The organism is Micromonospora sp. DT46, from assembly GCF_049841735.1.
In the GTDB taxonomy this organism is placed as follows: Bacteria; Actinomycetota; Actinomycetes; order Mycobacteriales; family Micromonosporaceae; genus Micromonospora; species Micromonospora reichwaldensis.
Genome location: NZ_JBNCKW010000006.1, coordinates 127,209 through 238,149 on the forward strand (window position 1 = coordinate 127,209; position 110,941 = coordinate 238,149).

109 protein-coding genes, 1 tRNA gene and 1 pseudogene are annotated in these 110,941 nt (G+C 71.9%); 49 read left to right on the top strand and 62 right to left on the bottom strand.

The features are described 5' to 3' along the window. The coding region (locus tag ACLQ20_RS17670; RefSeq protein WP_425856608.1) for a HAMP domain-containing protein at positions 1–1,517 on the bottom strand (1,517 nt) is incomplete at its 3' end. Positions 1,518–1,827: 310 nt separating this feature from the next. On the opposite strand from ACLQ20_RS17670, the gene ACLQ20_RS17675 reads away from it, so the two are divergent. Together ACLQ20_RS17675 and ACLQ20_RS17680 are read left to right on the top strand one after the other, a co-directional pair. Continuing rightward, on the top strand, positions 1,828–3,903 hold the full coding sequence (locus ACLQ20_RS17675; protein WP_327030234.1) for a SpoIIE family protein phosphatase: 2,076 nt from the start codon (positions 1,828–1,830) through the stop codon (positions 3,901–3,903). Between the two features lie 162 nt (positions 3,904–4,065). After that, positions 4,066–4,497 (top strand): hypothetical protein, encoded by a 432-nt coding sequence (locus tag ACLQ20_RS17680; protein WP_425856610.1) that lies wholly within the window; start codon positions 4,066–4,068, stop codon positions 4,495–4,497. A 64-nt stretch (positions 4,498–4,561) separates the two neighbouring features. On the opposite strand, the gene ACLQ20_RS17685 is transcribed toward ACLQ20_RS17680, so the two are convergent. Continuing rightward, positions 4,562–5,911 carry an FAD-binding oxidoreductase gene (locus ACLQ20_RS17685; protein ID WP_151452608.1) on the bottom strand — a complete coding sequence of 450 codons (1,350 nt, stop codon included), beginning with the start codon at positions 5,909–5,911 and terminating at the stop codon, positions 4,562–4,564. A 90-nt stretch (positions 5,912–6,001) separates the two neighbouring features. On the opposite strand from ACLQ20_RS17685, the gene ACLQ20_RS17690 reads away from it, so the two are divergent. Beyond that, positions 6,002–8,098 (top strand): S9 family peptidase, encoded by a 2,097-nt coding sequence (locus ACLQ20_RS17690; protein ID WP_425856613.1) that lies wholly within the window; start codon positions 6,002–6,004, stop codon positions 8,096–8,098. A gap of 48 nt (positions 8,099–8,146) precedes the next feature. On the opposite strand, the gene ACLQ20_RS17695 is transcribed toward ACLQ20_RS17690, so the two are convergent. Genes ACLQ20_RS17695 through ACLQ20_RS17705 form a run of 3 tightly spaced genes read right to left on the bottom strand, consistent with a single transcriptional unit; the run spans position 8,147 to position 10,078 of the window. Further along, positions 8,147–9,025, bottom strand: a complete 879-nt coding sequence (locus ACLQ20_RS17695) for a threonine ammonia-lyase (protein ID WP_425856616.1) — start codon at positions 9,023–9,025, stop codon at positions 8,147–8,149. 29 nt (positions 9,026–9,054) lie between these two features. Further along, positions 9,055–9,492 (bottom strand): VOC family protein, encoded by a 438-nt coding sequence (locus ACLQ20_RS17700; RefSeq protein ID WP_151452605.1) that lies wholly within the window; start codon positions 9,490–9,492, stop codon positions 9,055–9,057. A gap of 1 nt (position 9,493) precedes the next feature. Continuing rightward, on the bottom strand, positions 9,494–10,078 hold the full coding sequence (locus ACLQ20_RS17705) for a DinB family protein (protein ID WP_425856618.1): 585 nt from the start codon (positions 10,076–10,078) through the stop codon (positions 9,494–9,496). 61 nt (positions 10,079–10,139) lie between these two features. Between ACLQ20_RS17705 and ACLQ20_RS17710 the strand changes: the two genes are divergently transcribed. Then, positions 10,140–11,099, top strand: coding sequence for a helix-turn-helix transcriptional regulator (locus ACLQ20_RS17710; protein ID WP_192581233.1), 960 nt, complete (start codon positions 10,140–10,142; stop codon positions 11,097–11,099). 62 nt (positions 11,100–11,161) lie between these two features. Next, positions 11,162–11,350 carry a hypothetical protein gene (locus tag ACLQ20_RS17715; protein ID WP_151452603.1) on the top strand — a complete coding sequence of 63 codons (189 nt, stop codon included), beginning with the start codon at positions 11,162–11,164 and terminating at the stop codon, positions 11,348–11,350. 29 nt (positions 11,351–11,379) lie between these two features. Here ACLQ20_RS17715 and ACLQ20_RS17720 read toward each other — a convergent pair whose 3' ends face one another. The 10 genes from ACLQ20_RS17720 to ACLQ20_RS17765 all read right to left on the bottom strand — a co-directional run bounded on the left by ACLQ20_RS17720 (position 11,380) and on the right by ACLQ20_RS17765 (position 20,454). Continuing rightward, positions 11,380–12,909, bottom strand: coding sequence for an FtsX-like permease family protein (locus ACLQ20_RS17720; protein ID WP_425856621.1), 1,530 nt, complete (start codon positions 12,907–12,909; stop codon positions 11,380–11,382). Then, a complete protein-coding gene (locus ACLQ20_RS17725) occupies positions 12,906–13,607 on the bottom strand; it encodes an ABC transporter ATP-binding protein (protein ID WP_151452601.1) in 702 nt (233 codons plus the stop codon). The genes ACLQ20_RS17720 and ACLQ20_RS17725 overlap by 4 nt, the downstream gene beginning before the upstream one ends. Next, positions 13,604–14,140 carry a PadR family transcriptional regulator gene (locus tag ACLQ20_RS17730; protein WP_358114412.1) on the bottom strand — a complete coding sequence of 179 codons (537 nt, stop codon included), beginning with the start codon at positions 14,138–14,140 and terminating at the stop codon, positions 13,604–13,606. Before ACLQ20_RS17730 ends, ACLQ20_RS17725 begins: the two co-directional genes overlap by 4 nt. An 85-nt stretch (positions 14,141–14,225) precedes the next feature. Further along, the gene (locus ACLQ20_RS17735) at positions 14,226–14,801 is read right to left on the bottom strand and encodes a TIGR03086 family metal-binding protein (protein ID WP_425856625.1); all 576 of its coding nucleotides are present in this window, start codon (positions 14,799–14,801) and stop codon (positions 14,226–14,228) included. Between the two features lie 52 nt (positions 14,802–14,853). Next, the gene (locus ACLQ20_RS17740) at positions 14,854–16,392 is read right to left on the bottom strand and encodes a SpoIIE family protein phosphatase (RefSeq protein ID WP_151452598.1); all 1,539 of its coding nucleotides are present in this window, start codon (positions 16,390–16,392) and stop codon (positions 14,854–14,856) included. Between the two features lies 1 nt (position 16,393). Then, the gene (locus ACLQ20_RS17745; RefSeq protein ID WP_192581234.1) at positions 16,394–17,722 is read right to left on the bottom strand and encodes a sensor histidine kinase; all 1,329 of its coding nucleotides are present in this window, start codon (positions 17,720–17,722) and stop codon (positions 16,394–16,396) included. Between the two features lie 29 nt (positions 17,723–17,751). After that, on the bottom strand, positions 17,752–18,780 hold the full coding sequence (locus tag ACLQ20_RS17750) for a SpoIIE family protein phosphatase (RefSeq protein ID WP_225851913.1): 1,029 nt from the start codon (positions 18,778–18,780) through the stop codon (positions 17,752–17,754). Beyond that, the gene (locus ACLQ20_RS17755; RefSeq protein ID WP_425856629.1) at positions 18,768–19,187 is read right to left on the bottom strand and encodes an ATP-binding protein; all 420 of its coding nucleotides are present in this window, start codon (positions 19,185–19,187) and stop codon (positions 18,768–18,770) included. The genes ACLQ20_RS17750 and ACLQ20_RS17755 overlap by 13 nt, the downstream gene beginning before the upstream one ends. Further along, positions 19,184–19,597 carry an STAS domain-containing protein gene (locus tag ACLQ20_RS17760; RefSeq protein WP_101413704.1) on the bottom strand — a complete coding sequence of 138 codons (414 nt, stop codon included), beginning with the start codon at positions 19,595–19,597 and terminating at the stop codon, positions 19,184–19,186. Before ACLQ20_RS17760 ends, ACLQ20_RS17755 begins: the two co-directional genes overlap by 4 nt. Further along, positions 19,597–20,454, bottom strand: a complete 858-nt coding sequence (locus ACLQ20_RS17765; protein ID WP_327030225.1) for an STAS domain-containing protein — start codon at positions 20,452–20,454, stop codon at positions 19,597–19,599. The genes ACLQ20_RS17760 and ACLQ20_RS17765 overlap by 1 nt, the downstream gene beginning before the upstream one ends. A gap of 162 nt (positions 20,455–20,616) precedes the next feature. On the opposite strand from ACLQ20_RS17765, the gene ACLQ20_RS17770 reads away from it, so the two are divergent. Then, entirely contained in the window at positions 20,617–20,973 is a 357-nt protein-coding gene (locus tag ACLQ20_RS17770) for an STAS domain-containing protein (RefSeq protein WP_091624489.1), read from the top strand. Positions 20,974–20,983: 10 nt separating this feature from the next. On the opposite strand, the gene ACLQ20_RS17775 is transcribed toward ACLQ20_RS17770, so the two are convergent. Further along, positions 20,984–22,321, bottom strand: coding sequence for an MFS transporter (locus tag ACLQ20_RS17775; protein ID WP_425856631.1), 1,338 nt, complete (start codon positions 22,319–22,321; stop codon positions 20,984–20,986). 50 nt (positions 22,322–22,371) lie between these two features. On the opposite strand from ACLQ20_RS17775, the gene ACLQ20_RS17780 reads away from it, so the two are divergent. The 4 genes from ACLQ20_RS17780 (at position 22,372) to ACLQ20_RS17795 (ending at position 24,366) form a co-directional block, all read left to right on the top strand. Beyond that, positions 22,372–23,055: a FadR/GntR family transcriptional regulator gene (locus tag ACLQ20_RS17780; protein ID WP_151452593.1), complete on the top strand. Its 684-nt coding sequence runs from the start codon at positions 22,372–22,374 to the stop codon at positions 23,053–23,055. A gap of 39 nt (positions 23,056–23,094) precedes the next feature. Further along, the gene (gene mscL / locus ACLQ20_RS17785) at positions 23,095–23,568 is read left to right on the top strand and encodes a large conductance mechanosensitive channel protein MscL (protein ID WP_151452592.1); all 474 of its coding nucleotides are present in this window, start codon (positions 23,095–23,097) and stop codon (positions 23,566–23,568) included. A gap of 81 nt (positions 23,569–23,649) precedes the next feature. After that, a complete protein-coding gene (locus ACLQ20_RS17790; protein WP_151452591.1) occupies positions 23,650–23,886 on the top strand; it encodes a hypothetical protein in 237 nt (78 codons plus the stop codon). A gap of 105 nt (positions 23,887–23,991) precedes the next feature. Then, positions 23,992–24,366 carry a hypothetical protein gene (locus ACLQ20_RS17795; protein WP_132232266.1) on the top strand — a complete coding sequence of 125 codons (375 nt, stop codon included), beginning with the start codon at positions 23,992–23,994 and terminating at the stop codon, positions 24,364–24,366. A 286-nt stretch (positions 24,367–24,652) separates the two neighbouring features. Here ACLQ20_RS17795 and ACLQ20_RS17800 read toward each other — a convergent pair whose 3' ends face one another. Beyond that, positions 24,653–25,912: a benzoate/H(+) symporter BenE family transporter gene (locus ACLQ20_RS17800; RefSeq protein WP_425856636.1), complete on the bottom strand. Its 1,260-nt coding sequence runs from the start codon at positions 25,910–25,912 to the stop codon at positions 24,653–24,655. A gap of 150 nt (positions 25,913–26,062) precedes the next feature. Here ACLQ20_RS17800 and ACLQ20_RS17805 point away from each other — a divergent pair, with 150 nt between their 5' ends. Next, positions 26,063–26,530 carry a helix-turn-helix domain-containing protein gene (locus tag ACLQ20_RS17805; RefSeq protein ID WP_425856638.1) on the top strand — a complete coding sequence of 156 codons (468 nt, stop codon included), beginning with the start codon at positions 26,063–26,065 and terminating at the stop codon, positions 26,528–26,530. A 55-nt stretch (positions 26,531–26,585) separates the two neighbouring features. On the opposite strand, the gene ACLQ20_RS17810 is transcribed toward ACLQ20_RS17805, so the two are convergent. Beyond that, positions 26,586–27,623 carry an AAA family ATPase gene (locus tag ACLQ20_RS17810; RefSeq protein ID WP_425856641.1) on the bottom strand — a complete coding sequence of 346 codons (1,038 nt, stop codon included), beginning with the start codon at positions 27,621–27,623 and terminating at the stop codon, positions 26,586–26,588. A 63-nt stretch (positions 27,624–27,686) separates the two neighbouring features. On the opposite strand from ACLQ20_RS17810, the gene ACLQ20_RS17815 reads away from it, so the two are divergent. The 5 genes from ACLQ20_RS17815 (at position 27,687) to ACLQ20_RS17835 (ending at position 31,596) form a co-directional block, all read left to right on the top strand. Continuing rightward, complete coding sequence (locus tag ACLQ20_RS17815; RefSeq protein WP_151452588.1) at positions 27,687–28,406, top strand: PP2C family protein-serine/threonine phosphatase; 720 nt, start codon at positions 27,687–27,689, stop codon at positions 28,404–28,406. Positions 28,407–28,486: 80 nt separating this feature from the next. Next, positions 28,487–28,825 carry a PadR family transcriptional regulator gene (locus ACLQ20_RS17820; protein ID WP_151452587.1) on the top strand — a complete coding sequence of 113 codons (339 nt, stop codon included), beginning with the start codon at positions 28,487–28,489 and terminating at the stop codon, positions 28,823–28,825. Continuing rightward, positions 28,822–29,640 (top strand): ATP-binding cassette domain-containing protein, encoded by an 819-nt coding sequence (locus ACLQ20_RS17825; protein WP_311412189.1) that lies wholly within the window; start codon positions 28,822–28,824, stop codon positions 29,638–29,640. The genes ACLQ20_RS17820 and ACLQ20_RS17825 overlap by 4 nt, the downstream gene beginning before the upstream one ends. Continuing rightward, positions 29,637–30,329, top strand: a complete 693-nt coding sequence (locus ACLQ20_RS17830; protein ID WP_327030219.1) for a hypothetical protein — start codon at positions 29,637–29,639, stop codon at positions 30,327–30,329. Before ACLQ20_RS17825 ends, ACLQ20_RS17830 begins: the two co-directional genes overlap by 4 nt. A gap of 67 nt (positions 30,330–30,396) precedes the next feature. Continuing rightward, the gene (locus tag ACLQ20_RS17835) at positions 30,397–31,596 is read left to right on the top strand and encodes a GNAT family N-acetyltransferase (RefSeq protein WP_425856646.1); all 1,200 of its coding nucleotides are present in this window, start codon (positions 30,397–30,399) and stop codon (positions 31,594–31,596) included. 23 nt (positions 31,597–31,619) lie between these two features. Here ACLQ20_RS17835 and ACLQ20_RS17840 read toward each other — a convergent pair whose 3' ends face one another. The 3 genes from ACLQ20_RS17840 to ACLQ20_RS17850 all read right to left on the bottom strand — a co-directional run bounded on the left by ACLQ20_RS17840 (position 31,620) and on the right by ACLQ20_RS17850 (position 33,392). Continuing rightward, a complete protein-coding gene (locus ACLQ20_RS17840; protein ID WP_327030217.1) occupies positions 31,620–32,702 on the bottom strand; it encodes an NAD-dependent epimerase/dehydratase family protein in 1,083 nt (360 codons plus the stop codon). Between the two features lie 88 nt (positions 32,703–32,790). Continuing rightward, positions 32,791–33,093 carry a hypothetical protein gene (locus tag ACLQ20_RS17845; RefSeq protein ID WP_358114382.1) on the bottom strand — a complete coding sequence of 101 codons (303 nt, stop codon included), beginning with the start codon at positions 33,091–33,093 and terminating at the stop codon, positions 32,791–32,793. Continuing rightward, positions 33,090–33,392 (bottom strand): anthrone oxygenase family protein, encoded by a 303-nt coding sequence (locus ACLQ20_RS17850; RefSeq protein WP_425856651.1) that lies wholly within the window; start codon positions 33,390–33,392, stop codon positions 33,090–33,092. The genes ACLQ20_RS17845 and ACLQ20_RS17850 overlap by 4 nt, the downstream gene beginning before the upstream one ends. Positions 33,393–33,522: 130 nt before the next feature. Between ACLQ20_RS17850 and ACLQ20_RS17855 the strand changes: the two genes are divergently transcribed. Continuing rightward, complete coding sequence (locus tag ACLQ20_RS17855; protein WP_425856654.1) at positions 33,523–34,845, top strand: M23 family metallopeptidase; 1,323 nt, start codon at positions 33,523–33,525, stop codon at positions 34,843–34,845. Between the two features lie 30 nt (positions 34,846–34,875). Here ACLQ20_RS17855 and ACLQ20_RS17860 read toward each other — a convergent pair whose 3' ends face one another. Continuing rightward, positions 34,876–35,130, bottom strand: coding sequence for a flavin reductase (locus tag ACLQ20_RS17860; protein ID WP_151452580.1), 255 nt, complete (start codon positions 35,128–35,130; stop codon positions 34,876–34,878). Beyond that, on the bottom strand, positions 35,127–35,387 hold the full coding sequence (locus tag ACLQ20_RS17865) for a hypothetical protein (protein WP_425856656.1): 261 nt from the start codon (positions 35,385–35,387) through the stop codon (positions 35,127–35,129). Before ACLQ20_RS17865 ends, ACLQ20_RS17860 begins: the two co-directional genes overlap by 4 nt. A gap of 242 nt (positions 35,388–35,629) precedes the next feature. Here ACLQ20_RS17865 and ACLQ20_RS17870 point away from each other — a divergent pair, with 242 nt between their 5' ends. Both ACLQ20_RS17870 and ACLQ20_RS17875 read left to right on the top strand, forming a co-directional pair. Continuing rightward, positions 35,630–36,436, top strand: coding sequence for a helix-turn-helix domain-containing protein (locus ACLQ20_RS17870; RefSeq protein ID WP_425856659.1), 807 nt, complete (start codon positions 35,630–35,632; stop codon positions 36,434–36,436). After that, on the top strand, positions 36,423–36,614 hold the full coding sequence (locus ACLQ20_RS17875) for a DUF397 domain-containing protein (RefSeq protein WP_151452577.1): 192 nt from the start codon (positions 36,423–36,425) through the stop codon (positions 36,612–36,614). Before ACLQ20_RS17870 ends, ACLQ20_RS17875 begins: the two co-directional genes overlap by 14 nt. 118 nt (positions 36,615–36,732) lie before the next feature. Here ACLQ20_RS17875 and ACLQ20_RS17880 read toward each other — a convergent pair whose 3' ends face one another. From ACLQ20_RS17880 to ACLQ20_RS17915, 8 genes are all read right to left on the bottom strand, one after another. Next, entirely contained in the window at positions 36,733–37,815 is a 1,083-nt protein-coding gene (locus tag ACLQ20_RS17880; protein ID WP_425856662.1) for a Gfo/Idh/MocA family protein, read from the bottom strand. A 22-nt stretch (positions 37,816–37,837) separates the two neighbouring features. Next, positions 37,838–38,899, bottom strand: coding sequence for a Gfo/Idh/MocA family protein (locus tag ACLQ20_RS17885; protein WP_151452575.1), 1,062 nt, complete (start codon positions 38,897–38,899; stop codon positions 37,838–37,840). Beyond that, complete coding sequence (locus ACLQ20_RS17890; protein ID WP_327030209.1) at positions 38,896–39,783, bottom strand: sugar phosphate isomerase/epimerase family protein; 888 nt, start codon at positions 39,781–39,783, stop codon at positions 38,896–38,898. The genes ACLQ20_RS17885 and ACLQ20_RS17890 overlap by 4 nt, the downstream gene beginning before the upstream one ends. Before the next feature lie 30 nt (positions 39,784–39,813). After that, positions 39,814–40,656 (bottom strand): ATP-binding cassette domain-containing protein, encoded by an 843-nt coding sequence (locus ACLQ20_RS17895; RefSeq protein WP_425856668.1) that lies wholly within the window; start codon positions 40,654–40,656, stop codon positions 39,814–39,816. Continuing rightward, positions 40,653–42,434, bottom strand: coding sequence for an ATP-binding cassette domain-containing protein (locus ACLQ20_RS17900; protein ID WP_425856670.1), 1,782 nt, complete (start codon positions 42,432–42,434; stop codon positions 40,653–40,655). The genes ACLQ20_RS17895 and ACLQ20_RS17900 overlap by 4 nt, the downstream gene beginning before the upstream one ends. After that, positions 42,431–43,372, bottom strand: coding sequence for an ABC transporter permease (locus ACLQ20_RS17905; RefSeq protein ID WP_151452571.1), 942 nt, complete (start codon positions 43,370–43,372; stop codon positions 42,431–42,433). The genes ACLQ20_RS17900 and ACLQ20_RS17905 overlap by 4 nt, the downstream gene beginning before the upstream one ends. An 81-nt stretch (positions 43,373–43,453) precedes the next feature. Continuing rightward, entirely contained in the window at positions 43,454–44,974 is a 1,521-nt protein-coding gene (locus ACLQ20_RS17910) for an ABC transporter substrate-binding protein (RefSeq protein ID WP_151452570.1), read from the bottom strand. 73 nt (positions 44,975–45,047) lie between these two features. Then, positions 45,048–46,193 (bottom strand): ROK family transcriptional regulator, encoded by a 1,146-nt coding sequence (locus ACLQ20_RS17915; RefSeq protein WP_425856674.1) that lies wholly within the window; start codon positions 46,191–46,193, stop codon positions 45,048–45,050. Positions 46,194–46,715: 522 nt separating this feature from the next. Between ACLQ20_RS17915 and ACLQ20_RS17920 the strand changes: the two genes are divergently transcribed. After that, positions 46,716–46,787: transfer RNA gene (locus ACLQ20_RS17920), tRNA-Lys, on the top strand. Between the two features lie 86 nt (positions 46,788–46,873). Here the strand turns inward: ACLQ20_RS17920 and ACLQ20_RS17925 are convergent. From ACLQ20_RS17925 to ACLQ20_RS17940, 4 genes are all read right to left on the bottom strand, one after another. Next, on the bottom strand, positions 46,874–48,094 hold the full coding sequence (locus tag ACLQ20_RS17925; RefSeq protein WP_425856676.1) for a tyrosine-type recombinase/integrase: 1,221 nt from the start codon (positions 48,092–48,094) through the stop codon (positions 46,874–46,876). Continuing rightward, on the bottom strand, positions 48,094–48,291 hold the full coding sequence (locus ACLQ20_RS17930) for an excisionase family DNA-binding protein (protein ID WP_425856679.1): 198 nt from the start codon (positions 48,289–48,291) through the stop codon (positions 48,094–48,096). Before ACLQ20_RS17930 ends, ACLQ20_RS17925 begins: the two co-directional genes overlap by 1 nt. Next, positions 48,288–49,856: a replication initiator gene (locus tag ACLQ20_RS17935; protein WP_425856682.1), complete on the bottom strand. Its 1,569-nt coding sequence runs from the start codon at positions 49,854–49,856 to the stop codon at positions 48,288–48,290. Before ACLQ20_RS17935 ends, ACLQ20_RS17930 begins: the two co-directional genes overlap by 4 nt. Positions 49,857–50,402: 546 nt before the next feature. Further along, on the bottom strand, positions 50,403–50,915 hold the full coding sequence (locus tag ACLQ20_RS17940) for a hypothetical protein (protein ID WP_425856685.1): 513 nt from the start codon (positions 50,913–50,915) through the stop codon (positions 50,403–50,405). A 748-nt stretch (positions 50,916–51,663) separates the two neighbouring features. Between ACLQ20_RS17940 and ACLQ20_RS17945 the strand changes: the two genes are divergently transcribed. Together ACLQ20_RS17945 and ACLQ20_RS17950 are read left to right on the top strand one after the other, a co-directional pair. Beyond that, positions 51,664–53,376, top strand: a complete 1,713-nt coding sequence (locus ACLQ20_RS17945) for a DUF262 domain-containing protein (protein WP_425856687.1) — start codon at positions 51,664–51,666, stop codon at positions 53,374–53,376. A gap of 85 nt (positions 53,377–53,461) precedes the next feature. Next, on the top strand, positions 53,462–54,607 hold the full coding sequence (locus ACLQ20_RS17950; protein ID WP_425856690.1) for a restriction endonuclease, SacI family: 1,146 nt from the start codon (positions 53,462–53,464) through the stop codon (positions 54,605–54,607). A gap of 7 nt (positions 54,608–54,614) precedes the next feature. Here ACLQ20_RS17950 and ACLQ20_RS17955 read toward each other — a convergent pair whose 3' ends face one another. Together ACLQ20_RS17955 and ACLQ20_RS17960 are read right to left on the bottom strand one after the other, a co-directional pair. Continuing rightward, positions 54,615–55,775: a DNA cytosine methyltransferase gene (locus tag ACLQ20_RS17955; protein ID WP_425856693.1), complete on the bottom strand. Its 1,161-nt coding sequence runs from the start codon at positions 55,773–55,775 to the stop codon at positions 54,615–54,617. 454 nt (positions 55,776–56,229) lie between these two features. Then, positions 56,230–56,631 (bottom strand): GntR family transcriptional regulator, encoded by a 402-nt coding sequence (locus tag ACLQ20_RS17960; RefSeq protein ID WP_425856696.1) that lies wholly within the window; start codon positions 56,629–56,631, stop codon positions 56,230–56,232. Positions 56,632–57,007: 376 nt separating this feature from the next. On the opposite strand from ACLQ20_RS17960, the gene ACLQ20_RS17965 reads away from it, so the two are divergent. From ACLQ20_RS17965 to ACLQ20_RS17980, 4 genes are all read left to right on the top strand, one after another. Continuing rightward, entirely contained in the window at positions 57,008–57,226 is a 219-nt protein-coding gene (locus tag ACLQ20_RS17965; protein ID WP_425856699.1) for a flavin reductase, read from the top strand. Next, positions 57,223–57,396 carry a hypothetical protein gene (locus tag ACLQ20_RS17970; protein WP_425856702.1) on the top strand — a complete coding sequence of 58 codons (174 nt, stop codon included), beginning with the start codon at positions 57,223–57,225 and terminating at the stop codon, positions 57,394–57,396. The genes ACLQ20_RS17965 and ACLQ20_RS17970 overlap by 4 nt, the downstream gene beginning before the upstream one ends. Positions 57,397–57,697: 301 nt before the next feature. Further along, positions 57,698–57,973 carry a type II toxin-antitoxin system Phd/YefM family antitoxin gene (locus ACLQ20_RS17975; RefSeq protein WP_358114360.1) on the top strand — a complete coding sequence of 92 codons (276 nt, stop codon included), beginning with the start codon at positions 57,698–57,700 and terminating at the stop codon, positions 57,971–57,973. Next, positions 57,970–58,227, top strand: a complete 258-nt coding sequence (locus tag ACLQ20_RS17980) for a Txe/YoeB family addiction module toxin (RefSeq protein WP_358114357.1) — start codon at positions 57,970–57,972, stop codon at positions 58,225–58,227. Before ACLQ20_RS17975 ends, ACLQ20_RS17980 begins: the two co-directional genes overlap by 4 nt. A 239-nt stretch (positions 58,228–58,466) precedes the next feature. Here the strand turns inward: ACLQ20_RS17980 and ACLQ20_RS17985 are convergent, their stop codons facing one another. The 3 genes from ACLQ20_RS17985 to ACLQ20_RS17995 all read right to left on the bottom strand — a co-directional run bounded on the left by ACLQ20_RS17985 (position 58,467) and on the right by ACLQ20_RS17995 (position 61,353). Next, positions 58,467–59,240 (bottom strand): hypothetical protein, encoded by a 774-nt coding sequence (locus tag ACLQ20_RS17985; RefSeq protein WP_358114354.1) that lies wholly within the window; start codon positions 59,238–59,240, stop codon positions 58,467–58,469. Positions 59,241–59,345: 105 nt separating this feature from the next. Next, entirely contained in the window at positions 59,346–60,650 is a 1,305-nt protein-coding gene (locus tag ACLQ20_RS17990; RefSeq protein WP_425856707.1) for an IS256 family transposase, read from the bottom strand. A gap of 253 nt (positions 60,651–60,903) precedes the next feature. Beyond that, positions 60,904–61,353: a hypothetical protein gene (locus tag ACLQ20_RS17995; protein ID WP_358114348.1), complete on the bottom strand. Its 450-nt coding sequence runs from the start codon at positions 61,351–61,353 to the stop codon at positions 60,904–60,906. 84 nt (positions 61,354–61,437) lie between these two features. Between ACLQ20_RS17995 and ACLQ20_RS18000 the strand changes: the two genes are divergently transcribed. Together ACLQ20_RS18000 and ACLQ20_RS18005 are read left to right on the top strand one after the other, a co-directional pair. Next, a complete protein-coding gene (locus tag ACLQ20_RS18000; protein ID WP_358114345.1) occupies positions 61,438–61,584 on the top strand; it encodes a hypothetical protein in 147 nt (48 codons plus the stop codon). 1,350 nt (positions 61,585–62,934) lie between these two features. Continuing rightward, positions 62,935–63,495: a hypothetical protein gene (locus ACLQ20_RS18005; protein ID WP_358114342.1), complete on the top strand. Its 561-nt coding sequence runs from the start codon at positions 62,935–62,937 to the stop codon at positions 63,493–63,495. Positions 63,496–64,084: 589 nt separating this feature from the next. Here the strand turns inward: ACLQ20_RS18005 and ACLQ20_RS18010 are convergent. Further along, positions 64,085–64,495: a DUF3592 domain-containing protein gene (locus ACLQ20_RS18010; RefSeq protein ID WP_358114336.1), complete on the bottom strand. Its 411-nt coding sequence runs from the start codon at positions 64,493–64,495 to the stop codon at positions 64,085–64,087. A 281-nt stretch (positions 64,496–64,776) separates the two neighbouring features. Continuing rightward, a complete protein-coding gene (locus tag ACLQ20_RS18015) occupies positions 64,777–64,995 on the bottom strand; it encodes a hypothetical protein (RefSeq protein WP_358114333.1) in 219 nt (72 codons plus the stop codon). 1,049 nt (positions 64,996–66,044) lie between these two features. Between ACLQ20_RS18015 and argS the strand changes: the two genes are divergently transcribed. Further along, the gene (gene argS / locus ACLQ20_RS18020; protein ID WP_425856711.1) at positions 66,045–67,763 is read left to right on the top strand and encodes an arginine--tRNA ligase; all 1,719 of its coding nucleotides are present in this window, start codon (positions 66,045–66,047) and stop codon (positions 67,761–67,763) included. A gap of 101 nt (positions 67,764–67,864) precedes the next feature. Here the strand turns inward: argS and ACLQ20_RS18025 are convergent, their stop codons facing one another. From ACLQ20_RS18025 to ACLQ20_RS18040, 4 genes are all read right to left on the bottom strand, one after another. Then, positions 67,865–68,146 (bottom strand): hypothetical protein, encoded by a 282-nt coding sequence (locus tag ACLQ20_RS18025; RefSeq protein WP_425856713.1) that lies wholly within the window; start codon positions 68,144–68,146, stop codon positions 67,865–67,867. A gap of 28 nt (positions 68,147–68,174) precedes the next feature. After that, a complete protein-coding gene (locus ACLQ20_RS18030; protein ID WP_151452560.1) occupies positions 68,175–68,624 on the bottom strand; it encodes a MerR family transcriptional regulator in 450 nt (149 codons plus the stop codon). Further along, positions 68,621–68,977, bottom strand: a complete 357-nt coding sequence (locus ACLQ20_RS18035; protein ID WP_425856715.1) for a hypothetical protein — start codon at positions 68,975–68,977, stop codon at positions 68,621–68,623. Before ACLQ20_RS18035 ends, ACLQ20_RS18030 begins: the two co-directional genes overlap by 4 nt. Positions 68,978–69,065: 88 nt before the next feature. Then, positions 69,066–70,049, bottom strand: coding sequence for an NAD(P)-dependent alcohol dehydrogenase (locus ACLQ20_RS18040; RefSeq protein ID WP_358114326.1), 984 nt, complete (start codon positions 70,047–70,049; stop codon positions 69,066–69,068). A 107-nt stretch (positions 70,050–70,156) separates the two neighbouring features. On the opposite strand from ACLQ20_RS18040, the gene ACLQ20_RS18045 reads away from it, so the two are divergent. Further along, a complete protein-coding gene (locus ACLQ20_RS18045) occupies positions 70,157–70,879 on the top strand; it encodes a TetR/AcrR family transcriptional regulator (RefSeq protein WP_425856718.1) in 723 nt (240 codons plus the stop codon). A 119-nt stretch (positions 70,880–70,998) separates the two neighbouring features. Beyond that, on the top strand, positions 70,999–72,021 hold the full coding sequence (locus ACLQ20_RS18050; RefSeq protein WP_151452556.1) for a zinc-dependent alcohol dehydrogenase family protein: 1,023 nt from the start codon (positions 70,999–71,001) through the stop codon (positions 72,019–72,021). Between the two features lie 58 nt (positions 72,022–72,079). Here the strand turns inward: ACLQ20_RS18050 and ACLQ20_RS18055 are convergent, their stop codons facing one another. From ACLQ20_RS18055 to ACLQ20_RS18070, 4 genes are all read right to left on the bottom strand, one after another. Continuing rightward, positions 72,080–72,757 carry a hypothetical protein gene (locus tag ACLQ20_RS18055; protein ID WP_327030188.1) on the bottom strand — a complete coding sequence of 226 codons (678 nt, stop codon included), beginning with the start codon at positions 72,755–72,757 and terminating at the stop codon, positions 72,080–72,082. A 166-nt stretch (positions 72,758–72,923) separates the two neighbouring features. Then, positions 72,924–73,421, bottom strand: a complete 498-nt coding sequence (locus ACLQ20_RS18060; RefSeq protein ID WP_151452554.1) for a MerR family transcriptional regulator — start codon at positions 73,419–73,421, stop codon at positions 72,924–72,926. After that, positions 73,421–74,920: a SulP family inorganic anion transporter gene (locus ACLQ20_RS18065; RefSeq protein WP_425856722.1), complete on the bottom strand. Its 1,500-nt coding sequence runs from the start codon at positions 74,918–74,920 to the stop codon at positions 73,421–73,423. Before ACLQ20_RS18065 ends, ACLQ20_RS18060 begins: the two co-directional genes overlap by 1 nt. Before the next feature lie 222 nt (positions 74,921–75,142). Next, on the bottom strand, positions 75,143–76,009 hold the full coding sequence (locus ACLQ20_RS18070) for an SDR family oxidoreductase (protein WP_425856725.1): 867 nt from the start codon (positions 76,007–76,009) through the stop codon (positions 75,143–75,145). A gap of 119 nt (positions 76,010–76,128) precedes the next feature. On the opposite strand from ACLQ20_RS18070, the gene ACLQ20_RS18075 reads away from it, so the two are divergent. Further along, positions 76,129–76,746, top strand: coding sequence for a TetR/AcrR family transcriptional regulator (locus ACLQ20_RS18075; protein ID WP_327030186.1), 618 nt, complete (start codon positions 76,129–76,131; stop codon positions 76,744–76,746). Positions 76,747–76,861: 115 nt separating this feature from the next. Continuing rightward, complete coding sequence (locus ACLQ20_RS18080) at positions 76,862–77,368, top strand: hypothetical protein (protein ID WP_132232336.1); 507 nt, start codon at positions 76,862–76,864, stop codon at positions 77,366–77,368. Here the strand turns inward: ACLQ20_RS18080 and ACLQ20_RS18085 are convergent. Next, the gene (locus tag ACLQ20_RS18085) at positions 77,312–77,803 is read right to left on the bottom strand and encodes a GNAT family N-acetyltransferase (protein WP_425856729.1); all 492 of its coding nucleotides are present in this window, start codon (positions 77,801–77,803) and stop codon (positions 77,312–77,314) included. The two genes, ACLQ20_RS18080 and ACLQ20_RS18085, sit on opposite strands and share 57 nt — an antisense overlap. Positions 77,804–77,835: 32 nt before the next feature. Then, positions 77,836–80,151 carry a glycoside hydrolase family 65 protein gene (locus ACLQ20_RS18090; protein WP_425857209.1) on the bottom strand — a complete coding sequence of 772 codons (2,316 nt, stop codon included), beginning with the start codon at positions 80,149–80,151 and terminating at the stop codon, positions 77,836–77,838. Positions 80,152–80,413: 262 nt separating this feature from the next. Here ACLQ20_RS18090 and ACLQ20_RS18095 point away from each other — a divergent pair, with 262 nt between their 5' ends. After that, a complete protein-coding gene (locus ACLQ20_RS18095) occupies positions 80,414–81,052 on the top strand; it encodes a phosphatase PAP2 family protein (RefSeq protein WP_151457589.1) in 639 nt (212 codons plus the stop codon). A 100-nt stretch (positions 81,053–81,152) separates the two neighbouring features. On the opposite strand, the gene ACLQ20_RS18100 is transcribed toward ACLQ20_RS18095, so the two are convergent. Further along, entirely contained in the window at positions 81,153–81,929 is a 777-nt protein-coding gene (locus ACLQ20_RS18100; RefSeq protein ID WP_425856732.1) for a prepilin peptidase, read from the bottom strand. 579 nt (positions 81,930–82,508) lie between these two features. On the opposite strand from ACLQ20_RS18100, the gene ACLQ20_RS18105 reads away from it, so the two are divergent. The 12 genes and pseudogenes from ACLQ20_RS18105 (at position 82,509) to ACLQ20_RS18160 (ending at position 91,881) form a co-directional block, all read left to right on the top strand. After that, the gene (locus ACLQ20_RS18105; protein WP_425856734.1) at positions 82,509–83,075 is read left to right on the top strand and encodes a hypothetical protein; all 567 of its coding nucleotides are present in this window, start codon (positions 82,509–82,511) and stop codon (positions 83,073–83,075) included. After that, complete coding sequence (locus ACLQ20_RS18110; protein WP_425857211.1) at positions 83,072–84,055, top strand: hypothetical protein; 984 nt, start codon at positions 83,072–83,074, stop codon at positions 84,053–84,055. The genes ACLQ20_RS18105 and ACLQ20_RS18110 overlap by 4 nt, the downstream gene beginning before the upstream one ends. 115 nt (positions 84,056–84,170) lie before the next feature. Continuing rightward, positions 84,171–84,830, top strand: a complete 660-nt coding sequence (locus ACLQ20_RS18115) for an SAF domain-containing protein (RefSeq protein WP_151456970.1) — start codon at positions 84,171–84,173, stop codon at positions 84,828–84,830. 2 nt (positions 84,831–84,832) lie between these two features. Beyond that, positions 84,833–85,633: a ParA family protein gene (locus ACLQ20_RS18120; RefSeq protein ID WP_327030182.1), complete on the top strand. Its 801-nt coding sequence runs from the start codon at positions 84,833–84,835 to the stop codon at positions 85,631–85,633. Continuing rightward, entirely contained in the window at positions 85,623–87,155 is a 1,533-nt protein-coding gene (locus tag ACLQ20_RS18125) for a CpaF family protein (RefSeq protein ID WP_151456968.1), read from the top strand. The genes ACLQ20_RS18120 and ACLQ20_RS18125 overlap by 11 nt, the downstream gene beginning before the upstream one ends. Continuing rightward, positions 87,116–88,061 (top strand): annotated as a pseudogene (locus ACLQ20_RS18130) (type II secretion system F family protein). The gene ACLQ20_RS18125 and the pseudogene ACLQ20_RS18130 overlap by 40 nt, the downstream one beginning before the upstream one ends. A 52-nt stretch (positions 88,062–88,113) precedes the next feature. After that, positions 88,114–88,995, top strand: coding sequence for a type II secretion system F family protein (locus ACLQ20_RS18135; protein WP_425856738.1), 882 nt, complete (start codon positions 88,114–88,116; stop codon positions 88,993–88,995). 26 nt (positions 88,996–89,021) lie between these two features. Next, positions 89,022–89,225 carry a hypothetical protein gene (locus ACLQ20_RS18140; protein ID WP_425856741.1) on the top strand — a complete coding sequence of 68 codons (204 nt, stop codon included), beginning with the start codon at positions 89,022–89,024 and terminating at the stop codon, positions 89,223–89,225. A 9-nt stretch (positions 89,226–89,234) separates the two neighbouring features. Further along, the gene (locus tag ACLQ20_RS18145) at positions 89,235–89,699 is read left to right on the top strand and encodes a TadE/TadG family type IV pilus assembly protein (protein ID WP_425856744.1); all 465 of its coding nucleotides are present in this window, start codon (positions 89,235–89,237) and stop codon (positions 89,697–89,699) included. Further along, positions 89,684–90,163 (top strand): TadE/TadG family type IV pilus assembly protein, encoded by a 480-nt coding sequence (locus ACLQ20_RS18150; protein WP_151456964.1) that lies wholly within the window; start codon positions 89,684–89,686, stop codon positions 90,161–90,163. Before ACLQ20_RS18145 ends, ACLQ20_RS18150 begins: the two co-directional genes overlap by 16 nt. Then, a complete protein-coding gene (locus tag ACLQ20_RS18155) occupies positions 90,160–90,591 on the top strand; it encodes a pilus assembly protein TadG-related protein (protein WP_358114284.1) in 432 nt (143 codons plus the stop codon). Before ACLQ20_RS18150 ends, ACLQ20_RS18155 begins: the two co-directional genes overlap by 4 nt. A 15-nt stretch (positions 90,592–90,606) precedes the next feature. After that, positions 90,607–91,881, top strand: coding sequence for a LysM peptidoglycan-binding domain-containing protein (locus ACLQ20_RS18160; protein WP_425856747.1), 1,275 nt, complete (start codon positions 90,607–90,609; stop codon positions 91,879–91,881). Positions 91,882–91,913: 32 nt separating this feature from the next. Here ACLQ20_RS18160 and ACLQ20_RS18165 read toward each other — a convergent pair whose 3' ends face one another. Further along, positions 91,914–92,765, bottom strand: a complete 852-nt coding sequence (locus tag ACLQ20_RS18165) for a Rieske 2Fe-2S domain-containing protein (RefSeq protein ID WP_151457166.1) — start codon at positions 92,763–92,765, stop codon at positions 91,914–91,916. Positions 92,766–92,931: 166 nt separating this feature from the next. Between ACLQ20_RS18165 and ACLQ20_RS18170 the strand changes: the two genes are divergently transcribed. Together ACLQ20_RS18170 and ACLQ20_RS18175 are read left to right on the top strand one after the other, a co-directional pair. Further along, positions 92,932–93,849: an EamA family transporter gene (locus ACLQ20_RS18170; RefSeq protein WP_225852480.1), complete on the top strand. Its 918-nt coding sequence runs from the start codon at positions 92,932–92,934 to the stop codon at positions 93,847–93,849. A gap of 40 nt (positions 93,850–93,889) precedes the next feature. Then, positions 93,890–94,654 (top strand): crotonase/enoyl-CoA hydratase family protein, encoded by a 765-nt coding sequence (locus ACLQ20_RS18175; protein WP_425856751.1) that lies wholly within the window; start codon positions 93,890–93,892, stop codon positions 94,652–94,654. 99 nt (positions 94,655–94,753) lie between these two features. On the opposite strand, the gene ACLQ20_RS18180 is transcribed toward ACLQ20_RS18175, so the two are convergent. The 8 genes from ACLQ20_RS18180 to ACLQ20_RS18215 all read right to left on the bottom strand — a co-directional run bounded on the left by ACLQ20_RS18180 (position 94,754) and on the right by ACLQ20_RS18215 (position 109,688). Continuing rightward, a complete protein-coding gene (locus ACLQ20_RS18180) occupies positions 94,754–98,446 on the bottom strand; it encodes a discoidin domain-containing protein (protein WP_425856754.1) in 3,693 nt (1,230 codons plus the stop codon). A 178-nt stretch (positions 98,447–98,624) separates the two neighbouring features. Next, positions 98,625–101,507: a discoidin domain-containing protein gene (locus ACLQ20_RS18185; protein ID WP_425856757.1), complete on the bottom strand. Its 2,883-nt coding sequence runs from the start codon at positions 101,505–101,507 to the stop codon at positions 98,625–98,627. A 138-nt stretch (positions 101,508–101,645) separates the two neighbouring features. Then, positions 101,646–103,298 carry an alpha-amylase family glycosyl hydrolase gene (locus tag ACLQ20_RS18190; RefSeq protein ID WP_425856760.1) on the bottom strand — a complete coding sequence of 551 codons (1,653 nt, stop codon included), beginning with the start codon at positions 103,296–103,298 and terminating at the stop codon, positions 101,646–101,648. A gap of 119 nt (positions 103,299–103,417) precedes the next feature. Further along, the gene (locus ACLQ20_RS18195) at positions 103,418–104,305 is read right to left on the bottom strand and encodes a carbohydrate ABC transporter permease (RefSeq protein WP_358114267.1); all 888 of its coding nucleotides are present in this window, start codon (positions 104,303–104,305) and stop codon (positions 103,418–103,420) included. A 12-nt stretch (positions 104,306–104,317) separates the two neighbouring features. Beyond that, on the bottom strand, positions 104,318–105,274 hold the full coding sequence (locus ACLQ20_RS18200; protein WP_327030172.1) for a carbohydrate ABC transporter permease: 957 nt from the start codon (positions 105,272–105,274) through the stop codon (positions 104,318–104,320). Between the two features lie 78 nt (positions 105,275–105,352). Continuing rightward, positions 105,353–106,732, bottom strand: coding sequence for an ABC transporter substrate-binding protein (locus tag ACLQ20_RS18205; RefSeq protein WP_327030171.1), 1,380 nt, complete (start codon positions 106,730–106,732; stop codon positions 105,353–105,355). A gap of 363 nt (positions 106,733–107,095) precedes the next feature. Further along, positions 107,096–108,097, bottom strand: coding sequence for a LacI family DNA-binding transcriptional regulator (locus ACLQ20_RS18210; RefSeq protein ID WP_132235096.1), 1,002 nt, complete (start codon positions 108,095–108,097; stop codon positions 107,096–107,098). Positions 108,098–108,230: 133 nt separating this feature from the next. Further along, a complete protein-coding gene (locus tag ACLQ20_RS18215) occupies positions 108,231–109,688 on the bottom strand; it encodes a dihydrolipoyl dehydrogenase family protein (RefSeq protein WP_425856766.1) in 1,458 nt (485 codons plus the stop codon). A 92-nt stretch (positions 109,689–109,780) separates the two neighbouring features. Between ACLQ20_RS18215 and ACLQ20_RS18220 the strand changes: the two genes are divergently transcribed. Next, positions 109,781–110,845 (top strand): serine hydrolase domain-containing protein, encoded by a 1,065-nt coding sequence (locus tag ACLQ20_RS18220; RefSeq protein WP_425856769.1) that lies wholly within the window; start codon positions 109,781–109,783, stop codon positions 110,843–110,845. Positions 110,846–110,941: the final 96 nt, after the last annotated feature.

Consider the following 110,941-nt stretch of genomic DNA (forward strand, 5'->3'; position numbering starts at 1 on the left):
ACGGTGATCTTCTGCGACAGGTCGCCCTTCGCCACGGCCGTGGTGACCGAGGCGATGTTGCGCACCTGCGACGTCAGGTTCGACGCCATCGAGTTCACGTTGTCGGTCAGGTCCCGCCACGTACCCGAGACGCCCTTCACCTGGGCCTGACCGCCCAGCTTGCCCTCCGTGCCCACCTCGCGCGCGACGCGCGTGACCTCGTCGGCGAACGACGAGAGCTGGTCCACCATCGTGTTGACGGTGTTCTTCAGCTCCAGGATCTCGCCCTGGGCGTCGACCGTGATCTTCTGCGACAGGTCGCCCTTCGCCACGGCGGTGGAGACCTGGGAGATGTTGCGCACCTGGCTGGTCAGGTTGCCGGCGAGCTGGTTGACGTTCTCGGTGAGGTCGCGCCAGGTGCCGGAGACGCCGCGCACCTGGGCCTGGCCGCCCAGCTTGCCCTCGATGCCCACCTCGCGCGCGACGCGCGTGACCTCGTCGGCGAACGACGACAGCTGGTCCACCATCGTGTTGACGGTGTCCTTCAGCTCCAGGATCTCGCCCTGCGCCGCCACGGTGATCTTCTGCGACAGGTCGCCCCGGGCCACCGCCGTGGAGACCTGGGCGATGTTGCGGACCTGGGCGGTCAGGTTCGACGCCATCGAGTTGACGCTGTCGGTCAGGTCCTTCCACGTGCCGGCCACGTTCGGCACGTCGGCCTGCCCGCCGAGCTTGCCCTCGGTGCCCACCTCGCGGGCCACCCGGGTCACCTGCTCGGCGAAGAGCCGCAGGGTGTCGGTGAGGTAGTTCATCGTGTCGGCCAGCTCGGCGACCTCGCCGCGCGCGCTGACCGTGATCTTCTGCGACAGGTCGCCCTTGGCCACCGCCGTCGCCACCTGGGAGATCGACCGCACCTGGCCGGTCAGGTTCGACGCCATGGTGTTCACCGAGTCGGTGAGGTCCTTCCAGGTGCCGGCTACGCCGCGCACGTCGGCCTGGCCGCCGAGCTTGCCCTCGGTGCCCACCTCACGGGCGACCCGGGTGACCTCGTTCGAGAAGGACGAGAGCTGGTCGACCATCGTGTTGACCGTGCGGCCGATGCGCAGGTACTCACCGCGCAGCGGCCGGCCGTCGATCTCCAGGGCCATGTGCTGGGAGAGGTCGCCGTCGGCGACCGCGACGATGACCCGGGCGATCTCGGTGGTCGGCCGGCCCAGGTCGTCGATCAGCGAGTTGACTGCCCGCTGCCCCTCCGCCCAGGAGCCGTCCAGCCCCTCGTCGTCCAGGCGCTCGGTGAGCCGGCCGTCCCGGCCGACGATCCGGCTGATCCGCCGCAGGTCGAGGTACTGCTGCTCCTGGAGCGACACGACCTCGTTGAAGGCGTCCGCGACCTCACCGGCGCGGCCGGCCCGGCGGGGCAGCCGCACCTTCAGGTCGCCCCCGCGCACCCGCCGCAGCGCCTCGGTCAGCTCGCCGAGGAGCGCCTCGTGGTCGGGCGCGGACTGGTCCACGGTCGCCGACTGTTTCGTGGTCATCATTCCTCGCTCAGCTCGGGGCCACCGGCTCCTGCCGACACCGGCCATGCCCCCATTGTGCCCGTGGCCTCGTCCGCGCCACGTCCACGCGCCCGACCCGCCCCACCCCCACCGCCCCCACCCCCACCGCCCCCCGCCCCGCCGGGCCCCGCCCGAAGGGCCGATCATGCAGTTGTGGGGCCTGACGAACCGGGTCGAACGTCATCGATCGCCCACCACAAGTGCATGATCGACGAGGCGGGAGGCGGGGGCGGGGGGCGCGCGTACGGGGATCGGCTTGGCACCCGCACGGGTGGCGGTGGAGGATACGGGGGTGTCAGCGGAGGCGGGGCCCGCGGCGACCGGGGGCCGAGACGAGCACGTCCGGCGCGTCCGGCTCCCCGCAGACCGGCGTACGCCGGCCGCGGCCCGGGCCCTCGTGCGGTCCGTCCTCACCGAGGCCCACCTGGACCAACTGGCCAACGAGGCCATGCTGCTCACCACCGAACTCTCCACCAACGCGGTGGAGCACGCCCGCACCGAACTGGACGTCGAGGTGGTCGCCGACCCGGTCGGGATCACCGTCACCGTGTCCGATTTCGCCGCCGGCCCGGTGGAGGAGCTGACCGTCGGGGTCCGCAACGACGCCACCGACATCGACGAGGTCTCCGAGCGCGGCCGGGGGCTGCTGCTGGTCGACCACTTCGCCAGCCGCTGGGGCACCACCTACCTGCCCACCGGCAAGGGGGTGTGGTTCCGGCTGGACCTGCCCGGTCCGGCCACGGGCACCCGGCACGCGCGGGTACCCGCCGCGGCGACCGCCGGAGGCGGCGCACCGGCCACCCCGGAGAGCTCCGCGCCGAGCGCCGGGGCCATGAGCGAGCTGATGCAGACCACCCCCGACCCGTACGCCGAGGATCCGCTGCCCGACTTCGCGACCAGCCTGCTCACCCGGGTGGCGGAGATGGTCGGCGCGGCGGGCGGGGTCGTGCGGCTGGACCGGGGGGACGGGCAGGGCACCCAGGTGCTGGCCCGGTACGGCCGCCAGCCCCGGCCCGGCAACGAGCTGCTCCGGGTGGCGCTGGCCGTGCACCGGCCGTACACCGGTGAACTGGTGCTGGACGCGGCACCGTCGGCGTACGCGCGACCGCTGGCCGTGCTGATGGCCGAGCGGCTCTCGCTGCACCTGGAGAACGACCGGCTGCGCCGGGCGGACGTCCGCCGGCAGGCCTGGCTGACCTTCCTCGCCGAGGCTAGCGAGCTGCTCGCGCAGTCGCTGGACGTCGAGTTGACCATGGCGCTCGTCCCCCAGCTCGTGGTGCCCCGGCTCGGGCAGTGGTGCGCGGTCCACACGACCGACGAGTGGGGCCGGCTCCGCCTCGCGGCGGCCAGCCACGCCGACGAGTCGGTGCTGCCCCAGCTGCACCAGGTGCTCGCGGAGACCGGCCCGGACTCGGTCCAGGCCCGGCTGCGCGAGGCGTCCCGCAACGGCACCCAGGTGCCGCTCGGCGCGCCGATGGAGGGCTTCGCCGTCCCGTTGATCGCGCGGGGTCAGCGGCTGGGCACCCTGGCCGTCGGCCGGCACCAGCGACACCGGCACGACCCGGACGAGGTCGCCGTGCTGGAGGACGTCGCCCGGCGGTCGGCGCTGGCGATCGAGAACGCCCGGATCCACGCCGAGCGCCGGCGCGTCGCGCACACCCTCCAGCAGTCGCTGCTGCCGCCGGTGCTGCCCGTGGTCGAGAGCATCGGCTTCGCCGCCGAGTACGTCCCGACCGGCGGCGACGTCGACGTCGGCGGCGACTTCTACGACGTGGTGCCCCTGCCGGACGGGCGCTGGCTGGTGGTGATCGGCGACGTCTCGGGCAAGGGGGTGCAGGCGGCGACGGTCACCGGCCTGGTCCGCGACGTCATCCGGGTGCTGGTGGGCGACGGCAAGCCGCTGCCGGAGGCGCTGGCCCGGGTCAACGAGACGCTGCTCGAGCGGGGCGGCGGGCGCTACTGCACGCTGGCCCTGGCGGCGGTCGGCCCCGGCGACGGCGACCGGCTCGACGTGTCCCTGCACCTCGCCGGCCACGACCGGCCGGTGCTGCTGCCCGCCGGCGGCGGGGCGCGTTTCGTCGGCATCGGCGGCACCGCGCTCGGCCTGCTCGACTCGATCGCCTCCCCGACGGCCGAGGTGCCGCTCGCCCCGGGGGACTCGCTGGTCTTCTACACCGACGGTGTCACCGAGCGGCGGCGCGGCCGGGAGCTGTTCGGCACCGAGCGGCTGCGTGACGCCGCCGCCCCGCTGGCCGGCTACCCGGCCGACGTGATCGCGGCCCGGCTCCGCTCGACGGCGATCGGCTTCTCGGCCGAGGCGCCCCGCGACGACATCGCCATCCTGGTGCTCCGCAACGACGCGACCTGAGCAGCGGTCGCCGGGCCGGCACGGGTCGCGGCACCGTGCGGCGTCGACGGCCCGGCGCGCCGCGATCGGGTCGGACGTTCGCGGCGGCGGGCACCGGGACGGACGGCCGGTCGAGCAGGCGGACCAGCCGACGCCGCCGGAGGAGTTCGCTAGGTTGACCGCATGTCGAGCACCGTCCATGCATCCGCCGAGCGGCCGCCGCTGCTGCGCAGCGTCCTCGCCGCCCAGTCGGCGCTGACTGCCGCCTTCGTCGTCGTCCTCACGCTCTGGTTCGGCCGGATGGCCGCCGCCGGGGTCGGCCCCGAGGAGATGCGCAGCGGGGCGTACGACCCGAAGGACCTGGTGCCGTTCGGCCTGAGCGGAGCGAACCCCCTCACCTGGCTGTACGGCGCGGTGTCGCTGCTCTACCTCGCCGGCCTGGTCGCCGGGCCGCTGCTGGCGGTCCACGGCGTGGTCCTGCTGGCCCGGGACCGGTCGGCCATGTCCCGCCGCACGTGGCGGGTGCTGCTCGCCCTGACCGTCGGCGCGGTGGTCGTGGCCGCGAGCCGTTTCACGCCGGTCGGCGCCGACCTGCACGGATGGTGGTTGGACTGAGCCGCGCGCGACCCCGGCCGCGCCGCCCTCCCGCCCCGCTCGCGCCGGGAGCTGGCCGGAGCGGTCAGAGGCCGCCCGGGAGGCGGCCCGGGGCGAGGCGGCGGTGGGGATCGAGGTGTTCCTTGGCCGCGCGCAGCCGGGCCAGCCCGGCCAGCTCGCCCCACAGGTCGACGGCCCGCCGGACGGCGGCCGGCGCGGAGACCACCACGCACCGGCCCTGCCGGGCGAGGAGCACGCCCCGGACGGCGGCCAGGATCGACGCCACCCGGTCGGGGGACATGGCAGCGGGCAGGGCCGCGTGCACCACGCCGAGGCCGGCGGAGCCGCGCACCGGGACGGGGCCGCCGGCGGCGTCCCGCAGCGCGTAGACGGCGGCGTGCAGGTCGGCGATCGGCACCTCGATGCGCAGCGCCGTGTCGCCCGGGCCGAACGGATAGCGCCGCCACCACTCGGGCGCGGCGTGGCTGGCGCCCGCGCCCGGGCCGAGGAGCGCGACGAGCCGGTCTGCGCGCTCGGCGACATCGGCCGGGCCGCCCTCCAGCAACACCACCAGCCGACCGGCGCCGGCCGGGCCGCCGCCGGCGCGCCCCGCCATGGACGGGTGCGCGGCCATCGCGGCGGCCCGGCTGCCCTGGCGCGGCCGGGGTCCCGCGCCGGCCGGCAGGTCCAGCTCGACCGCCGCCGGGTCGAGGCGCGCGGCGAGCACGGTGCGGACCAGGTCGTGCACCTCCAGCGGGGTCCACACCGGTCGGCTGACCCAGATCCGGCCGGCCGGGACGGCCTGCACCCGCAGGGTCGCGGAGACCAGCACGCCGAGCGCCCCCTGCGAGCCGCAGAGCAGCCGGGCCAGCTCCAGCCCGGCCACGCCGCCCCCGGCGTCGACGAGCTCGCCGTCACCGTCGAGGTAGCGCACCCGGACGAGCTGGTCGCAGGGGCTGCCGTGGCGGTGCCGCAGCGGTCCCGCCTCGCCGGCGGCGAGCACGCCGCCGAGGGTGGCCCCGGGCGAGGGGGCGTCGAGCGCCAGGCGCTGCCCGGTGCGGTCCAGAGTGGCCTGCACCGCGCGCAGCGGGGTGCCCGCCCCGACCTCGGTCGTGGGCGCGCCGACCGGCTCGTGCCCGATCCCGGCGAGCCGGCCGGTGTCGAGCATGATGTCGACCCGGTCGGGGGCGGCACCCCAGTCGATCTTCGTGCCGGCGCCGCGCGGCACCACCGTCAGGTCGTGCCGGGCGGCGAGCCGCAGCACCTCGGCCGCCGCGCGCGTGCCGCCCGGGACGGCCACCCAGCGGGCCGGGCGGCCGGCCACCTCGTCGGCGGGGCCGGCGAAGCGGGCGAACGGCGGGCCGCAGATCTCCGTCAACCGCCGCGTGATGTCGAGGGCTCCGGGCCGGTCGGTGGAACTCGCTGCAGCCGCCATGCCGGCCATCGTACACATGTTCGAAAGATGGGGCGGCGGGTCGCCGACGAGGCCGCGCGGCGGGCGGCGCGCGGCCGGTAACGTGGCGCCGTGACCACCGAGACCCCCGTGCCCACGGCGAAGCGGGTGCCCAGCGAGCGCACCCACCACGGCGACACCGTCGTCGACGAGTACGCCTGGCTCACCGGCAAGGACGACCCGGAGACGATCGCCTACCTGACCGCCGAGAACGCGTACACCGAGGCCCGGACGGCGCACCTCGAAGGGCTGCGCGCCGACCTGTTCGAGGAGATCCGCCGGCGCACCCAGGAGACCGACCTGTCGGTGCCCGGCCGCAAGGGCGGCTACTGGTACTACACCAGGACGGTCGAGGGCCAGCAGTACGGCGTGCAGTGCCGTCGGGCGGTCCGGGACGGCGAGACCGAGCCGCCGGTCAGCGCGGACGGCGCGCCGCTCGACGGCGAGGAGGTGCTGCTCGACGGCAACCTGCTCGCCGAGGGGCACGACTTCTTCGCGCTCGGCGCGTTCGACGTCAGCCCGGACGGGCGGTGGCTGGCCTACTCCACGGACTTCTCCGGCGACGAGCGGTTCACGCTGCGGGTCAAGGACCTCTCCACCGGCGAGCTGCTGCCCGACGAGGTGCCCGACACGTTCTACGGCACCGCCTGGTCCACCGACGCCTCCGTGCTGTTCTACGTGACGGTGGACGAGACGTGGCGCCCCAACCGGGTCTGGCGGCACACCCTGGGCACGGCGTCCACCGAGGACGTGGTGGTCTACCAGGAGGACGACGAGCGGTTCTGGGTCGGCGTGGAGCTGAGCCGCTCGGAGCGGTTCGTCCTCATCGACGTACACAGCAAGATCACCAGCGAGGTGCTGGTGATCCCGGCCGGCAACCCGACCGGCGCGCCGGCCTCCGTGGCGCCCCGGCGGCAGGGCGTCGAATACACCGTCGAGCACCACGGGCACCGCTTCCTGATCCTGCACAACGACGGCGCGGAGGACTTCGCGCTGGCGTACACCTCGGCGGACGCGCCCGGTGACTGGGTGCCGCTCATCGAGCACTCGCCCGGCACCCGGCTGGAGGCGGTCGACGCCTTCGCCGACCACCTGGTCGTCTCGCTGCGCACCAACGGGCTGACCGGGCTGCGGGTGCTGCCCGTCGGCGGCGGCGACGCCTTCGACATCGACTTCCCGGAGCCGCTCTACAGCGTCGGCCTGCACGACAACCCGGAATACCGCACCGGGCAGATCCGGCTCCGCTACGCCTCGCTGGTCACCCCCGACTCGGTCTACGACTATGACCTGGTCACCCGGCAGATGGTGCTGCGCCGGCAGAAGCCGGTGAAGCCCGGGCCGGACGGGCGGGCGTACGACCCGGCCGACTACGAGCAGCACCGCGACTGGGCGCTCGCCGACGACGGGACCCGGGTGCCGGTCTCGCTGGTCTGCCGGGCCGGCACGCCGAAGGACGGCTCCGCCCCCTGCGTGATCTACGGCTACGGCTCGTACGAGGCGAGCATGGACCCGTGGTTCTCCGTCGCCCGGCTCTCCCTGCTGGACCGGGGCGTCATCTTCGCCGTCGCGCACACCCGGGGCGGCGGCGAGCTGGGCCGCAGCTGGTACGACCAGGGCAAGCTGCTGGCCAAGAAGAACACGTTCACCGACTTCGTGGCCTGCGCCCGGCACCTGGTCAAGGCGGGCTGGACGACCAGCGACCGGCTCGTGGCCCGGGGCGCCTCGGCCGGCGGGCTGCTGATGGGGGCGGTCGCCAACATCGCCCCGGACGCGTTCGCCGGGATCGTCGCGCAGGTGCCCTTCGTGGACGCGCTCACCTCGATCCTCGACCCGTCGCTGCCGCTGACCGTCACCGAGTGGGAGGAGTGGGGCAACCCGCTGGCCGACCCGGAGGTCTACGCCTACATGAAGTCCTACACGCCGTACGAGAACGTGCGGGCGGTGGACTATCCGGCGATCCTCGCGGTGACCAGCCTCAACGACACCCGGGTGCTCTACCACGAGCCGGCGAAGTGGATCGCCCGGCTGCGGGCGGTCGCCCCGCAGGGCGACTACCTGCTGAAGACCGAGATGGGCGCCGGCCACGGCGGCCCCAGTGGCCGTTACGACTCCTGGCGCGAGGAGGCGTTCGTCAACGCCTGGATCCTCGACCGCCTCGGCCGCGCCTGAACGGGTCGGGGAGGGCCCGCACCGACGAGGACCCTCCCCGACGCCCGCTCAGCGCAGGACGCCCGCCAGCACCGCCGGGTCGACGTTTCCGCCGGTGACCACGGCGACCGTACGGCCGGGCGGCAGCTCGGCGGCGCGGAACAGCCGGGCGGCCACGGCCACCGCGCCGCTCGGCTCCACCACCAGGCGGGCGTCGGAGACCAGCCGGCCCATCGCGGCGCGGATCTCCTCCTCGGTCACCGTGACGATGCGGTCGAGCCGGGCCCGCAGGTGCGCGAGGGTCAGCTCGGACGGCGGCAGGCGCAGCCCGTCGGCCATCGTCCGGTAGGTGCGCTCCTCGCCCCACGCCACCACCGACCCGGCCGCCAGCGACTCCCGCGCGTCGGCGGCGAGTTCCGGCTCGACGCCGATCACCGTCGCCGCCGGGCGCAGGGCGGTGACCGCGGTCGCGACGCCGGAGGAGAGCCCGCCGCCGCCCACGGGCACCAGCACCACGTCGACGTCGGGCAGGTCCTCGACGATCTCCAGCCCGACCGTGCCCTGTCCGGCGATGACACGCCGGTCGTCGAAGGGCGGCACCAGCAGCACCTCGACGCCCAGCGCCCGGATCCGGTCCACCTTCGCGGCCGGGGCGCCCTCGGGCACCACGATCCGGCACGGCACGCCGGCCGCGCGGGCCGCGTACGCCAGGGCCAGGCCGTGGTTGCCGGAGGAGTGGGTGACCACCCCGCGCGCCCGCTCCTCGGGCGTCAGCCGGGCGACCGCGTGGGTCGCGCCGCGCAGCTTGAACGACCCCACCGGTTGCAGGCTCTCCGGCTTGAGCCACAGCTCCGGGTCCCATCCGGTGCGCAGCAGCGGGGTACGTGACACGATGCCCACGATGTCGGCGGCGGCGTTTCGGACGTCGTCGATCGAGACCAGCTCCATCGGCCCATCCTGCCCGATCGCGCGGCCGATCAGTCGAGGCAGAACTCGTTGCCCTCGGGATCGGCCATCACGATGTGGCCGGCGCCGAGCGGGGGTTCGGGCTCGTGGCGCCGGAGCCGGGTGGCGCCGCGGGACACGAGCCGCTCGGCCTCGGCCTCCAGGGCCGCCATCCGCGCGTCACCCTCCAGCCCGGGGGCGGCCCGCACGTCGAGGTGTACGCGGTTCTTGGCCTGCTTGCCCTCCGGTACCCGTTGGAAGAACAGCCGCGGCCGGGCGCCCTCGGGGTCGACCAACCCCGAGGCGTCGTTGCGGTTCTCGGGCGGCACGCCCATCGCCTCCAGTGCCTGCTCCCACGTCTCGAAGCCGCCGGGCGGGGCCTGCAACTGGTAGCCGAGGACATCGGCCCAGAACGTTGCCAACCCGGCCGGGTCGGCGCAGTCGAAAGTGATCTGGACGTCGCGCGCCATCTCAGCTCGCCTCCTGTCGGGTCTGCCCATGAGTGTGCAGGTGGAGGTCGCGCAGCAGGCACACTTCGGACAGATGGTGGATCATCTCGCGGTTGATGTGCAGCACCAGCTCCGCCAGGGAACGCTCGGCGTACGGGCCCTCGGCCTCCCCGCAGCGCCGGGCGAGGCCGCTCTCGCCGAGGGACTCGACCCCGGTCTGCCACGCGGCGTACTCGGTGTCGAGCTGGTCGAGCGCCTCGGTCGCGGTCGGGGCGTACTCGAACGACTGGTAGTCGGTGGGCGCGCGGCCGAAGTGCGTGGCGTTGCGTACGGCGAGCACGCCGACGATCACGTGCCCGAGTCGCCAGGCGATCGTCGTGAACGGTGCCGGGTCGGGTGTCGGCATCGCGAAGTCGATGGTCATCGCGCCGGCCCCCGCCTGCACCGGCGCGGCGCTGGTGCCGCGCGGGCGCACGTTCCAGCAGCCGTCCACCGGCTCCCAGAAGTACTCGTCGTCGGTGAGTCCGTCGAGGCGGTCGCGCAACTGGTTGGCCCAGTGCCAGGCGAGCTGGTCACGGAGCAGGAGGTTCCAGGTCTGGTCGGTCATGGCCCCAGCCTCCCGTGGATAGCGGACAGGATCGTTCCGTAATCCATGCAACGATGAGCCGGTGACCGTGGAAGCGACGACCGAGCGGGTGCTGCGCCTGCTGGCGCTGTTGCAGCGACGGCCGTCCTGGACCGCCACCGAGCTGGCCGCCGAGCTGGGGGTCACCGACCGCTGCGTACGCCGCGACGTGGAGCGGCTGCGCGCGATCGGCTACCCCGTGCACGCGACGGCGGGCGTCGGCGGCGGCTACCAGCTCGGCGCGGGCACCCGGCTGCCGCCGCTGCTCCTCGACGACGAGGAGGCGATCGCGACGGCGGTCTCCCTGCGGCTGGCCTCGGGAGGCACGGTCACCGGGGCGGGCGAGGCGGCCCTGCGGGCCCTCACGAAGCTCGACCAGGTGATGCCGGCCCGGCTGCGCGCCGAGGTGCGGGCCGTGCACGGCGCCACCGAGACCCTCGTCGGCCCGGCGGTCGAGATCGACGCGGAGCTGCTGGTGACGCTCGCGCGGGCCTGCCGCGACGCCGTGCGGGTCCGGTTCCGGTACGCCGGCCGCGACGGCGGGGAGCACGAGCGCACGGTCGAGCCGGTGCGGATGGTCACGACCGGCCGCCGCTGGTACCTCATGGCCTGGGACGTCGACCGCGCCGACTGGCGCACCTTCCGGCTGGACCGGATGCGCGAGGTGGCGGCGACGACCTGGCGCTTCCACGCGAGGGAGCATCCGGATCCGGTCGCCTACGTGCAGCGGTCCGTGACCGGGGCGCCGTACCGCTATCTCGCCCGGGTGCGGTTGCGCGCCCACCCCGACCAGGTGCGGAAGCTGGTGCCGCCCCAGGTGGGGCGCGTCGAGGACGATCGCGACGGGTGGTGCGTGCTCGCCATCGGCGGGGACGACCTGGACTGGCTGGCCATGCACGCGGCCCGGCTGGGCTTCGAGGCGGAGGTGCTGGAGCCTCCGGAGCTGCGGGAGTCCGTCGTCGTGCTCGCCCGCCGCCTCGCGGCGATGGCCGGCACCGGCTGACCCGCCCGCCGCCGCACGGCGATGGCCAGGACCGCCGGCCCCGCAGCACCTAGACTGCCCGGGTGACCGGGGCCGGCGAGGTGGACGACGACGAGCCGGCCGAGGGCGTACCGGCGTCGGGGTGGCGGGCGGCGGCGCGCGACCGGCGCGTCTGGGCGATCCTCGCGGTGGTCGCGTTCCTGCTGGTGTGCTGCTGTTCCGCCGCCGCCGGGACACTGCTCGCGCTCTCCGCCGGCCTGTTCGCCGCCTGACGCGGCACCGGGGCCGTCCCGCGCCCGGCTCAGGTCACCCGCAGTTCCTCGACGGCCGTGCTCGCGCGCAGGAAGAGCAGGCCGACGCCGACCGTCGCCAGCACCCCCGCCAGGGCGCCGGCCCCGAGCAGGGCCAGCTGTTCCAGCGGTACGTCGGGCGGCACGGTCACGTCCGGCATCGCCACGACCCGGGTGTGGCGCGCCCGGGTGGCGGGGTCGGCGCAGAGCTGCGCGGTGGCGTCGCAGACCTCGTTGTAGTGCTCTGCGGTCGGCGTGCGGAACAGCCCCCGGGCCAGCAGCAGGCCCACGGCCAGCGCGACGGCCACCGCCGGCACGGCGGGGGCCAGCGACTGCCAGGCGATGGACCGGCCGAGCGTGGGCCGGGGCACCCCGGTCGCCACCAGGGCCGCGTACGCGCGCCGCCGGGCGGTGATCCCCTCCACCATCGCGACGACCAGCCCACCGGCGGCGACCAGCATGGCCACCGCCACCGCCAGGTCCACCAGGTCCATGGTCCGCAGGTAGAAGCCGTCGTCGCCGGCCAGTCCGCCACCGGTCCGGCGGCTCAGCTCGCCCGCCGCGACGAAGTACTCCCGCAGCCCGGCCGCGCCCGCGCCGAGGAGCACCGCGGCCAGCAGGGCGGCGAAGGTGCGGCTGCCCGCCCACGGGTCGGCCGTCAACCGGCGGGCGGCGAGCAGCGCGGCCGGCCCTCGGGCGTAGCGGTGCAGCATCCGCCCGACCGTCCAGGAGATCCAGCCGGTGCCGACGACCACCCCGATCATCGCGGCCAGCCCGCCGCTGAGCAGCAGCGCCGGCACCAGCCAGGACGGCGGGTCGGTGTCGCGCCGGTCGTAGAGGCGGGTGACCGGTTCGACGGCGACGAAGGCGGCCAGCCCGGCGCCGATGAGGACGCCCGCCCAGGGTCGGGGGCCGCGTTCCCGGCGGTGCGTACGCAGCACGCCGAACGGGGTCGTGCTCACCCGGCGCAGCATCAGCGCGGTGGCCAGTGCCGCCACGACCGGCAGCCCCGCCAGCACCGCCACCAGCACGCCGGGGGTGGGCAGCACGTCGGTGGGGAGGACGAGCCGGCCCTGGGCGTCGGGCCGGTCGAGCAGCTCCCGGCCGACGAAGTGGACCGACGCGCCGGCCAGCGTGCCGAGCAGGCTCGCCAGGCCGGCCTCCAGCACGGCGATCCGGGTCACCTGGCCGGGGGTGGCGCCGGCCAGCCGGAACGCGGCCAGTCGGCGGTCCCGCGCCGGGGCGCCGAGCCGGGCGCACTGCCCGGCCAACGCCAGCACGGGAATCATGAGCAGCAGCAGGGCGAAGGCCGTGCCGCCGCGCAGCCCCGGCTCGACGAGCAGCTGGTTGGCGTACTGGTGGGACCAACGGCTGCCGTTGCCGTTGCCGTCGGTGGCGGGCGGGGTGGGGATGGCCAGCACGGTGAACGCGGCGAGGGCGACGAGGGTGGCCAGGGCGGCGCTGAGCGCGGTCAGCGCCACCCGGGCGGTGTCGGTGCGGGTGCCGGCCAGGGCGAGGCGTACCAGCGTCGACGGTCTCACCGGCGGCTGCCCGGCAGCGGGGTGTCGAGGCCGAGCCCGGTGTGGTCGACCATGCCGTCGCGGAGGATGACCTCGCGGTCGGCGTACGCGGCGATCTGCGGCTCGTGGGTGACCAGGACGACCGACGTCCGCTGCTCGCGGGCGAGCCGGACCAGTTGGATGAGCACCTGCTCGCCGGTGAGCGTGTCCAGCGCGCCGGTCGGCTCGTCGGCGAAGAGCACCCGGGGCTCGGTGACCAGCGCCCGTGCCATCGCGCAGCGCTGCTGCTGCCCGCCGGACATCTCGCCCGGCCGGACGTCGGCCAGGTCGGCCACGCCGAGCCGGTCCATCCAGGACAGCGCCGCCGTCCGCGCCTCCCGCCGCCGGGTGCCGGCGAGGAGCAGCGGAAGGGCGACGTTCTCGGCGGCGGTCAGTTCGGCGACGAGCTGGCCGAACTGGAAGAGCACCCCGAACTCGGTGCGCCGCAGCCTGGATCGTGCCGCCTCGGACCAGGTGTCGATCCGGTGCCCGTTCCAGCTCACCTCGCCGGCGTCCGGACGCAGGATGCCGGCGAGGCAGTGCAGGAGGGTGGACTTGCCGCAGCCGCTCGGGCCGGTGACGGCGACGATCTCCCCCTCGGCGACGTCGACGGTGACGCCGCGCAGCGCGGGTGTCCGTCCGTAGGCCTTGACCACGCCGCGAGCCTGAAGTTGCGTCACGAGTGCACCTCCCGGTGCCAGTCGGCGACGCGGCCCAGGGTGGTCTGCAACCACCGCAGGTCGGCGTCGAGATGGGCGATGGCGAAGTCGGCCGCGACGATGTCGTCGAGGCTGGCCGAGGGCGCCGTCTTCACCGCGGTCAGCTCGCGCAGCCGCTCGGTGTGGGCCTGCCGCTGGGCGACGAGGTAGGTCCGGGCCCGCTCCGCGTCGGCCACCAGCAGCGCCACGACCACCTTGGCGAAGAGCGTGCTGGTGACGTACGGCATCGGTGGCTCGACCTCGGCGAGCCACCGCTGGAGCGCGGCCCGGCCGTCGGCGGTCAGCGAGTACGCGGTGCGGTCGGGACCGCCTTCGCGTTCCTGCCCGGCGGGTGCCACCAGGCCGTCCCGCTGCAACCGGCCGAGGGTCGAGTAGACCTGCCCGAAGGCCAGCGGCTTGACGCGGGGCAGGCGCTCGTCGTGGGCGCGTTTCAGCTCGTAGCCGTGCCGGTTGCCGGCGGCCAGCAGGCCCAGCAACACGTGCGGTGTGGACACCGCGTCACTATTCACCCGGTGAATAGTGACTGTCAAGGAGGCCCGCGCGGCGGGGGTGCCGCGCGGGCCTGGTGGCGCTTCGAGGTCAGGCGCCCGCCGACCAGCCCGGGTCCCGGCCGGTCAGGGCGAGCAGACGGTCGATCTCCGGGACGTCCGACGACGACGTCCCCACCGGCTCCCCGAAGACGCCCTGCTTCCGGGCCATCGGGCCCATCTGCTCGGTCAGGGCGTACAGCGGGGGCAGCGCCTCCGGCGCGGGGCGGAACGGCTGCCCGGTGGCGACGGCCAGGTCCCAGGCGTGCACCGTCAGGTCGAGCAGCACCATGGTGCCGACCGTCTCCTGCGGCAGCCCCATCCCGGGCGAGACGCCCTCCAGCGCGGCCGGGTCCGACCACGCCTCGACCAGTTTCGCGGTCTCCGCCTCGAACCGGTCCCGCCAGCCCTCGGCCAGGTGGTCGGGCTTCTCCGCCCACTCCGGTTGCCCCCTGCCGGCGAGGGCCTGGAAGTTGACCACCACGTCGTAGAGGTGGTTGAGCAGGTCGCGCACGGCGTAGTCGCTGCACGGGGTCGGCAGGTCCAGTTGGTCGTCCGAGACGCCCCGGACCACCGCGACGGCACGGGGTGCCGCGGCTGCGAGCAGATCACCAGTCTTCGTGGCCATCAGCTCAGGGTACGAGGGTGGCCCCGACGTCGCCGCCCCGCGCGAGGCCGGCTCAGTTGCGGCGGAGGGCCACCACGGCGACGTCGTCGTGGATCTCCGACGGAGCCAGCTCGACCAGGAGCCGTTCGCAGAACCGGTCCAGGTCGTCGTCGACCCGGGTGGCGGCCACGGCCAGGGCGGCCAGCCCGTCGTCGATGGTGTTGTCCCGCCGCTCGATCAGTCCGTCGGTGTAGAACACCAGCGTCGCCCCGGCCGGCAGCACGAACTCCAGGTCGGGCGGCCGGGGGGCGCGGACCCCGAGCAGCGGGGCCGAGTGCTGCACGAACTCCACCTTGCCGTCGAGGCTGAGCGCCGGCGGTAGGTGCCCGGCGCTGGCCAGCCGCACCCGGCCGCTGGGCGGGTGCAGCAGCAGCACGCAGATCGTGGCCAGCTCGTTGGGGAGCAGGGTGCGCATGAGTTCGTTGACCCGGTGCAGGATCTCGCCCGGCTGGTGCCCCTCCACCGCGTACGCCCGCACCGCGTGCCGCAGCTCGGCCATCACCGTCGCGGCGTGCAGCGAGTGCCCGGCCACGTCGCCGATCGCCAGCAGCAGGTGACCGTCGAGCATCACCAGCTCGTAGAAGTCGCCCCCCACCTCGGTCTGCGCGCTCGCCGGCTCGTAGCGCACGGCCAGGTCGAGCCCGTTGACCTGCGGTATCCGGCGGGGCAGCAGGCTGCGCTGGAGGGTGACCGCGATGCGGTGCTCCTCGTCGAAGGAGCGCTGCGCCTCCACGGCCGCCGCCACGGCCTGGGCGAGCTGCCGCAGCACGGGGGTGTGGGCGGTCTGCGTGGCGGTGGGCACGACGACGTAGAGCGGCGCCCGGTCCTCGCGCAGCCGGGTGGCGGCCACCGTGACCGTGTCGTCCGCCGGCCAGTCGACCAGGCCCCAGGCGGCCGGATCGTCCACCCGGACCGTCGTCCCGGTCGGCACCCCGGTGTCGTCGACGACCCACGGGACGATCGTGGCCGTGCCGTCGGGGCCGTCCGCGGTCCCGGCGAGACAGTCGCCGTCGAACGTCTCGGCGATCACGGCGGCCGGGCTCCTGAAGATCTGCGCGGCCCCGGCCGCCGCCGCCTCCAGCAGCCGCGCGAAGTTCGGCGCTGAGTGCACCGCCACGGTGGTGTCGGCCAGCCCGAGCAGCCGTTCGGCGAGCAGCTCCGCGCGCTGCCGGGCCCGGTAGTAGCGCAGCACCGCGTGGGAGGTCGCGACCAGCTCCTCCGGCTCGATCGGCTCGGCCAGGTACGCGTCCGCGCCCCGGGTGAGCCCCTGCGCCCGGTCCACCACGTCCACCGCGTGCGCGGACACGTGGATCACCGGCATCGCCGGGTGCGCCGCCTTGATCCGCTCGCAGACCTCGAAGCCGTTCAGGTCCGGCAGCCGCACGTCGAGCACCACGAGGTCGATCGGGTCCACCCCGACCCGGGCCAGCGCCTCGGCGCCGTTCTCGGCCTCCAGCACCGCGAAGCCCGCCCGGGAGAGCCAGCTCACCAGGAGGTAGCGCTTGGTGGGGCTGTCGTCGACCACCAGGACCGTCGCCGGGCCGCCCTCCACGTCACGCTCCTCCCACGGGCAGGGTGACGGTGAACGTGCTGCCCCGGCCCGGCTCGCTGGACACCACGAGGCTGCCGCCGAGCAGGGTCACCAGCCGTCGGGCGTACGGCAGGCCGAGGCCCGTGCCGCCGACCCGGGTCGCGCCGGGCACCTGGTAGAACTCCTCGAAGATCCGCTCGTGCAGCTCCGGGGGGATGCCCGCGCCGGTGTCGGAGACGATGAGCGACCAGCGCTCGTCCCGCCGCTCCGCCCGCAGCCGGACCTCCCCGCGCTCGGTGAACTTGAGCCCGTTGTGCAGCAGGTTGCGCAGGACCTGGGCGAGCAGCACCTCGTCCGTACGCAGCGTCGCCGGAACGGGCGGCTCCTCCACCACCAGCTCCACGTCGGGCCGGGTGGCCAGGGCCCGTAGCGTGCCGCGCAACTGGCCGAAGACCGGCCGCAGGTCGACCTCGGTCCAGTCGGGCTCGATCCGGCCCGACTCGGCCTTGGCCAGGTCGAGCAGCTCGTTGACGAGCGTGAGGAGGTCGCCAGCCGAGGAACGGATCAGCCCGACCTGGCGGGCCTGCTCGGCCGTGAGCGGGTCGGAGGCGGAGTCACCGAGCAGCCGGCCCAGGCCCATGATCGCGGTGACCGGCGCCCGCAGCTCGTGGCTGACGTTCGCCAGGAAGCGGCTCTTCGACTCGCTGGCCGCGCGCAGCTGGGCGGACTTCTCGTCGAGCTCGGCGTAGAGGGCCACCACGCCGCGGTTGGTCTCCTCCAGCTCCTCGGTGAGCTGGTTGTAGAGCGCCATCACCCCGCGGTTGGTCTCCTCCAGTTCCTCGTTCAGGACGGCCAGCTCGTCGCGCTGGCTGCGTACCTCGTCGAGGGCGGCGATCAGTTGGGCGTTCTGGGCGGTCAGCTCGTCCAGGGCGCTGCCCGGGGCGTTCCGGTCGAGCTCGGAGCGCAGCTCGGCGAGACGCTCGGGGGTCAGCACCTCTGCGGTGACCGGGACACGTCGGGACATCCTCACGACCGTAACCCCCTCCCCGGTCACCACGCCCAACTTGTCCACCAACCGCGCCACCGCGCCGGACTGCGGCTCGTACCGCCCGCCGGGCAGCGGGCGCACCGGGACGAGGTCCACCCGCAGGTGACGCCTGCCGTCGACGGCGTCGTCGACGAGGACGAATGCCACCTCCGCCCCGCCGACCGAGTGCAGCAGGTCCCGGGCGACCTCGCTGAGCGCCGTGGCGATGCGTACCTGGTCCTGGTGCTCCAGGCCCACCACGGCGGCGACCTCACGGCCCCGCTGCCGGACGACGAAGATGTCGTGTTCGACCCGCAGCGCCATCGTCAGCAGCGGCGCCCCGGTGGGTCCGGTCACGACCATGCCCGGACGGCCAGGACGCAGGCGTCGTCGCGGCGCGTGCCGGCGTCACGCAGCACCGTCGCGGCCACCACCAGGGGCGACCGGTCGGCGAGACCGGGATAGTCGGCGAACTGCCAGCGGTCGACCACCCCGTCACTGTGCATGACCAGCAGGGCGTCGGCCTCGAAGGGGTAGTCGTACTGCCGGACCGAGGGGCGCTGGTGCCCGGCGATGCCGGGCAGCGAGACCAGACCCCGCCGCTTGCCGTCGGCGCCGATCACGGCGGCGGAGATGTTGCCCAGCCCCGAGTAGCGCAGCACCCCGGCCGACGGGTCCGGCTCGGCCACGGCCAGCGCCGCGCCCCGGGTGTGCGACATCGAGCGGTGCAGGTGGGCGACGACCGCCGACGGCGCCCCCACCGGCGCCTTGCGGAACGCGTCGAGCGCGGCGTCGGTGGCGGCGGAGGCGAGCGGCCCGTGTCCCAGGCCGTCGCAGACCAGCACCTGGCGCCGGCCCTCGACGATCCGCCACGCGTACCCGTCGCCACTGACCGACTCCCCGGCCAGCGGCCGGCTGAGCGCGCCGACCCAGGGCCGCTCGTGCCCGCCGTCGGGCTTCGGCCAGACCTGTACGGCGAGGACCGTGCCGCGCTCCGGCCGGGAGTAGCCGTCGAACCAGCTGGCCTGTCGGACGATCGCGCCGAGGCCGATGCCGAGGGTCCCGACGGTGGAGTGCCCGTCCTGCGAGGAGGCGGTGAGGTCGGCCATTCCCGGCCCGGTGTCGAGGGCGACCAGCTCCACGCCGGCCTCCCCGTCGCGCCGGACCGGCCGCAGCAGCAGGACACCGTCGTCGGCGTGCTTGACCAGGTTGCTGGTCAGCTCGGCGGCGACGATGGACAGGTCGGCGATCCGGGCGTCGCCCAGGGCGAGCTGGGCGCCGAGCCGCTCGGCGGCCCGACGCGCCGTGCTGGCCGCGCTGCCGTTCTCGACCCGGTACCAGACTCCACGGTCGGGGACCGCGTCGTCGTTCATCGGGACCATTTGGTGACCGTGATCCGGGTTCCCTTACCCGGGGCGGTCTGGATGTCGAACTCGTCGACCAGCCGGCGTGCGCCGCTGAGCCCGAGGCCGAGCCCGCCGCCGGTGGTGTAGCCGTCGGTCAGCGCCAGGTCGAGGTCGGCGATGCCCGGGCCGGAGTCGGCGAAGACGATCCGCACGCCCCGCCGCCGGCCGTTGTCCACCGTGGCCACCTCGACCGAGCCGCCGCCGCCGTACACCAGGGTGTTGCGGGCCAGTTCGCTCGCCGCGGTGACGACCTTGGTCTGGTCGACCAGCGAGAGCTTGACCGCCACCGACACCGTACGCACCAACTGCCGGACGCGTACCACGTCCTCGTCGCTGCGGATCGCCTGCGCCTGCGGCTGGCCCAGGTCGACTCCGGCGGTCATGACAACGCCGTCGTCTCGGCGTCCGGTTCGTCGTCGAACGCGAGCTCGTGCTCGTCGGCGTGGGCCGCCGCGATCAGCTCCATGCCCCGCTCGACGTTGAGCGCCGTCCGGATGCCGTTGAGCGACAGGCCCAGCTCGACCAGGGTGATGGCCACGGCGGGACGCATCCCGACCACGACCGTCTCCGCGTCGAGCACCTTGGAGATCGACGCGATGGTCGACAGCATCCGCCCGACGAAGGAGTCGACGATGTCCAGGGCGGTGATGTCGATGATCACGCCGTGGCAGCCGGTGGCGACGATCCGCTCCGCGAGGTCCTCCTGGAGCTGGACGGCCGTCTGGTCGGACATGTCGACCTGGATGGAGACCAGCAGGATGTCGCCGATCTTGAGGATCGGCACCCGTTCCATCAGGCCTCCCGGCGCTGGCGGCGGCCGGTCTCGACCCCGGTGAGCCGGAGCACGTGCCGCAGCGCGTCGGCGAGGCTGGCCTTGGTGGCGATGTCACCGAACTCGATGCCCAGGGCCACGATGGTCTGCGCGATCTGCGGCCGGATGCCGGAGATGATGCAGTCGGCGCCCATCAGCCGGGCGGCCACCACGGTCTTGAGGATGTGCTGGGCGACCTGGGTGTCCACCGCAGGCACGCCGGTGATGTCGATGATCGCGTAGGGCGAGCCGGTGTCGACCAGGGTCTGGAGCAGCCGCTCCATCACCACCTGGGCCCGGGCCGAGTCGAGGGTGCCGACCAGCGGCACGGCGACCACGCCCTCCCAGAGCTTCACCACCGGGGTGGACAGCTCCAACAGCTGCTCCGCCTGGTCGGCGATGAGGCTCTCGCGGGTGCGCACGAAGCTCTCGAAGGTGAACAGGCCCATCTGGTCGATCAGGCCGGAGAAGGCGACGTAGTCGCGGAGCGTGTCGGCGCCGCCCTCGGCCTCCAGCAGCTCCAGCAGCACCTCCTTGAGCGAGAACACGCTGACCGCGGTCTCGGAGGCGGAGAAGCCCTGCCGGGCGCGTCCCCGGGACAGCTCGGAGAGCACGGCGCGCAGCTCGGTGGCCTGCTCGGAGTCGAGGTCGACAGCCCCCTGCCCACTGGCAGTGATCATGCTGGAGTGCAGCTCCTGCATCTGCCGGCGCAGTTCGCCCTGACTGAGTCGCCCGCGCAGTGACCCGGCGGCGATCTCCGTCCAGCGCTGTATGATCCGCTCGGCGTGACCGGTCAGCAGACCGGCCAGCCGGCCGCTTTCCTCGGCGCTCAACGCCATGGTGGACCCCCTTCGACCTCGACGGCGGACTCTATCACCGGAGGTCGGAGCGCTACTTGTCGCAGGGCAAACGAATGAGGACGGCCACCGGATACCGCCTCCCGTTCTGCGTACCACCCCGATCGTGGGATACCGTTTCCCCGATAACAGGAGGTCTGGCGAATGTCCTTGACGGTGCACACGGAACAGCGCGGCGACGTGGTCGTCGTATCGGTCGCGGGCGAGCTGGACATGGCGACCGCACCGCAGCTTCAGGACCAGATCACCGACCTGCTCGACAAGGGCCGCAGCCGGCTCGTCTTCGACCTGGCGAACGTCTCGTTCTGCGACTCCACGGGGCTGTCGGTGTTCGTCCGGGCCAAGAACAGCTGCGACGAGGCCGGCGGCGTGGTGCGACTGGCCGCCCCGCAGCGCGGCGTGCTCCGCATCCTCGAGGTGAGCGGCCTCGTCGAGGTGCTGCACACCTACCCGACGGTCGACCAGGCCGTGGCCGGCGACCCCACGCCGGCCACCTCCTGACGGCCCCTCCTCACGCCTCGTCCTCGATGTGCCGGGGACGGGCGATCACCATGCCCGCGCCGGTCTGCACGGCGAGTGCCGCCAGCAGGAACCCGAGCGGGACGGTCCAGCCGCCGGTCGTCCCGTAGAGGATGCCCACCAGCAGCGGCCCCAGCGCGGCGATGAGGTAGCCGACGCTCTGGCTGAAGGCAGAGAGCGCCACCGTTCCCTCGGTGGTCCGCGCGCGCAGCCCGATGGTGGCCAGGATCATCGGGAAGGCGCTCTGCCCGATGGCGAGCAGCACCACCCAGAGCAGCGCCCCGTCGTGCGGCGCGACGGCCATCCCGACGTAGGCGAGGGCCATCGCGGCGGAGAGCGTCAGCACCAGCGGGTGCAGGGTGCGCAGCCGCCCGGCCAGGGTCGGCATCAGCAGGGCGATCGGCACGCCCAGCGCCGTCACCCCGGCGAGCAGCAGGCCGGCGTCCTGCGGCCGGTAGCCGGCGTCGCGGAAGAGCTGGGCCAGCCAACCCATGATCGCGTAGGCGCCCAGCGACTGCGTCCCGAAGTAGACCGCCATCGCCCAGCCGAGCCGGGTCCGCCCCGGCCGGATCCGGCGGGGACGGGGCGCCACCGCCGCCGGGGTCGCCGCCCGTCGGGCCGCACGCGCCCGCAGCGCCAGCGGCACCCACGGGAGTACGGCCACCAGGGCCAGCCCGGCCCACACGGCGAGCCCGGCCCGCCAGGTGCCGAAGAGGTGCGCCACCGGCACCGCCGCCGCGGCGGCCACCGTCGCACCCACCGTCAACGTCATCGAGTACGCCCCGGTGACCAGTCCGATGCGGTGCGGGAAGTACTGCTTGACCAGCAGCGGGAGCAGGACGTTCGCCACCGCGATCCCGGCCAGCGCGAGGGCGCTGCCGGCGATGAAGACCAGCGCGGAGTCCGTGCCGACCCGGACGAGCTGCCCAGCGGCGAGGATCAGCATCGCCACCACCAGCACCCGGGCCGGGGAGTTCCGGCGGACCAGCCGGGGGGTGAGTGACCCGAAGACGGCGAAGGCCACCGCGGGCAGGGTGGTCACGACCCCGGCCAGCGCCCCGGACAGGGCCAGGCCGCCGCGTACCTCGTCGAGCAGGGCGCCGAGGCTGGTGATCGCGGCCCGCAGGTTGAGCGCCACGAGCAGCATGCCGACGAGCACGAGCAGCCCACCGGCGACCGGTCCGGCCGGCTTGGGGGTGGCGCCGACGGGACCGGCGGCAGGAGCCGTCGCATCCGCCGGTGCGGGCACGTCGTCCGGCCCGGCGATCGCCTCCCGCACGGAACGCGGTGAGGTTCCGGCGTCGACGGCAGCGGTGGTTGGCGGGGTCATGTGTCCGAACCTACAATCATGGGATGAATTTCAGGCAGGTGTTGTAACCAGTGCCACCGTCGGTTGATTCCGCCGCCGCGCCGCCCAGGGGCCACCGGGTGCGGCAGACCATCGCCCAGCTCAGGGAACGGATCCTCGGCGGCGAGTGGCCGGTCGGCGGGCGGATCCCCACCGAGCCGCAGCTGGTCGCGGCGCTCGGCGTGGGCCGCAACACGGTCCGCGAGGCGGTGCGGGCGCTGGTGCACGCCGGGGTGCTGGAGTGCCGGCAGGGCTCCGGGACGTACGTGGTGTCGACCGACGAGCTGGCCCCGGTGGTGGCCCGCCGGCTCACCGCCGACCGGATGGCCGAGGTGGTCGAGGTGCGCCGCGCCTTCGAGGTGGAGGCCGCCCGGCTCGCCGCGTTGAGGCGTACGGCCGAGGACCTGGCGGTCCTGGACGGCGCGCTCGCCGCCCGCGAGGCGGCCTGGCGCGACGGCCGGTTCGACGAGTTCGTGGCGGCCGACGCGGCGCTGCACACCGCCGTGGTCGCGGCGGCGCACAACGGCATGCTCGCCGAGCTGTACGCCTCGGTCGGGGCCGCGCTGCACAGCACGATCGCCCAGTCGATGGGCGGCGCGCTGGAGCCGGAACGCTACGTCGACCACTCCCGGCTGGTCGAGGCGATCCGGGCCGGCGACCCGGGCCGCGCGGCGATCGAGGCCGGCGCTTTTCTGGAGCCCTCGCCCGGGGCATAGGTTGTGCCGGACGGAAGACCGGACACCTCGGGAGTACGGATGCTCAAGGGCTTCAAAGACTTCATCATGCGCGGCAACGTCGTCGACCTGGCGGTCGGTGTCGTCATCGGCGCCGCGTTCACGGGCGTGGTCACCCAGCTCACCAAGTCGTTCCTGGAACCGCTGATCCGGGTCTTCGTGCTGCTCATCACGGGCAGCGACAAGGGCCTGGCCGGCACTGCCCCGATGTTCCGCGGCATCGCCTTCGACTGGATCGCGTTCGTGAACGCGCTGATCACGTTCCTGCTCACCGCGGGGGCGCTCTACTTCCTGGTCGTCTACCCGATGAACAAGCTGGCCGAGCGGCGCAAGCGGGGCGAGGAGCCGCCGCCGAAGGCGCCGAGCGAGGAGGTCCGGCTGCTCACCGAGATCCGCGACGCCCTGGTCGCCGCCGGCCACACCACCCCCGGGCAGCGGCGCGGCGCGCTCGACGACGTGCTCGGCCGCCGGGAGGAACCGCCCACCGGGCGCTGAACCCGGCGCACGCACATCGGCCCCTGCGGGAATCCCGCAGGGGCCACACATTTTCGTACGCCTGTTCGATAGAGTCCCGCCATGGAGCAGCGGAAGCACTGGTGGAACGGGAAATGGGGCCGGCTGGCCCGGCGCGACGTCTTCCTCCGGGTGGACGCGGACCGGTGGCACGTCGAGCAGCGCGCCGGCGGCTCCGAGGGCGTCTCCCGGTTCTACGAGTACGGCACCGCCGAGGAGGCCGAGGAGACGGTCCGGGCGCTGCTCCAGGGCACCGACACGTGGCGCGAACTCTCCCCCCGCCCTCCAACGTCCTGGTGAGGGACCCCGCCCGAGATCTTGGACGGTTGGCGTTCGGCCCGAGCGACAACTGTCCAAGATCTCGACGATGGTTTAGCCGGAGCGGGGGCCGGGAACCGCCCCGGGATGGAGCAGCAGGGCACCGAGCGGCAGGCGACAGTTTCCCGGGTCACCACGGGCATGCGGGTGATCGACGTCGACGGCACCGAGTTCGGCACCGTCGACCTGGTCCAGCGGGGTGATCCCAACGCGGTGACAGTGCAGGCGCCGACCGCCGACCCGGGCAGCAGCCTGGACGAGCTGATCGAGTCGACGGCCGTCGAGGAGCCGGACGTGCCGGCCGACCTGGCGGCCCGGCTGCTGCACAGCGGCTACCTGAAGGTCTCCACCGACCTGGTCCGCACCGGCGCGGTCTACGTGCTCGCCGAGCAGATCGCCGCCGTCACCGACGACCAGGTACGCCTCGACGTCCCGGCCCGCGACCTGCCGCCCGAGGAGTGAGCGACGCACCGCCGCAGCGTGCCCGCCCGAACGCACTACCGGGGAGCGCCCGTCCAGCGCGGCACAGCGTCAGCACCGGACACATCCGCCGCACGCTGTCGAGCTGATGTCGTAGACGATTCAAACTCCCGCGCTGCCGGCCCGAAGCGGGCTGCCGGACGTGCGGGTGCCGAACGACAGGTTCCGAAACGCCGGATTCCGGTCGCCGAGCCACGTGCCGATCGGCCAGCCAACAGTGGCGAGGCCGTGATGTCGTAAACGACTCAGTTCGACAGCGCGTGGAGGGTCAGGTGCCGCCGGCCTGGCCGCCACTCGGCGACGAGGCGACCGCGACGGAATCCGGTCCTGTCGAAGCCGGCCCAGCCGCACCCGGTTCGGCTGCAGCCAGCCCGCCGGAGCGGTGGCGGAAGAGCAGGAGCATCACCCCGCCCGCGACCAGGCCCCAGAACGCGCCGCCCACGCCGAGCAGGGTCACCCCGGAGGCGGTGACCACGAAGGTGACCACGGCGGCCTCCCGGTCCGCCGGTTCCGCCAGCGCCGAGGTGAGCGCGGTGGCCAGCGCGCCGAGCAGCGCCAGCCCGGCGACCGCCTCGATCAGCACCGGCGGGGCGAGCGCGACCAGCGCGGTGGCCGCACCGGCGCCCAGCCCCAGCAGGGCCAGCCCGGTCCCGGCGGTGACCGAGGCGATCCAGCGGCGCTCCGGGTCGGGGTGGGCGTCCGGGCCGGCGGCCAGGGCGGCGGTGATCGCGGCGAGGTTGACCGCGTGTCCGCCGGCGGGCGCGGCGAGCACGGTGGTCAGTCCCGTGGTGCGCAGCGCGGCGCCGAAGGGCGGCCGGTAGCCGTAGCCGACCAGCACCGCCATCCCCGGTACGTTCTGCGCGGCCATGGTGACCAGGAAGAGCGGCAACGCCAGGCCCACCATCGCGGAGAGGTTCCAGGCCGGGGCGGTCAGCTCGACCGCGGGCAGCAGCCGCGCGCCACCGAGCCCGGAGACCGGAGTGGTCAGCGCGATCGCCGCCACCGCGACGACCAGCGCGCCCGGCACCGCCCACCGGCGGGCGAACCGGTGCAGCAGCAGCCAGGCCAGCACCACGGGGACGGCCAGCCGGGGCACCTCGACCAGCGCGCGGACGGGGGCGGTGCAGAGCGGCAGCAGGACCCCGGCGAGCATCGCGCCCGCGATCGGCCGGGGGATCGCCGCGACGGCCCGCCCGAGGGCGGGGAACAGCCCGGCGGCCACGATCAGCGCGCCCGAGACGAGGAACGCCCCGACGGCGACGGGCCAACCGCCGGGCACCGTGCCGGTGGCGACCAGCAGCGCCGCGCCGGGGGTGGACCACGCGACACTCATCGGGATCCGGTGCCGCAGGCCCAGCCAGACAGCGGAGATCCCGGCGGCCACGCACACCGCCAGCAGCCCGGAGGCGGCCTGTGCGTCCGAGGCGCCGACGGCCCGCAGGCCGGCCAGCACCACCGTGAACGAGCTGGCGAACCCGACCAGCGCGGTCACCACACCCGCCAGCACCGGTTGCGACCGTCCCGCCATCCCCGCCTCCCCCGACCGTTCCGTTTATGGAACAGGAACCTGTAGCACCATAGCGGGGTGCCGCAGACGTCACCAGTCCACCGATCGGCCCCCGATCCGGGCGCCGAGGCCGTCGGGCGCCGGGTACGCGCCCTGCGCGAGGAGCGCGGGATGTCGCTGTCCGCCCTCGCCCGGCTCGCCAGGGTGGGCAAGGCGACCCTCTCCGGCCTGGAGAACGGCACCCGCAACCCGACCCTGGAGACGCTCTACGCGATCACCGCGCAGCTCGGCGTACCGCTGACGGCCGTGCTCTCCGGCCCGGCGGCCGGACCGGTCGTCCGCGGCGCCGCGGTCAGCGCCATCCTGCTGGAGGTCTTCGAGGACAGCGACGCCACCTACGAGCTGTACCGGATGCTGGTCGCGCCCGGTCCGGAGCAGCTCTCCCCCGCCCACCAGAGGGGGGTCACCGAGCACGTCACCGTCTTCTCGGGCGTGCTGCGCGCCGGCCCGGTCGACGCGCCGTTGACCGCCGCCGCCGGCGGGCACCTGCGCTGGACGTCCGACGTGCCGCACGTGTACGCCGCCGTCGGCGACGAGGAGGTCGCCGCCAGCCTCCTGCTGCGCTACCCCCGCCCCTGAGCACCCGCCGGCCGGACCGCGCACGTGGCCCGCACCGGCCCCGTCGGGCGTCGGCTCAGCCGTCGACGGGGGTCGGCACCGGCAGCCGCCGCTGCACCGCCCAGATCGCCGCCTCCGTACGCGACGCCGACCCGGTCTTGCGCAGCAGGTTGGACACGTGCACGGTGACCGTCCGCACCGAGATGCCGAGGGCCCGCGCCGCCTGCTTGTTGGACATCCCGGCGACCAGGCAGCCCAGCACCTCGATCTCCCGCCCGGTCAGCTCGGCGTCCACCGGATCCACCGGCCGCTGCGACGCCATCCTCGGCGGGCGCGGGGCGGGTGGCGGGCGGAGCAGCGCCTCGGGCCCCCGGCCGGCGTGGGCGGCGAGCAGTTCGGTCAGCGCGTACGGGTTGCCGCTGGTGCGCTGCCAGACGGCGCGCACCAGCCGGCCGGACGGGCGCGGGTCCGCGTACACCTGGGTCAGCACCTCGGCGACCTCGGCCGGGAGCAGCGGTCCGAGGTGTTGGCGGACGGCGCCCCGGACGCCGCAGAGCCGGGCCAGGGCGCGGACCGCGAGGTCCGGCGCGACGGCGTCCTCGGCGGGCCGGCTCGCCACCACCAGCAGCGCCGGCAGGTCGGCGGCGGTCGCCAGCTCGCCGACCAGGTTCAGGCTGGCCGGGTCGAGGGCGTGCAGGTCCTCCACCACCAGTACGGCCGGGCCGGCGCCGACGAGCAGCCGGACGACCCGCACCGCGAGGCGGAGCAGGGTGCCCGGCGCGTAGCGCTCGCGCGGCGCGGTCGGCTGCTGGGCGAGCCAGGCCAGCGCGTCCGCCGGCAGGTCGAGCCGGCTCGTGTCCCGGCCCGTGAGAACGGCGGCCAGCCAGTCGTACGGGGCGGGGCTGTGCACGCGGGCGGCGCCGGAGAGCACCACCGCCGGTCGGGGGGCGAACGCGTCGAGGGCGGCCGCGACCAGCAGGGACTTGCCCACCCCGGCGGCTCCGGTGATCACCGCGACGGTCGGCGCGGACCGTCGGCCGGCGACCACGGTGGACCACGCCCGGTCGAGCTCGACCAGCTCGCCGGTGCGTCCGACCATCGACACCGGCATCATTCCCCAACCCTACGCAGTAGTGCGTAGAGACGGCGGGAGGGTGTTCTTGGCAAGCTTGACCCCATGACGCTGATCCTCCGCTCGGCCATCCTCAACGACATCGGCCTGGTTCGCACCAACAACGAGGACTCCGCCCTCGCCGGTGACCGCCTCGTCGCGGTCGCGGACGGCATGGGCGGCCTGCCCGCGGGCGAGGTGGCGAGCGAGATCGTCATCCGCATCCTGGACGAGCTGAGCCCGCCGACCGCCCCCGACGAGGCGGCCGCGGCGCTGCGCGCCGTGGTGAGCACCGCCAACCGGCGCATCCACGCCGCCATCACCGTCGACCCGGCGCGCGACGGCATGGGTACGACGCTGACCGCCGCCCTGCTCGCAGGGGACGCGCTGGTGCTGGCCCAGGTGGGTGACTCCCGCTGCTACCTGCTGCGCAACGGGGAGCTGACCCAGCTCACCCGCGACGACACCTTCGTCCAGGCGCTGGTGGACCAGGGGGCGCTCTCGCCGGAGCAGGCACGGCACCACCCGCAGCGGTCCCTGGTGACCCGGGCGGTGCAGGGCTCGGACACTCCCCCGGCGGTCGGGGTGCTCACGGTGGTCGCCGGCGACCGGCTGCTGCTGTGCAGCGACGGGCTCTCCGACTACGTCGAGGACGGGACGATCGCCGCGACGCTGATCACGTACGGCGACCGTCACCACTGCGGCGAGCAGCTCGTCAAGCTCGCCCACCAGGCCGGCGCGCCGGACAACGTGACAGTCGTGGTCTCGGACGTCGTCGCCGGCTGAGCGCGTCCCGGCTCCTGTCGCGGGCAGCCGCCGCCAGCTAGGTAGTTGTGCCATCTAGGTAGTGCCGCTATGTTCCTCGGGTGGATTCCGACCGGCGCGGGCAGTGGCTGCGCGGGGTGCTCGACCTCTGCGTCCTGGCCCTGCTGCGCGAGGGCGAGTCCTACGGCTACCAGCTCGCCCAGGCGCTGGAGGCCGCCGGCATCGGGCCGATCCAGGGCGGCACGCTCTATCCGGTGCTGCTGCGCCTGCAACGCACCGGCCTGGTCACCGCCGAGTGGCGGGAGGGCGCGTCCGGTCCGGCCCGCAAGTACTACCGGATCACCGACAGCGGGCGGGCGACCCTGCGCCAGGGCGGCAGCGCCTGGCTCGCGTTCGTCGCCCCGGTGACCGGCCTCGTCACGAAGGGGGTCGACGGATGAACGCCGACGAGTGGCTGCGGGTGTTCGCGGCCGAGTTGGACCGGCGCCGGGTCCGGGCGGACGCCGCCCGGCACGTGGTCGCCGAGGCGGCCACGCACCTGCGCGACAGCGGGGGCGACCCGTGGGCCGTCTTCGGCCGGCCGCAGGACTACGCCGCCGCGATCGTCGAGACCATCGGCACCTCGCCCGCCGCGCGTCCCGGACCGGTCCGGCTGCACGCCCGGGGCATCACCAAGCGGTACGGGCGACGCACCGTCCTGCGCGACGCGTCCCTGACCGTCCGGGCCGGACAGATCGCCGCCGTGATCGGGGCGAACGGCTGCGGCAAGAGCACCTTCCTGCGCGTCTGCGCCGGGCTGGTCTCCCCCGACGCCGGGGACGTGACCGTCTCCGGCCGGGTCGGCTACTGCCCCCAGCAGGGCGGCACCGCCGACTTCCTGCTGCCCGACGAGCACTTCGTGCTGGTCGGCGCCGGCCGGGGCGTGGCCCGGGGACCGGCCCGCCGCGCCGGTCGGGCGGCGGCCCGCCACCTCGGCTGGGAGGCCGACGGCGACGTCCTCGCCCGCAACCTCTCCGGCGGCACCCGGCAGAAGCTGAACCTGACCATGTCCACCCTCAGCGAGCCGGACGTGCTGCTGCTCGACGAGCCCTACCAGGGCTTCGACCAGGGCACGTACGTCAACTTCTGGGACCAGCTCGCCCGGCTGCGCGACGAGGGCCGGGCGATCGTCGTGGTGACCCACCTGCTCAACCAGCTCGACCGGGTCGACCTGGTGCTCGACCTGACCCCGGCCACCCAGGGAGGGCGTGCGTGAACCGCCTCGTCACCGTCGCCGAGATGACCCTGCGGGAGCTGCTGCGCCGTCGGGGCGTGCTCCTGCTGCTGCTGTTGATGCCGCTGGCGTTCTGGCTGATCCGGCGGGACTCGCACGTCGGGCAGTCCGTACGCTCGCTGCTGCTCGGCATCAGCTGGGCCGTCAGCACCGCCGCCCTCTTCGCCACCGGCGCGGCTCGCGAGCTGGAGCCCCGGCTGCGGCTGGCCGGCTACCGCCCGCACGACCTCTACCTCGGCCGGCTGCTCGGCCTGTGGGCGGCCGGGCTCATCCTGTCCGTGCCGTTCTTCGTGCTCACCGTCGTGGACGCGCCCGAGCTGCGGCACGGCGGGGTGGCGGTGGCGATGCTCTGCTGCGTGGGGGTGGCCGCGCCGTTCGGGATGCTGATCGGCGCGCTGCTCCCCCGCGAGTTGGAGGGGACGCTGCTGCTGCTCACCGTGGTGGCGGTGCAGATGCTGATCAACCCGGCCGGCACCGGCGCGAAGCTGACCCCGTTCTGGTCCAGCCGGGAGATCGCCACGTGGGCGGTGGACCACACCGACTCCGGCTACCTGGCGCGGGGTTCGCTGCACGGGCTGGCCGTCACCGCGCTGCTGATCGGCGCCGTGGCAGCCGTGTTCAGCGTCCGGCTGCGCCGCCGCCGGCACCTTCGACACCTGCCGATCGGCTGACCGGGCGTCGCCGCGGTCACCGGCGATTGCGGTTGCGGCGACCGCCGGGCCGGGATGGGATGGGCGGATGACCGTCCGCCGGGTGAACGCCGAAGAAAGACTGTCCACCAGCTTCGCGCTCGGCGCGTACGCCTTCGAGGCGTCGCCGCGCAGCGCGGCCCGGGCGGAGGAGTTCCGCGGCTACCTGCCCTACAACAAGGGCAACCGGACGCTGGTCGTCGAGGAGGGCGGCACCACGCTGGCCGCCGCCTCGGCCATCCCGATGCGGCAGAACCTGCGCGGCGAGGTGCTGCCGATGGCCGGCGTCGCCGGGGTGGCGAGCCATCCGCTGGCCCGCCGGCAGGGGCACGTACGCACGCTGATGCACCAACTCCTCGACGAGATGCGCGACGAGGGGCACCAGTTGAGCGCGCTCTACCCGTTCCGGCCGTCGTTCTACGCCCGGTTCGGCTACGTGGGGCTGCCGAAGCCGCGTACGGTCACGTTCTCGCCGGCCGACCTGGGCGAGCTGCTCGGCGCCGACCTGCCCGGCGAGGTGGGCTGGGAGCGGATCGGCGAGGGCTACCGGGACTGGCGCGCGTTCACCGAGCGGTGCCTGAACGAGCGGCACGGCTTCGCGATCTTCCCCGGCTACCGGGACGTGGGGTTGCGCGACCGCGACGAGCACTGGCTGCTCACGGCCCGCACGGGCGGTACGGTCACCGGCGCGGTGCTCTACCGCATCGACGACCACGGCGGCACGCTCGCCGCCGGCGACCTGCTCGCCGCCGATCCGCTCGCCCGGGCACTCATGTTGCAGTTCTTCGGGCGGCACGTCGACCAGGTGGAGCGGGTGACTGTGCAGGTGCCCGTCGACGAGGTGCCGGAGCTGTGGCTGACCGATCTGGCCGTGCACGTCGAGGCGCGGGTGGCCCGACCGAGCTACGCCGCGCCGATGGCCCGGCTGCTGTCGATCGACGCGCTGGCCGGGCTGCCCGTCGGGCCGGGCCGGGTGCGGGTGGAGCTGACCGGCGACCGGTGGCTGGCCGGGTCGTACCTGCTGGACGGCACGACCGGCGCGCTGGAGCTGGTCACCGGCGCCGCCGCCACCGTCGGCTCGCCGCCGGCCGCCACGCTGAAGGCCGCCGGCCTCTCCGCCCTGGCGTACGGGGTCCTGGATCCGGTCGAGGTGGGCCTGCGGGGGCTGGGCGACGTGTCGACGGACGCGGCGGCGGAACTGCGCCGCCTCTTCCCCCGCCAGAACCCGTACGTCTTCGCCGACTTCTGACCCCCGCCTCCCGCGGGCGTGGGTCAGTAGGGGTTGCCGTGGCCGGCGGCGCGACCGCGGAGCAGGGCGGTGGGGCGGCCCGGGAGGTGGCGCGCCGCCGACATCGGCGGGCTGGCGGTGTGCGCCCGGTCGGCCATGCCGGCGAAGAGTTCCTTCAGCGCGCTGAGCGCGTCGTGGCGCGGATGCCAGCCCAGCTCCGTCTCGGCGCGCTCGCTCGACATCAGCGGCGCGTGCAGCGCCAGCTCCACCCAGCCGGCGTCGATCGGTTGCAGCCGCGCCCGCCAGGTCAGGGCGGCGGCGACGCGCAGCACCGGGGCGGCGACGGGCACCGTCCAGCCGTGGAAGTGCCGGGCCACCAGCTCCGGGGTCAGCACCGGGTCCGCGGCGACGTTGAACGCGCCGCGCGCGTCGCCCAGGACCGCCCGGGCGTACGCGTCGGCGACGTCGTCGGTGTGCACCGCCTGCATCCGCAGCCGAGGGTTCGTCGGCACGAGCGGGATCCGGCCGAAGCGCAGCAGCCGGACGGGCGCGAACGGGCCGAGGAAGTAGCGGGTGATCTCGGTGGCCGCCGCCCGCTGGAAGTTCAGGCCGGGCCGCAGCCGCACCACCCGCAGCCCCGGGTGCTCGCGCTCGGCCCGGTCGAGCAGCGCCTCCACCTCGGCCTTGTCCCGGCTGTACGACGAGCCGGGCACCCCGGTCGCCGGCCAGCGCTCGGAGACCGGGTGGTCCTTCGGGCCGGGCGCGTAGACGCCTACCGACGACGCGTACACCAGGGCCGGCACGCCGGCGCGGACCACGGCGTCGATCACGGCCGCGCTGCCGCCCACGTTGGTCCGGTGCAGCACCCGCTGGTCGTGGCTGGGCTGGATCTGCCAGGCCAGGTGCACCACCGCGTCGGCGCCGGCGAAGACCTCGGCGAGCTGGTCGGCCGCGCCGGGCAGGCCGACGTCGCAGGAGTGCCACTCCACCTGGTCGTACGGCTCGCCGCAGTCCGGCCCGGGCAGCCGGCGGGCCACCCCGGCGAGTTCCACTCCGCGTTCCCGCCGCAGCCGGCGCAACAGGGCGGTGCCCGCGTTGCCGGTCGCCCCCACCACCACGATCCGCATGCCCGTCCCGTACCCGGTCAGCCCCGGCTCAATCGCCGATCACGCCCACCGTCGGGAGTAGGGCGAGCGGCACACCCGTCAGGGGCCGTCAGGGGCGGGGCGAGTGGCGGACCCAGTTCTTCTGCCCGCCCCGGCGGCGGCCCTGCGAGGCGGCGAGGCAGCGCGGGCAGATCCGGCCGACGGGGTCCGCCTCGGTGAGCACGTCCGTCGACGTGTACTCGAACCGCACGTGCGGGAAGCGGCGCAGCCGGGTCCGGCTGAGCGGGAGCCCGCAGACGGTCTGGTTCTGCCCCGGCAACCAGGCGTGCACCTCGCCGGCCGGCCCCCGTACGCCCTCCGGGTCCGTCTCCTCGCTGGAGGCCGCCACGGCCGGGGTGCTGCTCATCCTCATACGGGCACGGTTCCCCCACGCCGACCCGCCCATGCCTGCCGCGTCGGTGCGGGCGGCGACACGGCCGGCCCGGCCCGGCCGGCGGTCAGCCGCGCCGGGCCGGCGGCCTCCAGCCGGTCGTTCAGCGGCACGTTGAGGCGCGCGGTCACCCCGACGGTGACCAGGTAGCAGGCCAGCGCGGCGACGGTCCAGACGAGGACGGGGCCGCCCGTGTCGTCCCACCAGTCAACCGGGCGCTGCCCCTCCGGCCCATGGCCGAGCCGCTCGCCCCCATGAGCACCCGTCCACCGGGCTGTCACCCGAGACGGGGAGTTCGACCGCTGCCGGTGCCCGGCTGAACGGGCGCGGATTCGTCGACGTGACCTTGTGAACATCTGCGCGATGCCACACCATGCCGATGTTGATCGATATCGGCGAGAGGGCGGAGACGTGACCAGAGTGAGCGCGTGGGGTCGACTGCGGGCGATCGGAGTAGCGGCAGGAGTCCTGCTCGGGATCGCGGTCGTTCCGGCGCAGCCGGCGTCCGCGCAGACCGGGGCGATGATCCAGCCGGTGGGTGGGCGGGTCACGGGGGTGCTCGCGAACAGGTGTGGTGCCACCGACAGCGATCACTACGGGGTGGACATCGCGGGCAACAGCGGGATGGCGATCGGTGCGGCGTATCCGGGCACGGTGGCCTTCGCGGGTTGGACCTCTGGTGGGGGCAACATGGTGACGCTGTCGCACGCCGGTGGTTACCAGACCCGGTACCTGCACATGGTGGGGGCGGCGTCGGTCGCCGTGGGGCAGCAGGTCGGGCAGGGGCAGGTGCTCGGGCACGTCGGCAGCACGGGCAACTCCACGGGCCCGCACCTGCACTTCGAGATCCGCCGCCACGGCGCGGTGTACGACATCCGCCCGGCGTACGTCTGCGGCGGCACAGTCACCAAGGGCGCCCCGATCAACCTCCCGTTCGCCGACCTGACGCCGGTCAACGCCGTTCCCGACCGGGTCCTGGTGGTGCGCACCGACGGGACGCTCGCGGCCAAGGAGTCGCTGAACGGGACCGTGCACGAACTCAAGACCAACGTCACCAGGGTCTCCGCCGACCGCGACCGCGTCGCCGTGATCAGCACGAACGGGGCCGCCGAGGTGAAGGCCGGCGGCCTCACCGCCGGCTGGGTGACGCTGTTCCACAACGCCAGGGACGTCGTCGTCGACGGTGACCGCTACGTCGTGCTCGGCACCGACGGCAGGGCCTGGGCCAAGGACGGCCTCTACAGCGCCAACTGGGCCCACATCTCGAGCAACACGACCGTGATCGACGCGGCCGACGGTCGGATCGGGGTCATCGAGAACGGCGTCGCGAAGGTCAAGGAGGGGCCGATCAACGCGTCCTGGCACACCGTCGCGGCCAGCGCGACCGACCTCTCCCTCGACGGGGCCCGGATCGGCGTCGTCGAGGGCGGCACGGCCAAGGTCAAGGAAGGGCCGCTCAACGCGGCCTGGGTGAACCAGGCCGCGGGCCGGCAGGTCGTCGTCGAGGGCTACCGGATCGCGGTACGGGACGACAGCGGCAACGCCTACGTGAAGGCCGGCCCGCTCAACGGGAGCTGGGAGCACGTCGCCACCGGCGCCACGGATCTCGACGTCGCCGGCAACCGGATCGCCGTGGTGTCCGGCGGCTGGGCCCGGGTGAAGGAACCGAACCTGAACTCGTACTGGGTGGACGTCGTCGTCAACGCCCGGCAGGTGGCCCTCGCCAACCAGTGACGCCCCACCCGAGGGAGAGCGCGCAGGTGGTCAGGAGGCGGGACGGGGGCGGGCCCAAGCGGTGAAGCGGTCGGCCAAATCGACGCGGGAACCGCCGCCGTCCAGCTCGGCGAGCTGGGCGGCGGCCTCGACCTGGAGGGTGGCGAGGTGGACCAGCAGGGCGGTCCGGTCGGTCCGGTACTCGCCGAGCAGGCGCAGCTTCGCCGCCGAGCAGGGCCAGGCGATCCCGCAGGCCGCGCAGCGCCAGGTCGGGCGGGACGGTACGTGGTCGCGTCGCCGGGTCACCGCGACGGCACCCCGACGACGGTCGCCCGGTCCAGCCGGACGGAGGCGTACCGCTCGCGGGGTCGAAGCGTGCCGTCCGGGTTCAGCTCCCGGCCGCGCAGCTCGACCCACTCCGCGCCCTGGAACGGGCCCCGGCCGAGGACCTCGGTGACGTACATCGTGAGGGCCCCGACCCCGAACCGGTAGGAGTCCTCCGGGACGCGGATCACCTCGCCCGGCGCGATCGCGCGCTCCCCGCGCGGCCTGTCGACCGTCACGTCTTCCTCCCGCCCGTCGGCCGGCCGTCACGTGGAAGGGGGCCGCCCACGGACGCCCGCCCGGGGCGGCCCCCGCGAGGACCGCCCCCGGCCAACGCTCCACGAGCAGCCCTCGCTGGTGACACTCTGCTGTGGAGGCGACTACGCTCGGAAGGCTCCGCGCGCGTCCGGGCCGGGCTGGCCGAGCCCGCGCCCGACGGGTGGCGCCGCAGGTAGTCGATCTTCAAATTGGGAGGCCCTGAATGGCCGACGTGCCGAGCCCGCTCGCCGCCTTCATCGTGGGCGAGATCCGCCGCGCCCGAGGCGACGCCGGCATGACGCAGGAGACCTTCGGCCGGGGCGCGGGCTTCAGCGCGTCGCACGTCAGCGCCGTCGAGGGCGGCACCCGGGCGCTGACGATGGACTTCATCAAAGGAGCCGACCGGGCCCTCAGGACCGGCGGGCTCTTCGAACGACTCGTCGCCAGCGTCGGCGCCCCGTCCTGGTTCCTCCCCTGGCTCGACGCCGAACGCGCCGCACGACAACTACGGCTGTTCGAGCCGCTGTTGGTTCCCGGGCTGCTGCAAACCGAGAACTACGCCCGCGTGGTCATGCGCCTCAACGACCTCATGTCAGCGACGGAGGTCGACCAGCAGGTCAGCGCCCGGATGGACCGGCAGAGAATCTTGACCGGCGAGAACCCGCCGCAACTGGTCGCGGTCTTGGACGAGTCGGCACTGAGCCGGACCGGCGACGGATTCAGCGGCATCATGGCCGAGCAGGTGTCGCACCTCGTCGCGATGGCGGAACTACCGCACGTTCACGTGCACGTGATTCCAGCGACGACCGGCCTGCACATCGGGCTGTCCGGCCCCTTCGCGCTGGCTCGGTCCGCCGACGGCGGCTGGGTCTGGCATCTGGAAAACCAACTGGGCGGAGTTGTTGCGGACAGTAAGGATGATGTGGCTAGTCTTCTGGCGAAGTGGGAAGGCGTGCGGAACGAAGCGCTCCCGCGTCGGCAGTCCATTGACCTCATGAAGGAAGTGTGGAGCCATCATGGACCTCAGTAGCGCTCAGTGGCGCAAGTCCAGCCGCAGCGGTTCGAGCGGCGGGAACTGTGTCGAGGTGGCCGACAACCTGCCCGGCGTGGTCGCCGTCCGCGACTCGAAGGACCCGACCGGCCCCGCCCTGACCTTCGCCCCCACGGCGTGGCGCGCGTTCGTCGCCCGCACCGCCGGTCGGGCCTGACCTCCTCCCGTACGCCCGGAGGTGCCCGCACCGGGCCTGCCTCATCCCGTACGCCCGGAGACGCCCGCCCACGACGGGCCGGCGTCTCCGGCGGCGGTTGCCTGCGCTCGGCCGGCCCTCACCCGACGACACCCGTGTCACGTCGACCGGGGGTCTCCAGCCTCGAACTGATCGTCGTGAAGCCTCCGCCGGAGCGGGCGGCGTCGGCGATGGCCGTGAGCACCTCGAGGACGTGGAGCCCCCGTGTCGCCGCGGCCAGCGCGGGCTGCCCCGCCAGGATGGCCCTGGCCATCTCGACCAGACCCATCCCCATGAACCCGTCGGAGTCGCGTGGGCCGGGGAGCACCTCGACGAAGTCGGTGCTGCCCGCCGCCCTGAGCAGCACGGGGCCGCCCCACGAGTTGGCCTGCGCCGCGACGATCGTGCCCTCGGTGCCGTGGATCTCGAGGTGCGGCGTACGCGTCGCCACGACGTCGAAGCTGGTCACCAGCATGCCCATGGCCCCGCTGGCGAACTCCAGGACGCTGTTGATGTGGGTGGGTGTCTGCACGCTGAAGGTCGCCCCCGCGCGGGGCCCGGCCAACACGACGCGTTCGGTACGCGCGGTCGCGCCCAGCGCCCCCACCCGGACGACGGAACCCATGAGTTCGGTCAGCACCGTGAGGTAGTACGGACCGATGTCGAACAGGGGTCCGGCGCCCTCCTGGTAGAGGAACTCCGGCTCGGGGTGGAACCGTTCCGGCCCGGCGTTCATCATGGCGGCGTTCACCGAGGTCGGGGTGCCGATCGCGCCGTCGGCGAGCAGCGCCGCGCAGGTCTGCGCCCCGACGCCCAGGAAGGTGTCCGGCGCGGTGCCGACCTGCAACGACCGCGCCCGGGCGGCCTCGACGATGCGGTGACCGTCGGCCATGGTGGTCGCCAGGGGCTTCTCCGTGTAGACGTGCTTGCCGTGCTCCAGGGCGCGCAGGGTCACCTCGGCGTGCGCCCTGGGTGGGGTCAGGTTGAGGACCAGGTCGATGTCCGGATGGGTCAACAGGGCGTCGACCGGGTGCACCTCCGGCACCGCGTGGGCAGCGCCGAGCGCCCGCGCGCGCGCCGGGTCGGCGTCGGCGCAGGCGACGACGGTGACCGCCGGGTCCCCGGCGAGGTTGGCCAGATAGCGGGAACTGACGTTTCCGCACCCCACGACCCCCACCCGCACGGACCCTCCGTCGTGGACCATGTCAGGAGAGCCTGATCTCGTGGCCGGCACGCGCCGACTCGTAGATCCCGTCGAGCATGCGCATGACCTCCGTGCCGTGGGAGACGGGGGCCACCTGCTCGGCCTCTCCCAGGCACAGCGAGACGAAGTGCGCGATCTCGTTGGCGAACCCCTCGGCGAAGTCGAAGCTGAGGTGGTCGATCTGGGGTCCCACGTTGAGGATGGTGTCGTGCATCTCGGTGGCGATCCGAAGCTTCGGTTCGAGTTCCGCGCCACCGCGCTCGCCGAAGACCGCCACTTCGAGGCGGTCCTCGAGGGCGTGCAGGGAGTAGCTGGTCTCCAGCGTCAGGGACGCCCCGTTGTCGAACCGGATGAGGGCCGTGGCGAAGTCCTCGACGTCGCTCTGGGTCGGGTCGTAGTCCGCGACCTTGTACCGCGACAACGACGTGACGTTGGCCCGGTTGCCCAGCCGGGTGTGGGTGACCGCGCTGACCGTGACGGCCTTCGGGGTGCCCATGAAGTACCAGCAGAGGTCCAGCACGTGCACGCCGATGTCGATGAGCGGTCCCCCGCCGGACCGCTTGTGGTCCGCGAACCAGCCACCGGGGTTGCCGAGCCGTCGGATGTTCGTCGCGCGCGCGTGGTAGACGTCGCCCAGCAGCCCGGCGTCGACGAACGACTTGAGAACCTTGGCGTTCGCGCCGAAGCGCCGGACGAAGCCGACCTCCAGGTGCCTGCCGCTGCGCTCGACGGCCTCGACGAGCGCCTCGGCCTCGCCGGCCGTACGGCTCAACGGCTTCTCCACCAGGACGTGCTTGCCGGCGTCGAGCGCCGCTGTGGCGATCTCCGCGTGGCTGTCGTTCCACGTGCAGATGCTCACCGCGTCGATCTCGGGGTCGGCGAGCAGGCTGTCGAGCGTCGGGTGCACGCGGGTCACGCCGAAGGTCTCGGCCTTCTGCGCGCTCCGCTCCTGGTTGACGTCGAACACCCCGACGAGGTGGACGTCCGGGTTGGCGGCGTACGCGCCCAGGTGCATCTCCGCGATGCTCCCGACGCCGATCACGCCCACGCCAAGCCGGCTCACTTCGCCGCCTCCGCCTCGGCGAAGAGCCGCTTCGCGTTGGCCAGACCGATTGGGTTGGCCATCAGGCACTCCTCGATGCCCTCGAACTCGATGGACACGAAGCCGTCGTAGCCGGCGTCGACGATGCCCCGCACGATCCTGCGCATGTCGAGGTCGCCGTAGCCGACGATGGAGCCGAGCAGGTAGGTGCCGCCGGGGGTGTGGTGCCAGCCGTCGCCGGGGTACTGCGAGCGGACGTAGAAGTCCTTCAGGTGCACGATGCTGGCGTACGGGGCGTTCTCGGCGACCGACACCACCGGGTTGTCGTCGACCGACATGAAGTTGCCGACGTCGAGGGTCGTCTTGAAGTTCGGCTCGTCGACGAGGTGGATGAGCCGGCGTACGCGCTCACCGCCGTTCATCAGCAGACCGTGGTTCTCCACGCTGGTGGTGATGCCGTACGGGGCGGCGTACTGGGCGATCTCCTTGCACGCCTCCACCATGCGGGGCAGCAGCGCCTCGAACTCGGCGATGTCCTTCGCCCGGTGGGCCCACTTGGCGACGTCGTGGCGGAAGAGCTTGATGTCCAGGGCGGCGGCCACCTCGATGTGCCGCTTGACCCGCTGCATGCTCTTCTCCGCGCCCTCGCCGAGGAGGTCGGCCGGGACGACGAGGTTGGACAGGGTGACGCCCTGGTCGGCCGCGCGGGTCTTGATCTCCTGGACGAACCCGGGGTCCTGGTCGAGGGTGGAGGTGTCGTTGGAGATCTCCGGGGAGAGCGACACCGTCGCGATCTCCATGTGGGTGGCGTCGCTGGCGCCGATCCAGTCGATGACCTCGAAGAGGCTCATCCGGTTGGTGCGCAGGTGCTGGTAGAAGGAGTAGGAGCTGAAGCCGAACTGCACGGGTACTTCCTTCGGTCGGGGTTGGCGGGGTCAGGAGGAGAGCGCGGCGTACTGGCGGCGTCGTTCCGCCTGGCGCGCCGGGTCAGGGATGGGCGACGCCATGAGCAGCCGGTTCGTGTACGCATGGCTCGGTCGTGACGTGACGGTGTCACCGTCACCGGTCTCCACGATGCGGCCCTTGAGCATGACCGCGACCCGGTGGCAGATGTAGCGGACCACCGACAGGTCGTGGGAGATGAAGAGGTACGCGACGCCGGTCTGCTCCTGGATGTCGATGAGCAGGTCGAGGATGCGTGCCTGGGTGGAGAGGTCGAGAGCGCTGACCGGTTCGTCGCAGACGATGAGTCGGGGCTTCAGCGCGAGGGCGCGGGCGATGGCGATCCGCTGCCGTTGCCCGCCGGAGAACTCGCGCGGGTACCGCCGCCCGGCGTCGGCTTCCAGGCCGATCTGGCCCAGCAGCTGACCGATCCGCGCGGAGGCTTCGGCTCCGGGCATTCCCTGCGCCCTGAGCGGCTCGGCGAGGATGCTCTCGACGGACATCGCCGGGTTGAGCGACGAGTACGGGTCCTGGAAGACGACCTGGATGTCCCGGCTCAGGGCCCGGCGGGCGCGCCGGTTCGCGTGGGTGATGTCGGCGCCGTCGAACGTGACCGTGCCGGCGCTGATCGGGGCGAGCCCCAGGAGCGCGCGGCCCAGGGTCGTCTTTCCCGAGCCGGACTCGCCGACCAGGCCGACCGTCTCTCCCGCCCGGATCTGCATCGAGACGTCGTGCAGCGCGTGGAAGGACGGACTGCGCCACCCGGACCCGCGATAGACGACGTTGACGTCGCGGACGTCGAGCAGCGGAGCGTCGGAATCGTTGCGGGTGCTCATGACTGCACCTCCTGAAGGTCGTCGCGCGACCGCCGGGGAGGGGCGTCCTCCAGGGTCGCGTCCAAGAGCATGCGGGTGTACTCGTGCTGCGGGTTGGCGAAGAGTTCGGCGACGGGTTGCTGCTCGACGACGAGGCCGTCCCGCATCACCGCGACCCGGTCGCAGAGGTCGGCGACCACACCCAGGTTGTGGGTGACCAGGATGAGGCCCATGTTGCGTTCCCGTTGCAGGTCGCGGAGGAGTTCGAGGACCTCCACCTGGACCGTGACGTCGAGGGCGGTGGTCGGCTCGTCCGCGATGAGCAGCTCGGGATCGCAGGAGACGGCGCCCGCGATGAGCACCCGCTGTGCCATTCCTCCGCTGAGCTGATGGGGGTAGGCGGCGAGCGTGCGGGCGGGGTCGGGAATGCCGACGCGTTCGAGCAGGTGCAGGGCCCGCTCGTGCGCGGCCTTCCTGGACAGGTTGAGCTTGCGCCGCATCGGCTTCGTCAGCTGGGCGCCGACGGTGAAGGACGGGTCCAGGTTGGACATCGGCTCCTGCGGCACGTAGGCCATCTGCGGCCCGCGCAGCTTCTGCAACTCGCCCTCGCGCAGCCCGATCAGGGACCGCCCGTCGAGGGAGAGGTGCCGGGCGGACACGGAGGCGTCGGGTGGCAGGAGTCCGAGGATCGCGAAGGACGTCTGGGACTTCCCGGAGCCGGACTCCCCGACCAGGCCGAGCACCTCTCCCCGCGCGACGTGCAGCGACACGCCCCGCACCACGTCCTTGGTGGCTCCGTCCTCGGCCACGTACCGCACCGACAGGTCCTCGACGCGGAGCAGGGTGTCCGCGGGGAGGGCGGTCGCGGGCGTACGGTCGGCTCCGCCCTGGACGACCGTCGTGTCGTCCCGGCCGGTGGACCGCGCGGCCCGCTTGGCCTTGGGTTTGCGGCTGACCCCCAGCGAATCCGCCAGGGCCGTGCCGAAGAGCACGAGTGCCATGACCGTGAGGCCGATGGCGACGCCGGGCGCGATGACCAGCTCGGGCGCGCGGTGGAAGTTCTGGAAGGCGTTGCTGAGCTCGCCACCCCAGCTGGGGCGCTGCGGGTCGCCGAAGCCGAGGAACTCCAGGCCGGACTGGACGATGATCGCCATGCCGAAGATGAACGAGGACCGCACGAGGACCGGCCCCAGCACCACGGAGAGCACGTGGCGGAAGATGATGCGCAGGTCGGAGAGCCCCGCGACGCGGGCGGCGTCGAGGTAGAGCTCCTCGCGCACCGCGATCACGGCGCTCCGGGTCAGCCGGAAGATGTCCGGCGACGCCAGCACGCCAAGGGTGATCATCGTCGGGGCGAGGCCGCTGCCGAGGGAGGCGATCACCACGATGATGATGAGGATCTCCGGCAGCGACATCAGCATGTTGAAGATCCAGCTCGACACCCCGTCGAACCGCTTCGCGCGGTAGCCGGCGAGCAGACCTGCGGGAATCCCGCACAGGAGGGCGACGGCGACCATGATCGCGCCCGCCTGGAGGCTCACCCGGCCGCCCCACAGGAGGCGGCTGAGGATGTCCCGCCCGTTGCCGTCCGTGCCGAGCGGGTGGTCGCCGCTCGGCGGGCGGAGCGCCTCCGAGAGCACCACCAGGTTCGGGTCCTGCGGGGCGAGCAGCGGCGCGAGGATGCTCGCCGCGACGATGGCCAGCAGGACGCCGCCCGCCACCACGCCCATGGGGTTACGCAGGAACGAGCGGAATCTCCTGGCTGTCAGGCCCGCGCGGGGCGTCACGTCGGCGCTCATGCGTTCCGTACCTTCGGGTTCAGTGCGGCGTAGAGGATGTCGACCGCGAGATTGACGAGTACGACGACGAGCACGGTGAAGAGCAGGACGCCCATGATGACGGGGATGTCGCTGTTGCCCGAGGCGTTGATGGCGACGGCGCCGATGCCCTGGAGGCCGAACACGCGCTCGATGATGGCGGCGCCGCTCATCGCCGCGATGAACTGGAGGGAGAGCATCGTCAGCGCCGGCGGAGCCGCGTTGCGCAGGACGTGGGTGAGCAGGATCTCGCGCTGCGAGAGGCCCCGGCTGCGCAGCGTACGGACGTAGTCCTGGCTGTTGACGGTGATCACGGAGTTCCGCAGTTGCTGGGCGATGGCGGCGATCGAACCGATCGACAGCGCGACGATCGGCAGGGTGATGGACCAGAGCCAACCGCCGGGTGAGTCGTTCAGGTGCACGTAGCCCGTGGCGGGGAACCAGCCCAGCTGCACGGCGAAGACCAGGGCCAGGATGATCGCGACCCAGAAGTTCGGGAGGCTGAAGCCGAACACCATGAACACCTGGAGCACGCGGTCGAACGTCCCGGGCCGGGTCGCCGCGAGCAGTCCGAGCACGACGCCGAGGACGGCGGCCACCAGGACGGCGCCCAACGCCAGGGAGACGGTGACCGGCAGCCTCGTCACGATGAGGTCGCTCACGTCGGTGTTCTGCGCGGACGAGACCCCCAGGTCACCGCGTACGACCCCGCCCAGCCAGCTCAGGTACTGCTCGACGAGCGGCCGGTCGAGGCCGAGCTGCTCCCGCTTGACCGCGACCTGTTCCTCCGTGGCGTAGAGGCCGAGCGCGCCCCGGGCCGGATCGGAGCCGGTGAGCATGAGGAAGAAGAACATCCCCGTCACGACGGAGAACGCCAGCAGCAGGCCCGTGGCCAACCGCCGACCGATGAAGCCCAGCATGCCTGCTACCTCCTAGATGAGCTGTAGTGATCCACCGGATGGGCCGGACCGTTGCCCGACCCATCCGGGGTCGATCGGCGGTTACTTCGCCGGGGCGAAGAAGCGGAGACTCGGCATGAGCTGCGCCTGCTGCATGGTCACGTCGATGTCGGACTTGAACAGGTAGACGTTCTCCTGCGTGACGATCGGCGCGAACCAGGCCTGCTCGACGAGGTGGGTGTTCAGCTCCTTGTAGAGGGCGGCCTGCTTGTCACCCTGCGCGGCCGGGATCTCCTTGAGCAGCCGGGTGACGGTCTCGTCGGTGTACTTGAAGTTGTTCCACAGCGACGTCGGGGTGAGCTTGTTCAGCACGTCCGTCCACGCCGGGATGTTCGTGGAGAACGAGAGCATGAAGGCCGGCTGGCCCTTCAGGGTCTCCAGCCCGCCGTTGGCGAAGCCGTTGACCGGCACCTGCTCGACCGTGATGCCCACGTCGCCCAGGTACTGGGTGACGATCGGCACCAGCGGAGACATGAAGCCCTCGCTGTACGAGACCTTGATCTTGAAGCCGCTGCCGTAGCCCGCCGAGGCCAGCAGCTCGCGCGCCTTCGCCGGGTCGTACGGGTAGCGCGCGTTCAGCTCCGGCACCCACGCCTCGCTGGACGGGTTGAAGGTCTGCGTGGAGACCTGGCCGAAGCCGCCGTAGTGGGTCTCGAGGATGGCCTTGCGGTCGAGCGCGTGGTTGATCGCCTGCCGCACCCGCACGTCGCCGAGTGCCGCCGACGCCTTGCCGGCGCGGTCCTGGAGGATGATGCCCTGCCACTCGCCGGGCACCGTCTTGACGGTGAGCCCGTCGGTCTTGGCCTTCGGCACCATGTCGGGGGTGCCGTACATGAACTGGATCTGGCCGGTGGCGAGCGCGTTGTACCGGGCGGTGAACTCCTCGTACGGGCGGATCACGACGTTCTCGAAGGGGAACGCCTCGCGGTTCCAGTAGCCGTCGCGCGCCTTGAACGTGTACTTGACGCCCTTCTCGGAGGCGCCCGCGTCGTACGTGTAGGGCCCGGAGCCCACCGGGTTCGAGGCGATGGTGCCCGCGCTGAGCGCCTTGGGGCTCGCCATGTACCCCGTGTACGTCGCCAGGGCGGCCAGGAGGCCGGGGCTGGGCTCGCTGAGGTGCAGGCGCACCGTGGCCTTGTCCACGACCTCGACGCGCTCGATCGCCCGGGCCCCCTCGGAGGCGCTGCCCGCCCCCTTCTTGCGCGCCTCGAGGTTGACCTTCACCACGTCGGCGTCGAAGGCGGCGCCGTCACTGAAGGTGACACCGTCGCGCAGCTTCAGGGTGAGCTCGGTGAGGTCGGCGTTGTACTCGTACGAGGTGGCCAGGTTGCCCTCGATCTTCGACTCGGACGTCTTGCGGAGCAGCGGGTCGTAGACGGCCTCCGCGTAGTGGATGACCGCGCCTTCCTTCATCTCGGCGGGGTCCCAGGTCAGCAGGTCGCCGTTGTTGCCCAGGACGAGCTGGGACGAGCCTGCTTCATTCGCCTGCCCGCCACCGCTACAACCGGCGAGGGCGAGAGCGACAACGGCAAACGCTGCCGTCAGCGTGCGTGTCAGTTGCACCGTGTTCCCTTCTATTGCTGCAAAGCCAGCGCCGGTCGGCGTCGCTGTAAGTGACGGGGATCGGATCAGCGGATCAGGCGATCCCGAGTTGTTGGCTCATGACCATGGCGGTCGCGCCGCGCAGGACGATGTCGTCGCCAAGCTCCGAGAGCCGCAGCACGATGTCGCCGTGGACCTCGGTCAGGGCGCGCTGTCGGATGGTTTCCATCGCCGCGGCGGCCAGCGGTCCTTCCAGCACCCGGTGCGGCCCGCTGAGGACGATTTCCGAGACGTTGATGGCGGCCACGATCGGAGCCAGCACCGAACCGAGTGCCTCGCCCGCGGCGGCGAGGACCCGGGTGTGCTCCGCGTCGGTACGCGCTTCCGAGAGGTCTTCCTGGATGCGCCGGGTCGACAGCCAGGTCTCGAGGCAGCCGAACTTTCCACAGACACAGGCCCGCTCGCTGCCGGTGTCCACGACCACGTGGCCGATCTCGCCGGCCGCGAACCTGCTGCCCAGGACGGGCGTGCCGCCGAGCAGCAGACCCGCCCCCACACCGACACCGACCCGGACGAGGAGGGTGTCCGCCGCGCTCTCGCCGTAACTACGCTCGGCGAGCGCGGTCGCGTTGGCGTCGTTCGACACGACCACGGGGCAGCCGAACTGCTCGGCCAGCACCGACCGGAGGTTGAGGTCCTTCCAGCCCAGGTTGGGTGCGCTGAGGACGACGCCACCGAGGTCCACGATCCCCGGGATGCCGATGCCGATGCCGAGCAGCGGCGCCGTCACCTGTTCGCGCAACGCCCCGACGAGACCGATGACCTTCGCCAACGCGTCGGCTCCGGTGCTGCCCTCGATCTCGACCTGATGGCGAGCCACCACCGAGCCGCCGAGGTCGAGCACGGCCCCCCGGTAGAGCGTCGAGTGGCTCAGGTCCACGGCGACCGACTGGCAGGCGTGCTCGTTGAACTCGAGCATCATGGCCGGCTTCCCGGGCCGCGTCCCCGCCCGCGTACCGACCTCGACCACGAGGTCGTCCGCGAGGAGGTCGCTCACGACGTCCGAGACCGAGACCCTCGTCAGCCCCGTGCGTCGCGCCAGATCCGCCCGGCTGTGCGGCCCTTCCCGGTACAGCGTGCGCAGCAGCAACTCGCGGTTGTGCACGCGGGCCTGCTCCGGGAGCACCTTCTCGCCGGAGCGGACCCGGGCCGGAACCCGGTCTCGCCGCAGGGTCCCCACCGGGCGGTCCTGGGGCTCCGGCGGTGTGGTTCCCGTCTCATCAATGCAGGTCACCCGGTTAGTACAGGCGGCTAACAAACTGCGGACAAGAACGCGGCTCGCGTTGTTCCCAAGTTGTTACATTCCCATGGCCCGCTTTTCGCGGCGGCTTCGGCCAGTTAACACCCCTGGTAGAGCCGCCGACCACGACGCTGGACGGGCCCGGCAGCGTGCCGGCGAGCCGACACGGCGACGAGGAGGGACACCATGGGCGCCGGCTCTCCGATAAGGTCCGACCGGAGGCTCGCCAGCCTTCTTCAGGATCGATCGTCGGACCACGACCGGCCCCCGCCTGCCTGGATCAAATCCCCCCGAGGGCCGGGCAGTTGACCTTCCGGCGGCCTCCGCGCCGCCCGGCCTGATTCCTCCCGTACGCCCGGAAGCGCCGTCGCGGACGGGCGCTCCTCGCCTGAGCTGCCGGTTCCGCCTACGGCACGAAAGCCGAGAGTCGCAACCGGCCGCCTTCCGGTAACCTGAGCGCGCGGGCCGCTAGCTCAATGGCAGAGCTGTGGACTTTTAATCCATAGGTTCAGGGTTCGAGTCCCTGGCGGCCCACTCCTCCGCAGGTCAGCGGCCCTTTAGGGGGTCGCTCTTGCCATGCTCCGGGCCGATACAGCAGCGAAGTACAGCAGTGGGCCCCTTCACCGATCGAGCGCGCTGCCGAGCCGCCTGAGGGCGTCGCGGGTGGCCGCCGATGACACCACCGTGTAGATCTCCATCGTGATGGCGAACTGGGCGTGCCGGAGGATCTGCATCGCCACCCGGGGATGGACGTCCAGGTCGGCCAGGAGCGAGGCGCAGGTCCGCCGGGCGTCCCGGACGGTGATCCGCCGGACTCCGGCAGCATCGCAGCGCCGGTCCCAGAAACGGTTGAAGTTCCGTGGTTCGAGCGGCCGACCGTAGCGAGTGGTGAAGATCAGGTCTGACGGCTGCCAGGCCGGGCCGGCGGCGTCCCGGGCGGCGACCTGCGCGGCACGGCGGCGGTCAAGCGCCACGGTGCAGATGTCCGGCAGCGGCAGGATGGCGTCCGAGGCGGCCGTCTTCGTCTCCCGGTGCAGCAGTTCGGCACCCACCCGCTGGAGCTGCCGATCGATGGTCAACTCCCCCGCGTCGAGGTCGACGTCAGCCCAGGTGAGCCCCAACATCTCGCCCTTACGCAGACCGAGCACCAGGACCAGGACGTACGCGGCGTAGAGCGGATCGTCGTCGGCGCGGGCCGACTCCAGGAATCGCCGCGCCTCGTCGCTCGTCCACGCCTTCCGCTTACGCTTCCGTACCGGTGGCAGCTTCACCAGGGACGCGACATTGCGGGTGATCAGCCCTTCGGTGATCGCATGGGAGAGCAGCGTCCGGAGCACGGTCCGCAGATGGGTGACGCTCGTTGCCGAGGGCAGATCCTTACAGCAGCGGCCGAGGGCACAGCAGCGACGCTGGGCGGGCTTGCGCCGCTCGTCCTTGCCCTGGGCGCAGCACTGGCAGGTCCGCCCGACCTCGTTGATCCACGTCTGGACGTCACTGACCCGAAGCTTGTCGAGCCGCTTCCCGCCGAGACCCGGCACAAGGTAGAGCCGGACCACCACCTCGTAGGTGACGTAGCTGCCCGGAGCGAGGTTCGGCTTGACGATCTCCCGCAGCCAGTAGCCGGCGTACTCCCCCACCGTCGGAGAGCGCGTCGCCACCGGGCCGGCTTTGGCCTGCCCGTGCAGCTTGATCCACTTGTCGTGGACCTCCTCGCGGGTCTTGCCGTAGACCCACTTCCGACCCCGCTTGCCGTCGGGCTTCTCGACCCAGACGTACGCGGCAAAGCCGTTCCGGTACGGGAAGATCGAGCCTTCGCCGTTGGCTCGACTACGTCCGGGCATCAGGCCGCCTCCTGCCGCTCGACCTGGTCACGGATGTAGTCGTCGACCCATTCGGGGAGGATCCGGCGGTACTTGCCGTCCTTGATAGAGCGCAGCTCGCCAGTGGCGATCTTCATCTTGACCTTGGAGATGCCGAAGCCGAGCAGACCGGCGACCTCGGCGGGCGAGTACCAGCGCGGGGTGAGGTCTCTGCTCATGCGGCGGCCCCGACGAGCCAGGCTTCGTGGGCGAGTTCTTCCCGGCCGATGCGTCTGGCCTGCCGGCGCTGGGCGGCTGCGGTGTTGGCCAGGAGCGCATCGCCGTCGGTGAGCCACCCGGAGCCGGCGTAGGTGAGAACGCCAACCGTCACGGTGTCGGTGGGGTCGTCGTCCTCTGCGCGGCGGTAGGTCGCGCGGGTGTCCCGAAGCAGGCCGAAGGTGACGGAGTAGCGGCGGGCCTTGGTGAGGAAGTGACCGCCGAAGCCGAGCATGTGCGCCCAGCGGCGCAGCCCGGCGTAGGCGTTCGGTTTGGTGTCAAGGCTGCCTTGACGGTCGCCGGCCGTTGCGGCGCCGCTGGCGGTGTCGGTGACGGTAGGCCGCCCGAGGTGCCAGCAGGCGTCGATGAGGCGGGCGAGCTGGTCGCCTTCCGGATCGGCGTAGTCGTCGATCGTGGCAGGGGTGAGTCGTATCGATTGGTGGCCGGTGGCTTCGGTCGCCTTGGTGGCGTACTTGGCGAGGTAGGCGGCCACCTTGGCGTCGGTCAGCTCGCCGCTGGCGCTGTTGATTCGCCGGACGTCGACCTGCTCGCCCCAGGCGACCGCCCAGCCCTGTGGCTGGTCGGGGTGCGAGGGTGTGGTGACGGTGATCTGTCGGGCGGCGGCATGGACGGCTGCCTCCAGGTCGTCGACGGTGATGCCGGCCGGCGGCGGCACGAGTGCGTCCAGGTCGTCGGGGTCGACGCCGTCGAGGCGCAGCAGGACGTGGAAGTGCACAGCTGCCCGGCGCTGCATCTCGGCGACCTTCCCGTGCGACACCCGAACCGGCGGCAGCCGGCGCACCTTGCCGGAGTCCGTGACGACCTGGACGAAGGGGATGCCGCGTCTGCGGCAGAGGCCGGCGAGGTGGCGTTCGATGGCCTGCTTCGTGCGCCGCCACAGTTCGCCCGAGAAGTAGTTCCAGACGACCTGGTGGCCGTGGTCGTAGCAGTCCAGGCACAACGGCTGACCGAGCCGCGGATCACCGGCCTCGTGACGGGCGAAGCACGCCGCCGGCTGCCCGTGCCGGCAGGTGCCAGCGCTGCTCCGGGCACGGCAGGGAGCCGGACGGCAGTCGCAGCGCTGCCGGTTGGTGCAGGTGTGGCGGGGGACGTGGCGGTGGTGGACCGGGCCGAAGGACGGCGCGGTGAAGGTGGCGAAGACGACCGGGTGCCGACCGACCGAGGCGGGGACGCCCTTGCCGCCAGTCAGGCCGCAGCGCACGACCTGGTAGGCGTCGCCCTGGTAGACCCAGGCGCAGTCGGGGCAGTGCGATTCGCGGCGGTTGCCGCACGCCTTGTAGAGCGCCCCGTCGGGCAGCTCGTCGGTGTGCTGCTCGCCTAGGACCCGGCCGGTGTCTCGCTCGACGGCGGCGATCGTGCCGGTAAGTCGGATCGGGCGGGCGCAGCCTCCGGCGGTGCGAGTGTGCTCCAGCCAGCCGGAGAACTCCGGCGTGGTGGCGCGGTGCAGGGCTTGGGCGTCACGGCCGCTGGCGATGCCAGGGCGGTACAGGTCGAGGGGTGTGGACACGGCTTTCTCCTCACGGGGCGGCAGGGACGGAAGACGAAGCACCACCAGCCGTGGACGTCGGTCCGCTGGTGGTGTTCGTCGTGTCTCCTGGCACCGCCGGAAGGGCGGCTCACGCCGGAGGGCGGCTGGCTGGTAATGCCAGATCCCGCCGATCGGTCATGTCCTTTGCGCTCGTGGACTCGGTGATAAGGGCCGGCACGGGTGGGGAACCTGGGATGTCGGCATCCGGTGGATCGCTGCAGGCTGCCCCACCCGTGGAAATAGCGAATCCGGGCCATCGTGGACGGCAGGGAAGGCCGCAGTGAGCCGCTAAACGGATTCAGGGACCGGCACAGCGGCCGGTGCGATCGAGAGCCGGCGGGACGTGGTCCGCATCAGCGGCAGGAAGGCCGCTCGGCGTCTCCAGGGTCGAGTCCAGCGATCCGGCGGGAGGGCCGCGCTGGCGTGCTCGACAAGCGCCAGAGTAGCACCGGGTACCGACACGTCAACCCGCCGTGACCGCGCTTCACTGGCTTGGCGGGCCTGATCCGCCTTACGGTTTGGATGTCAGCAGACGCACTCGAAGGACAAGCCGCTACTCGCTGGGGTCGCGATCCAGGCTGCACGGACAGGGGGATGCTGTTGCGTCTCCGCCAAGGTATCCGCCAGAGCGGCGGCGCGTAGCGGCCCGGTGGGAGCAAACCTGAACCCTGTGTCCTGGACGTCAAGGCTGTCAAGGCCAATCAGATCGACCCCATCGTCGAAAGCCAATTCCAAGTCGAGCTGCCATAGTTCGGGCTGCCTGTAGGGGGCGTCATGGTCACCGACATCAGCGATGGCGATCTGCCGGGTGAAGGTCAAGATCAGACGGTTGTCACTCCAGGACCGTCGGCCCCACTGCACGATGAAGCCGTCAGCATCGGAGTCCGGAGTCGGATCGATGCCTTCGATGTCCAGTTGCAGAAACTCAGCGAACGCACTCCATGCCGCCTGCACGTCGGTCACAGAGTCCTGCTCGACGCCATGCCGCCGCAGGATCTGTGCGAACGCGTCAAGGCTGCTCCGCCAAGGGATCTGCATGTGCCCAGCATGCCCCGACGGGAAGCCCGGCTGCCGGCCGGTGTGGGAGGACTTTCCGTACGTCTATCAAGGCGGCCCTGAGCGGGCCGCACGCGCCGCCGCCTGGGCGCGCGTCCGTCGCTCCGCTGACGCTCCGACTCCGGCCACGCAACACGCCCGGCGGCTGGCGCGGACAGCGGAAAGCCCAAGGGGCCGCCGCAGAACGACAGGTTGTTGACCGGTGGGTGGTGGGCCGGCAGCCGACCGGGCCGCGCGGCCACGAGCCCGCGCGGCGCAGCGGAGCGCACGCCGGCCGCGTCGGCGAGCTGGCGACGGTCGCGGGGTTGCGGCTACTGCGCCTCCGGCGGGGGCGCTCCGGCTCCAGGATGGCCGGGGCTCCGTCGGCGGCTCGCGGTCCGTGGGTGGTTGCGGTAGGCCCATCCCGTCTGCCATCGACCCGGGCAAGCCGAGCAGACCACCGCCCGACCCGCCAGCGCCCGAACTTGCGTCAAGGTCCGCTTGACGTGGCGGGCCGGGCGGCGGCCCGCTCCCCACGAGGGCGGGTCGATGGCAGACGGGATGGCAATCGGGTCGTGCTCCGGTGTCACCAGCCTGAGCCATCAGGAATGAGGGCAAAATCGCTCATCAAAGGCAATCTTCGCGTTGCGGTCCTGAACTGTCATGCATGAGACCTGCGCAAGGGGTCACCCGTTGGCTGTCCTGCTACTAAGGTCTGTGCTTCAGGTCGGGCAAGTGGGGGAGGGCCGCCGTGAAGGTGACCACAAACGCGAAGACGATGGCTGAGGTTCTCACCTCCTATTATCTGAGAGTGCCCCGCTTTCAGCGGCCATACGAGTGGCTTGACACCGATATCGAAGACTTCTGGACCGATGTCGTGGGTAGCGACAGGGACTATTTTATCGGGTCAATGGTGGTCTTTCCTTCACAGCACGGAACTCAAGGCCTTGTTGATGGCCAACAGCGCGTAACGACAGTCACGCTACTGATGTCTGCTCTCCGAGACCAGCTCCGGACCCTAGACCTCGAGGACGCGAAAGACGCGGCGGATGGCCTTCACAACCTCATCGAGCGAAGAAGCATCCTTGACAACAAGCAACACTTCGTTCTCCAGACCGACTCCGATAATGCTTTCCTGAGGTGGATCCAGGCTGGCGGCGGTGGACTCGACCCAGAAAAAGTTGAAAGCGAGCGACGGATTCGCGCTGCGAATAGCCGGCTCCGGTCGCTCCTACGCGCATATCTGGGTTCAGGCTCTTCCGTGGAAGTTTTCGGAAAGCTGATCGAGATCCGCGACAAGATACTCAACCTGAGAGTCGTCTTCGTCGAGGTTGATAATGAAGACGATGCCACGATTATTTTCCAGACGCTGAACAGTCGAGGGAGGGATCTCGAGGTTTCAGACCTGGTAAAAAGCCACCTAATGGCAGCCATCGGGGCCGCCAACCCGGGCCACGATATACCTCGTGATAAGTGGCATTCCATCCTGGCTAGCTTCGAGGAGTCGGAGGCCGACCTAACCATTGATCGATTCCTGCTCCATTACTGGTTGTCAGTCCACGACTACGTTAGCGGGAAGGGCCTTTTCAAGCCTGTCAGGCTCCATTTGCAGCGGCCCACATCCACCGAAAGTGCTGAGGTGGCGCAAGAACTGCTTGACGCCTTGGTTGAAGAGGCAAGGCTCTATCGCCAAATCCATGAGCCGGGGTACCGGGGGAGTTGGTTGCTGCACGAGGCGCCGCTGCGCGAATCGCTCCGCGCGATCCAGCTCTTCCGGCTCAGGCAACCTGTGCCGTGGCTCTTGGCTGTCTGGGCCGAATATGACGCGGGGCGTCTCCGTCTGAAGGAGGCCAAGCGCGCAATCGCTGCCATTGAAAACTACCACTTCGTGGCGACCGCTGTCTCCAACCAACCCTCCTCCGGAGGGGTCTCGAAAATGTATGCGGCACACGGAAGGGCGCTGCGGGGAGCAGTGTCTACCGAAGAGCGCAGGCAAGTCATTGAGGACCTAGTCGAAAAGCTTAGCGCGCGGCTACCGAAGTTCGACGAATTCCGAGCGAAGTTCGCCGAGGTTCGTTCCTCGAAGGTGTACTCGCAGCAGAGGCCATTGGCGCAATATATCTTGAGAAAACTGCACCGGAGCCCGGTAACCCCAGACTTCAATCTCCTTACAGTCGAACACCTTGCACCTCAAGGCTCCAACAAGCCTGGGGGCCTTGACGACGCCGATGTCGCTCAACTCGGGAATCTTATCCTCATACCGCAAGACTTGAATGGAAAGCTCGATAGTAAGACCTTCGAGACCAAGAAGCCGGCCCTGATGGAGGCCGTCGCCCGCGGCGTCTGGGTCGACCACGACGTGATTGCCGCCGAGCAATGGGGCGTGAACGAGATCAACCTTCGTACGGAGGCAATGGCGAAGCGCGCCTACTATGAGGTGTGGACTCTCAATAACCCAGTGTAAGGACTGTCATTGAGGATTGAGGCTCAAGCGGGCCCATCCGATGTAGATCGCCAGCGCCTAGTCCTGGCTTGATCCGAGGAATATTGTGGCCAAGGGAATTGTAATTGACTGGGCCGCTGCGGAGCGGCGGTTAATCGAGGCTGTGGAAATCTCTCGGTCTGCACGCCGACTTCCTCAAGAGTGGCTCGATGCTGCCGCGATAATCGGGAGGTCGAAGCGGAAGACAGATTCGGTCGTGCTTGGGTGCGCTTTGCTTGCCAAGGCCTACAGCTCGCAAATCGATCCGTATGTTGTCCGGCACGGCGTGACAGAGCGTGGCTACAAAATGCGTAGCCTAGCGGAGTACGTTCTCGCTCCTTGTGGCGAGAAATACGGGTTTGACATCGGATCAGGCAGCCCTAATCCCTTGAATGGCAACACGTGGATACGCATTAAGACGCTTGCGGACATTACGCCGCCAAGGGAGAAGTCTAGTCTAGAGCGCCTTATTGCTACGGTGCGGGCAGCCGATGCATTAAGCGAGGAAGAGGCTCTCTATGCCTTGGCTGCATGGGTCCGAGAAAGGACGCGCATAGTCGAATCCCGAAGAGCTGTAAAAGTGCAGAGGGTTGGCGTTGAACTCGGCGCGTTTATGCAGGGATGTAGAACTTTTGTTCACGAGCGGCCCGAGCGGGGAGCACGCGGACAAGCGCTAGTGGCAGCGGCTTTTAGCTTGGTTTGGGACAATGTACGAACGGGCAAGATTACCGACCCTAGTCGCCACTGGCCCGGCGACGTCCACGCATTCGAAGATGGCCTAGAGGTGCCGATTATGGCTGCTGAGGTAAAGCAGCGTCCAGCTAAGGCGAGTGAGGCCCGGCAGTTCCTGAATAAATGTCTTGAGGGTGGCATCGACTATGTCGTCTATGCGGCTTTAGATCGAAATCAAGGAGCCCTTGACCTTAATTCTCCAACAGACATCGCAGCTCAGAACGATGCGGTTTTTCGTTGGATTCAAGGCGTAGACGAAGTAGTGCTTACAGCGCTGGCATGGAGCGGGATGCTTCTTGAGGACGCGCTCCGCGAGTTCGCATCGGGTATGGTTCAGCGGCTTGGGGAAGTGGAGCTATCGGACACAACCCAGCTACGTTGGGCGGAGCTAGTTGGCGCAGACGTATTGAGTGGACAATCAGTGCCTCAGATTCGTCGGCCACTTCTGGAGGAGCAGCCGTCGGCGTTGCCGGGACTATAAGTCCTCGCTACACGAGTTCGAGTTGCTGAAAATCGGAACCGTCGCTATCGAGGTAGCCGAGCTGTGCCATGAGGGAATCGACAACAATTCGGCCCAGCTTGACCGGAACGGCGTTACCGAGCTGGCGTTGGATATCGCCTCTGTTCCCTGCCAGTTTAAAGTCATCGGGCATGGTCATGAGCCTAAGCAGTTCGGGGACACGCAGCCTACGTGCCCGTTTTTCGCCGCGCCCGTTATCGACGTTCTCCCAGTGAAATGGCCCGACCCATGGTCCCGGCTGCGCCTGAAGTGTTGTCGACGGACGCGCCGGGTCCAGCCGCAGAAGGAAAGTCCAGTAGCGGCTCCGCCACTTAAACACGTCCCGACCGCCATAGCGCTCCGTGTGCCACAGGTAATTCTGGCCGGGTGGAACCTCGGATGCGAGTTCTCCGAACTCCCCATCCACTACTTCCGCAGGCTCCGATGTGCCCGGAAGGAGGTCGGAAAGAACCTCACCGGCGGTCACGAAGGGAAGTTTCGACGTGTCGAAGACGCGGTCTCTTTCGCTTACCCCGGAATGGGTAGTCTTCGGGAACTTGAAGGACTTCCCGTCGCGGCGGCCCACTACGAAGACCCGGCGGCGGAGCTGGGGAACGCCGTACTCGGCCGCAAGTAGAACTTTGTGCTGTGGGTTATAGCCAAGGTCGGACAGTTGGCCTAGGAGGCGTTGAAATTGTGCTCGGTGCGTCGAGTAGGTCAGGCCTTGAACATTTTCAAGGATAAAAGCCTCTGGACGGGTTTCGCGGACAACCCGTACATACTCGTCAAGGAGGGAGGCGTTGGGGTCCCGGCTGTCGCGCTTCTCTTCGAGCCAGAAGCCGGACTTGCTGAAGGGGGTGCAAGGGGGACCGCCGATGACGAGAGCGGGTTCGCCCTTCGCAAGCTGAGCGACCTCGAGAAGTCTTTGCGCCGACACTTCGCGGATGTCGCGACATAACGTCGGCGTCTCTGGCGAGTTCAGACTTAGGGTCTCCAAAGCAAGTTCGTCGTAGTCCGTAGCCACGGCGACTCGCAACAGGCCGCCCTGCCTATCGAACTTGGCGTTCGCGCCGTGCCCACACTGTTCCACCGCCAGGTCCAAGCCGCCTGCTCCCGAGAATAGGCTGATCACTGGCAGGCGATCGGACATCGGCGTTGCTCCTCACGAAGGCGATGGGGAGACTCTATGACCTTGCCGGAGGTCAGCGGGAGTGGCACGCGGGTCACGGTTGGCTTCATCACGGGTGGGGACGATCTAGGTAGCGGCCGGTAGCTCCACGTTTTCGGAGCGTTCGTGATCGTTGTGGGGAGACCTCCTACGCCCCCTCTCGTGACCTGACGCTGCTTCACTGGAGACTGCTCAGGCCAGAAGCAGACGACAGGTCCCGGGCACGAACGGACCTGCTGCACAAAGGTTGTACTCGCGGCGTCGGGCAGCAGGGAGGCAGCGAGAAGGCAGCAGGAGCCTTGCCCCGGGTCGGTGCCGAACGTCGAGCGACGGTACGCCGTACCTGCATCCCGGCGCGAGCCACTACCCGTCAACAGCAGTCGACAACGCCGGTCCGGATCCCCCCAGCGGGGGTCACTGGTGGCGTGGGGACGGGTCAGCGACCTACGCGGATGCGGTCAGCGGAGTACAGCTCGCGTGAGCCGTCGGCGCGGAAGATCACGATGACCGGGATGCCCTCGCCCATCTCCAGCTCGCGTCGCTCGACGGGTGTGGGCATCCGAGCGGTGGCGGTGTCGCCCTTGAGGAGAGTCACCGTCTCGGTCGGCTCGACGGCACGGACGAACGTGCCGCGCGGTGGTTCCACGATCACGAGCCCTTCCGACCGGAGTAGCGCTACCGCCTGTCGGACGCTCGTGCGGCTCAGCCCGTACTCCTGAGCCAACCGCAGCTCGCTGGGCAGCGATGCCCCGGGCGCGAGGTCGCCAGACGTGATCCGGTCTCGCAGGAGGTCCGCGAGCTGCCGGAACACGGCACGATCCGCGCTGGGGTCGATCACGAACTTGACGCTATGTGTCCAACAGCTCTACATCTTGTTGTATCTACAGTCCTACGTCGTCACAGTAACGTGAGCTGCGGCGTTGCGCCGAGGGCCCGCCCCGACGTGCTGTCCGCGATGTTGACCGACACCCAAGGAGAGACCTGGTGCCTCGTGTCTCGTACGAGGAGTACTTGGTAGCCGCCGCGCTCACCCTGGCCAGGCGGCACCGGCCGGTCTGGTCATGGCGACGATGGCGGAAGGTCTGCCGATGCGGAGGCGAGCTGCCCTGCCGCACCAGACATCGGATCCCGATCAACAGAGGCCACTGGCCGTCAGACCTCGAACGAAGAGGTGCCCCGGCATCGAATTGGCGGGCAGCGCGGAAGACGCCGCAATGACGACGCACCTCCCGGTCACCCCCGCCTGGACCTGCGGCGGATGCGGTGCCGACTGGCCCTGCCAGACCCGAAGGCGCGAGCTGCGAGCCGAGTACGACAACGCCCCCGTGTCGCTGGCCGTCTACCTGGCCGCCCAGCTCGTCGACGCCGCCCGGGACCTGGCCCATGTCCCCGCCGGCAACCTGCACCACCGCTTCCTCGGGTGGACCCGATGAGCATCCTGCGAGCCGGTGACGAGAAGTTCCACTACAGCGACGGCTCCCACAAGTGGATCCCGCCAGACCCCGACTACGACCAGGAGGTCTGGGACGAGCAGGTCCGCCAGCACAAGGAGGGCCACCTGAGGAACGAGCAGCCCAAGGTCCGTATCCAGCGCCTCGTCTGACGCCAGCAGTACAGCAGCGAAGTACAGCAACCGTGTCAGCCGAACCCGGCCGAGAAGCACGCCAGCAGGCCGGATGACCTCGAACGGCACCCGATCCAACCGGCTCGCCGGCAATCCATAGGTTCAGGGTTCGAGTCCCTGGCGGCCCACTCCTCCGCAGGTCAGCGGCCCCGACTGGGGCCGCTTTCGCCGTGATCGGGACCGATACAGCAGCACCCGTGGATCCCCCGCCAGGTCGACCAGGGACGAAACGCAGGCCCACCCGAGGTACAGTTTTCTGTACCTACCACCGGAGGTGGTCATGCGGACCGTGAACTTCACCCAACTACGGCAGAACCTGGCCGCCGAACTCGACAGCGTCATCAACGACGCGGAGGAAGTGGTGGTGACCCGGTCGGGCCACGAACCGGTGGTCATCGTGCCGCTTGCGGAGTACGAGGCGATGAAGGAGACCGAGTACCTCCTTCGCAACCCGGCCAACGCCGCAGCCCTGCGCCGCTCGATCGCGGAGCTTGAGGAGGGTGACGCGGTCGAGCGGGACCTGGTCGACCCGGCCACCGTGCGGGACGTCGCGTGAGGCTGGTCTTCACCGCGACGGCCTGGAACCAGTACCTCAGCCACACCGACCGCAAGTTGGTCAAGCGCATCAACGACCTCATCGTGGACGTGATGCGCAACGGATATGAGGGCATCGGCAAGCCGGAGCCCCTGCGGGGAGAGCTGTCCGGCTTCTGGTCCCGCCGGATCGATCGCGAACACCGGCTGGTCTATCGGATCACCAAGGACGCCGTCGAGATCATCGCCTGCCGCTACCACTACGGCGACAGGTAGCGGACCGGACTGGAAGCGCGTGCATCTGACCACGAAGACGAGCGTCTGCGCAGTGAGCGGACGCTTTGTCAGTAGGGGAACACCGAGATCGGCGATGTTGCCGGTGTCAGGGAGTCACCACACCCCGGCTGGACATGCCGGACCGAGCTTCGCACCACACGCCCACCGGGCGGCATGTTCAGCCCGCCGCCCCGACGGCCCGTCGCAGACAATCCGCAGCGGCTGATATTTGTCCTGGATCAGCAGTGGATGTGCACGTGCAGTAGCATCGCGTCGGGTGGTAGCTCCATCAGATAGAGGTCCGTGAAGTGCAGGTATTCACGGCGAAGTCGTAGGTTGTCAAGCTGGCCAGCAAGGCCCGGTGCGCTGCTGCCCATTAGATCGGGGGCGAGCCACTCACCCGAGAGCGTCAGCAGGCCGTCGGTCGCCAGCGCTTCGCGAGCACGCAAAGCCATAAAATCGACCCGAGCCAGGCCGAACGAGACGACGGGATCGTCACCCCAGTTACCGATCCGCTGAAACGGCGCGGTGGTAAAGCCGTATCTGTTCGCCACGGCCGCGAGGAGCGGCTGCGAGTGATAGGCCTGCCATGCCTCGCGCCCGAAGTAGTCGTGGGGTTCCGCCGAACTCTCAACGAAGTGGATGAGAGGGCGCGCCGGTGGAAAGGCGGCCGCCATCTGCTGCCACTCGTCCCACTCCCGACCGGCCGCCTCGGCGGCCGCAGTGCGGACAGCCCTGAGATCGAGCAGCGCTCGCGGCCCACCGTCGCAAAAACCCGGGCCCGTGTCCTTGGACGAGTCGCCGCGCACCAGCCGCGGATCGTTCTCATACCCTCGAACGACGGGGATCCCCGCGGGCGAACAGATCCGGTAGCGGTCCCACCGCCCACCCCACTCATCGTCCGGGTACTGCGGGGCATCCCGGTCGTACGGCCGCATCGCCGCGGCCAGAGCGACGTCGATCTCGCGGCGGTCCACGGGATCGAGACACACCGTAATGATCTCCCAAGCCATGCTGCTTCCCCTACGCCTGAGAACCCGCCGCCGGGCAGGTGGCGTCATCGTTCGACGTCCTGGGTGGGTCTGTCAAACGAACGGTGTAACTCGGGTTGTTGAGGGTTACTTGCGGCCTGCGGTCAGGCGGCCTTCGAAGACCATATCGAAGGCGTTCAGGGCGGGTTTCCAGCGCATGGTCCACCGCCGGCGGCCCTGCCCGGTCGGGTCGAGGCTCATCACGGCGAGATAGACGCACTTGAGGGCGGCGCCCTCGTTGGGGAAGTGGCCGCGGGCCCGGACGGCTCGGCGGATCCGGGCGTTGACGGACTCGATGGCGTTGGTGGAGCAGATGACGGTGCGGATCTCGGCGTCAAAGGCCAGGAACGGCACGAACTCCGCCCACGCCTGCTCCCACAACCGGATGATGGCCGGATACTTTGTGCCCCACGCCTGCGTGAACTCGGCGAAGCGTTCGCGGGCGGAGGCTTCGGTCGCCGCCGTGTAGACCGGCTTGAGGGCCTTGGCGATGGCGTCCCAGTGCTGCCGTCCGGCGTAGCGGAACGACGCCCGCAGCAAGGGGATGATGCAGGTCTGCACGACTGCTTCGGGCCAGGTCTGCCCGATCGCGTCCGGTAGACCCTTGAGTCCGTCGCAGACCACCATGCACGCGTCCGCGACGCCACGGTTCTTCAGCTCGGTGAGGACGCTGAGCCAGAACTTCGCGCCCTCACCGCCGTCACCGGCCCAGAGCCCGAGGATGTCCCGGTTGCCGTCGACCGTGACGGCCAGGGCCACGTAGATCGGCCTGTTCGCGACCTTCCCATCGCGGATCTTCACGTGCACCGCGTCGAGGAAGATCACCGGGTAGACCGGGTCGAGGGGCCGGTTCTGCCACTCGGTCATCCCGTCAACGACCCTGTCGGTGATCGTGGAGATCGTCTGCCGGGACACGTCCGCGCCATACACCTCGGCCAGGTGGGCCTGGATCTCCCCGGTCGTCAATCCCTTGGCCGACAGCGAGATCACCATGTCCTCGACCCCAGACAACCGGCGCTGACGCTTACGCACGATCTGCGGCTCGAACGTGCCGTCGCGGTCGCGGGGCACCTCGATCTGCACCGGACCGACCTCGGTCAGCACCGTCTTGCCCCGCACCCCGTTGCGGGAGTTCCCACCGTTGTTCCCGGCTGGGTCGCCCTTGTCATAGCCCAGGTGGTCGGTGATCTCACCGTCGAGAGCGGCTTCCAGGACCCGCTTGGTCAGCTGCTGCAGCAGCCCGCCCTCGCCGGTGAGCTGCAGACCCGCCGCACGGGCCTGTTCCACCACCTGGGCGACGAGCTGATCGTCGACACCGTCTCCTGCCGGCCGCGCCGGTCCACGCTTCGCCACCTGGCCAGTATCGACCTCGGTGACCACGACATCCGTCATCAGGTGCTGCTCCTTGATCAGGAGTTACACCGTTCGTTTTACAGTCCCTCCTGGGTTGATCATTGAACACGCCGCCGACCCTACTGGTCGTGACAGCGGCGGCAGCCGCCAGCTATGCCGTTACGCAACGGGTACGAGCCTCCGGCGCACTCAATGTCGGGCTCCACTTGATGCGTTACGGATCGCTGTCACTTGATCCGTGACACGTCCGGCTAGACGATCTTGGTTGTTCGCTGTCTCAGGCTACTGCTGTTCAGTCCCAGAAGTTAAACAGCAGCTCGCCGACTGTGGTCGGTTTCCAGTAGTTGATCTGGTCGTGTTCATGCCGGCTGAGGGCGTTCAGGTCGACCTGTGACAGTGCGGTCTGCAACTGCTCGGCGGTGAGGGCCTGGGCGTCGGTCAGGGTGGTGAGGGCGGCGGCGAGGTCGGGGTGGTCGACGAACGTCACCATGACGTCGCCGTTGACGTGGGGGCGGGCGAAGGCGATGAACGGCAGGGTGGTGTGCCGCAGCACCGCGATGTGGTCATGGGCGTCAGCGATGTCGACCGTGTGGAAGTTCGGTGTGACGCCGGCGGGGGTGACGTCGGTGACGGTGGCGTCGATGGCTCGGGCGGCGTGGTGGCAGACGGCGGTGAAGGCCCTGAGGTCCGCTTGGGCGCCGGGTGGCGGGTTGAAGCCGGTGGCTCCGGGCGGCAGCTTCATGGTTGGGCTCCGTGGTCGTCGCGGTCGGTGCAGGCTATCCGACGTTGTCGTGGAGGCTCGGGCTTGCGGACCTCGCAACGGGCGATGGGCTTGGTGGTCTTCGACGGTGAGGGTTCGACCGGCGTGGCCGATGCCGACGTGGATTTTCTGGCCGGCGATGACGAGGATGCCGTGGCTGCTGACGCGTCGTTTCGACGCGTTGTGGTTCGGCCCAGCCGTGCGACCAGCTGACCGGCGGCGGTCGCAAGCGAGAGGTAGCGCTCAGCGGAAGGCTGGGCAGCGAGGAGGCAGCGGATCTATCGGCAACATTCGGCGAAGCACCACGGCAGGCGGTGCGGCAACCGTGCTCGACGGTACGAGACGCCAGCGGATGACACACCCCGGTGGGCCCATACCCGCGTTCACACCGAAGAGGTCATTGGTTCGATCCTGAGGAGGTGCGGGCAACCGTACGCCCGCTGAAGACCAGTGCGGCTGCCGCGATAAAGGCAGGCATAAAGGACACTACTAGCCCAGTCTTACCCAGTTCGACCCATGCTGGATACATTTGACCGAATGCGGCCGGAAGTGCTTCATCAATCTCTGTTGGTTCGTCAGATAGCCATAGCCTCCCCCCGGAACCGCAACAGCAAAGCACGCTAAGCAGGCTCGTCGCGAGGGCGACTACTCTCGCACTCTGTTGACCCGTCCTAACCCACAACGCGACGCCAACCAATGCAGGCGCGAAGAAGAGTGAATACCACAGGGGTGAGCCGAGCTTCGAAATGGAAGTAGGACGCCTTGAGTGCGACCGAACTGCTGTCTACTGGGACGCCGGAACGACCCGCTGCGTCGTTTACGGCATCTTTGATGCCCCTTGGGCATATATGGCGGAAATCGCCGCGAGTATTAGCAACGATGCCTGAAGAACCAACAATGCGCTTGCGATGTTGACTCCCAGCGGGAGACGCCGAGGCGGCAGCCCGCCAGCTGAGTTCGTGCTAGTTGGAACCACGAGGTGATGCTAGATGGCAATCGATGCCGAACACTTGCCAGGGTGATGTGCAGTGATCGACCGAAACCGTGACGGCGGCCTGCCACGGCGTACCACTAACCCATCAGGTCGGCCGTCCCTGCCATGGGGCACTGTGTGCAGTTCAAGGCACCTTCCAAACTGACGGTGCTCGCCCAGTCGGCTAGCGCTCCTCTAGGTAGCGGCGAGCAAGCCGTCTGATGATGGCCTCGCCGTCGGCGGCGGGCAAGTAGCTGGCTTCTTGATGTGACTCGCTGTTCTCCCACTCGGAGATGTCTGCTGGGTCGTCACCTCGGGGTCAAGGAGTCGACGACGGGGGTGGCCGTCGGTGGCCAGCGCCGACCCCCGGAGCCGGGTCCGTGCGGGGCGAGGTTGGGTCAACTGCGCCACTGTGGCGGTGTCCGCCGGGGGCGCGGTCCGTGATACGAGAGCCGACTCAGTCGGCTTCGGCAGCGTCCGTACGTGCGTCAAGGTCCGCTTGATGTGGCGGGCCGGGCGGCGGCCTACTCCCGAGGCGGCGGGTCGACGGCAGACAGTGCTGTGGTTCTACGGAGATAGGATCGGCGGGCATGCGACAACGTTCGAAGGTTCGGCTGTCGGTGGGTGCCGGTGCAGCTAGGAAGGCCAGGGCGTTCGGGTTCAGTTTGCCGTTTATCGTCGTGGGAGGGTTCCTGCTCTGGGTGCCCTTTGACCTGATCTTTGAGTCGCTTACGGAGAGCCCGATCGACGTGTGGGGCTCGCTTCTACCTCACCTGTTCGTCTCTGCATGGTTCTTCTTGGGGGCCTACATCGTAGGAGCGGTCAGCTTGGCAATGGTCGCTGTGATTTCGTATGGAGCGTGGCTGGACGGGACGTTGCTCGGTGAGCGCCTGTGGCTCCGGACGCGGTGGGTGGACCTGTCTACGGCGAATATCGACACGGAGGATGACCCAAGGCGAGGCGTCATGTCGCTGCTGGTCGCTACTCCGAACCCGGAATTCCAGGTGAAACTGCCCGTACGAGGAGTGAACAGCCTGCCACCGGAGGAGTTGGTCGCGTTGGCCGACGCTATAACCGGCACAAGGGTGCGTCAGGGCTCGGACGACGCAGCCTTCGTAATCGCAGACCGTCTACGAAGTCTAGCGTCCTGATTCTTTGATGATGGTGCCGGCTGGGTGACTAGCCGAGTGGCGATCGGGGCGGACGCCATTGGACACGCACGGACGATGGCGGACCGCGCCCCCAGGTCAAGGACTAGGGAACAGCAGCTCACGTGGCGGTGCTGGTTGCCTGGGGGCATGGAGTCAGCCACACGCCCTGAGGGTTGCCCGCCCATGCTCTACTGGCCCGATGCGTAGGCGACGCCGTTTGTACCTGCTCTTGGCGGCAGTCGGTGCACTGATGGCCGTCACTGCACTCGCCATGACCTTGGCGTATGTGCCCGAACGAAGCTGGCCCTTGTCTGCTCCAACCTTGTGCGCGGTCGGTGGTGCGTTGACGGGAGCCGGCATCCGGGGTGCCAGGAGGCGCCGGCGCCCCGAGCATCAACTGCCAGCTTCCGGGGCACACACAGGGCACAAGACAGCGTGGAACGTCGGCAAGTAGCGACCAATGCCGTGGGCGCGAGATGGGGCGTGGCCAGTGTGCCGGTCAGGCTAGCGCAGGTCACGGAAGGCTTCATCTGAATTCCGCTTCAACGTCTGCCGGTGGGTCCGGGTCAAACCGACCTCGTCCGACTCATCACGGCATGCCCGCGTATCGGAGTGGAAGCGGAGGTCGGGGCCGGCGCCACACGACATAGGTCAGAATGGCGAAGGTGATCAGAAGCACCACCGCGATGAGGACCATGACCCACTCGGATTGATCGCCAACCTCGCGCACTCTCAGGCAAGGGTCGCTCTTGGTGTAGTGGACACGGATGCGCTGACCGGCACTCACAGCCCGGTTGGCATCGACCGTAACGCGAAGGCTTGATTCACACATCTCGCCACGGTTTGTGGTGAACTGGACTGTCAGGAATGTTCTCGTCCCGTGATGTTCGACGTCCAGCACGTCGGCCTCTGCCTCTGATCCCCGGCGTTCGTCTGCGGCTGACCATGTGCCGAGCACTGTAAGCGCAATCGCAAAGACGAGACCGAACATGGAGAACACCCGCAGAAAGGTTCGGCTTGGCCGTCGACGGTCCATGGCCGGACTCTAGAACCGGTCAGCAACGAGGCTGGTGCAGTCAATGGAGTCATAACCGCCTACCGGCTGCCCAGGCTTGGCTGTGGGCCGTCACCGGGCCGTCGGTGCCGTCACCAGGTCGTCAAACGTCGAACAGGAATGACCAACGACGACCGGGATCGCCCGAAGAAACGGCAGATCAGCCGCGATGTGCTTGCGGCTGACCTGGTGGGCGGCGAACGAGTCGACCTGTACGCCGGACTCTGCTAGACCGACGGTTCATGGAAGTAGACCGTGGCCGACCACCAGTCACCGTCGGCGTTGACCTCGTTGTGCAATACGACGTCCTGGACCTCGGTGCCGGGCCGTTGTTCGATGCTGTCTGCGATTCGGCGTAGCAGCGCCGGGACGCTGTCCTGGCCGGGGCCGGCTGGGTTGCCCTGCGAGAAGTGCTTGATGGTCCACGATTCCGGTTCAGACGACATGACGGCAGTCTGCCAGCGGTTCGAACGCGGCCGTCTGCACCGTGGGGCGCCCCAGGGCACGAGTCAGTGCCCTGCATCCGCATTACACCGGAGCAGTCAGCCTTGTTGCTGTCGACAGCAACGGTGACAGCAACAGGGCTAAACGGTGAGAGCCGAAGCGAGCCGGCGACGGATCAACGCCCGACGTCAGAGACGTGCGCGGACGGGCCGGACTGAGTGCGCAGAGCAGCCAAGGACATGCCTTACCCGCCCCAGACACCACCGACCCCACCGGCGCCGCTGCCGGGGCTACCGTCACTCGGGTTGCGGTGTTCGTCAAGGCGCCTGCGGGCTTCAGTCGACGCCTGCCGGTTACGAACCTGGCCGTCGATGTCGAGTGAGGCCTTCTGGGAACGGCGCCACAGCCAGACCGCTGCAACGACCACCAACGCGATGATGAGAATCATGAGCCAACGCATGTCGGCCTCCGTCTATTGATCGACCATAAGCCCGATTGACAGTCCGTGAGCCTGCCGCTGCTCTCAGTATGCGCAGGTCCGGTCAAGCGAACGGCTTGTGACCGCTCTCCGCGACGAGGCTCGCACTGGGTTGGACGTACGGCTGCCGACAGCAACGACCCTGAACGGCGACGGGCAAACGAGCCCATGCAGAGACGCCACCTTATGGGTGGACGGGTGCGAATGAGCATGGAGCCCGAGCAACGCCCCAGCCTCACGCGCAGCCCGTGGTCACCCGCGGCCTATGCCCGGCTGTCCGCCACTACGGCCTGACGATTCCAGGTGTGCCCGCTCGCTGCGGGAACGGCGTTGCGCAGCCCCCGGCCTGGACGGTTAGGCTGCTGCCATGACCAGCTCGCCCGCGTACCCGATGACGTCCCCCGACGTCCAGGTCGGCGCGCTGCGACGCCGGCGGTCCCACGACCGCCTGCGCTGAGTCTTCTTCTCCTGCGACCGGCGGATCGAGCCGCCGGTCATCGTCGATCGTCCTCGGTCCGCCCGCATCCCCATCCGGTGATCCGCGCGACGGATCCGAGCGAGATCGGCGTACCCATGGACCTTGAGAAACTGCTGGCCGACCGGCTGGCGCCGGCGTTCGCGACGGTGGCCGGCGGGCCGGTGGATCCGGTCGTGCGGCGCTCCCAGCGCGCGGACTTCCAGTCCGACGCGGCGCTGGCGCTGGCCCGGCGGCTCGGCCGGCCGCCGCGCGCGATCGCCGCCGAGGTGCTGGACCTCGCGGAGCTGGCCGATCTGTGCAGCGCGGCGGAGGTCTCCGGGCCGGGCTTCCTCAACCTGACCGTCGCCGACGAAGCCCTGGGTGGGCTGGTCTCCGCGCTGGCCACCGACCCGCGGCTCGGGGTGCCGGTGGCCGTCGAACCGGAGACGGTGGTGGTCGACTACTCGGCGCCGAACGTGGCGAAGGAGATGCACGTCGGGCACCTGCGGTCGACGGTGATCGGCGACGCGGCCGCCCGGCTGCTGGAGTGGCTGGGGCACCGGGTGCTGCGGGCCAACCACCTGGGTGACTGGGGCACACCGTTCGGCATGCTGATCGAGCACCTGGTCGACCTGGGCGGGGCCGAGGCGGCGCGCGAGCTGTCCATGGGTGACCTGGACTCGTTCTACAAGGCGGCCCGGGTCACGTTCGACGCGGATGAGGCGTTCCGGGAGCGGTCCCGGCGGCGGGTGGTGGCCCTGCAGAGCGGCGATCCGGCGACGCTGCGGCTGTGGCGGCTGCTGGTGGAGCAGTCCGAGCGGTACTTCATGACCGTCTACGACCTGCTCGACGTGACCCTCACCGAGCGGGACTTCCACGGTGAGAGCAGCTACAACGACCTGCTCGGACCGGTGGCCGAGGAGCTGGACCGCCTGGGGCTGCTGCGGGAGAGCGAGGGTGCGGCCTGCATGTTTCCGCCCGGCTCGGTGGGCCGGGACGGCGAGCCGCTGCCGCTGATCGTCCGCAAGTCCGACGGCGGGTACGGCTACCCGGCGACCGACCTGGCGGCGATCCGGCACCGGATCGGCACGCTGGCCGCGACCCGGTTGCTCTACGTGGTCGGCCTGCCGCAGCGGCGGCACTTCGAGATGGTGTACGCCGCAGCCACGCAGGCCGGCTGGCTGGCCCCGCCGGCCCGGGCCGAGCACGTCGGGTTCGGCTCGATCCTCGGGCCGGACGGGCGGATGCTGCGCAGCCGGGCCGGCGGCTCGGTGAAGCTGGTAGGGCTGCTGGAGGAGGCGATCGTCCGAGCTACGGCGCTGGCCCGGGAGCGGAACCCGGACCTGGGCGAGGTGGAGGCGGCCGAGGTGGGCCGGGCGGTCGGCATCGGCGCGATCAAGTACGCCGACCTGTCCAGCGACCGGCACAAGGACTACGTGCTCGACTGGGAGCGGATGCTGTCGCTGGACGGCAACACCGCGCCCTACCTCCAGTACGCGTACTCGCGGATCCGGTCGATCTTCCGGCGGGCCGGGGTGGCGGCCCGGCCGGAGGCGGCGATCTCGCTGGCCGATCCGGCCGAACGGGCGCTCGCCTTCGAGCTGGTCGGCTTCGGGACGGTGGTCGGCGAGGTGGCGGACAGCCTGGAGTTCCACCACCTGACCGGATACCTGTACCGGCTGGCCGTCGCGTTCAGCGCGTTCTACGAGCGCTGCCCGGTGCTACGCGCCGACGGGCCGGTCCGGGAGAGCCGGCTGGCGCTATGCGACGTGACCGCCCGGGTGCTCCGGCAGGGGTTGTACCTGCTCGGCATCAGGGCTCCCGAACGCATGTGATCGGAACTGGGTGGCCGCATCTCTCGGGCGAACCCACTCGACCTCGAAGCCGCCGTGTTCGCGAGGCAGAGCCAGCGATTCGCGTCCCGGTCCGGCAACCGTCATGCGTCGGCCCGTAGCGTGATCACCTCGCGGTCGTGCTGGTCGTGCTGGTCGTGCTGGTCGGGCTGGCCGCAGGAGCAGGTGCCGCCTACGCAGCCGGTGGCGTGGCGGCGTTGGGTGGCCCACCACCAGGACAGGCCGGCGAGCACGGCCAGGGCGACGGCGGCGCCGGGAAGGAAGCGGTTGACCGCGGCCCAGCCGGCACCACCGAGGATCCCGGCGGCGAGCAGGAGCGGCAGCACGCAGCAGGCAGCGCAGGCGGCTCCCGCGAGTCCCGTCATTCCGGAGGGGAGTAGGCGGCGGAGCCGGTCAGCAGGTGTCGGCACGATCGGTCCTCTCGACCAGTCCAGCGAAGGGCAGGGGGCAGCAGGAGCTTCCGGCGCAGGCGACCAGGTCGTCGCAGCCGGCTGAGATGGCGGCCCGCAGGGTGTCACGGATGATGGTGAGGTCAGCGAGCTTCTGCTCCACCTCGATGAGCTTCTCCCTGGCCCGTGCCTGGAGGCCGCTGTCGGGTCGACGGTCGTGCTGGTGCCGGCCGGCGTCGAGCAGGTCGGCAACCTCGTTGAGGGTGAAGCCGAGGCGTTGCGCGGTCTTGATGACCCGCAGCAGGGTGACTGACTCGGCCGGGTAGAGCCGGTGCCCGCCTGGCGACCGCCGTGGTGAGGCGAGCAGGCCCCGGCGCTCGTAGTAGCGCAGCGTCTGCTGGTTGACCCCGGCCGCGTCGGCCAGTTGGCCGCTGCGCAGTCCCGACCCGGTCATCCCTGATCCCGAACGGATACCGCCCGGTCGGCGAGGGCATCGAGCACGTCGACGTGTGCGGCCGGTACCCGGACGTCCAACGCCAGCGCATCCGGGCCGGAGCGGGAGAGGTCGAAGGCGAAGAACGAGCAGCAGGACGACTCACGGGCCGTCAGGTCCCGGGCCGTCTCCTCGACCTGCGCAGAGCCGTCGAGCTGCAACCGCAGATGCTGTGCCGACGGCCGGTCGACGCCCCGTACGGCGGCGGCGAAGAACTGGTCGAACTCAGCGACTCGCAGTGGCCGTTCGGCCGTCGGCAGGGTGCAGGAATCCGGCGCCCAGGCGCCGTCCGTCGTGGTCTGGTGGTCACTCATACCCCGACGGTAAGCCTGTACCCAGGTACCGGATGCAAGCCCTGACGGTTGTCCCGGGCGGTCTGCAGGCCCGTAACAACGCAGCAGTTCAGAGGGTGATGACCACCTTCGCCCGCGCGTGTTCACCTTCGAGGTAGCGGACGGCCTGGGGCACCTCGCGCAGCGGATAGGTCCGGTCGATGACCGGGGTGAGGCGGCCGGCCTCGGCGTGGGCGCGGAGCGTGTCGAGGTGTTGCCGGCTGGGCGTCGCGGTGAGGGTGACGATGCGCTGGCGGACGAGGGGCGCCAGCAGCCGTCCGCGCGCGAGGAGCCAGACCGGCCCGACGAGGCTGCCGCCGCCGTACACGCCGCCGCCGGAGAGCACCAGCGTCCCGGTGGGGGTCAGCGCCCGCCGGAGCGCGGTGAGTGAGCGGTTGCCGACCAGGTCGAACACGACGTCGTGACGGCGGTCGCCGCGGGTGAAGTCGTCGCGGGTGTAGTCGACGACGTGGTCGGCGCCGAGGGAGCGGACCAGGTCGACGTTGCGGGTGCTGCACACTGCGGTCACGGTCGCGCCGAGCGCCTTGGCCAGTTGGACGGCCAGGGTGCCGACGCCGCCGGAGGCGCCGTTGACGAGGACGCGGTGGCCGGGCTCGACCCGCCCGACGTCGCGCAGCCCCATGAGCGCGGTGACCCCGGCCAGCGGCAGCGCGGCGGCCTGCTGCGGGGTCAGGTTCGCCGGCTTCGGCGCGACCAGGGTCGCGGGCACGCACACGTACTCGGCGAACGCGCCGTTGGCGTCGCCGAGGTCGCCGAAGACGGCGTCGCCCGGGCGCACCTGTCGGACGTGGCTGCCGACGGCCTCGACCCGGCCGGCGAAGTCGCGGCCCCGGATGCGCGCGCGGGGCCGCGTCCGGCCCATCGCCAACCGCGCCATCCGCGGATCGCCACGCATGGCATGCCAGTCGTACGCGTTGAGCGCGGCGGCCTCGACCCGCACGAGCACCTCGTCGGGGGCGGGCACCGGCACGTCGACGTCCGCGAGCGTGAGCGTCTCCGGCGGGCCGTACCGGTCCTGGACTATCGCCTTCATCTTTCGCCCTCCCTCAAGGTGTACGGCGTACACCCAAATGTAGGTGTACGGCGTACACCGGTCAAGGCGGTTATGGTTTCAACCGCCGCCAGAAGACGAGGACCGAGATGGCTGAGCAGGCTGAGACGCTGCGCCGGGCGCCGCTGAGCAGGGACCGGATCCTGCACGCCGCCGTCGCGCTCGCCGACGAGGCCGGCATCGAGTCCCTCAGCATGCGCAACCTCGCCCAGGATCTGGGCGTCGTGCCGATGGCCCTCTACAAGCACGTGGCCAACAAGGACGAACTGCTCGACGGCATGATCGACGTCGTCGTCGGCGAGATCGACCCGCCGGTGCCCGATGCCGACTGGAAGCACGCGGTCCGCAGCCGCATCCTCTCGGCGCGGCAGGTGCTGCGGCGCCACCCCTGGGCGCCGCTCGCGATCGAGTCGCGGAACATGGCGACGCCGGCCGTCCTCGCGTACCTCGACTCGATGGTCGGGACCCTCCGGGCCGGCGGGTTCTCCGCCGACCTCGCCCACCACGTGATGCACGCGATGGGCAGCCGGATCCTGGGCTTCAGTCAGGAGCTGTTCGACGCCTCCCGGCGCGCCGGCCGCTCCGGCACGGCCAGCTCAGAACCACCGCAGGCCTTCCCGCCGGAGGTCGCGGCCCGGTTCCCGCACCTCGCGGAGATCTCCACGGCAGCCCTGTCCCACGACGACGCGTCGGTCGTGGGACAGGGCTGCGACGACCAGTTCGAGTTCGAGTTCGCGCTGGACCTGCTGCTGGACGGCATCGAACGGCTCCGACAGCAGAACTGGACGTCGCCGCGATCGGTTGTCCGATGACCACGCCGTAGCGGCACCCGGTGTTGTTCGCCCCACGGCGGCAATCCCACGCCCGGACTGGGTAAGCCGGAAGGCGAGCCGCCTCGTCGCAGCCGGACCGGACCGAAGGGAAGAGCCTGATGCGTGGTGTCGTCCTGCACGCCCCCCGCGACGTACGGGTGGAGGAGCGCGAGGATCCGCGGATCCTACTCCCGACCGACGCGATCATCCGCCTGTCCGCCACCTGCGTCTGCGGTTCGGACCTGTGGCCGTATCGCGGCATCGAGACGGTCCACGGGCCGTCCCCGATGGGCCACGAGTACGTCGGCGTCGTCCAGGAGGTCGGCGGCGAGGTCAGGGAGATCAAGCCCGGCCAGTTCGTCGTCGGCTCCTTCTTCGCCTCCGACAACACCTGCCCCATCTGCCGCGCGGGCTACCAGTCCTCGTGCGTCCATCGGGAGCCGGTGGGCGGGCTGGGTTCCCAGGCGGAGTACCTGCGGGTACCGCTGGCCGACGGCACCCTGGTCGCCACGCCCGACCTCCCTCCCGACGACCTGGTCCCGGCCCTGCTCGCGGCCTCCGACGTGCTCGGCACCGGCTGGTTCGGCGCGGTGGCCGCCGAGGCGGGCCCGGGCAAGACCGTCGCGGTCGTCGGCGACGGTGCGGTGGGTCTGCTCGCCGTGCTGGCGGCCCGGCAGCTCGGCGCGGAACGCGTCATCGCGGTCAGCCGGCACGAGCCCCGCCAGAAGCTGGCGACCCACTACGGCGCCACCGACATCGTCACCGAGCGCGGCGACGACGGCGTGGCCCGGATCAAGGACCTGACCGACGGCCTCGGCGCGCACTCGGTCATCGAGGCGGTCGGCACCCAGGAGTCGATGTTGCAGGCCATCCGCTCCACCCGGGCGGGAGGTCACGTCGGCTACGTCGGCGTGGCCCACGGCGTCGAACTGCCCGGCGAGGAGCTGTTCTTCTCCCACGTGCACCTGCACGGCGGCCCCGCCCCGGTGCGTCGCTTCCTGCCCGAGCTGATCGACCTGATCTACAAGCGTGAGATCGACCCCGGCCGGGTCTTCGACCTCACCCTCCCCCTCGACCAGGCCGCCGAGGGGTACCGGGCCATGGACGAGCGCCGGGCCATCAAGGTCCTGCTCAATCCCTGAGCAACTGGACCGGTGGGCCGTTCCGCGCCGGAACGGCCCACCGCGTGGGGCCGACCGCTCAGGGGGTGTACGGCGCGTCCGTGTGGCTGATCTCGACGAGCCGGCTGCCGCTGAGTTCGTAGACGGCCGTACGCCGCACGGCGACCTCCGCCGAGGACGCGTCCTCGGGGCGGGTCAGGTAGACCACCGTCGCCCGGCGCGACGTGATCGAGACCGACTCGACAGGCGTACGGTCGCCGATGTCGACCATGGTGACGTAGACGGGCTTACCGTCGATGTTGCCGTACATCACGATCTGCCAGAACTTGCCGGTCCCGCCGCCGTCCATCAGCACCGGGACCACCGCGTCGGCCGCGTCGTCGCCGGTCAGGTCGCCGACGGCGCACGGCTGTTGCATGTGGACGACCGTGCCGTCCTCCCCGGACCACATGCCGTCGACCAGCGGGATCGGATCCGGGTAGCCGTTGTACCGCTCGGATCCGTTACCGAGCACGGCGGTCTTGAGCTGCGCGCAGGTGAGCGCCTTGAGCGTGGCGGGCGCTCCGGACGTGTCGGGTACGGCCGAGGGCGCCGGCTTGTCCGGGTCCGCTGTCTCGTCGTTCACGCTGACGGTGCTGCCTGTCGGCTGCGCCGAGGCGGCCGGGTCCAGGTCGTCCGCCGGCGTGTTGATCGTGACGCATCCGCTCAGCGCCGCCACCAGGGCGAGTGCCGCGACGGGCAGCAGGGTCCTACGCATTGATCTTCCCTCTCCTTGTGTGGCCCGGAGCGTAGTGCGCCCCCGCCACGGCCGGCCGCCAGCGGATGGCAGACCGTCCCCAGTGGAGCGAGGAGGGCCATCCTGACGGAGAAGCAAGGGAAGCTGCCCGTCGTCGCCACTCCTGTCGCCAGGGGCGGCAACCGGCTCAGGTGGACGGACCGCCGTGCTGGTCGAGCCTGTCGCGGAGCGTGCCGGCGAAGCCCTCGGCCGTGGCGAGCTGGTCGCGCAGCGCGCTGACGCGTGCGGTGGCGGCGGTGTGGAACATGCCGAGCCGGTCGAGCAGGGCGACCCGGTCGGCGCCCTCGGCCGTGTCGAGGGCGTCGAGGACGCCGAGCAGGTCGCGCATCTCGTCGAGGGTGAAGCCGAGCGGCTTCATCCGCTTGACCACGGCGAGCCGGTCGAGGTCGGGTGCGGTGTAGAGGCGGAAGCCCCCGTCGCTGCGGGCCGACGGGACGATCAGGCCGACGTCCTCGTAGTGCCGGATGGTGCGGATGCTCAACCCGACCCGCTCGGCAACCTCGCCGATCTGCATCAGCCGCCCTCCGACCGGGCCGGGGGCGGGCGCCGAAGCCGGGCCGGGGGCGGACTCGGCAGCCGGGCCGGGGGCGGGTGCCGGCCCGGCCGTACGGCGGTCGGGGGCCATCAGTGGCCGACGCCGAGCCGGCCGGCGAGGGTGCCGTGGATCTCCGCGCTGGGGCGGTTCAGCTCGACTATCTCCACGGTCTTGCCGCGGGCGGCGTACCTGGTGGTGACGGCGTCGAGGGCGGCCACGGAGGAGGCGTCCCAGACGTGGGCGTGCGTCATGTCGATGACCACGCTGTCGGGGTCGTTGGCGTAGTCGAACTGCCCGACCAGGTCGTTGCTGGAGGCGAAGAACAGCTCGCCGTGCACGGAGTAGATCCGGGTGGTCCCCTCGGGGTCGAGGACGCTTGTCACCTCCACCAGGTGGGCGACCCGCCGGGCGAAGACGACCATCGCGGTGAGCACGCCAGCGACGACGCCGACGGCGAGGTTGTGGGTGGCCAGCGTGGTGACGACGGTGGTCACCATGACGATCGTCTCGCCGTACGGCATCCGCCTGAGCGTGGCCGGGGCGACCGAGTGCCAGTCGAACGTCGACACCGCGACGATGACCATCACGGCGACCAGGGCGGCCATCGGGATCACCGCGACCACGTCGCCGAGCGCGACCACCAGGATCAGCAGGAAGACGCCGGCCAGGAAGGTCGACAGCCGCGTACGGGCGCCGGACGCCTTCACGTTGATCATCGTCTGACCGATCATCGCGCAGCCGCCCATGCCGCCGAAGAACCCGGTGACGATGTTCGCCACGCCCTGCCCCCACGACTCCCGGGTCTTGCTGGAGGGGGTGTCGGTGATGTCGTCGACCAGCTTCGCGGTCATCAACGACTCCATCAGCCCGACCAGCGCGATGCCCAGGGCGTACGGGGCGATCAAGGTCAGGGTGTCCATGGTCCAGGGGACCTGCGGCAGACCGAGCGTGGGCAGGCTGTCCGGCAGCGACCCCTCGTCGCCCACGGTCGGCACCGTCGCGTGGGTGGCCACCGTGACCACGGTCAGCACCACGATGGCGACCAGCGGCGCCGGGACGGCCCGGGTGAGGCGGGGCAGCCCCACCATGATCGCCAGCGCGACCGCCGCGAGCGGGTACACCAGCCACGGCACCCCGATCAGGTGCGGCACCTGGGCGACGAAGATCAGGATGGCCAGGGCGTTGACGAAGCCGACCATCACGCTGCGCGGGATGAACCGCATCAGCTTCGCCACCCCGAGCACCGCCAGCAGGATCTGGATCGTGCCGCCGAGGATCACCGCCGCCACGAGGTGGTCGAGGCCGTGCTCCTTGGCGAGGGGCGCCACGACCAGGGCGACCGCGCCGGTGGCGGCGGAGATCATCGCCGGCCGCCCGCCGCAGATCGCGATGGTCACCGCCATCGTGAACGAGGCGAAGAGGCCCACCCGGGGATCGACCCCGGCCAGGATCGAGAAGGAGATCGCCTCCGGGATCAACGCCAGGGCGACGACCAGGCCGGCGAGGACCTCGGTGCGGAACACCCTCGGCGACAGCCAGGACGGGCGGGGCAGGCGCGGGCGGCCGACCAGGGACGACACAGAGGACATACAGCCATTTCCACTCGGGGGGCGCGCACCACGCCCACCCGGCGGAGACGGGTCGGTCGGGGTCGCATCGCGTACGGACGCAGGAGCGCCGTCGTCGCCCGGTCACCGGGGTCGCACGGCGCGGCGAACCCTACTCTTCCGCCACGGAAGAGTTCCCACGCGCGTGGCGAGCGTCACGACCGTGGGCCACCGTGCGCCCCGCCCTCCCCCGCCCGGCGGCGGTCAGGCCGGCCCGGCGCCCGGGGCGGGGACCGCCTGCTCGGCGGCGCGGCTCACCTCTTCCCAGCCGGCCCAGACGTCCATGCGTCGCTTCGAGATGTCGAAGGCGAGGTCGTAGACCATGCTGCCCAGCAGCAGCCGCAGCGGCGGGTCGTCGCTGGCGACGAGCTTCATCAGCGCCTCGGCGGCCAGCCGGGGTTCGCTGTCGATCGACCCTTCCGCCCACTGCCGCGCCAACTCCTCCCGCAGCGGGTCGTAGGCGGGGTTCGGGGCGGCCGCCGTGCTGCTGGTGTAGAGGTCGGTCCAGTAGCCGCCCGGCTGGACGATGGTGACCTTGACGCCGAACCCGGCGGCCTCGGCGGCCAGCGCCTCACTCATGCCCTCCAGCGCGAACTTGCTCGCGCTGTAGAGCCCCGTACTGGGGAAGCCGCCGAGCGCACCGATGCTGGAGACCTGCACGACGTGCCCGCCGCCCTGGGCGCGCAGGTGCGGCAGGACGGCCTGGCTGACCCAGAGCGCGCCGAAGAAGTTGAGGTCCAACTGGGCGCGCGCCTCGGCCTCGGTGAACTCCTCGATCATGCCCATGTAGAGCGCCCCGGCGTTGTTCACGACGACGTCGAGCCGGCCGAAGTGCCGTACCGCCTCGTCGACGACGTCGAGGACCGCCGCGCGGTCCGTGACGTCGAGGCGCAGCGCCAGCAGGCGGTCGGGGTGCCGGGCGGCGAGGTCGTCGAGCGGCGAGACGTCCCGGGCCGCGCCGACGACCCGGTCGCCGGCAGCGAGCGCGGCCTCGGTGAAGGCGCGGCCGAGGCCACGGCTGGCCCCGGTGACGAACCAGACCCGCGGCGCGGCGGTGGCTGAGGCTTCCATGGGGACTCCCTCCCTAGCGAGACGGACCGTCTCGTCTTGTTGACGGGAGTGACCCTACCCGACCGGGCCCCACTGTCAAGACGGACCGTCTCGTCTCATCCTCTTGCTAGATTGGGCCCGTGCCCACGCAGAAGGTCGCCCCCGACTCCAGCCGTCGCAGCGAGACGGCACGCCGCGCCATCCTCGCCGCCGCCTTCGACCTCGTCGGCGACGTGGGCTACGCGAAGCTCAGCATCGAGGGCATCGCCGCCGCCGCCGGCGTCGGCAAGCAGACGATCTACCGCTGGTGGCCCTCGAAGGGCGCCCTGTTGTTCGACGCCTTCCTCGCGCTCACGACCGACGGCGGGCAGGACGGCCAGGGCGGCGCCCTACCGGACACCGGCGACCTGGCCGCCGACCTGAAGCTGGTCCTGCGGGCCGTCGTCGACGAGCTGAACGACCCGCGCTACGACCTGCCCATGCGCGCCCTGCACACCGAGATCGTCCACGACCCCGCCCTCGCCGCCGACTACGCGGAGCGGCTGGACGGGCCCATGCGGGAACTGAAGAAGGAACGCCTGCGCGCCGCCCGGCGTGCGGGCCAGCTCGCCGAGGACGTCGACCTCGACGTGGCCGTCGACCTGATCTTCGGGCCGGTCCTCAACCGGTGGCTCCAGCGCACCGGCCCGCTGACGCACGGGTACGCCGACCAGCTGGTGGACACGGCGCTGCGCGGCCTGGGGCCCCACCACCCGTAGGCCCCCGCGGGGGATCCCGCGGCACCGGGCGGACAACACCCGACCCCCGGTCGTCGTTGATCCGGTCGTACCCGCCCCACCGGGCGCGGGCACCGACCGTGGAGGAGGCACGCCGATGACCAGTCAGCGCGAGACCGTGGAGGTCGACCCGGTCCTGTTCCGTGCCGTCTACGACTCGCCCGCCTCGCTGCCCGGCAGGCACCGGTGGACGACCCCGGAGTCGGACGTACGCCGGATCGAGAAGCTGCTCGGCATGCCGCTGCGCAGCATCGGCGCCCCGCTCTGGGTCAGCGGCGACGAGCCGGACTGCCCGAAGTGCGGCCGCCGGGTCAACTGGTACGACATCGTCTCCTCCGCCCTCTCCGGCGTGCACGACCGGATGATGATCGCGACGGTCATCCTCGGCGACCGCAGGTACGTCAACACCGAGGTCCCCGACGCGATCGCCGGGGTGCGCTGCACCGACTGCCGCACCGCGATCGAGGGGCTGCGCAGCTTCAAGTGCCACAACTGGGCGTACGCCTTCGAGGCGCTGGAGACCGTCCGGCAGCGGATGTCGGGCGCGTCAGTCGTCGGCCGTCAGCCCGCGGGCGAACCGCAGCCCGGGGCGCCCGTCGAGTGACACCTCGCCCACCGGCGTGAACCCGGTACGCCGGAGCACCGCGAGCGAGCCCGCGTTGTCCAGCGTGGTCCCGGCGGTCAGCCGGCGCAGCCCGTACGCCCGGCGGGCCAGTGCCACGACGCGGCGGACGCCGTCGGTCGCCACCCCGCGCCCGGCGGCCCGCTCGGCCACCCGGTAGCCCAGCTCGGCCTCGCCGTCGGCGACGTCGACCAGGTTGAACCGGCCCAGCACTTCCCCGTCGGCGTCGACCAGGACGTGGAAGTGGCAGGTGCCGCTCTCCTGCTCGGCGAGCAGCCCCGCGTGCCGCGCGGCGAAGTCGGCGAAGTACGCGTCGCCCCGGTCCGGCACCGACCGCGCGAACCACTCCCGGTTCTCCCGCTCGAAGCGCAGCAGCGCGTCGGCGTGGTGGGCGGCGAGCCGCTGAAGATCGGACACCGCGCCACCCTACCGAGCTGCGCCCGTACGCCTCAGTGGTCGCCGGCGGAGCGGCGGGTGGGGCGGCGGCCGGGCGGGGAGGGCGGCTCCGGCCCCGGGTCGGGCACCTCGGGCATCGGCCGGGTGACCGGCCCGGCTCCGGTGACCCGGAGCGGCTCGCCGTGGTGCCGCACCTCGATGCCGGTCTCCGGGTCGGCGTCCGGCAGCTCGTAGCGGGCCTCGTCGGCGGTGAGGGTGACCCGCAGCCGGTGGCCGTGCCAGCGCAGGTGGAACGCGAGCCGGTCGATCGCCGCCGGCAGCCGGGGGTCGAAGGAGAGCACCCCGCGGTCGTCGCGCAGCCCGCCGAAGCCCTGCACCAGGGCCAGCCACGCCCCGCCCAGCGACGCCAGGTGCAGCCCGTCGCCGGTCTTGTCGCCGAGGTCCGCCAGGTCCTGGAGCACCGACTCGGCGAACAGGTCGTACGCCAGGTCGAGGTGCCCGACCTCGGCGGCGAGCACGGCCTGCGGGGAGGCCGACAGCGACGAGTCCCGGACGGTCCGCGCCTCGTAGTAGGCGAAGTTGCGGGCCTTCTCGTCGGCCGTGAACTCCCCCGGGCAGCGCTGCATGGCGAGCACCAGGTCGGCCTGCTTGACCACCTGCCTGCGGTACAGCTCCAGGTAGGGGAAGTGCAGCAGCAGCGGGTAGTCGTCGTCCGAGGTGTCCGCGAAGTCCCACTCCGGCTGCTCGGTGAAGCCGGCCGACTGCTGGTGCACCCCCCGCTTGCGGTCGTACGGGACGAAGACCGCGTCGGCTGCGGCGCGCCAGGCCGACACCTCGGCCGCCTCGACCCCGAGCCGGGCCGCCGCCCCGGGGTGCCGCTCGGCGGCGTCGGCGGCCCCGCGCAGGTTACGCCGGGCCATCAGGTTGGTGAAGACGTTGTCGTTGACCAGGGCGCTGTACTCGTCGGGGCCGGTCACGCCGTGCAGGTGGAAGGTGCCGGTGTCGGACCAGTGGCCGAAGCCGTGCCAGAGCCGGGCCGTCTCGACCAGCAGTTCCAGCCCGGGCCCGGCGAGGAACTCCTCGTCGCCCGTGGCGGCGGCGTAGCGCAGCACGGCGTCGGCGATGTCGGCGTTGAGGTGCAGCCCGGCCGTGCCGGCCGGCCAGTAGCCGGAGCACTCCCGCCCGCCGAGGGTCCGCCACGGGAAGGTCGCGCCGGTCAGCCGCAGCTCCGCCGCGCGCTCGCGGGCCTCCGGCAGGTGGGCGTGCCGCCAGCGCAGCGCCGAGCGGGCCAGCGGCGGGTCGAGGTAGGTCAGCACGGGCAGGACGTAGCCCTCCGTGTCCCAGAGCACGTGCCCGTCGTAGCCGTTGCCGGTCAGGCCCTTGGCGGGAATGGTCCGGTCGCCGTCCGCCCGGCCCGCCTGGAGCAGGTGGAACACCGAGAACCGGATGGCCTGCTGGAGCTCGTCGTCGCCGTCGAGCTGGACGTCGGCGGTCTGCCAGGCGGCGTCCAGCGCCGCGCGCTGGCCGGTCAGCAGGGTCTCGAAGCCCTCCGCGCGGGCCGCGTCGGCCTCCGCGACGACCAGTCGGGCCAGTTCCTCCGGGGGCAGGCCGTCCACCGGGGTGCACTCGTACGCGGCGAACTTGGTCAGTCGCAGCCGCTCGCCGGCGCGCAGCGTCCCGGTCAGCGTGAGGCGCAGCCGGTCGGGGGTGCAGTCGACGCCGGGGGCGAAGCCGTCCGGGGCGTGCACGTCGTGCGCGACGGCGACGGCGACCCGCTGGCCGCTGTGCCCGGTGCGGTGGACGAGGACGCCGTCGTGCCCGTCGGAGTGCCGGTACTCGGCGGCCAGCGGGTCGGTGATCACGGAGGCGGCGCGGGGGTCGTCGGCGCGCTCCGGCACCCGCTCGTTGGCGAGCAGGTCGGCGCAGACCCGCACCTCGACCGTGCCGTCCAACGGCTCGACGGACCACCGGACGGCGGCCACCGGACGGCGGGGCAGGGAGACCAGTCGGACGCTGCGAACGCGTACGCCGTGCCCGGCCGGCGAGATCCACTCGGTGTGCCGCTCGACCACCCCGGCACGCAGGTCGAGCACCCGCTCGTGGGTGCGCAGGGTGCCGGTGCGCACGTCCAGCGGCTCGCCGTCGACCCAGAGGCGGATCAGGGCCGCGTTCGGCGCGCTGATCACCGTGTCGCTGAACTGCGGGAAGGCGTACCCGTCCTCGGGATAGTCGAGCTCGCGCCGCTCGTGGAAGCCGTTGAGGTAGGTGCCGGGCATGCCGTAGGGAGTGCCCTCGTCCAGGGTGCCGCGCCAGCCGACCCAGCCGTTGCCCAACGCGAAGATCGACTCGGTCTCGGCGAGGCGGTCCATGTCCGCCTCCGTACGCCGGATCCGCCAGGCCTCGTCGCCCCCCGTGACCTGCCCGGTCGGCGGCCGATCGGTGATGGGGGTTTCGTGCACAGCGCCTCCAGGGAAGTCCGACGTACCGGGTCAATCGAAGCAGATGGGGCTGAGAGGTCGCTGAGACGAAAGTCGGGGCCACCACCCGACCAATGCACACTGCGCCCGACTTCCAGGTATTCCAGGGTTGTCTGGGAGCTAAACGAGGTATGAACGATCCGTGAGGTGAATCATGATTGATGCGGACACGTCGGACGTTCCGAAGATCAGTGTCGAGTGGTACCAGGACATCGTCGACTTCGCCGCCGACACCCCGCAACCGGTGCAGTGGTTCGCCGAGCACTTCACCGAGGGCGCAATCCTGCTGCTCGGCGCGCTGTGGCTGATCGCGGCCGTGTCCCGGCTCGGGGGCGGGCCGCGCGACCGCGCGTACGCCCTGGTGTCGCCAGCGCCGGTGGTGCTCGCGTACGGGTGCAGCGAGCTGCTGAAGACCGTGGTGGACCAGGAACGCCCCTGCCGGGCGATCGCCACCGAACTCGCCATCATCGCCGGCGAGTGCCCGCCGACGGGCGACTGGTCGTTCCCCAGCAACCACTCCACGATCGCGGGCGGCCTGGCGGTGGCGACGCTGCTGCTGTCCCGCCGGGTCGGCCTGGTGGCGCTGCCGCTGGCGGCGCTGGCCGCGTTCTCCCGCACCTTCGTCGGCGTGCACTACCCGCACGACGTGGTCGCCGGTGTCCTGCTCGGCGCCCTGTTCGCCGCGCTGCTCACCCCGCTGTTCGCCCGCCCCGCCGCCGGGCTGCTGCACCGCCGCGCCCGCCAGGCCGAGCGCCCCGTCCGCGATCCGGCCACCCCGACGTCCCGCCGCTGACCGCTCCTGGCCGGGCGGCCACCCGCCCGCACGGAGGGCCTGCGTGGACGGGAGGCCGCCCGGCCAGGCGGAGGAGCGCGGGCGGCCTGCGCCCGCAGGATCAGAGCAGGACGAGGGCGGCGAGGGCGCCGAGGACGAGGAACGGGCCGAAGGGGAGGTGGCTGCGCCAGCCGACGCGGCGGGCGGCCAGCAGCGCGACACCGACCGCCCCGGAGAGCAGCAGGGCGAGCACCAGCCCGGCCACCGGGACCGCCCAGCCGTACCAGCCCAGCAGCGCGCCGACGCCGAGCGCCAGCTTGGCGTCGCCGAGGCCGAAGCCGCGCCGGCCGAGCAGCAGCGTGGTGGTGGCGAAGAAGAGCGCCAGCGCGACGCCGGCCACGGTGGCGCGCAGCCACGGCGCCGGGCCGGCCCCGGCGAGGGCGGCCAGCCCCAGCAGCAGCCAGGTCCCGGCCGCGGCGGGCCAGGTGAGCCGGTCCGGCAGCCGGCACACGGCCGCGTCGACGAGGACCAGCGGGATCGCCCAGCCCAGCCACCAGGCCGTGGCGACCAGCACGGCGGGGGGCGGCCCGAGCAGCACCAACGCCCCGACGGCCGCCGCGAGGGCGAGTTCCACCGTGCCGGGCGGCGGGCCGACGCGCGCCCCGCACCGCCCGCACCGCGCCGTCGGGCCCAGCGCCGGCCAGGGCCGGGCCAGCCCGACCGGGGCGCCGCACGCGTCGCACCCGGTCCGGGTCGCCACCCCCGGCGGTACGGCGTGCCGGATCACGGCGAGCCGGAGCACTGGGGCGAGCGCGAGTACGGCCAGCAGCCGCGCCCCGCGCGCGGCGACCTTCGGTGCGGCCGGCTCCGCCACCGCTGGCGGCCCGGTCAGCGCCATGACCGCCCCCGGAGACCCGCACCGACGACAACCACGCAGGGTAGCGCCATGGACGACTTCCGGTAACGGGCGAAACGGCCCGCACTCCTCCCCCGCAATGCGCGGCGTTGGGCGCGGAAATGGCGCATCCGAATAGGCGGGAATCCCACCATGGCGAAATAGCGACACGTCGGCGCGGGGGACGGATCGGACCAGACACCACGTCCGGGACACGCACCAGCCGCCTCGACGACGCCTCGCCCACCGCGCGCGCTTCCCACGCCTGCGCCCCACCGATCCCCGCCGCCCGCCCCGCCCGCACCGGCCCCGACCACCCGCCGCCACCACCTGTCATCACTCAGTGTGTTCGAACGAATTGCCTCTGTTGCATCGGCGAGCGTCAGCCTATGCTCGCCCCTTGGGTGTGGTGCAACCCACAGCGAAAAGACAGGGACGACGCGGGACAACGCTTTTGTAGAGATCCGTAACGGCAAATGCGTCGGCGCTTTCCGACAGGTCCGGACGACCCCATCCGGTCACGCCGCCGCATGCCCGGAGGCCGCCGAAACCGGCCCCGGGTCGCCACCGAGGAGGCACGACGTGCGCGGACGGCGGTTCAGCCGATGGGCAACCTGCCTGCTCGCCATCGCGACGCTCGGCGCGGCGCCGGCCTGCGGCGCCGAGCCCGGACCGACCCCCCGGGCGGCGACCGCCGGGGACGCCCCCGCCCCCACCCACCGGGCCGCCGACGAGCAGGCGGCGAGGAAGGCGGCGCTGGCCGCGTACGCCGGATATCTCGCCGCCTCCCGCAAGGCGAGCGGGCGCGGCGACCCCCACCATCCGGAGCTGTCCCGGTTCCTCGCCGACCCACTGCTGACCCGGGTCCGGCTGACCATCCGCAAGGCGAAGGAGCACGGCGCGATGCGTACCGGCACGTTGGTCTCCGACCCGACCGTGACCTCGGTGAGCCTGGATTCGAGCCCACCCACCGTGGAGATCCAGGACTGCCTGGACGCCACCGGCTACCGGCTGGTCTACGCCAGGGACAAGCGGGTCGTGCCCGGCACCGGCGGGACGCGGCACCTGGCCACCGCCACCGCCACCCGCTACCCGGACGGCCGCTGGCTGATCAGCGCCGGCGCAGCCCACGAGGACCAGCCGTGCTGACGCGGGCGGGAGGGGACGCCGGGGCGGCCCACGCCCGTACCGCCGACGGTGGCGGCCGGGATGGAACGGCCCGCCGGTCGCTCGCGGGCGCCGCCCTGGCCCTGCTGCTGGCGCTCGGGGCGGCCGTGCCCGCGATCGCCGCAGGACGCGCGGACCCCGGCGCGGAGTGCCCGCCGGGGCAGAGCGACTGCAGCGTCTGGGACGACGATCCCGGCACCCCGGGCGGCCCCGGCGGCGGTGGGGATGACGGCGGGGGCGGCGACTCGGGCGGCGGGGGCGGCGCCGCCAAGTGCCAGTGGAACGGCCGCACCGTCAAGTGCTACGACAGCGTGCTCGGCTGGTTCAACAACGGCGACGGCTGCTACTACAAGCTCGCCGAACCGCAGCCCGAGGCCCCCGAGGGCCAGCAGTGGTACGTGCGCACCTGCAACGGCGGCGACCTCGGCTCCCAGACCACGGTCCTGCGCGACGCCCCGCCGCCCGGCTTCGGCGCGCCGCCCGACCCGGAGGAACTCGCCCGGCGGGCGCTGGCCAAGATCACCATCGCGGCGCCCCGGATCGCGGTCGCCCCCCGCCGCAGCAACGGTCCCGGCCTGGTCGGGCTGCCGGTCTGGATGTGGGGCCGCAACGACGACCGGAAGTACTTCGGGCCGACCCAGCGGGCCTCGGAGAGCGAGCGGGGCCTGACCGTACGGATCACGGCGAAGTTCGACCGGATCGTCTGGAACATGGGCAACGGCCGCAAGGTCACCTGCTCCGGCGCCGGTACGCCGTACCGGGCCGACGGCCCGCTCGCCGGCCGCCCCTCCCCCGACTGCGGCTACCAGGGCTACCCGAAGGCCGGCGACTACCGGGTGCGGGCCACGACCTACTGGACGGTGACCTGGCAGGGCGGCGGCCAGAGCGGCGTCATCCCGGTCAACCGGACCACGGGAACGGTCCCGGTCCGAATCAACGAACTTCAGGTGGTGGCCCAGTGAGCGCGAGGAGTGAGCCGATCTTGCGAGCCCCGCAGTCGCGAACGGAGACGGGCCCAGTGAGCGCGAGGAGTGAGCCGATCTTGCGAGCCCCGCAGTCGCGAACGGAGACGGTCCGGTGAGTGTGGCGACCCGGAACGGAACCGGGCCGGTGGACGCGCCGGTCGCCCCGCCCCGGGTGGTGCGGCAGCGGCGGATGCGGCCCGGGCTGCTCGGCCTGGCCGTGCTGCTGATCGCCCTCGGCGGCCTGGGGGCGGCGTTCGCGGTCACCTCCGTACGCGCCACCGGCAGCTACCTGGCGGTGGCCCGGCCGGTCGAGGTCGGCCGGCAGGTCAGCGCCGACGACCTGGTCCCGGTGCAGGTGGCCGGTGGCCAGGGGCTCTCCCCGGTGCCCGCCGGGCGGCTCGACGAGGTGGTCGGCAAGCGGGCCGCCGTGGCGCTGACCCCCGGCACGCTGCTGACCATGGCGCAGCTCACCGACGACCCGCTGCTCGGGCCCGGCCAGCAGCAGCTCGCGCTGGGCCTGAGCCCCGCCGAGGTCCCCGCCCGCAGACTCCACCCCGGCGACAAGATCCTGCTGGTGAGCACGCCGGACGGGGACGACGACCGCCCCGCGGGCGCCGCCACCCGGTTCGAGGCGACGGTCATCGACGCCGTCACCTCGGACGACGACGACGAGGTGGTGGTCTACCTGGCACTCGCCGTCCGGGACGTGCCGGCCGTCGTCGCGCTGTCCAGCCAGGAGCGGATCGCTCTCGTACTGACCGAGGCGGCCTGACCATGGCGATCATCGCGCTGGTGTCGGCGAAGGGCTCCCCGGGCGTCACCACCGCCGCCCTCGCGTGCGCCCTGACCTGGCACCGGCGGCTGGTGCTCGCCGAGTGCGACCCGGCCGGCGGGTCGATCCTCGCCGGCTACCTGGGCGGCGCGCTCGACGGCCCCCGGGGCATCGGCGAACTGGCGGTCGGCGAGTTGCGCGACGGCAACCTGGAGTCGGCGTTCTGGTCGCAACTGGTCGACCTGGACGCGCCGAAGCGGGAGCGGCTGCTGCTGCCCGGCGTCGTCGATCCCGCCCAGGCCGGCAGCGTCATCCCGCTCTGGCAGCGCTTCGCCGACTTCTTCGGCAGCCTGGAGGGCGGCGACCCGCCGTACGACGTGGTGGTGGACTGCGGGCGGCTGCACGTCGTCGGTCCACCGTGGCCGATCCTGCGCGCCGCCTCGGTGGTGCTGCTGGTCAGCGGCGCCCGGCTCCCCGACCTCTCCGGCACCCGGGCCATGGCCAGGACGATCGAGCGGGACTTCGCCGAGCACCGGGTGCCGCCGGGCACCCTGCGGCTGCTGCTGGTCGGCGACGGCCACGGCAGCGGCGAGGTCAGCAAGGCGCTGCGGCTGCCGGTGATCGCCCGGATGCCGCACGATCCGCGTACGGCCGAGGTGCTCGGCCTGGGCGGCACCGTGCGGGCCGGTCGGCCCCTGATGCGCGCGGCCGGGGCCCTGGAGGTGCCGGTCGGGGCGCTGCTGGAACGCCGGCGCGCCCGGCTGACCTGGCCCGTGCCGCAGGGGGTGCCGGATGCGGTTTGAACCGGTCTCCGGCGACCCGCGCCGGCAGCCGCCCGGTGCCACCTCCACGGCGCCGCCGCTGGCCCCGCCCAACGGACGCCACCATCCCCTCCCGCTGCCGGTGCCGGTCACCGCGCCGCGGCCCGAGCCGCCGCCCCGGCCCCGGGTCGACTTCCAGGTGGTCCGCGAGCTGCGCCGGGAACTCAGCGAGCGGCTGGCCCTGTGGCAGCGCGGCCGGGAGTTCACCGTCGACGAGGAGGACACCGAGCGCGCCCGGCTCGCGGTGACGGTGGTCGCCGAGTACGCGGACGCGGTGCGCCGGGCCGGCACCCCGATGGCGGCCGGCGAGGAGCGGCTCCTGCTCGACCAGGTGACCGCCGAACTGGCCGGGCTCGGCCGCCTCCAGACGCTGCTGGTCGACGACACCATCGAGGAGGTGCACATCCTCGGCTGCGACCAGGTGCGCGTCACCCGCCACGGCGGCGGCGTCGACTGGGTGGAGCCGATCGCCGACAGCGACGACGAGCTGGTGGAGATCCTCCAGGCGGCGGCCCGCCGGGCCGGGGCCACCGAACGCTCGCTGTCGACGTCCAAGCCCACGCTCGACCTGCAACTGCCCGACGGCAGCCGGCTCGCCGCGGTGTTCCTGGTCAGCCACCGCCCGTACGCGGTGATCCGCAAACACAACACGCTGGACGTGAGCCTCGACGACCTCGCCGGGGCCAGGGGCGACCTGGACGAGATGATCGACCCGCTGGTGCGCGACTTCCTCCGCGCGTCCATGCGCGCCGGGCTGAACATCATGGTGGCGGGCCTCGCGGGCGCCGGGAAGACCACAGTGATCCGGGCGCTGATGGACGAGATCCCGGCCGACGAGCCGTACGTGCTGCTGGAGGAGAGCCGCGAGCTGCTGCCGGCCCGCCGCCGCCTCAAGCACCGGGCGGTGATGAGCTTCGAGGCCCGGGAGGGGCACGGCGAACGCGGGGCGGACGGCCGCCCGGCCGGCGAGGTGAGCATCGCCGACCTGATCCCGGTCTCCCTGCGGATGGGCGTGCTGCGGATCATCGTCGGCGAGGTCCGGTCCCGGGAGATCGTCCCGATGCTCCAGGCCATGACGACCAGCCGCGGCTCGATGTGCACCATCCACGCCCGTACGCCCGCCGGGGTCAGCGAGCGGATCATCGAGCTGGCGCTCGCGCACGGCCGGGAGATGACCGTCGACCAGGCCCGCCGGATGGCCGGCAACGCGCTCGACCTGATCGTCTACGTCACCGTCGAGGACGAGACCGCGATCGGCGGGCGCAAGCACCGCTTCGTCTCGCACGTCGAGGAGGTCATCGGCGTCGGCGACGGCAACCGGATCACCACCACCCAGGTGTTCGGGCCCGGGCCGGACGGGCGGGCCGTACCCCGGCACCTGCCCGAGCGGGTGCGCGCCCAACTCCTCCGGGTCGGCTACGACGCCCGGCTGCTCAGCCGGTGGATCGAGGCCGGCACGGGCGCGTGGCGGCGGCCCCGGCAGACCCGGCTCGGGCGGCGGTGACCGGAGGTGCTGGACAACGTCGAACTCGTCGCGGTGGCCTCCGGCGCCGCCTGCGTGGCCGGGCTGCTGCTGGCGGTCGTCGCGCTGGTCGGCACCCGCCGGCCGCCCGGTGGCCCGGGCGCGGGCCGTGGGCTCGACCGGCTCTGGAAGGGCCCGGGCGCCACCCCGCGCGAACAGCGGGCCCACCAGGCGCTGCTGGTCGCCGCCCTGGTCGCGGGTGCGCTGGCCTTCCTGGTCACCGGCCTGCCGGTGGTCGGTCTGCTGGTCGCGGTGGCCGTCCCGGGCACCCCGTGGCTGTTCTCCGTCGGCAAGGCCGAGCAGCGGGCCATCGCCCGCATCGAGGCGGTCGGCGAGTGGACCCGCCGGCTCAAGGACGTCTCCGCCACCGGCCAGGGACTCCAGCAGACGATCATCGGTACGGTCGCCACCGCTCCCGAGGAGATCCAGGAGGAGGTACGGCTGCTCGCCGCCCGCCTCCAGGCCGGCTGGCTGGCCCGCTCCGCGCTGCTCGCCTTCGCCGACGAGATCGGCGACCCGGTCTGCGACCAGGTGGTGGCGGCGCTGATCCTGCACGTGACCGACCGGGGCGAACGCCTCGGCGACGTGCTCGGCTCGATCGCCGGAGCGGCGGCGGCCGAGGTGGCCACCCGCCGGGAGATCGAGGCGAAGCGCACCCAGCCCCGGTTCGCGGTCCGCTTCCTCACCGGGATGACCCTGGCCACCGTCGCGTACGGGCTGCTCAACACCGAGTACGTGAGCCCGTACGGCACGCCCTTCGGGCAGCTCGTGATGGCGACGCTCGGCGCGGCCTTCGTCGGCCTGCTGGCCTGGGTGCGGTCGATGAGCCAGCCCCGCCGGCCGGCCCGCTTCCTGCCGGCTCCCGACCCGGAGGAGGTGGCCCCGTGAGCGCGAGGAGTGAGCTTGCGAGCCCCGCAGTCGCGAACGAAAGGCAAGCACCATGAGTACGGTCGTCCTCAACTGGCAGCTCGCCGTCGCCGTGTGCGGCGGGGCGGCGGTCGGGCTGGGCGCCTTCCTGGTGGTCCGCGAGCTGGTGCCGGCCACGCCCGCGCTCGGGCCCGCGCTGCGCCGGCTGCACCAACCGGCCGGCGCCGGGCAGCTCGCCACGCCCGCCGACCGGCGGCTGGAGTGGCTCACCGGGCTGTCCCGCTGGCTGCGGCCACCGCACCGGCAGCTCGCCCTGATCGACCGGACGCCCGAGCAGTACGCCCTGTCGATGCTGCTCTCCGCGCTGATCGGGCTCGCCGCGCCGACGCTGCTCGGCGTCACCCTGTTCGCCGTCGGCATCCGGCTGCCGGTGGTCGTACCCGTGCTCGGCAGTCTCGGGTTGGCGCTGCTCTCCGCCCTGATCGCGCACCGGTCGGTGCTGGACCGGGCGGACAAGGCGCGCGACGAGTTCCGCCAGGCGGTCTGCACCTACCTCGACCTGGTCGCCCTCCAGCTCTCCGCCGCGCACGGGCCGGTGCAGTCGCTGGAGCGGGCGGCGGCGGTCTGCGACGGCTGGGTCTTCGACCGCATCTCCGAGTCGCTGCGGATCGCGCAGATGCAGATGCACTCGCCGTGGGACGAGCTTCGCGACCTCGCCGAGCGCATCGGCATCCCGGAACTGGGCGACGTCGGGGCGATCATGCGCTCCTCCGGCAGCGAGGGCGCGCAGGTGCACGAGACCCTGCGCAGCCGCGCCGACTCGCTGCGCGACCAGATCCGCACCGACAACCTGGCCCGGGCCGAGGGGGTGACCAGCCGGCTCGACATCCCCGGGGCGCTGCTCGTCTTCGTCCTGCTCGGCTTCGCCGTCTATCCGTTCATCGCCCGCCTGTGATCCGCCCCCGAGAGAAGGAGCACGTCATGTCCGTCATCACCCGACTGCACGTCGTCGTGTCGACACGCCTGGCCGAGCTGCGCGAGGACGGCGAGCGGGGCGACAGCCCCGTACCGACCGCAGTGATCATCTTCGGTCTGGTCGCCGTCGCGATGGCGGTCACCGCCGCCGCCCTCGGCGCCGCCAACGACTGGATGGACAACATCCCGAAGCACCAGGACCCGAAGTAACACCGGGCCGTGCGCCGGACAGACTCCGTCCCGGGGCGCCGGGCGGCCACCGCCGCCCGGCGTCCCGTCGCGGCTGCCGGCCGGCGGCTCGTGGCCGGCGGGGTCGACCGGGGGGCCAACCCGGTCGAGTTGGCGGTGGTGATGCCGGTGATCCTGCTGCTGCTCTTCGCCTCGATCCAGGCAGCGGCCTGGTTCGTCGCCCGCTCCACCGCGCTCAACGCCGCGCAGAGCGCGGTCAACGCGCAGCGGCTGCACCAGGCGCCGCCCGGGGCCGGTGAGGCGCGGGCCGTCCGGTTCCTGAAAGCCTCGGGCGGCTGGCTGGTCGGCTGGAAGGATCCCGCACCGAGCTGCGAGACCACCGCGACCGAGGTGACCTGCACGGTGCGCGGGCGGTCCCTGTCGGTCGTACCCGGGGTCACCTTCCCGGTGCACCAGACCGCGCACGGGACCGTGGAACGGTGGACCGCGCCGTGAGCCGTACCGCCGAGCGGGGCTCGGTCTCGATCGAGGTGGCGGTGCTCGCCCCGGCGTTCATCGCCCTGATCGTGCTGGCCGGCGTCGCCGGGCGTACCGCCGTGGCGGCCGAGGCGATCGACGCCGCTGCCCACGACGCCGCCCGCGCCGCCTCGATCTCCCGGGACGCCCGCACCGCCCGCGCCGAGGCCCGGGACGCGGCCCGTCGACAGCTCGACTGGCGCGGCCTGAACTGCGCCGGCACTCCCGAGGTGACGTTCAGCGGCGCGGTACGCGGCGCCCCCACCAGCTTCGACGCGGCGTTCCGCAGCCCGGCCGGGCAGGACGCCTCGGTCACCGTCCGGGTCGCCTGCACCGTCTCCTACGGGGACCTGCACCTGTCCGTCCTGCCGGGGATGCCCGCCGGCAAGCGCGTGTCGGCGAACTTCACGTCGCCGCTGGACCGCTACCGGAGCCGGGGATGACCGCCGTGGCCGGTCGGCACGATGAGGGCCGGGTCAGCATCTTCCTCGCGGTGGCGATGGTCGGCGTCCTCTCCGTCATCGGTCTGGCCTTCGACGGCGCGGGTCAGCTGCGCACGTTGCAGCGGGCCGACAACCTCGCGGCCGAGGCCGCCCGCGCCGGCGGCCAGGCCATCGACCGGGCCACCGCCATCGAGGGCGGGCCGACCCGGATCGACCGCCCCCAGGCCCGCCGGGCCGTCGCCGGCTATCTCGCCGCCGCCGGCGCCGCCGGCCACACCGTCAGCTTCCCGGTCGTCGACGGGGAGACCCGGGTCCGGGTACGCGTCACCGTCACGCACCGCAGATCCATGCTCGGCCTGCTCGGCTTCGACGAGACCGTCACCGTCTCCGGTGAGGCGACCGCGCGGCCGCTCACCGGGGCACCGTAGGAAGGGAAGGCAGCCATGGCCGCATCGGGGCGTTCCGTCGTACGGCGGACCGGACGCATCCTGACCGGGTTCGGCGCGCTCGTCGTGCTCTGCGCGGTGCTGGTCGGCGCGCCGGTGGCGCTGCTCGCCCTCGCCGGCAACCCGCTGCCCGACCACCTGCCCAGCGTCGCGGAGATCGGTTCGACGCTGACCAGCCGGGACGACGGGCGGCTCTTCCTGCGGGCGCTGGCGCTGGCCGGCTGGTTCGGCTGGGCCACGTTCGCCTTCTCCGTCCTGGTCGAACTCTGCGCGCAGGCGCTGCGCCGGCCGGCGCCCCGGCTGCCGGGGATGAGTCGCCAGCAACGGGCCGCCGCCGCGCTGGTCGGTTCGGTCGCGCTGGTCCTCGCGGCCAGCCCGGCGGCGAGTGCGGCGGCGGTGGTCGCCGACCCGTACGCCCTGCCGGCGGCACAGCCCGCAGCCGCGCGGACGGTTGCGGAGGCCGCCTGGCCGGGGCCGGCCGCGCACACCTGGTCCACCCCGGTCGCCTCGTCCGCTCCCGTGACCTCATCCGCCTCGGACGACGGTGTGGCGGTCTACCGGGTGGCCCGGGGCGACCACCTGGGCGCGGTCGCCCAGCGCTACCTGGACGAGTTCGCCGACTACCGGGAGTTGGCCGAGCTGAACCGGCTCGGCGACCCGGACCGGATCCACCCGGGTCAGCTGTTGAGGCTGCCCGGGGACGCCGAGGACCGGGGTGCCCGCCGGCACGCGACCGGCCGCCTCGTCGCTCGCCCGACCCCGCCCGCGCCCGCCCGGCCGGCCCCGCAGCCGGCACCCGGGAAGGTCGCTCCCGAGCGGGTGACACCGACCCCGCCGGCTGCCGAGGCCCCGGTGCCGCCCCCGGCGGAGAGGGACGCCGGTCAGGCCCCGACGGTGACGGTGGGCGCCGCCCGCGCCGGCGAGCCCGACCGGGTGAACCGGCCCCTCGCGGTCTCCGCCGTCCTGGCGGTGGCGAGCATCGTCGGCGCGCAGATCGGCGCGGTCCTGGGCCTGCGCCGCCGCCCGGCCCACGTACCGGCCGGCGCGGCCCGGACCACGGCCGCCGCCCGCCGGGGCAGCACCGCGCGCGGCACCACCACGGCCAGGCGCGGCACGGGTCACCGGGACATCCGCACCACCCCACGCGGCAGCGCGATCGGAGTCGACCGGGGCACGGGGACCGGTACCCACGACAGCGTTCCGACCGGCCACGGCCGGACCCGTGCGGATTCGTCCCACGACACGGCGATCGGCCGCCACCGCCGCCCCTGACTCCCGGGGGCCGGGAGGCCGCCGGGCGCCGGTCAGGGCAGGCGGGTCTCCAGGACGCCGTCGACGACGCGGGTCGGCAGGATCTGCTGGTCGTTGCCGGAGGGGCCGTGCACGACCTCGCCGCCGTTCAGGCGGAACGCGCTGCCGTGCCAAGGGCAGACCACGCAGTCGTGCCCGTCGATCTCGCGTACCTCGCCCTCGCCCAGCGGGCCGCTCTGGTGCGGGCAGCGCTCCAGCATCACGGTGACCTCGTCGCCGTGCCGGTAGAGGATCACCGAGACGTCGTCGACGTCCCGGGTGATCAGCGTGCGCTCCGGCAGGGCAGCCATGTCCGCGATCGAGTGCCAGCCGTCGCTCATCCGGTGCAGCTCGGAGATGCTCTGGTTGACCTGCGCGCCCTGCTTGTACGCCAGGTGCCCGCCGAGGTAGGCCCCCATGCTGGCGGCGCCGAGCCCGAGGAAGCCGAGCGTACGGCCGAGGTTGTGCCGACCGGTCATCCGGGCGGCCACCGAGCCGGCGTAGAACGCCAGGCCGACGCTGTTGGACGCGGCGTGCACCAGGCCGATCCGGCGCTGGTCACGAGCCAGTGCCGCCCAGTCGTTGAGGCCGGTGACCGCAGCCGGGAGGGCGCTGACGGTGCCCACCGCGCACAGCGTGGCGGCGGCCCGGCGCTGCCCCGGCATCAGGTCCAGCACCGCCGTGCTGATCCACGCGCCCACCGGCACCTGCACCATCGCCGGGTGCAGCGGATGGCCCAGCCAGACGCCGTGCAGCAGGTCGCGGACCCGCTGCGGTCGGAGGGTGGCCTGGACGGCACGCTGCAACCGGTCGCCGACCCGGTCCAGCCCGGATGCCTGCTCGATCTTCGTCAAGAGTGCTCGCACCCGTACCGACTTCCCGGCAGGAGCCCCCGCAAACCGGTCGGCGGTGACGGATCCGCAGCGGTACGTGGTCGCGCCCCCACCGGCCCGTAACGGGACGTCCCCACCGAGGTCGGCGGGCGTGGAAATCCGGTCGCGGGCCGCACCGTCCACGACCACTGTGGTCCGGGTGTACGCACTCTCCTCCCGCCCGCTGCCGGCCGGTCGACCGGCGACCCGACTGAGCGTCGCGCTGGGGCAGCCCCGGGCCGTGCCGCCCCCGCTGCTGATGCTGCTGGGCATGCTCTCCACCCAGGTCGGGGCGGCCGTCGCCAAGCAGCTCTTCGGCAGCGCCAGCGCCGGCGGCACCACCACGCTGCGGCTCGGCTTCGCCGCGCTCATCCTGCTGGTCCTGGTCCGGCCGGGGCTGCGCCTGGGCTGGCGTACCGCCGGTCTGGTCGGGGCGTTCGGGCTGGCCCTTGCGGTCATGAACCTCGCCTTCTACGCGGCCCTGCACCGGGTGCCGCTGGGCGTCGCGGTCACCATCGGCTTCGCCGGGCCGCTGCTGGTGTCGCTCGCCGGCAGCCGCCGGCTCGCCGACGTGGCGTGGGCGGCGCTGGCCGGCGGCGGCGTGCTGCTGATCAGCGGGCTCGGCGGGACGGGGATGGACCGGCTGGGGCTGCTGTGCTGCGTGGCCGTCGCGGTCGGCTGGGCCGGCTACGTGCTGCTCGGCAAGGCGGTCAGCGCCCGGGTGCCGGGCAGCCGGGGCCTCGCGCTGGGGATGGCCGTCGCCGCGCTGGCCGTGCTGCCGTTCGGGGTCGCCGGCAGCGGTGCGGCGCTGCTCGACCCGTGGACCCTCGCGCTGGGCGCGGCGGTGGCGCTGCTGTCGTCGGTGCTGCCGTACTCGGCGGAGATGGCGGCGCTGCGCCGGATGCCGGCCCGGGTCTTCGCGGTCCTGCTCAGCCTGGAGCCGGCGATCGGGGCGCTGGTCGGGCTGGTCCTGCTCGGCGAGCTGCTGGCCTGGCCGCAGGCGGCGGGGGTGGCCTGCGTGGTCGGCGCCGCGCTGGGCGCCACCCTGGTCCGCCGGGAGCGGCCCGCCGCGCCCTGACGCCTGGCGCCGCCGGCACCGCCGGGGGCATGCTGTCGGCATGGGCATACGCGTCGAACGCGCCGCGGCGGTGACCACGGTGATCCTGGACCGCCCGGCGGCCCGCAACGCGGTCGACGGGCCGATGGCACGGGCGCTGGCCGACGCGTTCCGCGCCTTCGAGGCCGACCCCGACGCGGCGGTGGCCGTGCTCTGGGGTGCCGGCGGCACGTTCTGCGCCGGGGCCGACCTGAAGGCCATCGGCACCCCGAGCGGCAACCGGGTCGAGGCGCAGGGGGACGGCCCGATGGGTCCGACCCGGATGACGCTCAGCAAGCCGGTGATCGCCGCGATCTCCGGTCACGCGGTGGCCGGCGGGCTGGAGCTGGCGCTCTGGTGCGACCTGCGGGTCGCCGAAGCCGACGCGGTGCTCGGGGTGTTCTGCCGCCGCTGGGGGGTGCCGCTGATCGACGGGGGCACGGTCCGGCTGCCCCGGCTGATCGGCGAGAGCCGGGCGATGGACCTGATCCTCACGGGGCGGCCGGTGCCGGCCGAGGAGGCGTACACCATGGGCCTGGTCAACCGGCTGGTCACGCCGGGTGAGTCCCGGGCGGCGGCCGAGCGGCTGGCCGCCGAGATCGCCCGGCACCCGCAGACCTGCCTGCGCAACGACCGGGCGGCGCTGCTCGCCGGCGCCGGCCGGCCCGAGCCGGAGGCCATGGCGGGCGAACTGGCGTACGGGATGGCCTCGCTGGCCGCCGACGCGGCAGCCGGGGCGGCCCGCTTCGCCGCCGGCGCCGGTCGGCACGGCGACCCGGCCGACTGACCGGGCGGGACATCTCGACGGGCCGGGCGGTGCCGCCACTCGGTGTCGAGTGGCCGCACCGCCCGGTGGACCGGCCGCCGCCCGGGCGACCAGGGTGGGTCAGTTGCGGTTGATGGTGAACGTCGTGGTGGTGTTCTGGATGTCCACCGCGTTGTTGCTCAGCCGCAGGTTGTTGAAGGTGACCGACCCGACGGCCGGGCCCTGCCCCGCCTCCGGCATCTGGTTGGCCCAGATGCCGAAGCCGGACTTCGCGTCGTACGCGTCACCGCTCTTGCGGGCTCCGCTGATGGAGACGTTGGTGAAGACCGTGTCGGTGACCGGGAACTGCGGCTGCCCGCCGACGTAGTTGGTCTGGAACATGATGCCGCTGTAGGTCGGGTCGACGATGTCGACGTCGCTGACCCGGATGCCCTGGAACACCTTCGAGGCGGAGAAGACCCAGATCGCCGGGAAGGTCTGCGCGCCCCAGAAGTGCCCACCGGCCCGGACGATCGAGATGTTCTCGAACCGGGTGGGCGGGCTCGCCCCGAAGCCGTTCATCGGGTAGCCGAAGTCGAGCGAGCTGATGGTGATGCCGGAGTAGACGAGCGTGTCCGCGATGTAGATGTTGCGGAACGTGTTGCCGTAGCCGCCGTAGACGGCCACGCCGGCGGCCCGCCAGGTCAGCGTCGAGGTCAGGTTCTCGTAGACGTTGTCCTTCATGTCGGCGCCGCCCGCGTCGATCGCCGAGAACAGCGCGAAGCTGTCGTCGCCGGTGGCCCGGGCGTCGTTGTTGCTGACCAGGTTGTTGGTGCTCCCGTTGGTCATGTTGATGCCGTCGGCGAACATGTTCCGGATCCGGGAGTTCTTGATCGTCATGTGGTCGGTGTTCGCGCCCCAGTAGAGGCACACCATGTGCTCGTTCCAGATGTTGTCGATCACGATGTTCGACACGTTGGAGAAGTCGAACACCTTGCCCGGCCCGTCGATCCGCGAGGTGTAGTTGCCGAAGTAGGCGAAGTTCGCGAACGACGATCCGGCCGCCGAGTTCTCGGCCCGGAAGCCGATGTCGGTGTTGTCCTGGCCGGAGGGCGCGTTGAACCGGGTGTACCAGGGGCCGGCGCCGGTCACCTTGACCGCCTTGCCGTACACCTGGAACTTCGACGCGGTGGAGTAGTTGCCGGCGGGCAGGTACACCCCGACGAGGTTGCCGGTGGTGTCCATCCGCACCCGGTCCAGGGCGTTCTGCACATCGGAGTGGGTGAAGCCGGTCGGCGTGGCGTAGCGCGCCGGGTCCGGGTTCGCGATCGGCGCCACCTGCTCGGTGTTGATGAAGTCGATCGCGTACGTGGTGGTGTTGGCCGGGTCCTTCTGGAGGCGGATCCTGCTGCCCGCCGGCACGGTCGAGTTGAGCATGACGTTGGCCTCGTCGTAGATGTGCCGCGGTCCGCCCGCGCTCGGCGAGTTGCCCGGGCTGGCCTCGTTGCCGTAGAGCCAGGCGTACCGGGACGTCAGGTCGATGGCCTTGTGGAACGCGCCGTTGACGTAGACGTTCAGCGTCGAGTTGATCCCGCCGCCGCCCGGGGCGTCCGGGATGGAGAAGCGGGTGACCAGGGTGTTGGTGCTGGCCCGGGTGGTCCACTCGACGTAGCTGCCGGTCGAGTTGAGGGTCACCGCCCGCCGGCCGGACGCCTCACCGGCGAGGTCACCGACGGTCCGGTTCGGCCCGACGACGCTGGCGCCGCCGCCGACCACGCCGTCCTCGGCCTCGTACATGTCGTACGGCATGTTGGCGCCGCGCCCCACGAAGAGCGCGCGGTCGCTGGTGTTGTTGGCCTGCTTGACCGGCAGCTCGTTGCCGTCGGCCGCGAGCACCACCCGGACGGTGTACTTGCCGTTCGCAGCGGTCCAGGTGCCCAGATTGACCGGGCCGACCGTGGCCCCGGCGTTGATCACGCCGGAGTACGAGCCGGTCAGGGCACGGACGACCGTGCCCGCCTCGTTGAGCACGGTGAGCGTGATGCCGTGCGCGCCGGACGCGGAGGCGATGCTGCCGGCGTTGCGGATCGACACCGAGAAGCTGACCGTGTTGCCGGCCGCCGGGGTGCCGGGCGACCAGGCGACCGCGGCGGCGACCAGGTCGGAGCTGGCGACCGGGCTGACCACCAGCGGGCTCGGGTTGGTGTAGCTGTTGTTGGTGTCGTCCTGCTCGACGACGGTGTTCGACTCGTCGACCTTCGCGCTCAGCGGATAGCTGCCCGCGTCCCGGTTGCCGATGTTGGCGGTGACCGTGGCCGAGGCGCCGGCCGCCAGGCCGCCGACCGGCGCGGTGCCCACCCGGTTGGTGCCGAGGTAGAAGTTGACGTTGGTGGCGCCGGAGGCCGCCGAGCCGGCGTTGCGGACGGTGGCCGAGAGCGTGACGGTGCTCGTCTCCACGGGCGCGGACGGGCTGAACGACATGCCGGTCACGGTCAGATCCGGGTTCGGCGCGGGGGTGCCGATGACCTGGAACTCGGCGATCTGCCCGGCCGGGGCGCCGGTGTTCGAGGCGATCGAGAGCCGCACGTCGGCCGCCGCGCCGGAGACCGGGATGGTCACCGTGTTGCCGCTGGCCGGGTTGAAGGCGTAGTTCGCCGCGCCGACCAGGGTGGTGAAGGTCGAGGAGCCCTGGTCCCGCCCGAGGACGGTGATGTTCTGGGTACGCGCCCCCCAGGCGGAGTCGGGGTTCAGCTTCAGCACGACCTGGCTGAGGCTGGCGTTGGCGCCGAGCTGCACGGTCAGCGTGCTCGGGTTGCCGCTGCCCTCCCAGTAGGTGGCCACGTTGTTGTCGTTGGCGTTGGTGGCCACGAACGTGTGCACGTGCCCGGAGGCGGTGATCGGCTTGCCGACCGCCAGGTTGGTGCCGACCGGCGGGTTGCCGGTGCCGGTCCGGGTCACGGTGTTGCTGTTCGCCGACTGGTTGCCGGCGGCGTCCCTGGCCCGGACGTGGTACGAGACCGTGGCGCTGTTCGGCTGGCTGTCGGTGTACGTCAGCGTGGAGCCGTTGACGCTGCCGCGCAGCGCGCCGTTGGCGTACACGTCGTAGCCGGTGACCCCGACGTTGTCCGTGGACGCGGACCAGGTGAGCCGGATCTGCCCGCTGGCGGGCTGGGTGTACGCGAGGTTGCCCGGGACGCTGGGGGCCTGGGTGTCGGGGTTGCCGGCGGCGCCGTAGACCTCGACCTCGGAGAGTTGGGCGGCCGGCCAGCCGGTGTTGCCGGTGACCTGCACCCGCACGTACCGGGTGCTGGTCGCGGTGAAGCTGACGGTGACGGTGTTGCCCGTGGCCGGGTTGAAGGTGTGGCCGCCGGACGCCTTCAGGGTGGTGAACGACGAGCCGTTGGTGGAGCCGAGCACCGACAGCGTCTGGGTGCGGGTCTGCCAGTCCGACGAGGGCGGCAGCTTGAGCACCACCCGGTCGACGGTGACGGTGGCGCCGAGGTCGGCCTGGATCCACTGCGGGAACGCGTTGTTGGCGCTCTCCCAGTAGGTGGCCGCGTTGCCGTCGTTGGCGTTGCTCGCTACGTAGTTCTGGTTGTGGCTGCTGGCGGTCATGGTCGCGGAGAGCCCGGCGAGCAGGGCGGCGCGGGCGGCGGTCGCGGCCGGGTCCGCCGTTGGCGCGGCGGCAGCCGGGGTGACGGCCGGGACGGCGGTGAGGAGCAGCCCGGCGAGCACGCCGGCGAGCAGCCGCCGGTTGGCCGGGCGGGTCGACCGGGGGACGGGACGGGGCGCGCCGGCCGGCGCGGTCCCGGGTCTGGTGCCGTTTCTGGACATGGGTCGCTACACCTCTTTCGGGGGTGGGGTGCGGGTGCGTTGCCCGGTGACGGGCGCAGGGGTACGCCCGTCGTGCCGCGACAGGTGGGGGACGGTGCGGGGCGGAGGTCGGGGCGGCGCTGCGTCGGGCCACCCGGGACCGGGACGGCCCCCGCCGGGACGGGCGGGGGCCATCGGGCTAGCTGGAGTGGACCTCGAACTCGCTGAGCTGGCCGGCGGGCCAGCTGCTGTTGCCGGTGAACGTCAGCCGCAGGTACCGCTGGCTGGTCGCCGCGAAGGTCACGGTGACCGTGTTGCCGCTGGCCGGGTTGAAGGTGTGGCCTGCGGACGCCTTCAGGGTGGTGAACGACGAGCCGTTGGTGGAGCCGAGCACCGACAGCGTCTGGGTGCGGGTCTGCCAGGCCGAGGGCGGCGGGAGCTTGAGCACGACCCGGGACACCGTCCGGTTGGCGCCCAGGTCCACCGTCAGCGACTGCGGGAAGGCGTTGTTGGCGCTCTCCCAGTAGGTGTTCGGGTTGCCGTCGACCGCGTTGGCCGCCACGTACACGTCGGCGTGGCTGGTCGCCGCGGCCGGTCGACCGAGCGCCAGGTTCCCGGCCGGGGGCGGGGTCGTCGGCGGCGGGGTCGTCGGCGGCGGGGTGGTGGTGCCGCCGCCGTACACCTCGAACTCGGAGAGCTGCGCCGCCGGCCAGCCCGTGTTGCCGGTGACGGTCAGCCGGACGAACCGGCGCTCGCCGGCCGGCACGCTGATCGACACCGTGTTGCCGCCGGCCGGGTCGAACGTGCGCCCGGCCGACCCGGCGAGGGTGGCCCACGAGGAGCCGTCGGTCGAGCCGAGCACCGACAGCGTCTGGGTCCGGCTCTCCCAGCCGGCGGGCAGCTTCAGCACCACCCGGTCGACGGTGCGCGCCGCGCCCAGGTCGACGGTCAGCGACTGCGGGAACGCGTTGTTGGCGCTCTCCCAGTAGCTGGCCGCGTTGCCGTCCACCGTGTTCGTCGCGACGTAGTTCTGGTTGGCGCTCGTCGCGGTCACGGGCCGCCCCTGCGCCAGGTTCCCGCCGGTCGGGGGCGGGGTGGTCGGCGGGGGCGTGGTGGGCGGCGGGGTGGTCGGGGGCGCGGTGGTCGGCGGCGTCGTCGGGGGCGGGCTGGTGGGGCCGCCGCCCCACTGCGGCTCGGGCCACGGCCCGCAGTACGGCGTCGACGTGTACCAACCGGAGTTGCCGGTGCCCTGGGTGATCTGGAAGCCGCTGCCGACGCAGTTGTGCATCGGGTTGGACTGGGCGATCCCGGTGGCCCGCACGTTCGTGAACGACACCTGGCTGGGCGCCTGCACCTGGAGGGCGTACGTGCCCGCGCCGTCGATCCGTACGTTGTTGAAGCTGATCCCGCTGGACTGTCCCTCGATCCAGTGCAGCGCCGCGTACGAGCTGTCCAGGATGTCGGTGTCGGTGACGTTGACCGCCGCGCCCTGGATGGGCTCGTTGAGCGCGGAGAACCAGATGGCGCCGACGCCGAAGCGCCAGTTGTAGTCCGAGTTGCCGTTGCGGATCAGCGTGTTCCGGGCGACGGTGATCGTCCCGGAGACGGCGGTCGGGCCGGTCACGCCCGGGTAGCGGTTGGCGACGTGGATGCCGCCACCGTTGGTGACCGAGTCGGCGGTGACGTTGTCGGTGATCTTGATGTCCCGCCCGCCGTAGGTCACCAGGTGGTTGGCGAGGATCGTCACGCCGATCGTGTTGCGGGTGAAGGAGTTGTTCACGTTCGGCACGCTCTGCGCCCACATGGCGAGGGCGTCGTCACCCGTGTTGCGTACGAACGTGTTGGTCACCGTGGAGTTGGTGACGCCCCAGTGGAAGTTCACCCCGTCGGCGGTCTGGTCGAGGATCCGGCTGTTGCGGATGGTGAAGTTGTCCATCGGGCCGTCCATCCAGGCCCCGACCTTGGTGTGCTGCATCCAGACGTTGTCGACCACCGAGTTCGACATCGCCCCGCCGATGGCGTTGACCTGGTCGTCGTCGATCCGCTCCCGGATGTCGCCGATGATGGCGAAGTCGCGCAGCGTGACGTTGCGGCTGGGTCCGCCGGCCTCGTGCGGCCGGATCTCACCGCTGTAGCCGCCGCCGGGGACGTACTTGCCGTAGATGCCGGCGGCCCGCTTGCGGTCGGTCGGGTGCCGCCCGCCGAGCACCGAGTACCACGGTCCCGCCCCGCGCAGCGTCACCCCGTCGACGACGACGTGGTCCCAGAGGGTGAACGTGCCGGTCGGGATCCAGACGGCCCGGCCCTGGGCCTTGCCGGCGTCCACCGCCGCCTGGAACTTCGCGGTGGAGTCGGTCGCCCCGGTCGGGTCGGCGCCGAAGTCGGTGACCACGTCGAGCGCGCCGGACGGCTTCGCGATCGGGGCGCCCACCAGCTCGAAGTCGGCCAGGTCGATGGTGAAGGTCGGCGACTGGGCGGTCGAGGAGACCTGGAGGCGGATCTTGCTGCCGGCCGGGTACGTGGTCCCGAACATGGCCCGGGTCTCGTCGTAGAAGTGGTGCGGGTTGGTGTCGCCCGGGTTGTTGTTGAACGGGTAACCGCCGTAGTACCAGCCGTACCGCGAGGTCACCGGCACCGCCTTGACCAGGGTGCCGTTGGCCCGCAGGTCGATGCTGGCGTCCCGGCCGGTGCCGGCGGCGTTGTCCGGCAGGCTGTAGCGGAAGGTCACCGCGTTGGCGGGCGCGGTGAGGGTGAACTCGACGTACTCGCCGACGGCGTCGAGGGTGACCGCCTCCCGGCCGGACGCCTCGGACGGCAGCGTGCCGTAGCGGCGGTCCGGGCCGATCCTCGTGCCGGTGTGCGCGACCTCCTCCGCCTCCTGCTCGACGAACGGGACGGTGGCGCCCCGCCCCGGGATGTCGAACGGCGAGAGCCCCGCCGCCTGGGCGGGGGTGGCGGTGCTGGTCAACGCGATGACGGTGAGCGAGGTCGCGGTGAGGGCGAGGCCGGCGAGGGCGGCGATACCCGCCCGGGTCCTGGTTCCGGGGGGCGCGTGCGGGGTGGCGGTGGTGTGGTCGGGCATCGGCGAACTTCTCCCTGTCGTCGGTGGTCCCCCCGTGCGGTACAACGTGGCGCTGTAGCTGCGTACCTCCTTCCCGGGTGCGGGTGCGGGTGCCGCGGTGCCGACGGCCGGGACGGGCCGCCGGCACCGCGCGGGTGGTCAGACCGTTTCGGGTCCGGCCGGGTCTTCTTCGGCGGTACGCAGCCAGACGGCGGTGTCCGGCGGAAGCAGGTCGTCGTCGAGCGGCCCGCTGGCGAGCAGCCGCCCGGTGTGGGGCGGCAGCGGCACCGCGACGTCCGAGAGGTTGACCAGGCAGGTGAAGCCGGGCCGACGGTGGTAGGCGAGCACGTCGTCCGGGGCGGGCAGCCAGCTCATCGTCCCGTCGCCGAGCGCCGGCTCGGCCCGCCGGATCCGGATCGCCGCCCGGTACAGCTCGAGCATCGAGGACGCGTCGCCGGTCTGCGCCCGGACCGTCTGGTCCTTCCACCCGGCCGGCTGGGGCAGCCAGGGGGCGGTGGCGTCGTCCGGACTGAACCCGAACGGCGGCTCGTCGCCGGCCCAGGGCAGCGGCACCCGGCAGCCGTCCCGGCCGGGGTCGATCCGGCCGGAGCGTTCCCACATCGGATCCTGGCGCAGCGCGAACGGGATGTCCTCGACCTCCCAGAGGCCCAGCTCCTCGCCCTGGTAGACGTAGGCGGCGCCGGGCAACGACAGCGACAGCAGCACGGCGGCCCGGGCCCGGCGGGTGCCCAGCTCCAGGTCGGTGGGGATGCCCTCGCGCTTCGCGGCGAAGCTGAACGTGGTGTCCTCCCGCCCGTAGCGGGTGACGTGCCGGGTGACGTCGTGGTTGGAGAGCACCCAGGTGGCGGGCGCGCCGACCGGCGCGTGCGCGCTCAGCGTGCCGTCGATGCTGTCGCGCAACGCCGTGGCGTCCCAGGCGCAGCCCAGGAAGTCGAAGTTGAACGCGGCGTGCAACTCGTCCGGGCGCAGGTAGTTGGCGAAGCGCTGCCGGTCCGGCATCCACACCTCACCGATCAGCGCCCGGTCGCCCGGGTACTCGTCGGCGACCCGCCGCCAGGCGCGGTAGATCTCGTGCACGCCGTCCAGGTCGCGGAACGGGTGTGGCCGGTCCGGCAGGGTCTCGGGCAGCGTCCCGTCCTTGACCAGCAGCCCGGCCGAGTCGATCCGGATGCCGTCCACCCCCCGGTCGAACCAGAACCGCAGGATGTCCTCGAACTCCGCCCGCACCCTGGGGTGGTCCCAGTTGAAGTCGGGCTGCTCGGCGGTGAACAGGTGCAGGTACCAGTCGCCGGGGGTGCCGTCCGGGTTGGTGGTCCGGGTCCACGTCTCGCCACCGAACTCGCCGACCCAGTCGGTGGGCCGTTGGTCGCCGTTCGGGCCCCGGCCGGGCCGGAACCAGAACAGCTCCCGCTCGGGCGCGTCCGGCCCACCGGCGAGGGCCGCCTGGAACCAGGGGTGCGCGTCGGAGCAGTGGTTCGGCACCACGTCGACGATGGTCCTCATGCCGAGCGCGTGGGCCTCGGCGATCAACGCCTCGGCCTCGGCCAGGGTGCCGAAGACCGGGTCGATGTCGCGGTAGTCGGAGACGTCGTAGCCGGCGTCGGCCATCGGGGAGGGGTACCAGGGACTGAACCAGATCGCGTCGATGCCGAGCGCGGCCAGGTGATCCAGCCGGGACCGGATGCCGGCGATGTCGCCTATGCCGTCGCCGTCACCGTCGGCGAAGCTACGTGGGTACACCTGGTAGATCACCGCTCCACGCCACCACGGACTGTTGTCTGCTGTGGACACGGACACCTGCTTTCTGCGTCGGCACGTCGGCGTTGTCGCCGGACCTGAATGTGTGTCGGGCGAACGGTCGTTGGTCGCCGACGGGGTTTCGGTGGTGGTGATGCGTCGGTGCGCCGGCCCTATCCCTTGAGGCTCCCGGTGGTCAGGCCGGACATGATGTTGCGCTGGAAGATCAGGAAGACGATGACGGTCGGGATCGCGGCGATGACCGAGGCGGCGACCACCACGTTCATGGGCGTACCGCCCGAGAAGGCGTAGATGCCGACGCTGACCGTCCGGGTCTCGGGTGACGGCATGACCAGCTTCGGCCAGAGGAAGTCCTTCCAGACCGCGGTCACGGCGAAGATCGAGACCACGCCGAGGATGGGGCGGGACATCGGCAGGACGATCGACCAGAGCGTGCGCAGCGGGGTCGCCCCGTCCATGAGGGCCGCCGCCATCAGCTCCTCCGGGATCGAGTCGAAGAACCGTTTCAGGAGGAAGATGTTGAACGCGTTCGCGACCAGGGGCAGCCAGATCGCGAACGGCGAGTCGAGCAGGTTGACGTGCAGGATCGGCAGGTCGATCACGGTCACGTACTGCGGGACGATGAGGACCATCGCGGGGATCATCAGCGTCGCCAGCATCAGGCCGAGGATCACGTTGCCGAAGATCGGCCGGAGCTTCGACAGGGAGTACGCCGCGGCGGTGTCGAGGACGAGTTGGAACAGCACCGCGCCGGTCGCGTAGTAGAACGTGTTGAACAGCAGCTTGGCGAGATCCAGGTTGTGCCACGCGTCGACGTAGTTCTGCCACTGGGGATCCTGCGGGAACAGCGACGGCGGGGTCTGCGCGATCTCCTGGCCGGACTTGAGCGCGCCGGTGACCATCCAGTAGAGGGGCCCGAGGAAGACGAGCGTGAAGCCCGTCACGACGACGGCGAGCAGCGCCCAGTAGATCACCCTGCCGCGTCCCCGCCTGAGCTGGGCGGGGGAGACGAGTGTCCGGGTCCCGGAGTCCTGTGCCATTCCGCGTCCGTCCTAGTCCTGTTTCGCAGTCAGCCGCACGTAGACGGCGGAGAAGCCGGCCAGCACCACGAGCATGATCACGCCGAGCGCGGCGGCGCCGTTGAGATCGTTCTGGAAGAAGCCGTGCTGGTAGATGAGGTACGCGACCGAGGTCGCCGAGTCCTCCGCGCCCGCGCCGTTGGCGAGGATCAGCGGCTCGATGAAGAGCTGCATGGTGGCGACGATCTGAAGCATCGCCAGGAGCGCGAGGATCAGCCGGGTCTGCGGGACGGTCACGTGCAGGATCCGCCGCCAGATCCCGGCCCCGTCCAGCTCGGCCGCCTCGTAGAGTTCGCCGGGGATGTTCTGCAACGCCGCCAGGTAGATCAGCACCGCGCTGCCCATGTTCATCCAGGTCGACGCCAGCACCATCGCGGGCATCGTCATCTCGGGGGACTGCATCCACTGCGACGTCGGCAGGTGCAGCGCCTTGAGGATCGCGTTGAGGAGTCCCGCGTCGCTGGGGTCGTACGCGTAGAACTTGAACAGGAAGAGCGCCGAGGCCGGCGGCAGCATGACCGGCAGGTAGACCAGGATCCGCAGGTACCCCTTGGCGTGGCGGAACTCGTTGAGCAGGATCGCCACGAAGAACGGCACCACGTAGCCGAGGACGAGCGCGAGGACCGTGAAGTAGAAGGTGTTCTTCCAGGCGGTCCAGAAGCTCGGGTCGTCGAGGATGCGGGCGTAGTTGTCCCAGCCCACCCAGGTGGTCTCGCCGCGCCGGGTGCGCTGGAAGCTCATCACGATGCCGCGGATCATCGGGTACCAGGAGAAGACCACGAAGCAGAGCACCGCACCGATCAGGAACGCGTGGCCGGTGAGGTTGTCCCGCACCTTGCGGCCGAGGCTCGTACGCTGCGGCCCGACCGGGGACGGCGACGCGGGACGACCCGTGTCTCTGGTGGTCCCCGGGGCGGAGAGGATCGCCAAGGCAACTCCTGGTGAGTCGGTGACCGGACGGGCGGTGCGGACGGGGTGGGGGCCGGCGCACCGGCCCCCACCGTCGGGTCAGCTCGCCGCGGCGAGGAGCTGGTTGACCTTGTCCTCGGCCGTCTTGAGCAGCGCGTCGATGTTCGCGTTCGGGTTGGTCAGCACCCCGGACATCGCCGCGTCGAGCACCGCGTAGATCGCCTGCGCGTTGCGCGGTTCGCCCTTGATCTGCACCGGGGTGGCCTCGAAGAGCGCGAAGTTGGCGGTGTCGACGTTCGCGTTCGCCTTGCGCAGTTCGAGCTCCTGCTTCTGCGCGTCACTGCCGTTGGCGAAGAGCAGCGGCTGGGGCAGGCCGACCGGGTAGTTCTGCGGCTTGGCCCGGACGTAGTCGAACTGGCCCTTGCCCGGCGTCAGCTTCTGGTAGGCGATCCACTTCAGACCGGCCTCGACCTGCTCCGGGGAGAGGCCCTTCTTGAAGAAGTAGCCCTCGCCGCCGCCGAGCGTGCCCTTCGCCGCGCCGTCCTGACCGGGCAGCGGGGCCATCGCCCAGTCCTGGAACTTGCCCTGGAACTGGCTGACGATCGCCTGGGTGGAGTCCGGCGCGCCGATGAACATGCCCACCTTGCCGGCGGCGGCGTTGGTCAGCAGGTCTCCCCACTGGAGCAGCTGGCGGCTGCCCATGCTGTTGTCGCCGTACCGCATGTCCTTGAGGTTCTGCAGGACCTGCTTGCCCATGGCGTTGTTGAAGTCGGCCTTCTTGCCGTCCTCGGTCAGCATCTGGCCGCCCTGCGAGTAGAGCAGAGAGGTGAAGTGCCAGCCGCCGGTGTTGCCGGCGCTGTACTCCGAGTAGCCGGCGATCCCGTTGCCGAGCGCGGAGATCTTCTTGGCGGCCGCCCGGACCTCGGGCCACGTCTTGGGCGGGTTGTTGACGTCGAGCCCCGCCTGCTGGAACAGCACCTTGTTGTAGACCAGGCCCATCGAGTAGTTCTTCGCCGGGACGGCGTAGAGCTTCCCGTCGTGGCTGAAGGCCTCCTTGAGCGCCGGGTCGACGCTGTCCCAGGTGGGGACCGTGTCCTTGTCGGCGTACTCGCTGATGTCCATCGCCTGGCCGGAGTCCAGCACCTGCTGGAGATCGGTCATGTACCCGTAGAACAGGTCGGTCACGGTGCCACCGGCCAGGCGGGCGGTGAAGTCCGGCGGGTTGTTGCACTGCTCGCCGACGCTCACGCTCTTGATGACGATGTCGGGGTTCTGCCGCTGGAATTCGGCGACGTCGTCGTTCCAGTTCTTCAACAGCTCTTTCTGGGAGCCGACCGGCTGGCAGTCGACGGTGACGGTGACCTTGCCGCCTGCGCTGCCTGTCGCGTCGTCGCTCTTCGTCGAACAGGCCGCAAGGCTGAGCCCCAGGCCGGCCACGAGCGCCAACGCCGCAGTCTTCCGGTACTGCGGTACGGACATCTGTCCATCCCTTCGGGAACGGTGTCTCCATGACCTGCGCTGATGCCCGGTGGTCGTCACCGCGCCGATGCGCCGGCACTGATCTGCATCTGCCAAGCGACCTGACCCCGGGTAGCTGCGCCGGGGCCAGGTGTGAGTGGGGTCACTGTAGCCAAGCGAACTTGTCCCAGCAAGGTATCGATCTCTTGCTGAAAAGACGAGACTTTGGGGCGACAGAATTTGACAGGATCTTGGAAGGCAACCTATTTGCGGCTTTGGCCCGACCGGTTCCTGCCACCGGGCAGGCAGAACGGAACGGCCGCCGACCGCGGGCAGCGGTCGACGGCCGTTCCGTCGTTCGGGTGGGCGGGGGGCGGGCCCGGGTCAGCGACCGGGGGCGGGCGCGGTGGAACCGCGGACGACCAGCTCGGGCTCGAACAGCAGCTCGTCGTGCAGCACGCCGGCGCCCTCGATCTGGGTGACCAGCAGGTCCACGGCGGCCTGCCCCATGGTCTCGATCGGCTGCCGCACGGTGGTCAACGGCGGGTCGGTGCAGGTCATGAACGCGGAGTCGTCGAAGCCCACCACCGACACGTCGGTCGGCACCACCCGACCCAGCCGCCGGGCGGCCCGGATGGCGCCGAGGGCCAGCACGTCGCTGGCGCAGACGATGCCGGTCACGCCGCGCTCGACCAGCTTGGTCGCGGCGACCCGCGCCCCCTCCATGGAGAAGCTGGAGCGCTCCACGTACGCCGTGTCGTCACCCCAGCCCGCCGCCTGGGCCATCGCGTCCAGCTTGCGCCGGGACGGCACGTGCCCCTCCGGGCCGAGCACCATCCCGATCCGCTCGTGCCCGAGCGAGCGCAGGTGCCCGTACGCCTGCTCCACCGCCACCGCGTCGTCCGTGGAGACCCGGGGAAAGCCCAACTCGTCCACCCCCGCGTTGACCAGCACCACCGGCAGGCCCCGGTCGGTCAGCCGGCGGTAGTGGTCGTGCCGGGCGTCGGCGAGCGCGTACGACCCACCGGCGAAGATCACCCCGGAGACCTGGTGGTCGAGGAGCATCTCCACGTAGTCCATCTCGGAGACGCCACCGATGGTGCGGGCGCAGAGCGCCGGGGTGAACCCGCGCTGGGCGAGGGATCCGGTGACCACCTCGGCGAGCGCCGGGAAGATCGGGTTCTGCAACTCGGGCAGCACCAGCCCGACCAGCCGGGCGCGCTCGCCGCGCAGCTTGGTGGGCCGCTCGTAGCCGAGCACGTCCAGCGCGGTCAGCACGGCCGTCCGGGTGGCCTCGGAGACCCCGTCCCGGCCGTTGAGCACCCGGCTGACGGTGGCCTCGCTGACGCCCGCCTTCTTGGCAACTTCGGTCAACCGTTTCGTCACGGTCGCAATCGTACGTCATCCCGATGAAAGAAATGAGCAGCCATCTGCCGCACGATTGCCTTCCGCTGCCGCGCGCTGCCCGCCATCCGGCATCCGGCATGCGGCATGCGGCATGCGGCATGCGGCCCGGTCGTCAGGACATGTTCCGCAACGCGTCCTCGATCGTCCGGTGGAAGGTCGGGTACGCGTAGATCATCTGCCGGAGCCGGGCGAGCGGCACGGCCGCGTGCACCGCCACCGCCAGACCGGAGAGCACCTCGCCACCGGCCGGCCCCACCGAGGTCGCGCCGATCAGCACGCCCTGGTCGGCGTCCGCGACCAGCTTGACGAAGCCCTCGTTGCCGGCCTTGTGGATCCAGCCCCGGGCCGACGACGGCAACCGGGCGAGGCCGACCTGCACGTTGACGCCCCGCTCGCGGGCCTGCGACTCGGTGAGGCCGACCGCGCCGACCTCGGGGTCGGTGAAGGTCACCCGGGGCAGCGCCCGGTAGTCGGCGCGCGGCACCGCACCGGCGGAGCCGCGCACGCCGGTGGTGCCCGACGCGCCACCCGTCGCGCTCGCGGTGCCGCTGGGGTCGGGCCCGCCTGCGGCGCGCCGGGCGTGGTCGAGCAGGTCGGCGACGACGATCCCCGCCTGGTACATCGCGACGTGCGTGAACGCCCCCTCGCCGGTGACGTCGCCGACCGCCCGGATCCCCTCCGTCACGTGCAGCCGGTCGTCCACGGCCAGGTAGCGCCGGCCGGCGTCCACCCCGACGGTGTCCAGGCCCAGCTCGTCCAGGTGGGCCCGGCGACCGGTCACCACCAGCAGCCGCTCGGCGGTGAACCGCGCCCCACCGGCCGCGTGCAGGGTGAAGCCGCGCCCGTCGTGGCTGACCCGCTCCGCCCGCACCCCGGTGTGGATCTCCACCCCGTCGGCCCGCAGCGCGGCGGCGGCCACCTCGGACGCCTCGGGCTCCTCGACGGCGAGCACCCGGTCCAGGGCCTCGACCACGGTGACCCGGACCCCGAACCGGGCGAAGACCTGCGCCAGCTCCAGCCCGATCGCCCCGCCGCCCAGCACCAGCAGCGACTCCGGCAGCTCCTCGACCTCGATCGCCTGCCGGTTGGTCCAGTACGGCGTGTCCGCCAGCCCGTCGACCGGCGGCACGGACGGTCTGGTGCCGGTGCCCAGCACGATCCCGTGCCGGGCCTGGAAGACCCGCTCGCCCACGCGTACCCGGCCGGGGCCGTCGAGCCGGGCGGTGCCCCGGACGAACCGCCCGCCCTTGCCGGTGAACCGCTGCACCGCGACCGTGTCTTCCCAGGTGTCGGTGGCCTCCTCGCGGATCCGCTTCGCCACCGGCGCCCAGTCGGGCCGGACCTCGGCGGTGCCCGCGAGCCCGTCCACCCGGCGGGCCTCGGCGATCGCGTTGGCCGCCCGGATCATCATCTTGCTCGGCACGCACCCCCAGTACGGGCACTCCCCGCCGACCAGATCACGCTCGACGCCGACGACGCTCAGCCCCGCCTCGGCGAGCCGCCCGGCCACCTCCTCGCCGCCGACCCCGAGCCCGACCACGACCACGTCCACCAGTTCCGGATCCGCCATCCCGCCAGCATCGCGCACCGCCCGGCGGCCGGCCAGCGGGTCGAGCCGGAAATCCGCTGCCCGCCGGCGTCCCGGCCTCCTACCGTGGCCGGATGCGCACCCGCTTCTCCGCCGTCCACGACTGCTTCGCCGAACTGCTCGCCGAGGGCCGGGAGACCGGGGCCGGCCTGGCGATCTGGTACGACGGCGAGCCGGTGGTCGACATCGTCGGCGGCGAGCGGTCACCGGGGCGGCCGTGGCTGCCGGACACGCTCGTGAACGTCTACTCCGTCGCCAAGCCGATCGCCGCCCTCTGCCTGCTGGCGCTGGTCGACCGGGGCCGGCTCGACCTGGACGACCCCGTCGACGACCACTGGCCCGGCTTCCGCGCCCCGGCCACCGTCCGCCAGGTGTTGGCGCACACCGCCGGGCTGCCGGCCTTCCCGGTGCCCCGGCCGGCCGCCGCCGTCGCCGACTGGGACCTGCTCTGCGCCGACCTCGCCGCCGCCGAGCCGGAGTGGCCGCCCGGGTCCGTCGCGGGCGAGCACGCCTGGACGTACGGGCACCTGGTCGGCGAGCTGGTGCGGCGGGTCGACGGGCGGTCGGTGGGCCGCTTCCTGGCCGAGGAGATCGCCGGTCCGTGGCGGCTGGACCTCGGCTTCGGCCTGGGCGAGGCGGACCAGCGCCGCTGCGCCGACCTGCGCCACGGCGATCCGGGGTGGCCGGACCGGGTGGCCGGCGAGCCGGGTTCGCTCTGGGCGCGGGCGCTGGACAACCCGCCCGGCGGCCGGGACCCGGCGGTGGTGAACAGCCCGCTCTGGCGCGGCGCCGAGGTGCCGGCCGTCAACCTGCACTCGACCGCCGGCGCCCTGGCCCGCCTCTACGCGGGACTGCTCGCCGGCGGCGTCCTCGACGGCGTACGGCTGTTCAGCCGGGAACTGGTGGCCGAGGCGACCCGGGTCCAGTACGACGGCGACGACCTGCTGCTCGGCCGGCGGACCCGCTGGACGCCGGGCATGCAGTGGGAGGAGGACGGCAGCTGGGGCATGGGCGGGATCGGCGGCAGCTCCGCCTGGGCCGATCCCGGACGCGGCTACACCTTCGCCTACGCCACGGCGCACCTGGCCGACCACGACCGGGTCGACGCCCTGGCGGACGCCCTGCACTCCTGCCTCTGACCGCACGGCCGGCGACCGGCGACTGGCGCCGGGCACCGGGCGCTGGGCACCGGGCGCTGGGCACCGGGCGCCGGGCGCTGGGCGCTGGGCGCTGGG

Coding starts and splice junctions, on each gene's coding strand:
- ACLQ20_RS17680 (WP_425856610.1), top strand. CDS start 4,066: ATGTCGAGCACCGTCCATGCATCCGCCGAGCGGCCGCCGCTGCTGCGC.
- ACLQ20_RS17685 (WP_151452608.1), bottom strand. CDS start 5,911: ATGGCGGCTGCAGCGAGTTCCACCGACCGGCCCGGAGCCCTCGACATC.
- ACLQ20_RS17695 (WP_425856616.1), bottom strand. CDS start 9,025: ATGGAGCTGGTCTCGATCGACGACGTCCGAAACGCCGCCGCCGACATC.
- ACLQ20_RS17700 (WP_151452605.1), bottom strand. CDS start 9,492: ATGGCGCGCGACGTCCAGATCACTTTCGACTGCGCCGACCCGGCCGGG.
- ACLQ20_RS17705 (WP_425856618.1), bottom strand. CDS start 10,078: ATGACCGACCAGACCTGGAACCTCCTGCTCCGTGACCAGCTCGCCTGG.
- ACLQ20_RS17735 (WP_425856625.1), bottom strand. CDS start 14,801: ATGGCCACGAAGACTGGTGATCTGCTCGCAGCCGCGGCACCCCGTGCC.
- ACLQ20_RS17745 (WP_192581234.1), bottom strand. CDS start 17,722: ATGGCGCTGCGGGTCGAACACGACATCTTCGTCGTCCGGCAGCGGGGC.
- ACLQ20_RS17750 (WP_225851913.1), bottom strand. CDS start 18,780: ATGGTCCCGATGAACGACGACGCGGTCCCCGACCGTGGAGTCTGGTAC.
- ACLQ20_RS17755 (WP_425856629.1), bottom strand. CDS start 19,187: ATGACCGCCGGAGTCGACCTGGGCCAGCCGCAGGCGCAGGCGATCCGC.
- ACLQ20_RS17760 (WP_101413704.1), bottom strand. CDS start 19,597: ATGGAACGGGTGCCGATCCTCAAGATCGGCGACATCCTGCTGGTCTCC.
- ACLQ20_RS17765 (WP_327030225.1), bottom strand. CDS start 20,454: ATGGCGTTGAGCGCCGAGGAAAGCGGCCGGCTGGCCGGTCTGCTGACC.
- ACLQ20_RS17770 (WP_091624489.1), top strand. CDS start 20,617: ATGTCCTTGACGGTGCACACGGAACAGCGCGGCGACGTGGTCGTCGTA.
- ACLQ20_RS17775 (WP_425856631.1), bottom strand. CDS start 22,321: ATGACCCCGCCAACCACCGCTGCCGTCGACGCCGGAACCTCACCGCGT.
- mscL (WP_151452592.1), top strand. CDS start 23,095: ATGCTCAAGGGCTTCAAAGACTTCATCATGCGCGGCAACGTCGTCGAC.
- ACLQ20_RS17790 (WP_151452591.1), top strand. CDS start 23,650: ATGGAGCAGCGGAAGCACTGGTGGAACGGGAAATGGGGCCGGCTGGCC.
- ACLQ20_RS17795 (WP_132232266.1), top strand. CDS start 23,992: ATGGAGCAGCAGGGCACCGAGCGGCAGGCGACAGTTTCCCGGGTCACC.
- ACLQ20_RS17800 (WP_425856636.1), bottom strand. CDS start 25,912: ATGGCGGGACGGTCGCAACCGGTGCTGGCGGGTGTGGTGACCGCGCTG.
- ACLQ20_RS17805 (WP_425856638.1), top strand. CDS start 26,063: ATGTCGCTGTCCGCCCTCGCCCGGCTCGCCAGGGTGGGCAAGGCGACC.
- ACLQ20_RS17810 (WP_425856641.1), bottom strand. CDS start 27,623: ATGATGCCGGTGTCGATGGTCGGACGCACCGGCGAGCTGGTCGAGCTC.
- ACLQ20_RS17815 (WP_151452588.1), top strand. CDS start 27,687: ATGACGCTGATCCTCCGCTCGGCCATCCTCAACGACATCGGCCTGGTT.
- ACLQ20_RS17825 (WP_311412189.1), top strand. CDS start 28,822: ATGAACGCCGACGAGTGGCTGCGGGTGTTCGCGGCCGAGTTGGACCGG.
- ACLQ20_RS17835 (WP_425856646.1), top strand. CDS start 30,397: ATGACCGTCCGCCGGGTGAACGCCGAAGAAAGACTGTCCACCAGCTTC.
- ACLQ20_RS17840 (WP_327030217.1), bottom strand. CDS start 32,702: ATGCGGATCGTGGTGGTGGGGGCGACCGGCAACGCGGGCACCGCCCTG.
- ACLQ20_RS17845 (WP_358114382.1), bottom strand. CDS start 33,093: ATGAGGATGAGCAGCACCCCGGCCGTGGCGGCCTCCAGCGAGGAGACG.
- ACLQ20_RS17870 (WP_425856659.1), top strand. CDS start 35,630: ATGGCCGACGTGCCGAGCCCGCTCGCCGCCTTCATCGTGGGCGAGATC.
- ACLQ20_RS17875 (WP_151452577.1), top strand. CDS start 36,423: ATGGACCTCAGTAGCGCTCAGTGGCGCAAGTCCAGCCGCAGCGGTTCG.
- ACLQ20_RS17895 (WP_425856668.1), bottom strand. CDS start 40,656: ATGAGCACCCGCAACGATTCCGACGCTCCGCTGCTCGACGTCCGCGAC.
- ACLQ20_RS17900 (WP_425856670.1), bottom strand. CDS start 42,434: ATGAGCGCCGACGTGACGCCCCGCGCGGGCCTGACAGCCAGGAGATTC.
- ACLQ20_RS17905 (WP_151452571.1), bottom strand. CDS start 43,372: ATGCTGGGCTTCATCGGTCGGCGGTTGGCCACGGGCCTGCTGCTGGCG.
- ACLQ20_RS17925 (WP_425856676.1), bottom strand. CDS start 48,094: ATGCCCGGACGTAGTCGAGCCAACGGCGAAGGCTCGATCTTCCCGTAC.
- ACLQ20_RS17930 (WP_425856679.1), bottom strand. CDS start 48,291: ATGAGCAGAGACCTCACCCCGCGCTGGTACTCGCCCGCCGAGGTCGCC.
- ACLQ20_RS17940 (WP_425856685.1), bottom strand. CDS start 50,915: ATGCAGATCCCTTGGCGGAGCAGCCTTGACGCGTTCGCACAGATCCTG.
- ACLQ20_RS17955 (WP_425856693.1), bottom strand. CDS start 55,775: ATGTCCGATCGCCTGCCAGTGATCAGCCTATTCTCGGGAGCAGGCGGC.
- ACLQ20_RS17965 (WP_425856699.1), top strand. CDS start 57,008: ATGACGACGCACCTCCCGGTCACCCCCGCCTGGACCTGCGGCGGATGC.
- ACLQ20_RS17970 (WP_425856702.1), top strand. CDS start 57,223: ATGAGCATCCTGCGAGCCGGTGACGAGAAGTTCCACTACAGCGACGGC.
- ACLQ20_RS17975 (WP_358114360.1), top strand. CDS start 57,698: ATGCGGACCGTGAACTTCACCCAACTACGGCAGAACCTGGCCGCCGAA.
- ACLQ20_RS17985 (WP_358114354.1), bottom strand. CDS start 59,240: ATGGCTTGGGAGATCATTACGGTGTGTCTCGATCCCGTGGACCGCCGC.
- ACLQ20_RS17990 (WP_425856707.1), bottom strand. CDS start 60,650: ATGACGGATGTCGTGGTCACCGAGGTCGATACTGGCCAGGTGGCGAAG.
- ACLQ20_RS17995 (WP_358114348.1), bottom strand. CDS start 61,353: ATGAAGCTGCCGCCCGGAGCCACCGGCTTCAACCCGCCACCCGGCGCC.
- ACLQ20_RS18000 (WP_358114345.1), top strand. CDS start 61,438: ATGGGCTTGGTGGTCTTCGACGGTGAGGGTTCGACCGGCGTGGCCGAT.
- ACLQ20_RS18005 (WP_358114342.1), top strand. CDS start 62,935: ATGCGACAACGTTCGAAGGTTCGGCTGTCGGTGGGTGCCGGTGCAGCT.
- ACLQ20_RS18015 (WP_358114333.1), bottom strand. CDS start 64,995: ATGTCGTCTGAACCGGAATCGTGGACCATCAAGCACTTCTCGCAGGGC.
- argS (WP_425856711.1), top strand. CDS start 66,045: ATGGACCTTGAGAAACTGCTGGCCGACCGGCTGGCGCCGGCGTTCGCG.
- ACLQ20_RS18025 (WP_425856713.1), bottom strand. CDS start 68,146: ATGACGGGACTCGCGGGAGCCGCCTGCGCTGCCTGCTGCGTGCTGCCG.
- ACLQ20_RS18030 (WP_151452560.1), bottom strand. CDS start 68,624: ATGACCGGGTCGGGACTGCGCAGCGGCCAACTGGCCGACGCGGCCGGG.
- ACLQ20_RS18035 (WP_425856715.1), bottom strand. CDS start 68,977: ATGAGTGACCACCAGACCACGACGGACGGCGCCTGGGCGCCGGATTCC.
- ACLQ20_RS18040 (WP_358114326.1), bottom strand. CDS start 70,049: ATGAAGGCGATAGTCCAGGACCGGTACGGCCCGCCGGAGACGCTCACG.
- ACLQ20_RS18045 (WP_425856718.1), top strand. CDS start 70,157: ATGGCTGAGCAGGCTGAGACGCTGCGCCGGGCGCCGCTGAGCAGGGAC.
- ACLQ20_RS18050 (WP_151452556.1), top strand. CDS start 70,999: ATGCGTGGTGTCGTCCTGCACGCCCCCCGCGACGTACGGGTGGAGGAG.
- ACLQ20_RS18055 (WP_327030188.1), bottom strand. CDS start 72,757: ATGCGTAGGACCCTGCTGCCCGTCGCGGCACTCGCCCTGGTGGCGGCG.
- ACLQ20_RS18060 (WP_151452554.1), bottom strand. CDS start 73,421: ATGGCCCCCGACCGCCGTACGGCCGGGCCGGCACCCGCCCCCGGCCCG.
- ACLQ20_RS18065 (WP_425856722.1), bottom strand. CDS start 74,920: ATGTCCTCTGTGTCGTCCCTGGTCGGCCGCCCGCGCCTGCCCCGCCCG.
- ACLQ20_RS18070 (WP_425856725.1), bottom strand. CDS start 76,009: ATGGAAGCCTCAGCCACCGCCGCGCCGCGGGTCTGGTTCGTCACCGGG.
- ACLQ20_RS18080 (WP_132232336.1), top strand. CDS start 76,862: ATGACCAGTCAGCGCGAGACCGTGGAGGTCGACCCGGTCCTGTTCCGT.
- ACLQ20_RS18090 (WP_425857209.1), bottom strand. CDS start 80,151: ATGGACCGCCTCGCCGAGACCGAGTCGATCTTCGCGTTGGGCAACGGC.
- ACLQ20_RS18095 (WP_151457589.1), top strand. CDS start 80,414: ATGATTGATGCGGACACGTCGGACGTTCCGAAGATCAGTGTCGAGTGG.
- ACLQ20_RS18100 (WP_425856732.1), bottom strand. CDS start 81,929: ATGGCGCTGACCGGGCCGCCAGCGGTGGCGGAGCCGGCCGCACCGAAG.
- ACLQ20_RS18120 (WP_327030182.1), top strand. CDS start 84,833: ATGGCGATCATCGCGCTGGTGTCGGCGAAGGGCTCCCCGGGCGTCACC.
- ACLQ20_RS18125 (WP_151456968.1), top strand. CDS start 85,623: ATGCGGTTTGAACCGGTCTCCGGCGACCCGCGCCGGCAGCCGCCCGGT.
- ACLQ20_RS18135 (WP_425856738.1), top strand. CDS start 88,114: ATGAGTACGGTCGTCCTCAACTGGCAGCTCGCCGTCGCCGTGTGCGGC.
- ACLQ20_RS18140 (WP_425856741.1), top strand. CDS start 89,022: ATGTCCGTCATCACCCGACTGCACGTCGTCGTGTCGACACGCCTGGCC.
- ACLQ20_RS18155 (WP_358114284.1), top strand. CDS start 90,160: ATGACCGCCGTGGCCGGTCGGCACGATGAGGGCCGGGTCAGCATCTTC.
- ACLQ20_RS18160 (WP_425856747.1), top strand. CDS start 90,607: ATGGCCGCATCGGGGCGTTCCGTCGTACGGCGGACCGGACGCATCCTG.
- ACLQ20_RS18175 (WP_425856751.1), top strand. CDS start 93,890: ATGGGCATACGCGTCGAACGCGCCGCGGCGGTGACCACGGTGATCCTG.
- ACLQ20_RS18180 (WP_425856754.1), bottom strand. CDS start 98,446: ATGTCCAGAAACGGCACCAGACCCGGGACCGCGCCGGCCGGCGCGCCC.
- ACLQ20_RS18185 (WP_425856757.1), bottom strand. CDS start 101,507: ATGCCCGACCACACCACCGCCACCCCGCACGCGCCCCCCGGAACCAGG.
- ACLQ20_RS18195 (WP_358114267.1), bottom strand. CDS start 104,305: ATGGCACAGGACTCCGGGACCCGGACACTCGTCTCCCCCGCCCAGCTC.
- ACLQ20_RS18205 (WP_327030171.1), bottom strand. CDS start 106,732: ATGTCCGTACCGCAGTACCGGAAGACTGCGGCGTTGGCGCTCGTGGCC.
- ACLQ20_RS18215 (WP_425856766.1), bottom strand. CDS start 109,688: ATGGCGGATCCGGAACTGGTGGACGTGGTCGTGGTCGGGCTCGGGGTC.
- ACLQ20_RS18220 (WP_425856769.1), top strand. CDS start 109,781: ATGCGCACCCGCTTCTCCGCCGTCCACGACTGCTTCGCCGAACTGCTC.